The 115,343-nt window shown below is 37.5% G+C and carries 109 protein-coding genes (2 of these 109 cut by a window edge); 66 read left to right on the forward strand and 43 right to left on the reverse strand.

Translation table 11 applies throughout. From position 1 onward, the window contains the following. The 10 genes from PP175_RS27040 to PP175_RS27085 all read right to left on the reverse strand — a co-directional run. Positions 1-806 carry the 5' portion of a pilus assembly protein TadB gene (locus PP175_RS27040; RefSeq protein ID WP_272444190.1) on the reverse strand. Its footprint begins 130 nt before the window's first position, so 806 of the gene's 936 nt are visible here — the first part of the coding sequence; its start codon is at positions 804-806; its stop codon lies off the left edge, out of view. A gap of 4 nt (positions 807-810) precedes the next feature. After that, positions 811-2,391 (reverse strand): ATPase, T2SS/T4P/T4SS family, encoded by a 1,581-nt coding sequence (locus PP175_RS27045; RefSeq protein ID WP_272444191.1) that lies wholly within the window; start codon positions 2,389-2,391, stop codon positions 811-813. A gap of 19 nt (positions 2,392-2,410) precedes the next feature. Next, positions 2,411-3,157 (reverse strand): CpaE/TadZ family protein, encoded by a 747-nt coding sequence (locus tag PP175_RS27050; protein ID WP_272444192.1) that lies wholly within the window; start codon positions 3,155-3,157, stop codon positions 2,411-2,413. Positions 3,158-3,180: 23 nt separating this feature from the next. Continuing rightward, positions 3,181-4,062, reverse strand: coding sequence for an SAF domain-containing protein (locus PP175_RS27055; protein WP_272444193.1), 882 nt, complete (start codon positions 4,060-4,062; stop codon positions 3,181-3,183). Positions 4,063-4,292: 230 nt separating this feature from the next. Next, positions 4,293-6,122, reverse strand: coding sequence for an ATP-binding protein (locus PP175_RS27060; RefSeq protein WP_272444194.1), 1,830 nt, complete (start codon positions 6,120-6,122; stop codon positions 4,293-4,295). 157 nt (positions 6,123-6,279) lie between these two features. Further along, entirely contained in the window at positions 6,280-6,930 is a 651-nt protein-coding gene (locus PP175_RS27065; RefSeq protein ID WP_272444195.1) for a P-loop NTPase family protein, read from the reverse strand. A gap of 19 nt (positions 6,931-6,949) precedes the next feature. Next, complete coding sequence (locus PP175_RS27070) at positions 6,950-7,123, reverse strand: hypothetical protein (protein ID WP_272444196.1); 174 nt, start codon at positions 7,121-7,123, stop codon at positions 6,950-6,952. A gap of 115 nt (positions 7,124-7,238) precedes the next feature. Continuing rightward, positions 7,239-7,505 carry a hypothetical protein gene (locus PP175_RS27075; protein ID WP_272444197.1) on the reverse strand — a complete coding sequence of 89 codons (267 nt, stop codon included), beginning with the start codon at positions 7,503-7,505 and terminating at the stop codon, positions 7,239-7,241. An 18-nt stretch (positions 7,506-7,523) separates the two neighbouring features. Beyond that, on the reverse strand, positions 7,524-10,337 hold the full coding sequence (locus PP175_RS27080; protein ID WP_272444198.1) for a metallophosphoesterase: 2,814 nt from the start codon (positions 10,335-10,337) through the stop codon (positions 7,524-7,526). A 21-nt stretch (positions 10,338-10,358) separates the two neighbouring features. After that, complete coding sequence (locus PP175_RS27085; protein ID WP_272444199.1) at positions 10,359-10,946, reverse strand: helix-turn-helix domain-containing protein; 588 nt, start codon at positions 10,944-10,946, stop codon at positions 10,359-10,361. A gap of 250 nt (positions 10,947-11,196) precedes the next feature. Between PP175_RS27085 and PP175_RS27090 the strand changes: the two genes are divergently transcribed. Then, positions 11,197-11,442: a hypothetical protein gene (locus PP175_RS27090; RefSeq protein WP_272444200.1), complete on the forward strand. Its 246-nt coding sequence runs from the start codon at positions 11,197-11,199 to the stop codon at positions 11,440-11,442. 279 nt (positions 11,443-11,721) lie between these two features. On the opposite strand, the gene PP175_RS27095 is transcribed toward PP175_RS27090, so the two are convergent. From PP175_RS27095 to PP175_RS27135, 9 genes are all read right to left on the reverse strand, one after another. Next, positions 11,722-12,738 (reverse strand): cysteine protease StiP domain-containing protein, encoded by a 1,017-nt coding sequence (locus PP175_RS27095; protein WP_272444201.1) that lies wholly within the window; start codon positions 12,736-12,738, stop codon positions 11,722-11,724. 102 nt (positions 12,739-12,840) lie between these two features. Beyond that, the gene (locus PP175_RS27100) at positions 12,841-13,857 is read right to left on the reverse strand and encodes a DNA cytosine methyltransferase (protein WP_272444202.1); all 1,017 of its coding nucleotides are present in this window, start codon (positions 13,855-13,857) and stop codon (positions 12,841-12,843) included. A 52-nt stretch (positions 13,858-13,909) separates the two neighbouring features. Next, positions 13,910-15,196 (reverse strand): DNA cytosine methyltransferase, encoded by a 1,287-nt coding sequence (locus tag PP175_RS27105; RefSeq protein WP_272444203.1) that lies wholly within the window; start codon positions 15,194-15,196, stop codon positions 13,910-13,912. Positions 15,197-15,482: 286 nt separating this feature from the next. Then, positions 15,483-16,172, reverse strand: a complete 690-nt coding sequence (locus tag PP175_RS27110) for a methyltransferase domain-containing protein (protein ID WP_272444204.1) — start codon at positions 16,170-16,172, stop codon at positions 15,483-15,485. Positions 16,173-16,530: 358 nt separating this feature from the next. Continuing rightward, the gene (locus PP175_RS27115) at positions 16,531-19,467 is read right to left on the reverse strand and encodes a hypothetical protein (RefSeq protein ID WP_272444205.1); all 2,937 of its coding nucleotides are present in this window, start codon (positions 19,465-19,467) and stop codon (positions 16,531-16,533) included. A gap of 219 nt (positions 19,468-19,686) precedes the next feature. Beyond that, positions 19,687-20,664 carry a copper amine oxidase N-terminal domain-containing protein gene (locus PP175_RS27120; RefSeq protein WP_272444206.1) on the reverse strand — a complete coding sequence of 326 codons (978 nt, stop codon included), beginning with the start codon at positions 20,662-20,664 and terminating at the stop codon, positions 19,687-19,689. A gap of 244 nt (positions 20,665-20,908) precedes the next feature. Beyond that, a complete protein-coding gene (locus tag PP175_RS27125; RefSeq protein WP_272444207.1) occupies positions 20,909-22,384 on the reverse strand; it encodes a hypothetical protein in 1,476 nt (491 codons plus the stop codon). A gap of 42 nt (positions 22,385-22,426) precedes the next feature. Continuing rightward, positions 22,427-23,746 carry a PhoH family protein gene (locus PP175_RS27130; RefSeq protein ID WP_272444208.1) on the reverse strand — a complete coding sequence of 440 codons (1,320 nt, stop codon included), beginning with the start codon at positions 23,744-23,746 and terminating at the stop codon, positions 22,427-22,429. Between the two features lie 730 nt (positions 23,747-24,476). Then, the gene (locus PP175_RS27135) at positions 24,477-25,577 is read right to left on the reverse strand and encodes a helix-turn-helix domain-containing protein (RefSeq protein WP_272444209.1); all 1,101 of its coding nucleotides are present in this window, start codon (positions 25,575-25,577) and stop codon (positions 24,477-24,479) included. A gap of 761 nt (positions 25,578-26,338) precedes the next feature. Between PP175_RS27135 and PP175_RS27140 the strand changes: the two genes are divergently transcribed. Continuing rightward, on the forward strand, positions 26,339-27,829 hold the full coding sequence (locus PP175_RS27140; protein WP_272444210.1) for a hypothetical protein: 1,491 nt from the start codon (positions 26,339-26,341) through the stop codon (positions 27,827-27,829). A gap of 311 nt (positions 27,830-28,140) precedes the next feature. On the opposite strand, the gene recA is transcribed toward PP175_RS27140, so the two are convergent. From recA to PP175_RS27155, 3 genes are read right to left on the reverse strand one after another with little or no spacing between them, the layout of a single operon-like run. Next, complete coding sequence (gene recA / locus PP175_RS27145) at positions 28,141-29,181, reverse strand: recombinase RecA (RefSeq protein ID WP_272444211.1); 1,041 nt, start codon at positions 29,179-29,181, stop codon at positions 28,141-28,143. Between the two features lie 18 nt (positions 29,182-29,199). Beyond that, complete coding sequence (locus tag PP175_RS27150) at positions 29,200-29,688, reverse strand: hypothetical protein (RefSeq protein ID WP_272444212.1); 489 nt, start codon at positions 29,686-29,688, stop codon at positions 29,200-29,202. Between the two features lie 21 nt (positions 29,689-29,709). Further along, on the reverse strand, positions 29,710-30,234 hold the full coding sequence (locus PP175_RS27155; RefSeq protein ID WP_272444213.1) for a hypothetical protein: 525 nt from the start codon (positions 30,232-30,234) through the stop codon (positions 29,710-29,712). 894 nt (positions 30,235-31,128) lie between these two features. Between PP175_RS27155 and PP175_RS27160 the strand changes: the two genes are divergently transcribed. Together PP175_RS27160 and PP175_RS27165 are read left to right on the forward strand one after the other, a co-directional pair. Then, positions 31,129-31,941, forward strand: coding sequence for a ParA family protein (locus tag PP175_RS27160; protein ID WP_272444251.1), 813 nt, complete (start codon positions 31,129-31,131; stop codon positions 31,939-31,941). Positions 31,942-31,946: 5 nt separating this feature from the next. Beyond that, entirely contained in the window at positions 31,947-32,405 is a 459-nt protein-coding gene (locus PP175_RS27165; protein WP_272444214.1) for a hypothetical protein, read from the forward strand. A gap of 235 nt (positions 32,406-32,640) precedes the next feature. Here PP175_RS27165 and recJ read toward each other — a convergent pair whose 3' ends face one another. The 6 genes from recJ to PP175_RS27195 all read right to left on the reverse strand — a co-directional run bounded on the left by recJ (position 32,641) and on the right by PP175_RS27195 (position 37,374). Next, positions 32,641-34,344, reverse strand: a complete 1,704-nt coding sequence (recJ, locus tag PP175_RS27170; RefSeq protein WP_272444215.1) for a single-stranded-DNA-specific exonuclease RecJ — start codon at positions 34,342-34,344, stop codon at positions 32,641-32,643. Between the two features lie 242 nt (positions 34,345-34,586). Further along, on the reverse strand, positions 34,587-35,129 hold the full coding sequence (locus PP175_RS27175) for a metal-dependent hydrolase (RefSeq protein WP_272444216.1): 543 nt from the start codon (positions 35,127-35,129) through the stop codon (positions 34,587-34,589). 133 nt (positions 35,130-35,262) lie between these two features. Beyond that, positions 35,263-35,397 (reverse strand): hypothetical protein, encoded by a 135-nt coding sequence (locus tag PP175_RS27180; RefSeq protein WP_272444217.1) that lies wholly within the window; start codon positions 35,395-35,397, stop codon positions 35,263-35,265. Further along, a complete protein-coding gene (locus PP175_RS27185) occupies positions 35,394-36,059 on the reverse strand; it encodes a helix-turn-helix transcriptional regulator (protein ID WP_272444218.1) in 666 nt (221 codons plus the stop codon). The genes PP175_RS27180 and PP175_RS27185 overlap by 4 nt, the downstream gene beginning before the upstream one ends. Positions 36,060-36,340: 281 nt before the next feature. Next, positions 36,341-36,517, reverse strand: coding sequence for a hypothetical protein (locus PP175_RS27190; protein WP_272444219.1), 177 nt, complete (start codon positions 36,515-36,517; stop codon positions 36,341-36,343). A 125-nt stretch (positions 36,518-36,642) separates the two neighbouring features. After that, complete coding sequence (locus PP175_RS27195; RefSeq protein ID WP_272444220.1) at positions 36,643-37,374, reverse strand: dTMP kinase; 732 nt, start codon at positions 37,372-37,374, stop codon at positions 36,643-36,645. A gap of 234 nt (positions 37,375-37,608) precedes the next feature. Between PP175_RS27195 and PP175_RS27200 the strand changes: the two genes are divergently transcribed. Continuing rightward, on the forward strand, positions 37,609-37,962 hold the full coding sequence (locus tag PP175_RS27200; RefSeq protein WP_272444221.1) for a hypothetical protein: 354 nt from the start codon (positions 37,609-37,611) through the stop codon (positions 37,960-37,962). A gap of 25 nt (positions 37,963-37,987) precedes the next feature. Here PP175_RS27200 and PP175_RS27205 read toward each other — a convergent pair whose 3' ends face one another. From PP175_RS27205 to PP175_RS29790, 4 genes are all read right to left on the reverse strand, one after another. Continuing rightward, positions 37,988-38,329 carry a helix-turn-helix domain-containing protein gene (locus PP175_RS27205; RefSeq protein ID WP_272444222.1) on the reverse strand — a complete coding sequence of 114 codons (342 nt, stop codon included), beginning with the start codon at positions 38,327-38,329 and terminating at the stop codon, positions 37,988-37,990. A gap of 20 nt (positions 38,330-38,349) precedes the next feature. Further along, positions 38,350-39,267 carry a hypothetical protein gene (locus tag PP175_RS27210; RefSeq protein WP_272444223.1) on the reverse strand — a complete coding sequence of 306 codons (918 nt, stop codon included), beginning with the start codon at positions 39,265-39,267 and terminating at the stop codon, positions 38,350-38,352. A gap of 77 nt (positions 39,268-39,344) precedes the next feature. Continuing rightward, positions 39,345-40,097, reverse strand: coding sequence for a S1 RNA-binding domain-containing protein (locus tag PP175_RS27215; RefSeq protein WP_272444224.1), 753 nt, complete (start codon positions 40,095-40,097; stop codon positions 39,345-39,347). Positions 40,098-40,121: 24 nt separating this feature from the next. Continuing rightward, positions 40,122-41,342: a response regulator gene (locus PP175_RS29790; protein WP_334314241.1), complete on the reverse strand. Its 1,221-nt coding sequence runs from the start codon at positions 41,340-41,342 to the stop codon at positions 40,122-40,124. 246 nt (positions 41,343-41,588) lie between these two features. Here PP175_RS29790 and PP175_RS27225 point away from each other — a divergent pair, with 246 nt between their 5' ends. The 7 genes from PP175_RS27225 (at position 41,589) to PP175_RS27255 (ending at position 51,886) form a co-directional block, all read left to right on the forward strand. After that, positions 41,589-42,071: a hypothetical protein gene (locus tag PP175_RS27225; RefSeq protein WP_272444225.1), complete on the forward strand. Its 483-nt coding sequence runs from the start codon at positions 41,589-41,591 to the stop codon at positions 42,069-42,071. A gap of 14 nt (positions 42,072-42,085) precedes the next feature. Next, positions 42,086-44,362, forward strand: a complete 2,277-nt coding sequence (gene recD2, locus PP175_RS27230) for an SF1B family DNA helicase RecD2 (RefSeq protein ID WP_272444227.1) — start codon at positions 42,086-42,088, stop codon at positions 44,360-44,362. Between the two features lie 142 nt (positions 44,363-44,504). Beyond that, positions 44,505-45,065 (forward strand): signal peptidase I, encoded by a 561-nt coding sequence (gene lepB, locus PP175_RS27235; protein ID WP_272444228.1) that lies wholly within the window; start codon positions 44,505-44,507, stop codon positions 45,063-45,065. A 119-nt stretch (positions 45,066-45,184) separates the two neighbouring features. Continuing rightward, positions 45,185-46,333 carry a stalk domain-containing protein gene (locus tag PP175_RS27240; RefSeq protein ID WP_272444229.1) on the forward strand — a complete coding sequence of 383 codons (1,149 nt, stop codon included), beginning with the start codon at positions 45,185-45,187 and terminating at the stop codon, positions 46,331-46,333. Between the two features lie 93 nt (positions 46,334-46,426). Next, entirely contained in the window at positions 46,427-48,505 is a 2,079-nt protein-coding gene (locus PP175_RS27245; RefSeq protein WP_272444230.1) for a type IA DNA topoisomerase, read from the forward strand. Between the two features lie 219 nt (positions 48,506-48,724). Then, the gene (locus PP175_RS27250; protein ID WP_272444231.1) at positions 48,725-49,702 is read left to right on the forward strand and encodes a hypothetical protein; all 978 of its coding nucleotides are present in this window, start codon (positions 48,725-48,727) and stop codon (positions 49,700-49,702) included. A 21-nt stretch (positions 49,703-49,723) separates the two neighbouring features. Next, the gene (locus tag PP175_RS27255) at positions 49,724-51,886 is read left to right on the forward strand and encodes a type IV secretory system conjugative DNA transfer family protein (RefSeq protein ID WP_272444232.1); all 2,163 of its coding nucleotides are present in this window, start codon (positions 49,724-49,726) and stop codon (positions 51,884-51,886) included. 134 nt (positions 51,887-52,020) lie between these two features. Here the strand turns inward: PP175_RS27255 and hpf are convergent, their stop codons facing one another. Further along, positions 52,021-52,551 (reverse strand): ribosome hibernation-promoting factor, HPF/YfiA family, encoded by a 531-nt coding sequence (hpf, locus tag PP175_RS27260; RefSeq protein ID WP_272444233.1) that lies wholly within the window; start codon positions 52,549-52,551, stop codon positions 52,021-52,023. A 264-nt stretch (positions 52,552-52,815) separates the two neighbouring features. Here hpf and PP175_RS27265 point away from each other — a divergent pair, with 264 nt between their 5' ends. The 5 genes from PP175_RS27265 to PP175_RS27285 are packed head-to-tail and all read left to right on the forward strand — an operon-like array spanning position 52,816 to position 57,464. Next, positions 52,816-53,340 carry a hypothetical protein gene (locus PP175_RS27265; protein ID WP_272444234.1) on the forward strand — a complete coding sequence of 175 codons (525 nt, stop codon included), beginning with the start codon at positions 52,816-52,818 and terminating at the stop codon, positions 53,338-53,340. A gap of 20 nt (positions 53,341-53,360) precedes the next feature. After that, positions 53,361-54,368, forward strand: coding sequence for a hypothetical protein (locus tag PP175_RS27270; RefSeq protein ID WP_272444235.1), 1,008 nt, complete (start codon positions 53,361-53,363; stop codon positions 54,366-54,368). Then, entirely contained in the window at positions 54,325-56,238 is a 1,914-nt protein-coding gene (locus PP175_RS27275; protein WP_272444236.1) for an LTA synthase family protein, read from the forward strand. The genes PP175_RS27270 and PP175_RS27275 overlap by 44 nt, the downstream gene beginning before the upstream one ends. Before the next feature lie 33 nt (positions 56,239-56,271). Then, positions 56,272-56,577, forward strand: coding sequence for a DNA methyltransferase (locus PP175_RS27280; protein WP_272444237.1), 306 nt, complete (start codon positions 56,272-56,274; stop codon positions 56,575-56,577). Further along, entirely contained in the window at positions 56,574-57,464 is an 891-nt protein-coding gene (locus PP175_RS27285) for a DNA-methyltransferase (protein WP_272444238.1), read from the forward strand. Before PP175_RS27280 ends, PP175_RS27285 begins: the two co-directional genes overlap by 4 nt. 90 nt (positions 57,465-57,554) lie before the next feature. Here PP175_RS27285 and PP175_RS27290 read toward each other — a convergent pair whose 3' ends face one another. Then, a complete protein-coding gene (locus PP175_RS27290) occupies positions 57,555-58,877 on the reverse strand; it encodes a replication-relaxation family protein (RefSeq protein WP_272444239.1) in 1,323 nt (440 codons plus the stop codon). A 256-nt stretch (positions 58,878-59,133) separates the two neighbouring features. Next, on the reverse strand, positions 59,134-59,361 hold the full coding sequence (locus PP175_RS27295) for a hypothetical protein (protein ID WP_272444240.1): 228 nt from the start codon (positions 59,359-59,361) through the stop codon (positions 59,134-59,136). Positions 59,362-59,614: 253 nt separating this feature from the next. On the opposite strand from PP175_RS27295, the gene PP175_RS27300 reads away from it, so the two are divergent. From PP175_RS27300 to PP175_RS27355, 12 genes are all read left to right on the forward strand, one after another. After that, positions 59,615-60,397 carry a helix-turn-helix domain-containing protein gene (locus PP175_RS27300; RefSeq protein WP_272444241.1) on the forward strand — a complete coding sequence of 261 codons (783 nt, stop codon included), beginning with the start codon at positions 59,615-59,617 and terminating at the stop codon, positions 60,395-60,397. A gap of 226 nt (positions 60,398-60,623) precedes the next feature. Continuing rightward, positions 60,624-62,225, forward strand: a complete 1,602-nt coding sequence (locus PP175_RS27305; RefSeq protein WP_272443381.1) for a CpaE/TadZ family protein — start codon at positions 60,624-60,626, stop codon at positions 62,223-62,225. Between the two features lie 21 nt (positions 62,226-62,246). Beyond that, positions 62,247-63,083, forward strand: coding sequence for a Flp pilus assembly protein CpaB (cpaB, locus tag PP175_RS27310; protein ID WP_272443382.1), 837 nt, complete (start codon positions 62,247-62,249; stop codon positions 63,081-63,083). Between the two features lie 71 nt (positions 63,084-63,154). Continuing rightward, complete coding sequence (locus tag PP175_RS27315) at positions 63,155-64,582, forward strand: ATPase (RefSeq protein ID WP_272443383.1); 1,428 nt, start codon at positions 63,155-63,157, stop codon at positions 64,580-64,582. A 32-nt stretch (positions 64,583-64,614) separates the two neighbouring features. Next, a complete protein-coding gene (locus PP175_RS27320) occupies positions 64,615-66,012 on the forward strand; it encodes a TadA family conjugal transfer-associated ATPase (RefSeq protein WP_272444242.1) in 1,398 nt (465 codons plus the stop codon). A gap of 137 nt (positions 66,013-66,149) precedes the next feature. After that, on the forward strand, positions 66,150-67,088 hold the full coding sequence (locus tag PP175_RS27325; protein ID WP_272443385.1) for a type II secretion system F family protein: 939 nt from the start codon (positions 66,150-66,152) through the stop codon (positions 67,086-67,088). An 81-nt stretch (positions 67,089-67,169) separates the two neighbouring features. Continuing rightward, positions 67,170-67,988 (forward strand): type II secretion system F family protein, encoded by an 819-nt coding sequence (locus tag PP175_RS27330; RefSeq protein WP_272443386.1) that lies wholly within the window; start codon positions 67,170-67,172, stop codon positions 67,986-67,988. Positions 67,989-68,146: 158 nt separating this feature from the next. Next, entirely contained in the window at positions 68,147-68,332 is a 186-nt protein-coding gene (locus PP175_RS27335; protein ID WP_272443387.1) for a hypothetical protein, read from the forward strand. A gap of 93 nt (positions 68,333-68,425) precedes the next feature. Next, entirely contained in the window at positions 68,426-68,941 is a 516-nt protein-coding gene (locus PP175_RS27340) for a hypothetical protein (RefSeq protein ID WP_272443388.1), read from the forward strand. 2 nt (positions 68,942-68,943) lie between these two features. Continuing rightward, positions 68,944-69,513, forward strand: coding sequence for a hypothetical protein (locus PP175_RS27345; protein ID WP_272443389.1), 570 nt, complete (start codon positions 68,944-68,946; stop codon positions 69,511-69,513). Beyond that, positions 69,500-69,973, forward strand: coding sequence for a prepilin peptidase (locus tag PP175_RS27350; protein ID WP_272443390.1), 474 nt, complete (start codon positions 69,500-69,502; stop codon positions 69,971-69,973). Before PP175_RS27345 ends, PP175_RS27350 begins: the two co-directional genes overlap by 14 nt. A 113-nt stretch (positions 69,974-70,086) precedes the next feature. Continuing rightward, positions 70,087-70,860 carry a hypothetical protein gene (locus tag PP175_RS27355; RefSeq protein ID WP_272443391.1) on the forward strand — a complete coding sequence of 258 codons (774 nt, stop codon included), beginning with the start codon at positions 70,087-70,089 and terminating at the stop codon, positions 70,858-70,860. A gap of 37 nt (positions 70,861-70,897) precedes the next feature. On the opposite strand, the gene PP175_RS27360 is transcribed toward PP175_RS27355, so the two are convergent. Then, a complete protein-coding gene (locus tag PP175_RS27360; RefSeq protein WP_272443392.1) occupies positions 70,898-71,224 on the reverse strand; it encodes a hypothetical protein in 327 nt (108 codons plus the stop codon). Between the two features lie 29 nt (positions 71,225-71,253). Then, complete coding sequence (locus tag PP175_RS27365; protein ID WP_272443393.1) at positions 71,254-71,910, reverse strand: TlpA family protein disulfide reductase; 657 nt, start codon at positions 71,908-71,910, stop codon at positions 71,254-71,256. A gap of 178 nt (positions 71,911-72,088) precedes the next feature. On the opposite strand from PP175_RS27365, the gene PP175_RS27370 reads away from it, so the two are divergent. The 21 genes from PP175_RS27370 (at position 72,089) to PP175_RS27470 (ending at position 90,818) form a co-directional block, all read left to right on the forward strand. After that, positions 72,089-72,583: a hypothetical protein gene (locus PP175_RS27370; RefSeq protein WP_272444243.1), complete on the forward strand. Its 495-nt coding sequence runs from the start codon at positions 72,089-72,091 to the stop codon at positions 72,581-72,583. 135 nt (positions 72,584-72,718) lie between these two features. Beyond that, positions 72,719-73,321: a sigma-70 family RNA polymerase sigma factor gene (locus PP175_RS27375; RefSeq protein ID WP_272443395.1), complete on the forward strand. Its 603-nt coding sequence runs from the start codon at positions 72,719-72,721 to the stop codon at positions 73,319-73,321. Between the two features lie 211 nt (positions 73,322-73,532). Further along, entirely contained in the window at positions 73,533-74,711 is a 1,179-nt protein-coding gene (clpX, locus tag PP175_RS27380) for an ATP-dependent Clp protease ATP-binding subunit ClpX (protein WP_442870499.1), read from the forward strand. A 54-nt stretch (positions 74,712-74,765) separates the two neighbouring features. Next, positions 74,766-75,572 (forward strand): DNA adenine methylase, encoded by an 807-nt coding sequence (locus PP175_RS27385; RefSeq protein ID WP_272443397.1) that lies wholly within the window; start codon positions 74,766-74,768, stop codon positions 75,570-75,572. 13 nt (positions 75,573-75,585) lie between these two features. Beyond that, a complete protein-coding gene (locus PP175_RS27390) occupies positions 75,586-76,650 on the forward strand; it encodes a C40 family peptidase (protein ID WP_272443398.1) in 1,065 nt (354 codons plus the stop codon). Between the two features lie 154 nt (positions 76,651-76,804). After that, positions 76,805-77,245 (forward strand): hypothetical protein, encoded by a 441-nt coding sequence (locus PP175_RS27395; protein ID WP_272443399.1) that lies wholly within the window; start codon positions 76,805-76,807, stop codon positions 77,243-77,245. 61 nt (positions 77,246-77,306) lie between these two features. After that, a complete protein-coding gene (locus PP175_RS27400; protein WP_272443400.1) occupies positions 77,307-77,654 on the forward strand; it encodes a PrgI family protein in 348 nt (115 codons plus the stop codon). 1 nt (position 77,655) lies between these two features. Beyond that, positions 77,656-78,657, forward strand: coding sequence for a TraC-like domain-containing protein (locus tag PP175_RS27405; RefSeq protein ID WP_272443401.1), 1,002 nt, complete (start codon positions 77,656-77,658; stop codon positions 78,655-78,657). Positions 78,658-78,672: 15 nt separating this feature from the next. After that, entirely contained in the window at positions 78,673-79,638 is a 966-nt protein-coding gene (locus tag PP175_RS27410; protein ID WP_272444244.1) for a VirB4 family type IV secretion system protein, read from the forward strand. A gap of 128 nt (positions 79,639-79,766) precedes the next feature. Beyond that, positions 79,767-80,357 (forward strand): helix-turn-helix domain-containing protein, encoded by a 591-nt coding sequence (locus PP175_RS27415; protein WP_272443380.1) that lies wholly within the window; start codon positions 79,767-79,769, stop codon positions 80,355-80,357. A gap of 226 nt (positions 80,358-80,583) precedes the next feature. Beyond that, positions 80,584-82,185: a CpaE/TadZ family protein gene (locus PP175_RS27420; RefSeq protein WP_272443381.1), complete on the forward strand. Its 1,602-nt coding sequence runs from the start codon at positions 80,584-80,586 to the stop codon at positions 82,183-82,185. Positions 82,186-82,206: 21 nt separating this feature from the next. Then, positions 82,207-83,043, forward strand: coding sequence for a Flp pilus assembly protein CpaB (cpaB, locus tag PP175_RS27425; RefSeq protein ID WP_272443382.1), 837 nt, complete (start codon positions 82,207-82,209; stop codon positions 83,041-83,043). 71 nt (positions 83,044-83,114) lie between these two features. Then, positions 83,115-84,542, forward strand: a complete 1,428-nt coding sequence (locus PP175_RS27430) for an ATPase (protein ID WP_272443383.1) — start codon at positions 83,115-83,117, stop codon at positions 84,540-84,542. Positions 84,543-84,574: 32 nt separating this feature from the next. Beyond that, complete coding sequence (locus PP175_RS27435) at positions 84,575-85,882, forward strand: TadA family conjugal transfer-associated ATPase (protein WP_272443384.1); 1,308 nt, start codon at positions 84,575-84,577, stop codon at positions 85,880-85,882. 225 nt (positions 85,883-86,107) lie between these two features. Further along, positions 86,108-87,046, forward strand: coding sequence for a type II secretion system F family protein (locus tag PP175_RS27440; protein WP_272443385.1), 939 nt, complete (start codon positions 86,108-86,110; stop codon positions 87,044-87,046). A gap of 81 nt (positions 87,047-87,127) precedes the next feature. Then, the gene (locus PP175_RS27445; protein WP_272443386.1) at positions 87,128-87,946 is read left to right on the forward strand and encodes a type II secretion system F family protein; all 819 of its coding nucleotides are present in this window, start codon (positions 87,128-87,130) and stop codon (positions 87,944-87,946) included. 158 nt (positions 87,947-88,104) lie between these two features. Continuing rightward, positions 88,105-88,290: a hypothetical protein gene (locus PP175_RS27450; RefSeq protein ID WP_272443387.1), complete on the forward strand. Its 186-nt coding sequence runs from the start codon at positions 88,105-88,107 to the stop codon at positions 88,288-88,290. A gap of 93 nt (positions 88,291-88,383) precedes the next feature. Further along, positions 88,384-88,899 carry a hypothetical protein gene (locus PP175_RS27455; protein ID WP_272443388.1) on the forward strand — a complete coding sequence of 172 codons (516 nt, stop codon included), beginning with the start codon at positions 88,384-88,386 and terminating at the stop codon, positions 88,897-88,899. Between the two features lie 2 nt (positions 88,900-88,901). Beyond that, entirely contained in the window at positions 88,902-89,471 is a 570-nt protein-coding gene (locus PP175_RS27460) for a hypothetical protein (protein WP_272443389.1), read from the forward strand. Next, complete coding sequence (locus PP175_RS27465) at positions 89,458-89,931, forward strand: prepilin peptidase (protein ID WP_272443390.1); 474 nt, start codon at positions 89,458-89,460, stop codon at positions 89,929-89,931. Before PP175_RS27460 ends, PP175_RS27465 begins: the two co-directional genes overlap by 14 nt. A 113-nt stretch (positions 89,932-90,044) precedes the next feature. Further along, positions 90,045-90,818: a hypothetical protein gene (locus tag PP175_RS27470; RefSeq protein WP_272443391.1), complete on the forward strand. Its 774-nt coding sequence runs from the start codon at positions 90,045-90,047 to the stop codon at positions 90,816-90,818. Positions 90,819-90,857: 39 nt separating this feature from the next. Here the strand turns inward: PP175_RS27470 and PP175_RS27475 are convergent, their stop codons facing one another. Together PP175_RS27475 and PP175_RS27480 are read right to left on the reverse strand one after the other, a co-directional pair. Further along, positions 90,858-91,184: a hypothetical protein gene (locus PP175_RS27475; protein ID WP_272443392.1), complete on the reverse strand. Its 327-nt coding sequence runs from the start codon at positions 91,182-91,184 to the stop codon at positions 90,858-90,860. Between the two features lie 29 nt (positions 91,185-91,213). Beyond that, entirely contained in the window at positions 91,214-91,870 is a 657-nt protein-coding gene (locus PP175_RS27480; protein WP_272443393.1) for a TlpA family protein disulfide reductase, read from the reverse strand. Positions 91,871-92,048: 178 nt separating this feature from the next. Between PP175_RS27480 and PP175_RS27485 the strand changes: the two genes are divergently transcribed. From PP175_RS27485 to PP175_RS27545, 13 genes are all read left to right on the forward strand, one after another. Continuing rightward, positions 92,049-92,444, forward strand: a complete 396-nt coding sequence (locus tag PP175_RS27485) for a hypothetical protein (protein WP_272443394.1) — start codon at positions 92,049-92,051, stop codon at positions 92,442-92,444. 233 nt (positions 92,445-92,677) lie between these two features. Further along, complete coding sequence (locus tag PP175_RS27490) at positions 92,678-93,280, forward strand: sigma-70 family RNA polymerase sigma factor (RefSeq protein ID WP_272443395.1); 603 nt, start codon at positions 92,678-92,680, stop codon at positions 93,278-93,280. 211 nt (positions 93,281-93,491) lie between these two features. Next, entirely contained in the window at positions 93,492-94,670 is a 1,179-nt protein-coding gene (clpX, locus tag PP175_RS27495) for an ATP-dependent Clp protease ATP-binding subunit ClpX (RefSeq protein WP_442870499.1), read from the forward strand. 54 nt (positions 94,671-94,724) lie between these two features. Then, on the forward strand, positions 94,725-95,531 hold the full coding sequence (locus tag PP175_RS27500; protein ID WP_272443397.1) for a DNA adenine methylase: 807 nt from the start codon (positions 94,725-94,727) through the stop codon (positions 95,529-95,531). Positions 95,532-95,544: 13 nt separating this feature from the next. Continuing rightward, positions 95,545-96,609, forward strand: coding sequence for a C40 family peptidase (locus PP175_RS27505; protein ID WP_272443398.1), 1,065 nt, complete (start codon positions 95,545-95,547; stop codon positions 96,607-96,609). A gap of 154 nt (positions 96,610-96,763) precedes the next feature. Then, entirely contained in the window at positions 96,764-97,204 is a 441-nt protein-coding gene (locus tag PP175_RS27510; RefSeq protein WP_272443399.1) for a hypothetical protein, read from the forward strand. A 61-nt stretch (positions 97,205-97,265) separates the two neighbouring features. Further along, positions 97,266-97,613: a PrgI family protein gene (locus PP175_RS27515; RefSeq protein ID WP_272443400.1), complete on the forward strand. Its 348-nt coding sequence runs from the start codon at positions 97,266-97,268 to the stop codon at positions 97,611-97,613. 1 nt (position 97,614) lies between these two features. Continuing rightward, complete coding sequence (locus PP175_RS27520; protein WP_272443401.1) at positions 97,615-98,616, forward strand: TraC-like domain-containing protein; 1,002 nt, start codon at positions 97,615-97,617, stop codon at positions 98,614-98,616. 15 nt (positions 98,617-98,631) lie between these two features. Continuing rightward, positions 98,632-100,557, forward strand: a complete 1,926-nt coding sequence (locus PP175_RS27525) for a VirB4 family type IV secretion system protein (protein WP_272443402.1) — start codon at positions 98,632-98,634, stop codon at positions 100,555-100,557. A 32-nt stretch (positions 100,558-100,589) separates the two neighbouring features. Next, positions 100,590-103,421, forward strand: a complete 2,832-nt coding sequence (locus PP175_RS27530) for a hypothetical protein (protein ID WP_272443403.1) — start codon at positions 100,590-100,592, stop codon at positions 103,419-103,421. A 126-nt stretch (positions 103,422-103,547) separates the two neighbouring features. After that, positions 103,548-106,208, forward strand: a complete 2,661-nt coding sequence (locus tag PP175_RS27535) for a M23 family metallopeptidase (RefSeq protein WP_272443404.1) — start codon at positions 103,548-103,550, stop codon at positions 106,206-106,208. Positions 106,209-106,312: 104 nt separating this feature from the next. After that, a complete protein-coding gene (locus PP175_RS27540; RefSeq protein WP_272443405.1) occupies positions 106,313-106,780 on the forward strand; it encodes a hypothetical protein in 468 nt (155 codons plus the stop codon). 183 nt (positions 106,781-106,963) lie between these two features. Next, entirely contained in the window at positions 106,964-107,158 is a 195-nt protein-coding gene (locus PP175_RS27545) for a DUF4177 domain-containing protein (RefSeq protein ID WP_272443406.1), read from the forward strand. Between the two features lie 333 nt (positions 107,159-107,491). On the opposite strand, the gene PP175_RS27550 is transcribed toward PP175_RS27545, so the two are convergent. Continuing rightward, a complete protein-coding gene (locus PP175_RS27550; protein ID WP_272443407.1) occupies positions 107,492-108,205 on the reverse strand; it encodes a hypothetical protein in 714 nt (237 codons plus the stop codon). A 258-nt stretch (positions 108,206-108,463) separates the two neighbouring features. Here PP175_RS27550 and PP175_RS27555 point away from each other — a divergent pair, with 258 nt between their 5' ends. After that, on the forward strand, positions 108,464-109,450 hold the full coding sequence (locus PP175_RS27555; RefSeq protein ID WP_272443408.1) for an endonuclease NucS domain-containing protein: 987 nt from the start codon (positions 108,464-108,466) through the stop codon (positions 109,448-109,450). Positions 109,451-109,550: 100 nt separating this feature from the next. Here the strand turns inward: PP175_RS27555 and PP175_RS27560 are convergent, their stop codons facing one another. Continuing rightward, the gene (locus PP175_RS27560) at positions 109,551-109,955 is read right to left on the reverse strand and encodes a type II toxin-antitoxin system PemK/MazF family toxin (RefSeq protein WP_272443409.1); all 405 of its coding nucleotides are present in this window, start codon (positions 109,953-109,955) and stop codon (positions 109,551-109,553) included. Between the two features lie 27 nt (positions 109,956-109,982). Beyond that, positions 109,983-110,306 (reverse strand): hypothetical protein, encoded by a 324-nt coding sequence (locus PP175_RS27565; RefSeq protein ID WP_272443410.1) that lies wholly within the window; start codon positions 110,304-110,306, stop codon positions 109,983-109,985. 291 nt (positions 110,307-110,597) lie between these two features. On the opposite strand from PP175_RS27565, the gene PP175_RS27570 reads away from it, so the two are divergent. Further along, positions 110,598-112,505 carry a DNA gyrase/topoisomerase IV subunit B gene (locus PP175_RS27570; RefSeq protein WP_272443411.1) on the forward strand — a complete coding sequence of 636 codons (1,908 nt, stop codon included), beginning with the start codon at positions 110,598-110,600 and terminating at the stop codon, positions 112,503-112,505. A gap of 640 nt (positions 112,506-113,145) precedes the next feature. Here the strand turns inward: PP175_RS27570 and PP175_RS27575 are convergent. Continuing rightward, entirely contained in the window at positions 113,146-113,742 is a 597-nt protein-coding gene (locus PP175_RS27575; RefSeq protein WP_272443412.1) for a hypothetical protein, read from the reverse strand. 614 nt (positions 113,743-114,356) lie between these two features. Between PP175_RS27575 and PP175_RS27580 the strand changes: the two genes are divergently transcribed. Beyond that, positions 114,357-115,343, forward strand: the 5' portion of a protein-coding gene (locus PP175_RS27580; RefSeq protein ID WP_272443413.1) for a DNA gyrase/topoisomerase IV subunit A. Its footprint extends 1,203 nt past the window's final position; the window shows 987 of its 2,190 coding nt (coding positions 1-987); it begins with the start codon at positions 114,357-114,359; the stop codon falls past the right edge of the window.

Here is a 115,343-nt window from a genome sequence, read left to right on the forward strand (position 1 = left end):
AATAAGATATTGGCAACCTCCCCTGCCCCTGCCAATATCGCAATGGCATAATTCAGAACAACTCCATAACGTTTATCCGTAACGCTCGAATTTTTAAGGGAGTTTTCTTTTTCGATGATAGTGGCAAGGTGTCTAAGATTTACGATAACTTCCTCTTTTTTCGTATCTCCTTGATAACTCAACAGAATGAATACTAATGAATAAATCCAAATATTATTCATTTCATCCGCAAAGTCCATGATGGCTTTTTCTTGGTTCTCAGAAAGCATACGTCTTACTAAACTTTCAAAACGAGATTTCAAGGGTTCATCAATGCCTTGCGACGTTTCATAGACCACAGACTTTAAATCACCATACTTTGAAAACACTTTGATTATGGTATCAATGACATAAGGTAATTGGTCATCTACTTTCTCATTCACATCGACAAGCAGTAAAAAAAAGATTTTATTTAACACCCAAATAATAATGATTGGTGCAAGAACCGCAAATAAAATTTGTTTCATGCTAATAAAAGCCATAAAGATTAAAACGCAAACTACCAACGTTAAATAAAAGACGATAGGAGCATAGTTCTCTTTCTTACGCTCCTGAAAAAATCGTTTGAGTGTATGATTATAGTTTTTAAGCAATCGATTATTTCGAATGATATCTTTGCGATTTACGTTGGTTTTACTCAACATGCCATAGATTTGTTTTTCCTTTTGATATCTGGTTAAGGTATCAATCAAGTAAACAACAAGGACGAATACGAGTAATCCCAATACACCGTTTATTGCCAAGGTTGTATTAATGATAATAGCCACCTCCTTACAGGTCTTTTAGTTGAGACATAGGCACGCCGTTTTCATTGAGCCTCAGTTTTAATTCATCCGACATGTGATTTCCTGTTACATAATGACCTTCAAGGGGATTTTCAGGATTGAATGACCATTTAAACAGCACATTCATCCCTGCATAATTTCTTTTTTCGTCCAGTAACACTTCGGAAATCGATTTTATCCGTATCTTATCCCCGACTTTTCTCATGATGATAATGACATCGATGGATTTTGATAGTTTATGTTTGATGTATTCACTGCTTTCGTTGGCACTATCGGCAGAAGAAAGGTACATATCTACGCACATATCCAGGAAAGATACATCATCTAAGGCATGGGCGGTAAACATGTTTCCTTTGGTTTTTAAGTTGGCTTCATAGACTTGCTTAAACTCCCCACCACGAGACTCAGGGATAATAACCCGACTCGCTGTAGTACGAAGAGAAGCCCGAATCTGTTTATCAAATGTGAACCCTTTGTCATCATCCACATTCAAAATAACCACATCATGTCCCTTCAAAACCCGCTCTACATCTGTTTCTGATACAGATGCAATAACAACCTTTCTTTCAATCGGTTCTGTATAGGTAAGAAGGAAGTTGATGAACGTCGTTTTACCCGTTCCCATCTCTCCGCCAATTCCGATATTGGATTTGCCTTGAACCAAAGCCCTCATGATTTTTTCTACCTGGTCATTAACCGTTCCAGATTTGCGCATCATGTCTAGGTTTGGTACGAAGTTTGAAAACTTTCGGATATTGAGAATGTAGTTTTCAGAGGCTTGAGGAATGAGGATGTTTACCCTGTCTTTATTCGCTCTCGTTGCTTCAACGATGGCATTTTCAACAGAATTCAGTTCCTTTTTATTAAACTCAACAGACCTCGCAAAGACCTGCTTGAGTTCTTCGAGATTAGCAAAGTCTTTATCAAACTTATATTTTTTCCCTTCTTTGATATAATAGATATCACTTTTAAAACGAGGGAAAACGGAAGCATTCACCATGATTTCGCCAACAGCTTCATCATCATCAAGTTCTTGAAGGATACCCATCCCGTATAAGTTTGCGTACTGTTCGTATACATTATTTTCCACTTCATTTGGTGGAACCAAATTAGAGGAAACGATAATGGTACGAATTTTAGCCACTACATACAATCTGGCATTCGCATCCGTCGTTGCTTTTTTAAGCATCTCCGTGTGATGATTAATTTCAGCTTCTGTTCCATTTGGAAAATCCATTTGTTGTTTGATTAGGTTTTCCAGTTTCATTTTTAAATCATCGTTTTTCTTTTCAAGTTCAACCTTTTTACCATCATGATTCAAATTAATGGTTTCTTGTTCCAGAATATTTCCAGCTTTGTCCTTGTAGACAAGGGTTACTTCCCCATAGCTCTTATCCAATGCTATGAGCGAAGTAGCATCCATCGTATGGCGTTGAATAAGGGTTTTGTTTTTATCAAGGACTTCAAGCGTGAAATCTTGTTCTTCAATGTCTAATGCCAATTCAATTAGGCGATAAGGAACACCATTGGATTTAACGACAAGTGGATTCGGATGAAAGTTTTGCATCGTGGGCTCACCCCCTTTCCTACAATGATTTGAGCATATTCGTAAACGTATCTTGATTACGATTTTTGGACTTGAATAGACCTCTTACGCTTTGACCACCATTTAAATCCATATTGTCTACAGCGTTTTCGTCATATTCGATTACTCCAATTACTTCAATATTGTTGTCTTTGACAAAGTTTGTTAATTCACCAGAACCAGACGTATACATGTTGTACACCAGCTTTACGGATTCTGGAGATTTTTTATATTGGCGAATGATATCCAATACTCGATTTGCGCTTTTGACATTGGCAATATTGGTTTTAGCAACCATAACAACGGAATCAGCTTCATGGATGCCATAAACGGTTCCCGCATTATCCGTTTCAGGAGCGACAGCAATAACTACGAAATCATAAATGTCTCGAAGATGTTGAATGATGGTTCGAATATGTTTTTCGGTAAACACCTTATGTTTGCCAATCAGCTTCGTTCCTTTGAGAACTTCCACATTGTCCCGCATTGCGACCATATTCTCCAAAAACAATTCTTGAGTCAGAATGTTGCCATCGATTCTATCAATGAGGTTATCAATCCCATGAATCTCGTCATTATTGCTAATAGCATGTGCGAGATACGGATTTTTTAAATTAAAATCCACTAAAGCAATTCGCTTGTTACTGTTTGCGCCCTTTAAATAGTGTGCAAGATTTGTTGCGATAAATTTCGCACCGTTTCCTGATAACACAGGGTAAACCGTGATGATTTTTGCCTTGCTTTCCATTTAGAAACAACGCCTCCTTTTAATTAGTTTGCAGGAACATTAATCGTTTCTCCTGCTTTGAAATTGGTTCGACTATTGTTTAAAGCAGAGATAGCGTAGTTACTGGTTTTGAATTTTAACGCCATTGAACTCAGAGTGTCACCTGTTTGGACTTGATAAGTCATCACCGCTTGTGATTGACTATTCGCCCCACCGTTTTGTCCGACTGGATTTGCCGTTGTTGGGTCATAAACTTTACCATCTAGCGATTGCGCTTTTGTGTCCGCATAATTCTTTTCTGAATTAATTTTTGTACTATCTAATTCATCTACCGTCGTTACCGCAATATCCCCATCTTTTTGTGCATCATAGAAAAGTTGAACTTCCTTATCTGAAGCATGTACCTGGAATGTTGGTACTTTAATTACATCCCCTGAATTAGACGAAGGAGGCATGATTTGCACCACTGTTTTCTCAAACAAGAAATAAGTAGTGGTGGAATTTGTTTCCCGACTGGTTACACGAACATAAACCCGAATTTTATCTCCAACTTTCAGTTCAGATGAATAAGCGGGTGCGATTTTCACCAGTAGGTTTCCTTCACTTGATGCTTTTTTAGTTTCAAGACGTTGTGCCGTAAGCGGTTCTCCCTTTAACAGCCCACCTTTTAGCTGTTTGCCAACAATTCCGTTCATGTTATCAACATATCCAGGAACAAAAGAGTCCTTTCCGATTTGAACAGCTTGGAACATGTCTGGTGAAAGAGCAGTATGGGCTGTTATGTCCTTATTTGCCAAGTAAATCGTCGCTTTATTTGCTTGTTGTTGTTTGGCAACGTATACGTTTTGATAGGCAAACAAACCACCTGATAGAGCCAATAGTCCAACAATGGAACCAATGGCAGTTTTGTATCGTTTGTCGTTCAAAAAACTACACCTCCTAAATAATAAAATTATCGAAATTGACTACATTTAATTTTACACTAAATGTTGCTTATAGTCTATACACTATGCAAATGATGAAGTCTTATACCTTTTTTCGTTTCGAATGACCTCATGATAGACATTATAGTTACTGAGGATGTTTAATTATTCATTACTTGGACTTCATAAAAAAGAAGAGGTATGTCATTCACACCTCTTCAAGAGTCTTGTAATTATAGATTCTCATATCGAATACCAAATGGAGAATTTTCTTTTTTGATTTCACCCTGCCCTGCCATTTCCTCTAGGGCTTCCTGAATTTCTTTTACAGTCATCACTTTACCCATCTCTTTATTAATAGCGGAATGAACTTTTGGTATCGTATTATCGCCTAATGGTAGATATTTGATAAGAATAGATTTTAGCTTTCCGTTCGCATCGTAACCATCCAATTCATCAAAAGCATTGCTTGAATGAGGAGAAGCCGTTTTCGATGCTCGAAAGCGAATATACATCGTTTTTCTGGAACTTGGTGTAGAAATAAAAGCATTCCCACTATTGAGGTCAGGAAGTCGTGTCATTTGCTGTTCGTTTAAATTCGTCTCTCTTGCAATGGCTTGTATATCTACGATATTTTGCGTACGGAAAATAATCTTCGTATTTAATTGAGCAACAATCGTGGTATCTAGCAGAGCAGGACGTTGGGTTGCAAAAACCTCGTAGGTTCCATATTTTCTACCTTCTTGAGATATTTCTCGCAACAAACTCTTGGTTGGGGTTGAATAATCTCCACTAGGTGCATAATTGTGCGCTTCATCCAGGAACAACATAAATGGAGGAAACTTTGCTGGTTCTTTCCCAACCCCATTACTTTTTTGTTCCCAATCTTTATAGGCTCTTCGTTTTCCGTAAACTTTCCCAATCAAATAAGACGCAATCATATTTAATTGTTTTTGTTTACCACGTATGACAGCTAAACGTCGTTTAAGCATACACGCTTCTACCAATGAAATATCCGCCTCAAATATGCCTGTTTTCTTCAGTTTTTCTAACCGCCATGACAATCCCTGTAATGTACTAGTTCCTGCTACTTTATCCTTGTGTTTGGCAAACAAAAGTGCGACATCCTCTGCCAATTGTTCACGGTCGTGCTCTCGTTTTTCCATTATCTCAAAAGCAGATTTTAGCTTATTGATTCGGTCAATCAGCGTTGTGAAACTATCATTACGTTCATGTAACTGTTCCAGTGCCGCTCTCATGGGTTGTGTTACATCTGAAATAAACAATAAGAGGGTAATAATTTCGTCAGAAGACAATTCCGTAATGTTAATGCCGACATTTTCACCGACTTGAAATATCTCATGCTTTTTTGTGAAATTTTCTTGGAAAGTTTCGGGTAAGCCGTCCATCGCTGTTTCAAAAGTCAATTCATAATGGGGGTCAAGGGCAAGACCAGGAATCCCCTTTTTCATCGCTTCTTCAGCTAAAATACGTAAGCCTACGGACTTTCCAGAACCCGTTCCACCTAAGAGTCCAATGTGAGGGTATTTTTGAAAGGCATAATGGTCGAGGATATACGGAATCCCTTTTTGTTCAATGACTTTTCCATCTTGAATTAATGGTGCGACACCTTTAAACACATCAGGAATTTTCTCATAGAGGGCTTCTGTACCCCGAATGACACCAAGAACAAACCCCTTTTCAGGACGCTGACCAATTAGCAAATGTTCAATATCCTCATAATCAGGAATGCTAACTTTAGCCTGTGTTATCATCGGAGTTTGCCATTCGTCGAGCATTTTCATTTTCCCAATATACACGGGTTGGAATTTAACATTATTGAAGTGGAATACCTCTCTTAGGCTATTCCAAATTCCTGTCTCTACAGGAAAGGTATCCTCCCTTATGTTGTTATAACAAGAGGTTTGGGTGATTTCCCCTATGGGATTTTGGTGTGTATCATCTTCAATAATTAAATACTCGTCTACGATAAAGGGACGATTTAAAGAAGCGACATATACTTCTTTTTCATTGGTTCTCCCCACAACATAAATTTCACTCATAGGACTCCTCTTTTCTGGTTTGTTAGTTAAATTATAGTTTTGTCTATTTATATAGTCAATTTTATTTTACAAATTTATAATAGTAACATGTGTTTGTTGTTAGATTTATAACACCATTAAAACCTACCGACAAAATAAAAAGCATAGTGAATGTCCACTATGCAGATAACACGGTGATTTCAGTCTTTCCTTCATTGATTCTGAAATGAAACGCTTTGTCACCCGTTTTAGCTAGATATTCATCATGCGTAGACATAATAACCTGTCTATTAATAGCCGAGCTTATTTCATAGAAGAACCTTGCTACATTTTCCGAGTTTCCTTTAGACACGTATTTAGAAGGTTCATCTAAGAAAATAGGAGCAACATTGTTTTCGCCTGTTAATTCTAGAAGGGCGATTAAGCAAGCATGGGATACGATATCTGCAATCCCACCTCCCTCTTCATCTGCAGGGTCGGCTTCCACCGTGTAGTCACTATACTTGGACTTTACGATAAACTCCGCAACAGGCGCACTTCCTTTTTCGTCCAACTTGATTTCCAACGACATGTAATCCCCCATTATAAACTGCAAGGCTCGTGTTGCCATAGTTTGCAGAACATCTTTTGCATTTTTCCTTGCTTCTACAGAAGCATCTTGAAGAAGTATCTTTTGAATGTCCAACGTATCTTTATCTTTGCTTAATGATTCAATTTCTTCTTCTTTATTTTTCTTATCTTCTTGAAGCTTCTGTACGATTCCGATATCCTGGCTATATTTCCGCTTCATGATTTCAAGCGTCTCCCTTAAACTATCGGTGTCTACCATAACAAGCAACCTCCCTCCACTAGCAAGCCGCATCCAATATTTCGAGTTTGGCTTCTTTCTTGTCGTATTGTCTTCGTTGCCTTTTTAAGAACTGCTTGTCTTTTCCTTTAATGCGATTGGTGGGGAATCGTCCATCCCCATTAAAGTCCCAATCACGATTTTTTTGAATGAAGTGTTTGGATTGTTTAGCCATGTATACCTCCTGTTTTTACGTCGTTTTTGTATGATGTTGCTGACAACAAACGCTTATAAATAAATGTTTACATTTTCGTACACATAAATGTTTTAGTAAATGTGTACATATCAACTTACAAAAGTTTGTACTGTTTTAGTAAATCAAATGGAATCATTTGCTTTACTTTTAGCAAGTTCTCTTCGATTTTGGCATCAATCTCTTGGATTTCCTGTCTCCCCTTCTCAGGTGTTGTTCCCAAGGCTTTTAGTTCTTCATCCGTTTCCTTTTGTTGTTGCTCATAAATTCCTTTAGACGTTAAGGCTCGTTGGCGTAAGTCCTCTGACGCCTTAATTGCTTTCTCAATCGATTGAATCTCGCTCATGGTTGCTTCATTACTCATGGTCTGCTCTCCTTTTGATTAGTGTTTGATATAGGCTTTTACGATTCGATTAACCGTAGTGTTATCTACTTTTCCGAAACATACAGGACATTGACCTGCTTCCTCTAAAACCTGCTGATAGATTTTTACATCTTTTTGAATTTGGGCATTGGCTTGGTCAATGGATACTTGCTCTTTCTGAACAAGGACAACAAACTTTTCTCTTAAAACCAACTGTTTTACAATGGACTCTCTTCGTTGCTGATTCGTTTTAATCCGAAACAGATGCTCTTTTGCTTCCTCAATCCGACTCGTTTGTTCCAGTGTAACAGCGATGGCTTTAAGGGCTTTTTCTTGTGTGGTTCGTTTTTCTTGCACTTCCACTGCCCTCTTTACCTTTACTTCTAATTCTTTGCGGGTTTGAATGGCTTGATTCATGCCCGATACAAGCGATTTTGCTTCTTCCACACGTTGTGTTTGTTCGAGAAGAAGGTTTTGTTTACTGATGTTTTCGAGAAAGTTTGCTCTCTTGTCTATGCAGGATTCAATCGATTCTCTTTTCTCCCATCCTTTTTTGAGGTTTTCAATCAACCGACTAGCCCTTTGCACTTGTTCGGTATGAGTTATCACCAATGTTTGTTCAGATATATTTGCTAATACTTCTTCACGCTTATCTATAACCTTTTCTATTTGATTTCGTTTGCTATGAAGTTCGGTAGTTTCATGTAACTGTTCTTTTGCTTCATCCAAGTGCTTCACCGCTTCCAACGACGCATAAATATGTTTTAAGCTATGGGCGGTCTTATCACGTTTGGTTATCAATTCTTCCAGTCGGTTACGTTTTGCCACATTTTCTTTTGCTTCTGTAAGTAGGGTGTAGGTTCGGTTTACATCCTGCAGTGCGGTCACGATTTGCTGATTCTTATAAATGTTGGAAACTAATTGCTCCCGTTTATCCAAGAGCTTCTCAATCTTCTCTTTTTGTTGTTGCAAACGTTGGATTTCTTTGAGCATTTCTTCTACACCGTCAATCGATTTCTTTAAATCGGGTAGATACTCATACTGTTGCAGTTGCTCTTTTGTTTTGGTTAAAACCTCATGAGCCGATTTTATTTTTTCGTTACTTTTTTTGGTTTCGGCATCCAAATCTCGAATAACAGCATCCGCATATTGGGTTCCGTAAATCCCGCCGATGATTTTGGCTTTCTGAGGAGCCGAATACTGGTCACCTATCAAAAACCATCCTGTTCCTTGTTTTGAGAAGTTAAGGGTAAACTGTAAGTCTTTATCGATGATTAAAGGCGAGTAACCTAATATTTTCTGTACTTCTGGTAGAATTTTTGTGTTGTGGAAAGAAGTCTCACCTGTTTTGGGGTCGGTAATCTCATAGCCGTTTTTCCCACCATTTTTGGCTTCGACAAAACGTGAAATGATATATCCATTAGAAAGATGAAGGATAACTTTTGCATATTCCGCTTTTTTGCGAATGAATCGTTTACCAGACGGTTTATTTCTATAAACCCAATCGAATGCCCGAAGAAGGGCTGTTTTTCCTTGTTTACTTTCCCCTACTAAGAGATTAAAACCATTAGAGAAATCAAATTCACTATACGCATGCGACTGAAAGTTTACGAGAATTGCCTTCGTTACACGGGCATGCTTTAAAATGCCATCCGTGCTCTGATTGATTTCCCTCATTTTTTCACTGATTCGTTCAATCACTTGGTCTCTAACCTCAATTGGTAGCTGTTTGTTACCCGCTAAATCCCGAATGATTTCCGTAATATCCGTCGCCTTTTTGATTCCTGCATCACGAACCGTTTTCTTAAATTCCTCCAATCGAGAAGCTCTTGCTTTTTTCTCTTCGATTTTAGTACGACTAAGCACGGTATTCCCAGGCTTTGCGGATTTTAATGGAATCTCTTTGAGTTGCAACCCATGTTCCTTCGTAATATCAATGAGAAGAACTTTTACCGTTCGGTTAATTTCTCTCACATCATTTTTCAGACGAGGAATGGCTCCCGTATTTACAAAATACTTGTCATCAATTTGAGTAATCGGAAACCCCATGTGGTCATGACCTGAGATGGTCAAATCCGCCTTAGTATGCTTAATCTGGTCAACCAATGTATGACGAAATAAGTTCCCCATTGACTTATCGGACAGGTATCCGTGATTCAGGTGGATATGTATATCCCCCAACTTCTCCGTTACGATGTAATCATCAAGGTATTCAGGACTGTCTACGTCTAAGTGATAATGCGTGCCTGTTATCGCAACCGTTAGCCCGTCTTCTGTGGTTAAAAAATACGGATTCTCTTTTGTGGCAAATCGCATCAGCCCCAACTTTTCCATAAAACCTAACATCGTTTTGGGAAGTGTGTTGATGTTGTTACCGAATAACTCGTGATTGCCTGCAACACCAATCAAAGGTCGATAATTTTTTAACTGGTTCTGCACCAATTCTTTATCTTTTTTAAAGTCTTCTTCCGAATAGACCGTAACTAGCTCTTTTCTGGCTTCTTCAATGTCACCAATTTCACCTGTAAAAATTCTACGGAGATATTTTGTGATAAAAAGTTCTTTATCGTATTTTTCTTTGGACATCATCTTGCCAAGAATTTCAAAAACATCGACCTTTGTCCATTTACGGATAACTTCTGAGGCAAAGTCCAAGGGAGGATTCGGTGCATCCCAAAAATCCCCTGGTTGCAGAAAAGCCGCTACCTCATATTGTTCACCGAGTCGAAGAATTTCCTCTGTTTTTAAATTCATGGAAGCCAGAAAATCATCCGTTCGATTTTCAGGAGCCGTAGACCGATTATGATAGTCACCAAATTGAATTAACTTCATCTGTTCATCTCACCTACTTCCTTACGAAATCAAACCAACATTTTTCGAAATAAAAGCATCCAGTACCACAGTGTCCAACCCCTTCACTTTTAAGGAGTCCCGAACCGTATCAATGACACCTTTTGCGGTCATTGCCCAAACTTTTTCTTTTTTGTACAACCAGTTATCGTTTTCATTGAAGTTGTCATCAATGATAACGAATTGAAAGTTAATTCGATTATCTTTCTTAAAGACCTCAAACATTTGAGGAATTAGCTCTTTATGAGGAAGATTATCCAGTACATCTCGGACAGCTTCATTCTCGTACCAAATTTGCAGTTTGTCGCCTCGGTGCGCTAAGTAGTCAACATGCAGTTTCTCACCGTCAAGCACAAATGTTTTTCCATATAAGTTTTTCTCTTTTAATACGGCTTCAATTGCCTCTTTTTTCAACAGCCATGTATTCCCGCTTTTCTTAATGTCTTCTTCTCGAAACAACCCTTCTTTAATCCAAGTGCGAAATGTGCAATCCGCTACATCGTATTTACTTGATGCTTCTTTTGTCGTGAGAACCAAATCCAATACATTAATTTCTTTATCATTTTTTTCTACTTGTGTATGTTCATTCATGCGAATCGCTCCTATGATGTAATAATGCCTATATAAACCCGTCAAATAAGGTTCTCCGCTCGCTCATTAACTAATTTTTTCTTCCTTTATTATATAACGTAATATATATTAGGTCAATTAATTTGTAAAAAATAAATTACATAATTTAAAACAAATTAAACTATATTATGGACGGTTAGAGATAAATTGCTTATAATCTTAATAATAAAAAAAGTGATACGGATAATAAAAATTGAGGAGGAATATTGTGATGATGGATTCTTTAATGAGTGAAGTAGAACAGATAAAACAAGAATTTATAAAAAATCTGTTTAAATCAGAGAACATCCTTAATGAAGCATTTAAAGACAATGATTACAGTAACACCGATTTCCTTTGGATTTTAGATGGTAAGCCCAAAATGTCAACCAGTAACACCATTTATCATCTACATAAAGAAGGATATTTTACACAAGATGAAGCAAAGCAATTATTAGAACACCTGTGGGACGTTTAATATTTAAAGGGAAGTAAGGGTGATGCACTTAATTCAAGCGATATTAGTTGATGAAAGTCGTCGTGAATTCCTGATTTAGATAATGACATCAGATTTAAACGTTATGTAGTCCTATTCCTCTTACGTATGAACATTTCATGTTTATTTCTGTATAAATAAGAATTATTTATTAATTAATCTTCTTTGTTCGTTCTTTTTATGAATAATCGGTCATCTAAAGGATGCGAAATAAAAAAATATTCTTCCTCGCTTGGGTTATTCAAGCAAGAAAGAATAGGCTTATACTTCTTTATCAATAGCCAAGCAAGCATAGTACATATGAGGATACATTTCGATTGGAATCCCTTTCAACTTTGCTATAAAAAAAACAGGGTCAAGATAGTAAGATTCTTTTGGATGAATGAGTATTCTGGAAGGAATGTTGCGAAGTAGTGTTTTAATGGTTTCCCCTATACCAGGCTTTATTTGATTCCCCTCTTTTACGCCATAGTGCTTTTGAATTTTTTGCAATTCACGCTTCGCTATAAAATGTCCCTCTTCTTTTGGTGTTATGCTCGGAGTGATATATCGAAAATATTTGGTTATTTCATTAACGAAAGAATTGGTCATATCGATTGGTTCCCACTCTTTATGATAGGTAGCTCGTACATAATCATGCTCATGGAGTGGAGTTTTGTTTAAAACAGTAGAGAGTCCAGTAATCGTGGCATCAAAACAAGCGGAAGGGACAAGAAAATCGTCTCTAGTGGCAAAACGAAAAGTGGAATGCGATGGGTCTGATATGACAGAAAGTTCGCCATCTAATAGGACATCATATTTTAGCTGAAACTTTCGGACAGATTGTTTCACGATTTGTTGTGTCGTGCCTGTACCTGTCCAGCCATCGAGGAATTGCAAGCGATTGGTCTGGTGTTTTTTCAAGATATAAACCAGTGCATTTTCATCTAACCCTTTCTCTCGATTACACGAAATGGTGTAATGCGGAACATTCAAACCAAATCCATGGAGGAAGTATCGCTTAATCAATACACCAATAGGGGTTCCTGCTGTCGCTAACGAAACGAGAACGACATCCTTTCCTTTTTGCTCCAAAATCAACTGAGAAAGATTCGCTACATATTGAGCAAGGCTTAAAGCTGTTTTTTGGATGGACTTATAAAACACATTTTTATAATCCCTTGAATGGATAAAGTTTTTTCCTTCATCCTTTGATACTTCGCCTGTTTCTCCAAACCTATTGCTTTCTTGAAGGAATTCTCCCCCATCATTCACCATAAAAACACAATCATTTTCCATATAACTACTCATAAAAGTTGGAGCTTTTACATGTTTCATTTTTTCAAAAAAGGCTTGATTCAGTAGGATTCCCTCCTTCCTTCTCTTTGATAGGATTTTTTATTAAAGCACTTTATCTAATATCTCGTTGTCTATGACTTTAGCGATATGTTTCATCAAATGAGGGGAAACTGAACTACATATTTTCTGCCAATTTAACGAAGGATTAGAGGAAAGCCTATACCCATCTGGATATGTTTGAATCCGCATGGCTTCCCAAATACTCAATACCCTATCCATTTTAGGGTGAATAGGACGAGTAAAATTCTTTTTCAGTTCATAGTAAGGTTCTTCCCATCTATCTCGCTTGTAATTAGCTTCACGCACATGAATATCATTTGCCTCCATGATATCCTCTATTTCCTCTTCCGTTATACCAGGGCGGAAATACTTGGTGATGTAGGCTTCCCTTGCTCTATTGGTTTTGTATTCCATTGGGATATGCATCAGGTCTTCAATGGCGTCTTGGGTGGAAATCGTGTATTCCAATGCTTCAGGAAACACAGGTTTTACCCTTAAATCCTTTCGAACCCCGATAATAAAGAGGGTTTCCTTATCTTGTGGCACTTCATAGAAACGAGCATTCAAAATTTCAAAGTCCACCCTATACCCAATTTCTTTAAGAAGCTCTATCATTTCATTTAAGACAAGTTGGGATTTACCTAGCCCTAATTTCTTATCATTGTTGATAACAAACACTTTTGGCATGATATCTTCTATAATTCTTCCAATTTCAAGAAGCAAACTATCGGTTCGTTGGTGAAAAGGTATATTTTGTCTTTTTGAAAAGAAATTAGATGGTGGAGATGCATCCAAGATATCCAGTTCATATTTTTCTAGCCCACATTCATTCAGCAGTTCATCGCCTTTGATATCCTTTACGTCCTTCTGAATAAAGCGTACTTTTTGATGATTGGATTGATAGACCTTCCCTACTTCGCTTTGATAATCCACCGCAACCTTTACATCTAATCCAGCTAAATGATACCCAATCGTATTGGCTCCAAATCCACTAAAAAGTGAAACAACATTTCTTTTCTTCGGTATATCCTCTATTTCTTTAATCGTAAGTGACCTCATTTTTCCTCTCCTTTCTTTGTTGTTTAAATCCAAACGGTATGAATGTCGGATTTTAAGCGGGTTCTTTTAAGAGTTCAGCAATTTGTTTTCCAAATCGATAAGCAATCAACGAGGGAATACCGCTACACCGTTCATATTGGTGAGCAAGGGAAACATCTTCACCAAAAGAAAACCAATCGGGTACAGTCTGTAAACGAAGACACTCTCGAACGGTGAATCTTCTTGGTGGGGCGATTTCGTAACTATCCATTTTTCGAATGTCATAACGAGCGGGTTCTGGATATAGTGGAAGTTGTCTTGCAGAGCTTACGATGGTAAACGACGGTTCATCCCATTGTTTTTGGCGGTTTCGACTTTTGTAACGGGGTGAGAAATCCCCTTGATAATAGTCGTTGTGATTGGATAATGGAAACGACGTGTATTTGTCTCGGTTATCGACAATTTGGGCGTTATTTTTGCCGTTCATAAAGGAGGTCAATGTCCATGCGGGGTTATCAAACTTTACTTTACGGAGAAAGCCTGTTCGACCGCCTCCTGAATAAAACGCTTTACCTAAAAAGGCTATTTGGTCTTCTACAGGTAAGTTTCGCCAATTGCCTCCAGGAGGAATTTTATCGACGTACGGGGCTTCATCTTTACGGATGCCATACCCTTTATGATTGTTTTCTCCATTCGGGTCAGGCAAATCACCAATAGCATCTCGAATGGTGGTTCTGCTTTGTTCGGGTATAGGCGATGGGAACGTAAATGTTTTACCTAAATCCTTACGAATCCCTACGGCTATCACCCTTTTCCGAAGTTGTGGAACCCCATATTCCCAACAATTGAGGGTATCAGGTTCCCCATTCTCTTTTTGCTGATAGGTTACATGGTATCCAGCTTCATCAAATAACTTCATGAGTTCTTCAAAGAATTTTTTATGCTTTTTGGTCAGCAATCCACCCACATTCTCCATCAGGAAGGCTTTGGGTTGTTTTTCTTTAATGATGCGATAGAAATGATACCCAAGGTCTCCCTTGTTCTTATCTTGTACGCCATTTCCTTTTCCTGCTACCGAAAACGGGGTGCATGGGAAACCTCCCGTTATGATATCTGCCCAAGGGACATCCTCACTTTTGAGTTTTCGTATATCACCTAAAACGGCATGGTTTCCGATGTTGCGGTTATAGGTATCCACCGCATACTTCTGATTGTCGATGGCATACACAATTTTGTATCCTGCTAATTTAAAACCAGACGCTCCTACGCCTGCCCCACAGAATAAATCAATCATGGTAAGTCCATTAAAAGGTTGCTGAATCATCCCCCATCTTGGTTCTGATAAATCACTTTTTTTCATTCGATATTTTTCACCTCTCTTTCGCTAAAAACCTTTATTTTTCTAAGCTTGAACACTTCTGACAACTTTCGGAAAACATAAACCTATATACTGCCGAAAAAACATTGACTTTTTCGCTTCTGGACGAAACTTGGTTTTTATAGGAAATGATTAAAACGCTTCAAAAAGAATAGTTGATTTCGAAAAGCTTTGTTTGAAAAAACATGAAAACCCTCTTTCATCTATCGCCAAGCGATTAAAACCTTAAAAACAAAAAAACTAAAAACCTAAAAACCTAAAGACCTTATTACTTAATCGCAAGAAATCCTGTGAAGTTGAGGTATTTGAAGAAGATATCAACCTTCTCAAAGCCTGTATGTCTAAGAATCTCAACATTTTCTTGAACAGATAGACTCTGCATGACACCTCTTAGTGATTTGTCTTTCTCTCGAATTTCCTGAGTAGACAGCCCATGTTCTTCTTTATAGTCATGATAAATTTTGGTAAAGATATCATGGGTCTGCGTTTCGAAGGGAAAGGTTTTTTCAACGAACAAAAAGGCTCCGCCCTTATTTAGGGTTTGATAAACATTGCGGAGTACGGATTCACGTTCATGGATAGGTAAAAACTGAATCGTTAATATTGATAGGATGAAATTACTTTTGTGTTCAAAAACATAATTTTCTATTGCATGCTGGATAAACTCCACATTGTTTAAAATGAGATTTTTCTCATTTGCTTTTTGTAACATCGCTTGCGATTCATCAATACCAATAAACCGTAGATTTTTATCAAAATGCCGATGACTTATTTTATGGATGGTTTCTCCTGTTGCACAGCCAAGGTCGTAAATCACATCATTTTGTTTAATAAAGAAATCCGATAAGTGTAGGACTACTTCCTGTAACGCATCGTAGAGCGGTACGGACTGCCTTACATGGGTATCGAAAACATCGGAAACGTTCTTATCAAACGCCCAAGAAGCTATACGTTTCATGAATGCGCCTCCTTCCTAAATGACTTTGATTATATTTTATCCATGTTTTTTATTAGATTAAAGTCAAAAATAGGTTAAAGGCGTTTGATTCCTTATGTACTGCCTACTATCTCAGTAAATTAACAGGATAAACTTATCAATAAGTATGAACATTTTCATACCAACAAAAGAAAACGATTCAGCAAAAAGTATGAACATATTCATAACAAATCATCAGAGTTCGTGGGAATGCCTAGCGATTTCCCACTCAATCAACTCTTTTCTTTAGGAAAACTTACGCAAAAAGTATGAACATTTTTTTGCTATATATAAAAAAGAGAAGGTGTTGGGGAATGAACCCCTTTCCTTCTCTTTTTTATTATTGAATGATATGAGTGTGTAAGTCATCCAAGTAAGAACCTTTAACTCGAATGGTTACGTTTTTCACGTCACAAAGGACTGTACCCATGAATTGATAATACGGTTTGTCGTAGGAACCGTAGAATGGTTCAGTTTCGACTCTCATGGTGTAGTCGCCATCTCTTGTTTCTGGACTTACATAGAGTTTTTGTTCTGGATGGTCAATCACCGTTCTAGTATTAAACGTATACTGACTCGTTTGGTCGTACCAAATTCCAGAAGTAGCTCCAACCAGCGTCATGCTGACTTGATTGCCATAATCGTCTCTGAATGGGAAGACTACCCGAATACGTTCCGTTGGATTTACAGGTGTGTAGGATGGATGAACACTTAATCCGTTACATCCCTCTTCCCAAGATTTCGGCGTATCATTATAGGTGTTGGTACTGTAATTGGTCACAACCCGAAGTTCAAAACCATAACCTGCTTTGATAACTGCAGGTGTTCCGTTAACTACATCTACCCAAGCACTATCTCGATTAGCATTTCCACCTACTTTATCAACCGTTGACTTGCTTCTAAAGTAAATGTGTTGGATACGCATGTCTTCATGGAACGGAATGTCTCTTGTCCATTGAGCCGTTCTATCGGTTACACACCAGCATCCATCTTTATCACACTCATAATGACCCCACCATTGATAGAAATAGAATCGGGTAGTCCACTCGTTATGCGGGTGTGGATACGGACAACTAAAGGTTGATTGACCAGGAGTTATCGTTACAGGTTGGCTACCGATGTTGTCACGATACGGGTCTTGTCCATTGCCAAGATATTCGACAAATTTACGTGGGTTTGGATTGGCTTCAACTTGAACTTGGTGTGTTCCTTGTCCAAGGTACACGTTTGGCAACGTACGAGCAATACCTACAGTCGCTCCTGCTTTCACAACCAGTTCTTCCGTGAAAACAATTCGACCATCAATGGTATACACCAGCGGAATTTGTTTATCTCCTCGTGCGGCATCGTTTGTCAGGTTAAAATTAACGCTGTATGAAACAGCTTTAGAACTTTGCCCTGGTGCTAACCATTCATTTGCAGGATTAGCTTGGAAATTGCTAACGATAATGTTATCTGTGTCTGCCAAACATGGTGCTTTTGCTACGTCATCTTGAGGGTCGTCATTCACACCTAGAATCTTGTATTTTGATGGAATGGTCGCTTGTGAGCACATTTTTGGTACATTTGGTTTAAATGGAACCCAATATACCGCATAATCACCAGGATGTCTCATGGTTCCATCCGCAAGCACGTTACCATTCTTGTCATAAACGGCTGTAGGTGTTACCGTTTGATTTTCCGTTGTGGAGACTTCATCCGTATTTCTTACGGTTAATTCAGGATTGGTGACTGTTTTGCTTCCCTTATCTTTTGTGACGGTGTATTCCACATACAAGTCACGTCCTGCGACAACGGATTCGACAGGATTTTTATTCCAATCGTAGTAGCCATTGAATTTAACCGCTAAGTTTTCAGGAGGATTTGGTTTAATAGCGAAGATTATTGATGCATTATCATCGTTGGTATTTACGTTATATCCTAATTGACCAAACTTAGATGGTACTTCTGCCTGAAACTGAATGCTTTTTGTAGGACTACCTGTGGTAGGAACCGTCACATCGTATTTGAAGTGAGCAGTTTTACCTGTTGGTAAGTTGTTTGAATATGGGGGTAATGCCTTTGCACCTTGCGCATTCATATGGGATACAGAGAATTGATTAATATTTCCAACTAACCCGTCATAAGAAACCATGTTGTTTAATGTAATAGGCATGTTTGTGATGTTCTTCTTGACATCTGGCATATTTTCTACATCAACTTCTACATGGTAGGTCGCACCTTTTGTAACAGATGTTTGGAACTTTTTGACCGTTGGCGTGTTCACATAATAGTCTGTCCCTCTCTTAGCTTCAGCTATTAATTTATGATTGTCGTCATAAATTTTGTAATCCATCAGTCGAAGATTGGATTGTTTCGGTGCGTTGGTAATAACCGTTCGATAATACAACTGACCATCGGCTCCATAGTGCCAACCTAACCACACACCCGTTTCGGTATCAGGATTACTCATAGGCATTAAACGGTCAGCCCAATAAGCGGGGTCAGGATGGGCGGCTTTTAACTCTGGATAATCGACAAACAGATGTCGGTTAATCCAGTCATATTTGATGTTCCAATCTTGGTTGTAAACCGTAAAGCCACCAAATAGTTTTTGACTCAAAGGTGAACCAAATCCACCACGTTGCCAGTTGTAATTGGCAAGTATTTTAGCTGTTTGCGGTTTAGTATTTCCTTGATATCTTGCACTATCAACGTCATTAGGAAAATAGGGGTTTCCAATTGCAGTACCGTTTAGTGTATATCCAAGGAATCGCCATTCATAGTTCTTCCCTTTAAAATCACCATAAAGAATGGTTTTAGAACCAGAATTATCGCCATTATAACTTAATGAACCTGGGTCAACCGAGCCGAGTTTCAAGTTATTTGCATAAGGCTTGGAATCGATATTTGGTACGTGGTGGTCACCATGATAGCCCACAAGCGTTTGACGGTTTTCTAGCATCAACGACATATCTGTTCTTGATAAGGGCAGATGTTCCGCTGGTGGTGGAGAAACAGTATACCAAACAAATCCACCAGGATACACTTCTCTATAAAGCTTTTGAGTTCCATACCACTGTGATTGTGGTATTTGTTGCCCGCTGGAATTTCTGTAAGCTGAATTAAATCGTATAAACATAGGAGGATTTGTTGTTGTATCTGGCAGGGTTTTGAATTGGGATTGCCCCCAATTTACCGCATGTCCTTTGAAAGAAGTTCCTATTGAATAAAGTCCACCGATTAAGGACAACCCCAATACGGCTGATAGAGCAACCTTTTTCCGATTTTTTTTCATTTTTCCCCTCCTTTATTATGAGGTTTTTACTATGACATAATAATAAGACATTGTTTTTATTTTATATATAGCATATATGCGCTATATTGTTTTACATTGTTTATAGATTATATACAGGATATACAAAAGTATAAAAGTATCAAAAAACGTAATGATTGTATAGCAAATGGCAAAATAAAAAAAGCTAAGAATTTCTTAGCTTTTTTACCTTAATGCTTATTAATGTTTTTTTTGAAAACCTACATGTATATATAAACATCCGTCCGTGTCATTTAAATTCACCATGACCGTTCTTCCGTTAGCTGTAAACTGATTTGGAATATTTCCTGAATTGAAGTAATTCCAAACTTTCATGTAATCTTTTCCGAAATAAAATTTAAACAATTCTTTTGAGACGACAGGGATACGATAACTTGCTGGAACTTCTGGGGCTTGCCAGCCAGTATATCTAAACTCTACTTCATATTTGCCTAATGAGTTATGCGTATCAGCAATACTAATAGCTTGTGGTTGACCAGGGATATTGAACCAGTGACCATGAAAATCAAATCCAAGTTCTTTTTGGAACACTTGGAAGTTTTTATCTTGATTTGAAGACCATGATGACTTCAATACAGGAGCCGTCCAACCATCAGGATATGTTTTGCCTCCACCAGGCTTTTGCGTTTGTGGATTGCTTGGTGCTGGTTGTGTAGCCATACCCGCTACGTTGATGATGGTTTTCCCACCTTGATTGGTTTGTTTCACTCCATAACCCATACCTTTAAACGATTTCACAAAATCAATTGGTACATAAAGCACGCTGTCTTTCATGATGGCTTTGGCATCTACTGGAACAACAACTTTACCCATTAATTTCGTCTCTAGTGGAATAGCTTGTCCATTTACACTTGCAGAAGATGAACCTTCTTCAACTGTAACGACTTTTCCGTTTCGTTCTTGAATGATGGATTGGTTTGATGAGTCAATCCAGGTTACATCGTCACCCATTTTTTGAGCAATCGCATTCAGTGGTACATATGTTACCCCATTGCTCACAAAAGCTTGTCCATCTGCAGAAGCAAGTGGTACGCCATTTACCTCAACCACTGTGGTTGTACCTGCATGGTTGAGAACTGTCGCCGCAACAGCAAAAACTCCAATTCCTGCTAAAATTTTTGGATTTCCAATCCTTTTCAAAACGTCTTTTACATTCATAAGTAAGATTCCTCCTTTATAGTTGTTTGCGTAATTTGCAAACGCCTTGCTTATCAAACCTTTTTCATTATAGATAATTCAGACTACCTTATAACTCAAGGTTGGCTTCACGCCTTCCATTTTCCGCTAATTTTATTGGTAAATCAAGGGTATTTATCTTTATCTACAATATACTACCATTATTGACTATTGTCAAATATTTTTTACCAACAAATAACCCTCTCCACGAAGAAGAGGGTTGATTTTATTGACCTGAAGTTTGTCCAACAGTTGAGAGCATCGGCTTAACTTGGGCTTTAAAGCCTTTAAGAATGTCATCAAATACCGATACAGACATTTTATCTTTGGTGTGATTAATGACCACGATTTTGTTTTCAAGCAGAATCTCGAATCGGTCTTTATCATCTACGGCTCTACCACCGCTTCGAATTGCCAATTGGAATAATACATCGTGTACTTCTTGATAGGAAACCGTTCCGTCACTTGCTACTTTTAAATCGGTATCAAAGTAATACGGTTGTTTATCGGTTCTATCCAAGGTGAAGTGCAACGTCGTAGCAGGTTTAGGAGCTTTATTCTGCCCTGTAGAGGTATATGGCGTTGGATTTGTGTTCCAAACATTAGACGGATTGTTCCATGCTCTAGCATTTGAATGCGGATGGTTAATGCTCATATCATACGCACTATTTGTGATGCTATTGGCATTGTGAGCGAATCCTCCGAAGCTTCCTGTTGGCACTTTTACTGGTGCAACAGGTTTCGCTTGATTAAAGTCATAGCCCATTCCTCCATGTGGTTTGGTGAAATCTACACTACAGAAAACTTTTGCATCCAATTTAGAAGCGACTTCTTTTGTCACTGTCGGGGTTTTACCTGCAATGGTTTTAGTCGTCACTTTATAACAGGTTGAGTTTTCTTTTACATAAGTGGTTGAGACTGTGTAATGCTCGATTGGAAGAATACCTGAAAGATTCGCCGTACCTTGGTCTTGTGCAGGCGTAAGTTGGGGTTGCGGAGTGGCATTTTGATTCTGTGCTGTCCCTTGTGTATCCTGGTTTGGATTTTTGCCATCAGCAGAAGGTCCATACCCTGGGAGGTAGTCTCCTGTATTGCTATTCTTATAAGGAGCAAATGCACTCGCTGGAAGTTCTGTAAAATCTAGAGGAGGTGTTCCAACGCTCTCCGTAGGATGATTTTGTTGCGGATGAAAAATCTGATTCATGAGATTCTTATCCATCGTGCTTCTGATTCCAGCCAATTTTGTCGCATAAGCGGTTCGTACATCACTCTGTGGAAGAGATTTAACCGTCATATCCGCGACATCATAGTCGGTTTGCAATAAACTATTGCCTACTTGTTTAATGGCTTTATCGGTTAAATAAGAGGCGTATTTGGCTTGCAGAGAGCTATCTTGGATACTTTTAATGTAATCACCCATTTTGCTAACCAACGCTGATTTGTCGTCAGGATTGGTTTCACTGAAAGGCAATGCAATAATGGTATCAATGGCAGATGTAATGTCACTGTCTGAATTTGTATCTGACGCCTTCTGTAGGGCTGTATTCGCATCTTGTAGCTGTTTGGCATATTGTGTGCTATCCAGGGAGTAATAGGGGCTGTTGGCGTGGCTAATGACGTTTAACACGTTCCCCGCAAAAGGCGTAGCTAAAACAGCAAATCCGACCACAGCCACCGATAATTTTTTCCATTTTCTTTTCAAGTTGCAACCTCCTTTCTCTAAAATTCAGTTGGAATTTAGGTTTTATAGTTTTCGTGCGCCAAATTCAGCGAGTCTACCACGCTTAGTTTTGGGGTCAATATCCATTGTGATATGACCAATGAAATCTTCCTCTTTTCCTTCTTCAATTAAGTGAACCAATCCATTGTTATATTGATTAAGGTTTGGGTCATCGATTTGCTCCACATCTCCTGTTACAATCAATTTTCCGTCGTCATTAACCCTTGTGACAAGGGTTTTTATCATGTGATTGGTGGTGTTTTGTGCTTCATCGAGTATGATGACTTTTTCAAAGACACTCATACCTCGAATATTTGCAAGAGGGATAAAATCGAGCATATCTTTTGCAAGCAACTCTTCTACTTTTTGGTCAACCGTCAATCGATTGGTTATGGAATGCAAATCCTTTCCAGAATAAAGTTCTTGCTTAAATAAAAACTCAATGGAGGAATAAAAGGGTTGAAGGTGAGGGCGGAGTTTTTCTTCTACATCGCCTTTATAAAATCCAAGTTCTTCTCGTTTATCGACCGATATACTGGACTTGGTGTAAAGGAGCTTGTGATATATATTATTTATGATGGCTGAGAGGGAATAATCAATGGCTTCGAGGCTTTTTCCTTTTCCTGAGACACCCATTGCGGTTACGCAAGTGATGTCTTTATCTTGGAGAAGGTAAAGGAACATTTTTTGCTCTAGATTTTTAGGACGTGTTCTCATTCCGTTGACATTGAGTTTGTCAAAATCTACGGGGATAATTTGGTCATGTTTACGGATACCTATAGCAATGTGTTGTGGATTGAATTGATTTTCTAAGATAACAAATTCATTTGGAAACAAATCGAATTCATTGCCAAGTTTTCCTTCAAACATACGGGTAATCATATGTTCTGGAACGGTTAGTTTACGATAGCCTTTATAGATTTCAGTTTTTATCATGTCGGCTTTGTATTCTTCAGCTTCAACAAAATCTCTAGCAATGACACGCATCATTCTATCTCTAGAAATCAGCGTAGCATTGTTGTTCTTTGCACAAGCGATGATTTTGTAATCATTTTTATCCATTACCAACGCTTTTGATATTTCTTCGTTCTCTATGTCATAGCTTGTCCGAATCAAGGTTTGCCCTAATCTTACCCCTTGTTTTAAGGGTGCTTTTTGGGATAGTTCATCAAGGATTTTGGAAACAATTCTAGCATAATAGCCTCTCTCTGAACTCTCATCTTTTAAATGATTAATTTCTTCATAGACAACAGACGGAATAATCACTTCATTATCTTCAAATTTATAAAGCGCATCGACATCATAAAGAAGGACACTGGTATCAGCAACAAACTTTTTCGACAAAAACATATCCCCTCTCTTATATTGTTTTTAGTCAATACTGTTAAAATCAGCATAGGACTTCTTGATACTTTATGCAATATAAAATGGGTTTAATCGGTTTGAAGGATAGGAGCCAATCGTTTATAATAAGAAGAACTCCTTTTTATTTTTTTGAGGAGGCGGTTTTAAAATTATTTCAATAGTAGAAAAACTGTAATTTCTTCAATCCTTTCAAACCTTACTTCCAAACATTCCTCCACCTCTTATAAAACATACCTTAAAAACATATCTTATCATCATATATTCTTTCATAGATTCATACAGTAATTATAGGCAGAGATTACGCAAATCAAAAAGCTCCAATCCCTTGACACATAAGGCTTGATGATGATTTTAGTTAAACAAAAATTTCCACATCCACCCCAAAATTTTCTGAGAAACCTTCTTTTTTACCAACTGTGAACACTTAATTTTCCATGTGTGACTACCTTTTTTTCATTTGTGAACATTATTTTTTCTATTATGAAATACTTTTTACCAATGTGGACATTCTTCTTTCTATTTTTCCTGTAATTTTTCCATTGTGAATAGCGTGTGTATAAAATGTGGACAAATTTGTGGATAACCGTTGCATAAATAAAAAAGACTTCCCCGTCTCTTTTGAAAAAGACGAAAAAGCCTTTATTTAGAATGATTATATTTACATATAAGATAAAATATGGAAATAATAGGCGCAAAGAAATAAAGAAGATTAGGCGATAAATTTTTGAAATACCGTCTTTTTAATCAATGACCGTACAAAGCCCCCTACATTCTCCACGACCAGTTCCTCTTCGTTAGAGACTTGTTCCTTGTAAAGAGAAAGAGCTTCACAAAGATATGTGACGCCGTACTCCATAGACAGTTGAACAAGGTCATTCATATCTTCTGGTGATAATTTGTATGTCGTCTCTCCGAGGATAGAGCGGATTTGTTGCGTAAACTGCTTCTCTTTTTTCGCTCGTAATAATTTTTCGTTAAATTCAGGACGTAATTTGAACATGACAATAGAATCCTTGGATTGGATATCAAAGGAACCTGTTACACCCTCTAACGTTTTCTTAATGATTTTAGGATAGCTGATATTTTTAGGTAAGGATTGCTTAATGTCCTGGTAAGTCGTGATGGCGTATTCTTCGGCACTGATGGATTTGTTGTCTTGTTCAAGTGCCAATCGAAGGCTTGCTCTTATTTCGTTTACGGATTTTGCACTCACCAGTTGAACAAACAGTTCTTTTGAAATGCGAAAATAACCAGAACCATTTTGTTTTCTGGATTGATGATATTCTTTATATTTTGTAATATGTACACTGAAAATGTCAGAGGTATATTTCATGGTAGAAATTAGCCCTAACTTACTTAATTCAATGTTGTTATTTTTCACCGTTCGCACGTTGCAACCTAGTAGACTTGCAATGGCTTTGATTGATACATATTTAATAAAGCCATTCGAATCTACAGTCATTAAATGATAGAGTATGAATTGAAGTAGTTGATATTTAGAAAGACGCTTTTTATTTTTCAACAATTCGTCTTTCTGAATACGGTAGCGGTGCATTTCATTGACGTAGATACCTTTGGGCAGAGAAAAAATTTGATATTGGCAATTTTGTTTGCAGTAAGTTGCCTTATCCTCAATAGGAACATCTTTTAGTTCACAATGAGAAGGACAGGTAGAAAAGTCAACTTCTACTTCTTCGAGACTATGACCTTGGTCACTTCCCCTCTTATAGTTTGGCGTCACACCTAATACGGTAATGAGCATCTTTTTCCCGATTCTAGCGAATTCCCTCATGGGCATCCATGTATCCAATGAAATCACCTACCTTACCTAAATTCCTATAAAAGTTTCATAGCAACATTGTAAGAGATATCGACTTTGTTGTCTAAAAACAAAAAAATAGACTTGTCAGAACGGAAAAACAGAGACAAACCGAAATGAGTCCTTTTTTTTAGCGGTATTTCTCGTACGGCATAATAGGTGACCTGTCAGAACGGAAAAACAGAGACAACTATGCTGATACTGATAAACAATGAGGTGTAGCGAACTTTGTCTTTTTTACAAAAGCATTTTTTACGTTTTTTCATGGTAGTGTTAGAAGTTAAAGCAAATGTTGTGCTTGTCAGAACGGAGATTTTAATACAAAACCAAAATATGGTTACGAAATGACCTGTCAGAACGGAAAAACAGAGACAAACAGGAAATGGAAGTGTCGAATTTTGTCGAAATAAAATTTTATTTTTTTTAAAAGTATCAGCGACTTGTCAGAACGGATATTCGAAGACAAGTTTAATAGGGTTGTTCATAACGAGGTTTTTTTTAAGTTTAAAGATTTTTTTTGATGGGAAAAAGTTAAAAAAGACTGATATTGCCTTGTCAGAACGGATAATTGTAGACAAGTAAAAGTTATGCCTTGTCAGAACGGAGTATAATAGACAATTATCTGTAAATGACTTAAAATGTACCCGTCAGAACGGAGATTTGGAGACAATTCAGGGTTTTAACAACTTACCAGTCACTCTTTCTATTAAGTTTAGACATGATATAATGAGGGGAACAGGGAGGTTTTGCAAGTGAGAATACCTGATTCTACGATGCAAAATATTTGGGATAATGTGAACGGTTCTCTTGAAAAGAAGTATAACCAATACTTATATTCGGGAAACGGGATTGAATTTCAAACCTATTACAATAAGACTTTAACGACTATTTTCAACACATTGGATTTAGAACATTTATTTGAAGTAACCAGTGATACGTTGTCTCCGATTGTAAAGAGACGGCAAAAGACTAAAAAAAGATGGTTGGATAGGGAATTAAATAGTGAAGGTTTATTTTATAAGGAAATTGAAGTTGTCGCAAAAGGATTGTTCGAACAATTTCAAGATGAACCAGAAAAGTTTAAAGCTGTTTATCAATGCGATACCTATGAAGAATTAAAAGTGAAGCGATTAGCTGAACTCCGAACGTGGTTGGAGATGGATGATATACCTGTATCCGATTTTCCATATTTAAAAGATAAACAGAGATTCCAAATACAAAAAGCGTTTGATAATGATATTGAGTATATAGCCTTGAAGTTAATAAAAGAAGAATGTCCTTTTGGTATGCAGAGTGCGATTGTCGCACTTCCTAATTCCATGAGTAATATTCCAATTGATTTTACGAATCGGATACGGATGAACCAAAATCCTATTCTTTCACAAGGAAAAGACCAATTCTTTTCCGATATGTATCATATCGATGATAATACCGTTCTTGAAAGTTTAGTCAATGTGGAAATTCTACGTACTGGCGTGATTGCGAGCGTTTTAAAAACATTAAATGCAATGGATGTAAAAATATTTTTATCGGTTATGACCAAACAAGATGAAAACTTTTTTACTACTAGAGAAATTTTAGTGGATATTGGAGATGTTGTACGAGATGTATATACCTCCGATAGCCAAAAAAGTTACATGTCCGTTAAGGAAAGTCTTCTTCGTATGGCTCATTTGCAGTCTGGATTAGTCAGCGATACATTACGAGGCTTTACCGTTAAAATTTTTGACAATGTAGACATAGCTAAAGCTACGAATTCCGACAAAGAGGTTGCTAAAATCGTCGTCAATATTGATATCGTGAACCAATATATTAAAAACCAAACGATTAATATGTATAGGGATAGAATTGATAGGTTTGAATTAGATTCGGCAAAAATAGCGATATTCCCTTTGCAACGAGAGCGAATTCGTTGTTCCATGATAACGAAACCAGGAAAGCCGCTTGTGTTTCAAGCCAACATCAATTTTTTCAGAGGAATCCTTTACTTCTCCAATAAAAAGAAAAGAGAAAACATCAAAATCATTGAGAAAATGTTAGCCGAAATTAAGAGAAATGAAATTACATTGAAAGATTTTCACCGTCAAGGTGACACATTCTTTTTGGAATTCTATGAGATTGACAATCGGGAACGTAAGGATTTGTTAAATTATAAAGAAACAAGAGTATTGCTTACAGAAGAAGCAACAGCATTGCTCACAGCAGATGAACCCTATGAACAAATGAAGTTAAATATAGATTAAAGAAACAGAAGGGAATACCCTTCTTTTTTTATCTGCAAATGCATTTGCAGAAAACGATTTGATTACTTCTCACCTTTTTGTAAGTATGGTGAGAGATGGGCAAAACCACAAATTATTATGGAAGTGTTTATGTTTCAAAATATGTATACATATTTTGAAACATAAATGGAATATTTTTATTTTTTTGTTGTTAGCATCACAACCGCAAGTTTAACACCAGAAAAACGGGGAAATGACGGGGAAAATACCAGGAAAACGGGAGGAAAGACAATAAAAAATACAGGCTATAAAGTAAGCCTGTATCTTCGTGATTATGCTAATGGTGGTTCTGTATCCTGTTCTTCATCATGTTCAGGAGGAATGTCGGTTCCGATATCTTCAATACCTTTAATTTTATTGGCAATCTCATTGCACAACGTTGGATTTTCTTCGAGGAACTTCTTGGAGTTTTCCCTACCTTGTCCAAGACGTTCTTCCCCGTAGGAATACCAAGCTCCTGATTTGTTTACAAACCCTTTTTCAACACCAATATCAATGACTTCCCCGTAATAGTCGATGCCTTTACCATAGATGATGTCAAATTCGACTTGTTTGAACGGTGGTGCTACTTTATTTTTAACCACTTTGACTTTGGTCTTGTTACCCACAATGTCTTGCCCTATTTTGATAGATTCGATACGCCTTATATCTAGACGTACAGATGCGTAGAATTTGAGGGCACGTCCTCCTGGAGTGACTTCGGGACTACCAAACATAACCCCTACTTTTTCACGTAGTTGGTTGATAAAGATAACAATGGTCTTGGATTTGTTAATGACACCTGCCAACTTACGCATCGCCTGACTCATTAATCGAGCTTGTAAACCTACGTGACTATCTCCCATTTCCCCTTCTATTTCGGCTTTTGGCACGAGTGCCGCTACGCTGTCTACGACAATCATGTCAACCGCATGACTGGCAACAAGGGCTTCTGCAATTTCTAGGGCTTGCTCCCCTGTATCAGGTTGTGAAAGGAGCAACTCGTCAATGTTAACACCAATCGCTTTAGCGTAAATCGGGTCAAGTGCATGCTCGGCGTCAATTATGGCGGCTGTCCCGCCTGCTTTTTGCACTTCTGCTATCGCATGGAGCGCAACAGTGGTTTTACCTGCAGATTCAGGGCCATAAATCTCAATAATGCGTCCCTTTGGATAACCACCAATACCGAGCGCACCGTTTAAATACAAAGAACCTGTTGGAACGGCTTCAATTTCAAGGGTTTCTCGTTCACCAAGTTTCATAATGGAACCTTTACCGAATTGTTTCTCTATTTGGGCTAATGCCTTTGAAAGTGCCGCTTGTCTATCGCTCATATGATGGTGTCTCTCCTCTTAGTCCAATGATTTATAGGTTAAGGTGTTTATCCCTTTGCCATATACTTTAAAACAATGCCAGTATCCCTTTTCAAAGAGGATACGTTGTGCCATCAGTTGTTTATGAAAAACAGCAAAATCCTTGGCTTTTGCTGTTGTCGCTTCAATGGCTTTATCCAAGGATTCGTTTGGTGTCTTTTTATCAAAATAGGCATCTAGCCTATCAACTTCCATTTGGATGGATAAAAGCTTCTGTTGGATAAAATTCTCCACTTCAGACAGGTAGTGGCTCCACAGATTGCATTCGGTCATCAAATGATAGACTTCATACAAATCCTGTTCTTGCATGCTAAAGTAACGATGTATGGTGTGCATATATCCAGTAAAATCAAGACGTAAATCCTCTTCTTTCAAATACTGATTTATTCTTTTTGCCATATCAGGGAATTTAACAAGGTTGTTATCCTTCTTCTTTCTTCCACTGCTATGTTCGGTGTAATTCTTCACGGGAAATCCCCCATTCTCTTTTTAGGAAGCTTGTGGGGATTGATTGTTATTGTAAATCGGTTTGTTTGCCCAATCGCAAGTGGCTTTGCAATGGTAATAACCCCGTTCAAGAAATTTTATTTTAGATTCAAGTTCATCATAAAAAGCTTTTAAACAGTTTCGCTTTTTACGAGCTTGTATCACATGACTATCTTTATTTGAAAGACGCTCACCATTTGCAACCTTCACCGCATCTGCTTTAATGGATGCTGTTGCTTGAATCTCTATCTTATCGGTTTCAGCGTCTAAATAGAATTTTTGAATCAGATTCGAAATGCTTGCGAAATATTCCGACCATGCGTTTAACTCTTTGGTTAATCGCCATGCCGTATGAATATCATTCTCCTGCATATTCGCATAGTCAATGATGGTCTCGGTGTATCCCTGAAAATTAAGGGTGATACCATCTGCTTTCAAGTATTCTCTAGCCATTAGACTTAACGCTTTAAAATAACTCATACCGCTCCCGCTCTTGCTAGGTAGTGGATTAACAGGTGGTTTTGCCATGTTGTCCCCCCTCTCTTATGTACGAATTTATATATTTAGTATAGATTATTTGTAGACTATTGTCAATTATTTTTTACTAAAGTGTATCAATAATCGAGATTTGAAATGGAACGTTGGTTACGGAAAAACAAAAGTATAAAAATGAAAACCTTGACTTTTAAGGATTATCTTATGGAACAGGAAATGTTTACATTTTAGATTACATATATGAACACATCTACATTTATACAATATGAAACATTTGTTAAAGTGTATTAGTTTATTATTGTTTTTGTGTTTTTTTATTTGGAAGTGAATTTGTTTAATATTACTTATACACATCATATTATGTTTGCTATTAAATTTAACTTTAACCTTCCGATTATGTTTTTATTTAAAAATAATTATTTAATTCAGTAAAACTATAAGAAATAACAAAAGAAATAACAAAAGAAATAACAAAAGAAATAACAAAAGAAATAACAAAAGAAATAACAATTGTTTTAACATACTATTCAATAAAGGGATAAGAACAATTATCAGGAATGATAAACAGAAAAATAAACGCAATAAATTTAGTAATACTATCAACATGAGTTTAAACAAGTTAACACGTACTATAAAACATATACGCTTGATTAAATGCAAACAAAAACAAAAATTAAAACAAAATCGAAATGATAACAGGAATAAAGTGTATAAACGGATAAACTTAATTTTCTTTAATCACTTACCTTATCATTTACATAACCATTTTGTTTTACGGAACAGGAAAAGAAAGAGGATAATGAAAAAGAAATGTATAGCGTTCTCCTTTTGTAATAGGAAAAGGTTTGGTACTATGAATCCATTAACAAAAGCGAATTTTTTCTATAAAATGGAGCTATACATAAAATGAAGGGGAGAAAAAACGACATGGGTAAAGTAATAACACTGGGCTTGCAAAAGGGAGGCGTGAGTAAAAGTACAACGACGGGCATCCTGGCATACCTATTAGCCAATGATGGTAAACGGGTTCTCGTAGTGGACATGGATTCACAGGGAAACGTGACCGAATTACTCACGGATGTTACTGCTAACGAATTTATTGGTCGGTCTATATATGAAGCCGTTATCTATAAAGATGCAGAGAAATATATACATAAAGTTAGCGATAACCTAGACCTTATTCCAGCAAACAACTTCTTAGCATTGTATAGTCGTTGGATTTATACTTCAAAGATGATTGTTTTGGGCGAAGAAGTACGTGAAGAGATTATGCCTTATAAAGGTAAAGCAGAGGAACAGTTGGACATCTTACTCGACCAGGTACGAGATAAGTATGATTACATCTTAATTGACACTCCGCCAAGCCTATCAGAACAAACCTCTTCAGCTCTGGTGGCAAGTGATTATATTATCGTGCTGTATGAGTGCTCCAAATTCTGTTATTCAGCCATACCAAACTTTATGGAGTCTTTGGAAATCGCAAAAGAAGTCAGTTCGCATGACGTTGAAGTGGTGGGCATACTCCGAACGCTGAACGACAAAAGAAGAAGTGACTCTAAAGTATTTAATGATGCGATTGCAGAAGATTATCCAGACCTCGTATTTAAAACCATCATCACAAGAAAGGCATCAACAGGTCGGCTTCCTTTTTACGGATTGAGCGATAATCCTGAACTGAATGATGCGCTTTCTCAATTTAAGGAGTTTTATCAAGAATTGGTAGAAAGGATAGGTGAGTAAAAAAGATGGCAAATAAAAATACAGTTCAAAAGAATCAGGATAGATTGGCTCACGCACGAGCAAACGCTATTTCTCCGACACGAGCCATCATGAGTGGTTTTAACAGTTCAGAAACGGAAGAGGGAAATACAGAAGAACAGGCTTCCAATATTAAAAAACAGGAAGATAATAAAGGTCAAACGGTAGCACCAGTAAGGTCTACATCAACTGAAAATCCAACAGTACAGACAAGTGAGCAAGTAGCTGTAACTGCAGAAAGCCAGAGCTACGGACGTTTTGGTTCATTAAAATCGAGATTTAATAAACAACGGGTGGAAGATACACATACCCGCCGTACATTCTTAGTTCGTAATGATTTGCTTGAACGACTGGATGCCATTTCGGAGAAAAAGCATGGATTTAAAATTGAATTCATTAACTTGGCAATTGAAGCGGCATTACAGGAACTAGAGAAAGAGGAATAATGTAAAAGGTTCTGTAAACTATTGTGTTTACAAAAATGTACACATTTATGGTTACATATATGATTTCCATTAATTAAGTTCATCATCAACCAAATACGTATAAAATTAAAGGAGATTCACGGCATTGATTTGCTTCGTGAGTCTCCTTTTTGTTAGAAGTAGTGGATTATGGGAAAACAGTAAGCAAATATCTAAAAGTTAGGATTATAACGTTATGAGTTCCTGCATTTGCTTATCAATACTTGGTAGCATCAATGTAGTTATCACCATCAACGGTAAACTGTAACGAAACTCTATTGTTATAAACGTTCAGTTCTGGATAACCAATAGCTCTTACTGACAGCGGTTCTCCTTTAGCTCTGTAGCGTTCCGCCTGTCTCCACATAATCAGCGATATAAAATCGCCTATCAGCTTAACGTGATTTTTTTGTTCACCCATATAGAAGGGCTTTTTAGCCTGGAAGTTGTCCATAACCAGAATAGGTTTGGGGAAAGACTCACCATACGGTTCGAGTTCTTTCAATTCATCCACAATATCTATGGTTACGTTGTTTGCATCGATGGTAGCATCAATGTGAAATTTTTTAATGTAATCTTCTTCGGTTAGCCATTTATCTGCTAACTCATTCATCGCCTGTTCAAAGGGTTCCACCATGTGTTCTTCGATTGATAATCCAGCGGCCTTTGCATGACCACCACCACCAACAATATAGGCTTCCAGTTCTTCAAACGATTTTTTTAAGTGGAATCCATCAATGCTACGTGCAGAACCTTTCAAAAGTCCACTTTCCGTTTTAGTAAAGACGAAAGTAGGGCGATTGTATTTCTCTTTTAGCCGACCCGCAATAAGTCCGACAATACCTTCATGGAAACTTTCATCGTAGACCACAAGAACATTCTTAATTCCTTTTTCACGCAACATTTCTTCTGCCCGTTCACATTGTTGCTCGGTCATTTTTTTACGTTCATCGTTAATGCCTTTTAAGTAGGTGATGGTTTCCCGCATCAGTTCTTCATCTTCCCCAAAGAACATCTCAATCGCTCTTCGTGGGTCACCGTCCAGTCGCCCAATAGCATTTAACATGGGAACATAAATAAAACCAAAGGTATAGTGGGCATTTACTTCTTTTACCCCTGTGACTTCACGAAAGATTTTATAGAGGGTTCGTTTTTCTTTACGCACCAGTTCCAAACCTTTTTGTACCATCACTCGGTTCTCGTCAACCAATGGAACAATATCGCCAACCGTAGCCACAGCTACAATATCCAGGGTATCATAGACCGTTTCTAAAGGTAGTTCCATCTCCCAAAAGAGGAGAAGCATTAATTTAAAGGCGACCCCTGCGCCACATAGTCCTTTAAACGGATATTCATCATCTTTTCGCTTGGGGTCAACGACAGCATCGGCATTGGGTATGGTGTCACCTTGTTCGTGGTGGTCGGTAACAATGACTTTAAGCCCTAAATTTTTTGCATAATCAACACCCTCAAATGCCATGATGCCGTTATCAACGGTTATAATCAATTTGGTATCAGGATAAAGTTTTAATAATTCATCGACGCCTGAAGGCATCATGCCGTATCCTTGTGTAAATCGATTGTTCGTGTAAAAGCCTACATTGCCTCCAGCCTTACGGAGTAGGTCAGTCATAACCACAGTACTGTTTACGCCATCACTGTCATAATCTCCGTACACCACCATTTGTTCTCCATTTTTAATGGAGTGTTTCAGGATATCAATCGCTTTTTGCGCATCCTGCATTAGTCTTGTATCATGGAGATTTTCTAATGTCCCAAATAAAAAGGATTCTATTTTTTCTGGTGTATCATAACCACGGTTTACCAAAACCTTTAGCGTGATGTCAGATACACCCGTCAGACGTTTATCTTTTTTTAGTTCTTCAATGTTTTTGTTTGGAAAAAGCCAGCGTTTTTTCATCTCTCTACCTCCTTATCTCCCAACATGTAGTTGCGTACCCGAAATTATCAATATATCTAGTATATCATACTCATTTGTAACCGTAAAATATAATTTACAAAAAATAAAATTATTTTATGTACGTTTAGGAAATGAATTTTATTAGTACATTGGCTATTGTACATCTACAAAGCGAATTCGTACATGAAAGATAACGGAAAACAAAAACACCTGCTCAAATAATGGGCAAGTGTTCCGTCTGATTAATGTGATACATATTTGGTTGCTATTTCCGAAGCTGTTGCCAGAACCAACAGCACGGCAAAAACTTTTTCTAGGAATCCTCCAGTACGAAGTGGAAGCATGTGAAACTTCTTTTTGCTGAAAGGATAAAGTAGGGGAATGCCTCCTACAGTTAATGCGTCCAATAAGAGGTGACTGGCTATCCCGATACCAAAACCAATCGCAAAATAATTTCCTAATGCTTGAAATATTCCTGATAAAAACATTTTAGATAAAAACATCAATAAAGCCATCATACCCATAACAAAAATAGGGGAGTGCGTAATACCTCGATGACCAAACATCGTATTCACCGCAAAGGAAGCAACCTGATGATTCCGACCCGTATGGCTACCTCTATGGTCAATGTCAGGAACTTTGGAACCCATCACTGACCCTGCAACAAAAATGGAACCCATGAGAATTGGTGAAAGATGATAGAGGGCGTTTGTATGAGGGAGTAAATATTCATTGGCAAATACACCAGCACTAAATCCTCCGATAACATGTGTTTTATAATTCATGGATGATTCCTCCTTATTTCTTAACTTCCTATATGTTATGGGGATTTGGTAGTTTCTATAAAAGGGAGGGGGTTGGTCAAACAAAAAAACAGTAGATTTAGAAATCTACTGCTCCTCGTGGTTTGTTCATTTATTAGCCAATGAGTGCGACTTTGATATAATAACCTGCGCCAAGTCCCATTAAAATCATGATAATGTCTCCAATGATTTCAACCAGCAAATTTTGAACAAACTCTTTTGTTTTGATTTTTGCTAATAGAGCTTTCACGATTTGCTCCCCACCTTTTTCGAATTGATGACGTATGGTTGAATTCGTTCACCTAACTTTTTGTAAATTCTAGTATAGGTGTTGTTAAATTCATTGCGTAATTCTTCTTTAGCCAATGACATGAGCTTCGTGGTTGTTAGGTCACTGTTTTCTTCCTTTAACTCCTCGATTTTTGCTGGAGTCTCTTTATCCAGGAAGGCTTTAAGAAGGTCAGTATGTTCTTCTCTTGTCAGGAACTTGTTTGTTTCTTTGTTGTAGTATTCATGACCTGTTTTGGAAATTGCTTCTTTCTTAACCGTGTTATCAATGATTTCGAGATTAACCGTATCAAGATAGAGCGTAGCATCTCGTTCTTGTTTATAAGGTTTCACCCAAGCATTGTCGGTAAGTGTGAAGAGTTCCTCAACAGTAAGTCCCAATACATAGCTGACTTTTAAGGCAAAATCGACACCAGGTTTCATTTTGTTTTTAACGACTGCGTTAATGTTTTGTCTAGACAAACCTGTCAGCTTCGCTAAATCTGAAACGAGTAAACCTTTCTCCTGTAGTTTTTCCATGATGTGGTTTTCCACCGTTACTTCATCTTCATCTATTATATACAAGCCTCTTTGCTTCAATTCTTCCAAGCTATTAATCGATTCTTTTGTATGTGTCTCCTTCATTGCTATATCCTCCGTTTATGTTTCGTGTAGTATGTGAAAAGAATACGTTCTTTATTAGATTCAACTGGTTTTTTACCTAATATCAGTAAATTCTTTACGTAAAAGCTACCATAGCCAATTTTTTTTGTCAAGTATTTTTTACATGTTTATTTGGAATTTGTAAAATATTTTTTACTCACGATGTATTCATATTTATGACTGTGAAAGGGTAGGGCAAGCATGGTTTACCTGTTAGATAAACAGAAAACGCCCTTCTTACCAAGAAGAAAGGGCGAATGTCATCAATGTGAAGAGTACCACAAGTAAAAAGTAAATCCGACTAAAAAGAAAAACGTCTTTCTTAGAATCGTTTTCTTCTTAGAAAGGATGAATGGAATAACCTTTATTGGAATCCCCTTGTTCTCCGTCATTTCTGATTTCACAAGAGTTGGTGTTTCCTGATTATCCAGTGTATCCATATATAAAATTCTCCCCTTTCAAGACTAAAGTAATCATATCATGTAATTTAAAACATGGAAATTATATTTTACCAATTTTGCTATATAAAAAGAGACTTGTTGACACAAGCCTCTGTCGTCTCTTTTTATTTCATTCTTTCAACAATCAGGGTATAGGCATCCGTAATAATAGCATCAAGAGGACGCAAATCTCCTGGTATGTCTTTGGCAATCTTTTCTTCCCAACTCTCTGTAGTAATGCAGGAAATGGCTTTCCATTGTTGTTTATCCGCTACCCAACAAGCATTTTCATAGGACTGCTTCATAAATTCCAGATTACTTTCGTGAATGTCTTTGGCAGATTCACCCGTTATCTTATTCATACGTTCCGCCATCAGTTTCATGCTGTTTTGGATGGGCATGTTGAGAAAAATAACCTCGCTTGGAATGGGAAGTCCAAGTTTCGTAAACTCCAAATCCCATAACCACTCTAAAAATGCCAATCGTTCGGTTTCATTATGAATTTTGGATGCTTGGTGAATTGCATTACTTGTGGTGTATCGGTCAGCAATAATGATGCCACCTGACTCATAGAACTTTTTCCATTCTTTTAAGTAGGAAGCGATTCTATCCACTGCATAAAAGGAAGAAGCGGTATACGGATTCACTTCATCCGCATTATCACCAAATTCTCCGTTTAAGTACATCTTTACCAAGGCAGAAGAGGCACTATCGTAATTTGGGTACGATACTTTTTGCACCTGATAGCCGTTTTCTTTTAATTTCGTATAAACGGCATCGGATACCGTTTGTTTCCCGCTACTGTCCGTTCCATCTATGACAAATACATGTCCCGCATTACTTTTACCTGTGTTCATTTGATTTTCCCTTCTGTATGTAAGATAATTCTTACCAGTTTTCTCTGTTCATGCTTTTATTTTAAGCGTTTATTCGATAATTAATCGGTGCTTGTTTCATAATATCACGACTATAGTCAAAAGTAAAACCGCGCCTTTTCTATAAATTGCATCAGATACTATACAGTCCGTTTCCGTTTATATTTGTCATTTAATCAAACTATAATATAAAAATTCTCGCAAGGAGGTCGTAACGTGAACAAATTTTTAGAGGTAGCCCCTCGATATGTAAAATATATGCCTGTTTTTTTATCGATGTTTCTTTTCTTTACGGTTCCATCTTTCGCCCAACCAAAGTTGCCAGATGCCTGGAAATCTTTAATGGATGAATATCACATTATTATTCAAGGAATTATAGGATTTGGTATCCTAACAGCACTCCTCGTGTTTATTATGCATATGATACATTTGGCTTCACTTGGAGCGAGTAATCCAAAAGCTAGACGAGTTATCTTGAATAACATCCTCATTTCGGGTATAACAACTGCAATGTTAGGGGCTGTAGAAGTAATATTCTCGATTTTGGTAACAACTGCATTTGGCAAATAAAAAGGACTTAAATATAAGTCCTTTTTCAATGTACATATTCAGCTAGAAGGGAAAGGATTTTCTCTTTAACAGGGAGAGGAATCTCTTTTTCATGAAAAATGCAGGTTTCATTCGTCAGGATATGTTCTAAATTTACACAATTGCTGTTGGGGTTATCGAGGAGGTTTGCTACCTTAAGTAAGGTAATATAATCAACCCCAAGCGGAGTGGACAATTGTTGAAGTGTTTGAGAAGATGGGTTTCGTAGCCTTCGCTCCATGCGGGAAATATGAGAGGCAGAAATGCCACTTTCCTTGGAAAGTTGTTGAATGGATAGTTTCATTTCAATTCGTCTTTCTTGTAGGTAGTCATTGATGGGAAGACTCACATTTCTACCTCCTTTCTTTTTTAGGGTCTAAACGTAACCGCTTTGATTTCTTGAAGAACATCTTGTTCAGGAAGATAACGTAAGAATGCCCCCGCCTCATGCAGTACCCGTTGTAAACGTTCATCCGTAGAGAGTCTGAAATTTCGAATTTCAGAGGACTCTGTAATGAGTTTGCCTGCTTCAAGTGCTGTTAAATCACTATCTGCAAACACAAAAAGAACGGGTGGTTGTTCTGCATCGTAATAATATTTTTTCCAGGCATTTGTCGTCATCAAACTTTCCAATTTGAATACTTTATCTCGGATGTGAAGAGGGAAGTCATACTCACGAATGGCTTCACCAACAAAATAGCGGTTTTGCCCATTGATTTTCATGCACATTTCAAAAGAAGGAAAGACATTTTTCTTTCCAACACGAAAGTCAGGTTCAACTTTGAAATAAACCAGTTTATCAGGGCATGTTTCTCTGATGCGAAGATAAATTTCTGTTGTTAATAGATTCTTAGAAATAATCTCGGAAGATTTCATGTTGATGGTACTGTACCAGTCCGTTGTGTCCTCATTGGAATAGTTCGCAAGCAGATAACGTCCACCCAAATCCAAACAATAAATCTGGTAGGAATCAGGTGCAACTTGTTCTTCTTCAAAATCGGACAGCATGAACTTATTGAGCACACGATATTTGACCAGTTTGTCTAAGCGGTTTTTTAGGTTTACTTTCGTTTTATCTTCGCCCAAGAGTTTGTAAATTTGGTCAGCCGTGGCAAACTTATAGCGGAACAAAAACTTTGCAATCTCAATATCTCGGTCGGTAATCACATTGTTATTCTTCATCTTAATGATTTCGTTTTTTCCGATATTAAGATTGAATTTGTTTTCAAAGGTTTGTTTGAGGTCGGCTGGAATGACAATAGGGCTATCCTGTTCTTTTATATACATTCACGTAACGCTCCTTTCTTCTATTAAAAATAAGGCAGAAAGAATTGATGTCCTTCTGCCTTTGTTCTGGACTCAAATTAGATGATTCTTACGATTTTTCCTCGTACTCGTTCTTCTTCTGGTTTGATTTGTGTGATGCGGAAGGAAACTTTCATGCCTTCTTCAACTTCACCCGTGCCAGGAATAGGGCAGAGTGCATCGAGTCCAGGTGCGATGCAAACGTAAACACCCCAAGGCTTCACATTTCGTACAACACCAAGGACAACTTGGTCTCTTTCGAACATATCGAAGCTCATGATGGTTGGATTCTTATATTTTTCAACCGCTTCAAAAATTAGTCTATCGTTAGAGGATACTTTGCGCAGTTTTACATTGACGCTATCACCAACTTTGAGAACTTCGCCAACGGTTGTGTAATCTTCTGCAAAGTCTACGTTTTTAAGCAGACCTGTTACGCCTTCGATTTCCACGTAAGCACCGTATTTGAGTACATTAATGACTTGGGCATTAAATACTTCACCCTCACGAAGTCGCTCCACAATGCCTTCTTTAAGGATGGCTTGTGCATCTTTTCGAGAGCAAATCAGCACGTTATTATCTCTATCAATTTCCTTTACAACGAAACTTACTTCTCTACCAAGGAAACCCACGAGAGACTTCCATTGTACTTCCAGGTCAACTTCGTCTCGCACGATAATCCCTTTCACGCCGTCCAAATCGAGAACTAACACGTCAGTTTCCAGTTCTTTATTGTTTTGAACGACTTTAACGAGTCCTTTCAGGATTTCCTTGTTATTCATGGCTTTTTCATATGCTGTAATAGTATTCATATAGTTGTTTCCTCCTTTAGTTTTTTACTTTTTGAATAGTTTTTTCACAATGCCAAACAACCCATCATTTTTACCATTATTATAGTTATCTTTACTAGAATCATTCAGGATGGGTTCTTCTATATCCATGTTAGCTAATCTATCGTAGGATTCTTCCCTCAAGATTCTTCCTCTTGGCGGCTTAATGTTGACGGGTTCCTCTGAAACCATCGGATTCTGTGGGCGGATGTTGATTTCTTCGATTTTTCTGTCGGTTTTTTTCGACTTCGTTATCTCCACAGTAGAAACCAAAGGTTCTGTTGGACGAACAGTGGCGGATGACCGAGGCGGTTCCACAACGACTTCTCTCGGAGAATGTTGCGGTTCTCGTATCGAAGATTCCCTAGCGATGGAAGGGGATTCTTTCGTTTTTGGTTCTCGTATAGGGAAGTCTCTGTGAGGTTCCCGAATAGAAGGTTCCATTGGCGGTTGCGTGAATGGAACAGAAGATTCTCTAGAATCCATAACAGGGTTTCTGATTTCAGGCTCCCGAATCTCGATATCTGGTGAATCCGATGCCGTTACGGGTGGCTCTTCTTCTTCCACTAAGTCAATGAAAGATTCCTCCTTCTCCAAAGGAGAAAAATCGTTTTGTTCCTGCTCTATTTTTTCAATATTTTCTTGCGAGAGCTTATGGGCTTCTTGTTCCTCTTCTATTTGAAATGAATTAGGGAACTCAATATCATCCTCTGAATTTTTTATCTCAAATATTTGACTTTTGCTCTCGTCTGGTTTGTCTTGGATGATAATCTCAAAATTATCTTCAATTCCATCATCAGAAACCACAGGCGGTTGAACACTTTCTTTTGTCTCCGTCATTTTTGGTTGTTCTTCGGACATCCCTTCTTGCATCTTGTCCAGTTTGCTCCAAAGAAAGGCGGGTTGAAATGGTTTTTGAAGATATTCTTTTGCGCCTGCTTGCATGATTTCTTGCTGAATGGCTTCATCATTGTTACCTGTCACGACAATGATTTGAGCGGTAGGGTCTTTGGACAAAATTTGCTTTGTTGCTCCAACACCTGACATTTCAGGCATCGCAATATCCATTGTGACAACGTCTGGTTTCAATTCAAAATATAGTTTGATACCTTCTTTGCCGTTTTTAGCTTCTCCAACGACATCGTAGCCAGCTTCCTTCAATGCTTTTTTGAGTAAATTTCTCATGAAATAAGCATCATCTACAATAAGAACTGTTTTGAATCGCACGTATAAACCTCCCTTCAAAATTTCAGTCACTTTAACATGTCGTATGAACCATCTGTGCTCTTATTATAGTATCGCGTTGAATATAGACAAAGCGATTTTGTGTTTGACTATGTTCTATAAAAATTTAACCGAAACTGGATAGATTTTAATTTTGGTAAAATAAAATTGACAATTTTTGATTCGTTTGCTATGATGCTATTAGTTTACAAACAGGTTGTAGGTCAAAATAGGAGGAGAAAAATATCCATGATTGGACGCATGTATAGACCATTAAAGATATTAACTATCCCAGGTAAAAGGGGATACAATATTTTAAATAAATACAAATCGAGTTTCGGGGGAGAAGCTGACACCTTCGAAATGGAAGTGTACCTTCATTACAATGCAGGTAAAGGAACAGAAGAGGTGCGAATCGAATTTAAAGATTTAACACTACCTGTACGTATAGAAAATGGACATAGAATATCTGCTCACGTCGCAAGTAATACGGATGCAGAAAGAAAAATTGGTTCGTTGCGTAAATTTGAGCGACCTACCAACATTACATCTAAAAATGTGCTGGAGTTTACCATGCTCATTAAATCTCAAAAAGATGAAGAGGAAAACGATGCGTTAGTCGTACGACTAAACCCAACAGTAATCGATAATGAAGAATACATGGTTGTCGAAGCGGAGTGTGAAACCCCCGTTGTTGTCAAAGGAACGAAGAAAGTATCTGTTGGAGAATAAAAGGGGGAGAGAGGATGATTCCAAAGGAAGGGATGGATATCCCTGTTAAATTTGAGGTCGTAAAAATTCGAAAACGCTTTGATACGAACGGCTATACCATATTCGAAGCAAAGTTTACTGATTACCCTTCAACTTTTCTTCCTACTTCGGAAATTGTTTTAGCAGGGAATTTCCCTTCCATCTTTGAAGAAGATGAATTTGAAGGAGTAGGAAGTTGGAAAAATCACAATATATACGGGTATGGATTTAATTTAGAGTGGGCAAAGCGGTTGGTTCCGCAAACAGAAAAGGGAATACAGGAATTCTTAAAACGTTGTGTAAAGGGAATTGGAAACAAAACTGCCGAAAAAATTGTCCAGCACTTTGGACTTCAGACGATTTCTCAAATTGAAGCGGATTGGAAAAACCTATTAAAAGTTCCTGGAATGGGTGAGAAACGAGCAAAAAAAATACATGAAAAAATGGCTTCCCATAAAAAATATGAAGATGTTGCCATGTATGTATTAAGCAATGGGGGTGGATACAAGACCGCATTGCGAATCTATGAAGCGTTGGGAGATTCCGCTATTATTCGAATCAAAGAGAATCCTTATTCCTTATGCTCAATTCCTAAAATAAGTTTCCCACAAGCGGATAAGTTTGCAAAAAACGAAAGAATTCCCTTCCATCACATCGAACGAGTTAAACAGGGGATTCTTTATTTTTTGGAGAACGATTTAAAAAGCAAAGGGAATTTGTATGTCACTAAAAGGAATCTCTCACAAGAAATCAATTCCTTTTTATTACACGTTGGGGCATTTAAAGATGAAACCAATCATGAATTTATCTCTTATGGCAAAGTAAATGAAGCCTTAGATATGCTGATAGAAGAAGAGAAAGTCGTTATTGAAGAGGATGAAGAGGGCGTAGAGTGTATTTACACAAAATCTTATCATGTCATTGAAAATCAGATTGTAAAACATCTTAAAAAGTTGGTTGAAGAGTCAAAGACACCCATAGCAACCACGCAACAAATTGAGGAATTTATCACGGAGTATGAGACTACCCATAAGTTTCCGTTAGCAGAAAAACAAAAAGAAGCTGTTTTTATGGCTCTGCAGAATGGTATGAGTATCCTTACAGGAGGTCCTGGTACGGGAAAAACTCAGACCATCAACACCATCATCCAATGTATTCGAACCATTAAACCAACCGCTACCATTCATCTTTGTGCGCCTACAGGAAAAGCTAGTAAACGAATGACAGAGCTTACGGGGATGGAAGCGATGACCATTCACCGAACCATTGGGTTAAATGGTTTTCAAAAAGAAAATAAAACCACCCTCGTTCAAGGTGATTTTGTCATTATTGATGAATCCTCCATGATTGATGCGTTTGTCTTTTATAAATTGTTAGAAGCTATTGACGAAGACGTACGAATTTTATTTGTCGGTGATTACGAGCAGTTGCCAAGCGTGGGAGCGGGGCTTATCCTGCGGGATTTAATTAACTCCAAAAAGATTCCGACTACCGTTTTAACTGAGATTTTTAGACAAGCAAGAGAAAGCCAAATCGTGATGAACTCTCATAAAATCATCAAAGGAATCAAAACAACTGACAAAGATGGACTTACCTTTGATACGAATAAAAATGACTTCTATTTCATTCAGACCCAAAACAAGTTGGATGTACAATCTCGCATCATTGAAATGGTCGATAGATTTGTACAAGTACAGGGTTATAAACTAAGGGATATTCAAGTGCTGTCGCCTATGAGAAAAGGTGATTTAGGTGTGTGGCGATTAAATCGTTTGATGCAACAAAAATTTAATCCACCATCTGCTACGAAAAAAGAGTGGAAAGTGAATGAACTCAATTTCTTTAGAGAAGGCGACAAGGTTATTCAGACCGTTAATAACTATGATTTAGAAGTGTTTAATGGAGAAGTAGGATACATTCACTCTATTAGCCGAAACAAAGAAGGGGATACCATCGTAGAGGTTGAATTCGATGATAAAACAGTTGCATATGATGAATTAAGCATTGAAGAAGTGGAATTGGCGTTTGTGATAACTATACATAAGAGCCAAGGAAGTGAATTTCCTGTCGTCATTATGCCTATCCATTCCTCACAAGAAGGCATGCTCAATAAGAATTTAATCTACACAGCGTGGACAAGAGCAAAAGAGACGGTTGTTTCAATTGGCTCAAAAGACGCACTGGATAAAGCCATCGATAAAACCGATAATACGATTAGGTTCTCCAAAATTAAAGAAAAAATTGCGAAGCAAATCCTTCCCATTGCTTCGTGAAGAGGTAGCCTTAAAACGGCTATCTTTTTTACTGTACAGAACGGTTCCTTATGGACACAAAGGTCTTGCATATAATGAGACATAGAGAAAAAGCAAGGTGTTTGAAACCAAACTTTTTGAGGGATTAGGATGGGTGAATAAAATGGAATGGAAATTTCGGGAGTTGTTCGATGCACGTTTTCGGGAATTATTTGTAAAGAAATTCGGAAAGAATATCTTTCGACTTGGTAGAATTATAATCGTTCTGGTGTTGCTTTCGCTTTTCTTTCAGTTCTCAATTGTTCCGTCAGAATCAATGGTTCCAACCATACAGGTAAAAGATTATCTGTTGATTTACACGAAGTCAGATTACAAACGTGGAGACATTATCTCCTTTAAACTTCCTATCAACGAAAAGGAATCTTATTTAAAACGAATTATCGGTTTACCAGGAGACACAGTTGAGGTGAAAAAGGGTTCTGTTTATGTGAATGATGTAGCGTTAAAAGAGAATTATCTAAACGAAAAGCCGACGTATACGTATCCGAAAACAAAGGTTCCTGCGGGATGTTACTTTGTTCTTGGCGACAATCGAAACAATTCCTATGACTCACATTCATGGGGCTTTGTTAAACGAGATGAAATACATGGTAAGGTAGTAGCTGTGTTGCTTCCCTTTCAGCGTTTTCATCTGGTGCATAATGAGTTAGACCGAAATGAGTAGACTTGTCTGCTCATTTTTTATTTTATCAAATAGAAATAGAACGATATTGTGGTTTAAAAACTACATAAATTAATTTATACTTTATAGACAATAATATTGAAATTTAAAGGAGTCTTACGATGAAGAAGCTAAAACAAACTATCATACTTACAGCCTTACTTGTGGGGGCTTCAAGTCTACCCGTTTTTGCAAGTGGCGTAAACATGAGCAACATCCAAACCCCTCAGCCTACCTTCTATAATAGTGATAACGCAAACTCCCAACAAAACGTACAAACACTGTCCCAAGAGAATCAAAAAATCGATTTGGATTTACAAAACCGAAAAAAAACACTCGAACAAACCGTCTATGCACGAACCTTTTCAAGTTTATCACTTAGTGAAAAATCGATATTGCTTGAAAAGTATTTTTCGGTACGTGCAAATTTGTATAAAGAATCGCAAAAAAAGGTGCTCTCTTTAACCAATCCATCTGATTTGAACAGTCTTCAACAAGCCCTACTAACGGATAGCGATAATGAAAATAAAGATAACCAATTGCTCATGGCTTTATTTCAGCAAACACAAGAGAAAAAATCGGGGGAGCAATCGAAACTTCAGATTCAAAACATGAAAAATTTAGTTGCACAGTTGGTCGTTACGTATAAAGATTTTCGCAATGCAGGACGAAATCTGCAGAGTTTAATGACAGCGGAAATGAGTGCTTTTAATGCCCCGCAACTAACACTCCTAAACAAATTCAGTCAGCAATATGAAATAGGTGGAGACCAGCAACAAGCCTTAAAGATACAGGAGAAAATATTAAAGCTCACAAATGGTGATACGACTGCGTATGAAAATGTTGCACGTATCCTTCAAACACAAAATAAATCGTTCTTCTTTGTTGATAACGAAGTGATTCAAACGGATACACCTTTGTTGTATCGAGATGGGAATGCTTATATCGAGCTACGTGATGTAAGTAAAGTAAAAGGGTTTCATGTGTCCCTAATAGGGGATACTTTCCGAGTACAGGAAAGGGACAACCTCTTGTCTATCAACATGAAAGATAAAACGGTATCGCTGAATGGTATGGCTATCGGAAAAGATATTGCCGTGATGGATGGCAATAAGGTTTATCTGCCATTAAACAATCTTTTCTCCATGTTTCATTATCAAGTGAACTGGAATGAACAGCTTGCAAGTATTATCATTCAAAAAGAGGTGTATCCGTTAAGTGAAATTGACAGGGTTAACCTAAGTGATGTAGCAAACGTCGTGCTACAATAATTTTTTTGTAAAATAAAATTGACTATAATATATGCATATAAGATAATGGTATATAGTTAATAGTTTTTATCGGAGAAAGAGAGGGAAATAATCATGAAAGCTTTGTTAATTGCGGAGAAACCTTCTTTAATGAATGAAATTAAAGAAGTCTATAAAAAACTTGGGCATAAAGATACCATTACGTTTAAATCCTTTGCAGGACACACGATGGAATTAAGGGAGCCACAAGATTACAAATCTGAATGGGGGAAATGGGATTTATCTGTGTTGCCCATGATTCCTGAACGGTTTGGATACAAACCGAAGAAGGACAAACAAGCGATGTTTAAAGAGCTTAAAAGCGAGATTCAAAATGGTGATTATGATTATATCATCAATGCATGTGACCCTGGTCGAGAAGGACAGCATATCTTCTTTAGTTTTTATGATAGCCTTGGTGTTAAACTGCCTGTAAAACGCATTTGGCATGAAGACTTAACGGAAAATGAACTAAAACGGGCTTTGGACAATTTACGGGATGAAAACGAACCCGCCCTTAAGAATATGACCGTCGCTTCAAAATATCGAGCCTATTTTGATTGGTTAATTGGTTTAAATGGCACAAGGGCGGTTACCTTAGTTGCCAATAAAAAAATCAATGTAGGACGAGTGATGACACCTGTCCTCAAAATTCTTGTGGATAGAGAACTGGAACTTCGTAATTTCGTACCGAAAGATTTTTGGGAAATTGAAGCGGATTTTGGAAAATACAAAGGCATCTATTTCGATGAAGCGAATGAGAATGAAACGAAATTCTTTGAGAAAGCAAAAGCAGAAGCCAAAGTTAAACAGTTCGGCAACAAAGGGACAGTTGTCAAAGTTGAAAAGAAAAAGGAAACGAAATATGCGCCTGGACTGCATTCTCTACAAGAATTGTCCAATGAAGCAAACCGAACTTTCGGATATACAATGGCAGAAACCTTGAAAATCGCCCAAGACTTATACGAGAAGAAAATTCTAAGCTACCCAAGGACGGATTCTCCCTATATTACCGAGGCAATAGCCAAAGAGTTTCCGAAGTATCTAAAATCGGTATTATCGGTTCCTGAATTGAAGGATAAAGCTTCTTTGGTCATGAAAGATACATCTGTTTTAGCGTCTGTAGCAAAAAATAAGAAATATGTAGATAACAGTAAGGTTTCAGACCACTATGCCATCATCCCGACAGGTGTCTCGGTTGATTTAAGCAAGCTTAGTGCCAAAGAACAAAACATTTTTTCGATGGTTTGCAGGCGGTTTTTGGCTATCTTCTTTCCTCCTATGGTTACAAACAAAACCAACATTGTTACGGAAAGTAACGGTCATAAATTTAATACGACAGGCAGTGTACTCGTAAACATGGGTTACATGGAGCTTTATACGTATAAAGGCAATGACAACGTTCTTCCAGATGTCAACAAAGGGGAAGTGTTTGACCTAAAGGGAACCAAACTACTTCAGAAGAAGACCACTCCACCGCAACGCTATAACGATGAAACATTGGGTAAAGCAATGGAAAATGCGGGGCGTTTTGTGGAAGATGAAGAATTGTCCAGCGTGTTAAAAGAAGCAAAAGGGTTAGGTACACCTGCTACGAGGGGCGGTATCGTAGAGAAGTTGGTTAAACTTGAAATGATAGAACGTAAAGGTTCTGGTAAGGTAAAATCCTTCCACGCCAAAGATTTTGGTATTGAAATCATCCAAAGCTTAAACGGAAAAGATATTACGCTACCTGAGCTAACCGCCACATGGGAGCAAAAACTATCTAGTATTGAAGACGGTACCTATCAGCCAAAAGATTTTTACGATGAAATGATAGTGTATGTGAAACAAATGATGGATGATTTTAAGCATACCCATGTTTCCGTTTCCCGTACATCCGATAAAGAAGTCTTGGGTAAATGCCCGAAATGCCAAGCAAATGTGGTAGAGGGAAAGAACTTTTATCTTTGCGCTAATTACAAAAAATCCTGTGACTTTATCATAGGAAAAGAAATGCTAGGCGCAAAAATTTCTAAAACAGAAGTGAAAAAACTACTAACTGGAAAAGAAACGAAGGAGTTAGAATTTACCTGGAAATCGGGTAAGAAGGGGAAGGCGAAACTAAAAGTAAATGGTTCAATATTAGACTTTGTGTTTACGAATAAACGCTAAATTATTATCACGAATTCGGCGTAATAGGATAAACCCTTGTTTTATATGAGGTGAATTATCACCGAAACGGAGTAATGGAGTCTCTCTATATGGGAGGCTCTTTTATTTTATCAACCATTCTCGACCTGATTATTAAACCTGATTCTACATATTATGTATATGAGCATAGTCGAATGTTGACCTATAATTGACCAGAAACAATAAAAAGGAGGGATACATGTGGGCAGTAAAGAGCCGAAAAAGAACCGACTTCCAAAGCTTAACCCAAACAAAAAAGTCGTGGTTGGTCTATTAACCGTAGGCATTGTAGCAGGCATAACTATCAGTATTTATAGTTCGAAATCCATGCTGAATACTCATACGTCCTCGCCTAAAGGGATGCAAAAAGTAACCCATACAGCGGTAGCACCCGTACAACCAAAAGTAGAAATAAATCCATTGGATGGAAAACCAGAAGCACCTTCTCCTGATAAATCCGAAATGGATATAGCGACCGCAAAAAATGCTGAAAATCAAGCACGAGACAGTCTACGTAAATTTGATTTTGCAGGGGCAAATGCGACGTTACAGCCTTTTGCTGATAAGTATAACTTCATTAACAATGCCAAAGGGTTAGCGGATTTACAATATGATGCTTCGTTAATGTCCAATATCAATGGAGATGGCGATGAACCCGCTACGCCAGAGGGTACTGTCAATATTGTAAAAGGATTGCATGACCCAGAGGATGTCTTAATTGGTTTTTTAACCATGAATCAGGATGAGCGAGAAAAAGTAGTAGCCAGCTTTGATAGTTTAGACCCCGTTCCGAGTCAAAAACAACTAACGGTTGTAGACAAATCCATTGAATCAGGTTCGATGTTAAAGGAGATAAAATTATCGCTCCCTGACACAAAAATGGTCTATAAAATCAAATTTGTTTTGGATGGACAAGCCTATGACGGGTATGTCATGCAAAATGCAGATGATTCCCTACAATTGTACGGCATTTTTGACCCCACAGGAAAAGCTTCAGGTTTTACCGTTGGTCAGTGGAGACAAATGAGAGAAAATCTTCAAAATGGCAAAGGGGTATTAGATGGGATAGACGTGAATACCCCAACAAATACGCAACCTGATGCATCTGGTTCGTCCCAACAAACCTCTTCTGCTGAGAATCAAACTTCTACAAACAATACGAACACAATCCATCCATAAAAATAGAAAGGAGTTGAAAAAGTGTCTGACCCGAAAGAAAAACTAAATAAAGTCATGTTGTTTGTAACCGAACAGCATAGTGCGATTATGACAGGTTTATTTACCTTGCAGATAGCTAATTTTTTATCTGGTTATTTATTTCATCAAGGAATCTTTGTAATTACCGTTGCCTTATTTTTCCTGTTATTTTTAACGTTTGCGATAAGCAAAGACTATGCAAATGAGAAAAACAAGAAGTATGGATTTACCATACTTAAACTAGCGGTGGTTGTCTTTTTATTTTCGCTGGTTAACAATCTTTTCTTGTTAGCATTTGGCTCGACTAGTGAGACAAAAGCAAGTTCTCTATTCAAATTGAGTTATTTTCTCAATGTCGCCATTGGCATTTCGTTATTTGCGCTAATGAGAAAAGAAGAGACAAAGAAATTTTTAGATGACTTCTATCAAAACTCTTTAATAGAAAAGTTGGGATTTGGAAAAAAATCCGATACGACGAGAAGGTCAGGAGATGTCAAACTAGCTGTTAATATTGAGACAAAGAAAGACGAAGTTCTCCTCTTTAAAGACCGCTTTCTTCATATGCTCATTTTAGGACCTACTGGTTCAGGTAAAACGTCTCAAACGATTATCCCAATGATTAATCAAGATATGCAAAACCTTGAATGTGGAATCACGGTAATCGAGCCAAAAGCTGACCTTGCTGAAAAAGTGTATGCAATGGCGCAACACTATGGAAGAAAGGTACTTTATTTCAACCCTATCCTGCCTGATTGCCCATACTTCAATCCGCTATTTGGTAAGGAAGAAGATGTTGTTGAAAATATCGCAACCACCTTTAAAATGTTAAGTGGTGGAGATTCAAGCCAATTCTTCCAAGACCAAAATGAAATCTTGCTACGGAATGGCTTAAAAGTATTAAAACGCATGATGGGAAATGACTGTACGTTCATAGACCTCTACACTCTAATTGCCAACCCTGGTGGAGTAGGGCGGAAAATGGTCATGTCTTTTTCAAGATTGAATGTGGATACCGCTGAAATTGCAAAAGAAAACTCTGATATATCCGCTTATTTCTTGAACGATTACTTCAATGAAAAATCAAAGACGTATGAATACACTTCTGGAATACGAACTGCGGTTGCCAAAATCGTATCCAACAAGTACCTACGAAAAGTACTGAATCCACCTGCAGGAAAAAATGACATCGACTTTGATAAACACTTAGAAGAAGGCGGAGTGATTGCGATTGCTACCGCACAAGGTACATTGAGAGACTTAGGACGTTACCTTGGCTATTTTATTATTCTTCAATTCCAAGCCTCTGTTTTCAGAAGACCAGGAAATGAAAATACAAGACGAGCACACTTCTTATATATTGACGAATTCCAAGTTTATGCGAACCCTGGATTTGCTGATATGCTCACACAAGGTCGTTCCTACCGTGTGGCTAGTCACTTGGCTACTCAAAACCGTGCATTGATAGGGATGGGTAGAGGACAAGAAGGGAAGGACTTCATCGAACTGGTTTCTACAAACGCCCGCAACATCATTATTTATCCTGGTGGTAATGCGATGGATGCCAAATTCTATTCTGACCAGTTTGGTCAAATCTTAAAAAGAACCGTTCAAAAAGGCATATCACGGGCAAAGTTCAACCCCATTTATGGATTTCAAAAAATCAGTTATCCAAATGAGAGCCTAAGAGAAACAGAAAAGCTGGAAGCCCGTTTTTCTCCTTCTGACATTATGTATCGTGAATTTGGATATATCACCTATTGTATTATCAAAAACAATAGTATTCAGACACCAGCCGTTGGTAAAATTGAATACATTCCTAAAGAATTGAATGATAAACTCGATAAAATGATAGAAGAATACAACGAAAACATCTTCAAGAAACCCTACATTCAAGAAAAAGAGCCAGAACAACCTGTTGCCGTTCAACCTTCTATTCAACAGCAAGATGTTGTTGTAAAAGAGCAGGCGGTTGATAATTTCGTTGCTTTTGAAGAAGAAACTCCTGCAAAAACACCTAAAGAAAATAAAGATTATGTTCCTCTAGATGAAGAATATACCGATGACTTCGTGTTACAATCCACACCAAAGAGTGCGAGTACAGGTAAGGAAGGGGATTCACCGAAAGAAATCAAGTTTATGGATGATGAAGAAGATGAATTGATATAAGATAAAGTGAGATATATTCTTCTTTAATCAATACTTTTTCACGCCACAAAAGAATTATTATGACTTAAACATAAAAAATTCGTACTTCTTCACAAAAAAAATGACGCCTCTACAGAGTAGAGGCGTCATTTTTTTTAATATAGACTTTCAATAATTCCATAATTACCATCTTTCCTCTTATATAAGAGGCACATGGTATCGGTGTCTGGGTTGAAGAAGATAAAGGTTTGATGATTTAGTGCTTCCATTTGAAGCAAAGCTTCTTCTTCCGTCATTGGTTTTAAATCAAATTGTTTTCGCTTAACAATTTTAGGTTTTTCATTTTCTGACTCAGGTTCCTTAACTTTTCGCTCCGACATGAAACGAATGGAACGGTGTTCTTGTCCTTTAAGCTTATCTGCCGTTTTACTTAGTTGATACTTCATTTTATCAACCAGTATATCAATGGCGATATAAAGGTCGGATGTTGTCTCGTCGAGTTTAATGACGGCTCCATTGAGATAGGCAATTGCTTCAGCCTTTCGGAATCCATTTTGGGTTGATACATTTACTCGAATGGCTTTATCTTTGTCTGCATATTTTTCGAGTTTTTCGAACTTTTCTTCAATATATGCTTTAATTGCTTTTGTTAACTCAAAGTTTTTAGCTGTAATGATTACTTGCATAGCCCTTAAAACCCCTTTCTACTAGATGTCTGTGATGATTAAACGTTAATAGAGCAAACAAGAGATTCAAAATCTTGATTTTCTCAATTATAATATACTATATACAATAGGTCAATTAAACTTGACTATAATCAAACTCTATCAGGTAGGAGGTAAATCGAGTGTGGGTGAACCGCTTTTATAACGAGGACTGTGTAGGAGATAAGGGGATGGCAACCATGCTAACTTTTTTGAATAAATCAAACGAGAAAGGAGCTTAAACGCTTGGAAGAAAAGGAATTCATGAATGAACCAGAATTGAAGAAATCCAAAATCTATTTTATGGATGCGACACAGATGGCGAAAGTCACAGGGAAAGGTTCTCTAATGGCAGTACTAGGTATTAGCATGTTCGGGATTATGTTTTCAGGTATAACCTGGTGGGCAAAAGCTTTATTTGGATTAGGTGGTCTTTTTGCCTTTGTTTTTACCTTCTATGACATGAAATACATGATGGGGCTTCGAAAAAATCCCTTTCAAAGTTCCTTTAACAATAAGACCTTTCAATATTTCAATGAGTTTGAAGGCAATAAAGTTTTAGATGTAGACCAAATACGTGAAATCAAAGTGTATCGCAGAGCGAAAGATGCCTTTCTGTTAGAAATTTTCCTTAACAATAAAGTCAGAGAAGAAAATGTAAACATTGCTGGATTTGATGCGCAAACCAAGCAAGAAATGTTGGATGACTTAAAAGCCATGAATCCCACTATCCTTTTTACTTCCTATCACAAAGATGAAGAAGCGAAATAGGGCAGAAGGGAGTTTATAGCGTGGTACAACACAATCATATTTATCACGGTAATAGCAAAGAAATTTTAAAAACCTTTCCTGACAATTATTTTCACTCCATTGTTACCGACCCTCCGTACGAAATAGCGTTTATGGGAAAGGAATGGGATGGGACAGGAATCGCTTATGACGTAGATTTTTGGAAAGAATGTCTGCGTGTTTTGCGACCAGGAGGACACTTGGCTTCTTTTTCTGCTACCTCAACGTACCACAAAATGACGATGGCAATTGAACAAGCAGGTTTTGAAATTCGTGATAAAATCGATGTCTTTTACGATGGAAACGAGGATTTGAAAAACTTCCTCCTATCCTTACAACCCGAACAGGTAGCCGCTTTCGAGCGACTTGTTAACCAACAAAATGACTTAGGTATGTTGAGTTGGATATACGGACAAGGCATGCCGAAAGGTGAAAATGTCGCAAAAAAGATGAGGAAGTCACAATCTGCAGAAGCGGAGCAAGAAGCAACCAAGTGGATTGGGTGGAATACCTCACTAAAACCAGCCAACGAACCGATTTGTCTTGCAAGAAAACCCCTTCAAGAAAAAACAATCGTTCAAAACCTTTTAAAACATGAAGCGGGTGCGTTAAATATCGATGGATGTCGGATACCAAGAGGTGAGGATGACCGATTTGAATATGGTGTCACGGGAAACCAAAAAGCAACAACGGGTGAGTATGGAATATACGGACATTATGATGCCACTGCGTATGTACCGCATAAAGAAGGTAGGTATCCATCTAACGTGATGATAGATGAAGTCACAGGACAAAAAATAGATGAACAGCATGCCAATCAAAAACGCTCGAAATCTCATTCTCGACTACCACAAGCCAGCCGATTCTTTTTCTGCTCAAAAGCCACAAAAAAAGAGCGGAATTGGGAAGAAGAACTCTTGCAGATACGTTCAGATTTAACACAAGAACAACGTGACTATGTTTTGGGTGAACTTAAAAAATCTGGTATTAAAGAATATAAGGAAGGGTGAGCTATTTATCAAGAAGTTTTTCCAACATCCCTTTGTGGATGTATCAGTCTTTGTTGTATTGATGTATTTGAAGATTGTACTTTTTGCAAAGGAAACAGATGTATCAGGCTTGTTTTTAACAAATCAAGGAAAAGCGTTTAGTATCTTTTCAATATTGTTGATAGGTTTCGCTTTTTACTTTCTGTCTACAAAAAATCGAAGGATAGGACTTGTTGTTACTGATTTGTTTCTTTCTTTTTTCCTTTTTGCAGATATCTTGTATAACCGATATTTCCACGATTTTCTCTCTATTGCAGTAATCTTCCAAATTGGACAAGTGGATGCCATAAAGACTTCGATTTATCAACTGATTCACTGGAAGGATTTCGTTTTTTTTATTGATGTTTTGGTTCTAACTCCAATCATTTTCATAAAAAAAGAGGCAATAGGTGAAAAAAGAAAGCCCGCATCTTTGCAAAAAAAGATTATAACTATCACATCTTTTCTAATCATTGGATATTCAGCAGTGTATTTTTCTGACCAATCTTCTCTGGGTTTTGAAAATCGCAATTCAAACCACGTTACTTCCTGTTTGATAGGTGTTTTCAACTATCATTTGTTAGATATTTTCTACTTCACAAAAGAAAAAATAACCGCTCCTACCGTAACTCCTGAGGAATTAACAAAAATTAAACATTCCTTTCAATCCGAACCCACACCAAAGGATGCACTTTATGGAATAGCAAAAGGGAAGAACGTCATCATGATTCAAAATGAATCATTATCGGGCTACCTGGTCGGACTAAAAGTAAATGGACAAGAAATAACTCCTCATATTAATCAATTGGTAAAGGAAAGTTACTATAATGATAACTACTATCAAGAAGTGGGCGATGGACACTCTTCGGATGCTGAAGTAGAGGTATTAAACTCTATTTATCCATTAAAGCAGGGAAGTGTTAGTGTTCTTTATGGACACAATGACTACAATAGCCTTGCGAATATCCTCAAAGACAATGGATACTATACGATGTCTGCACATGGATACAGCGGGGTTTTCTGGAACCGAATCAATACACATAAAGCCTATGGATTTCAACGCAGTGACTTCCAAAATAAGTTCACGGTCACATCTGATAATCAAATTGGTTGGGCGATTTCTGACAAAGGTTTCTTTGAACAAAGCGTCGATAAACTCGCAGAATTACCAAAACCGTTCTTTAGTTATTTAATCACTCTCCAAAATCACACGCCTTTCACACTACCTGCCAATAAAAAAGAATTGTCATTAGGAAAAATGGAAGGAACGCCAATAGGGGATTATCTACAATCCTCTCATAATATAGATGAAGCGGTAGGCACGTTAATCGAACGTTTAAAAGCAAAAGGATTATATGACAATACCGTAATTGTTATGTATGGCGACCATAATGCCGAATTTAGCCAGGAAGATTTGAAGCCTTTATTTCCTTCGATTCAACCCTATCAGTTGGTATCCACAAAACGTGTACCACTCATTATTCATTTTCCCCATAATCAAGTCGTTAAAAAAGACCATCAGCTTACAGGACATATTGACGTAACGCCATCGATGCTTCATTTGCTAGGTATTCAAGCAAAATATCCATTCTTTTATGGACAAGACTTGTTCAGTCAAGTAAAACAACGAAAAATTCCTTTTCAGGATGGTAGTTTTCTTGCGGATAACTACTTTTTTATGAACAATGGTATGGATTTTGAGCATGGATATGCAATGGATATGAATACTGGAAAAGAGATTAAGAAAACGAAACAAATGAAAGATATTTATACAAGAGTACAAGAAGAGTCACAAAACTCCAATCTCATTGTAAAAAGAAATCTTATTAAAAAATTAGAAGCTACACCTTGATAAAGCGTTTGAATGAAAAGAGGAGGTATGAAATTGGGATATAGAAGAAGCGATATACCTGAACATTTACGGGTGTATTTCGAAGGGAGTGGTGATAGGGTGATTCGTGTAAACGAATCACCCTACTTAACCGTGAAACCCTTGCATTTAATCGAACAGTTGGTTCGCATGGTTACGCCTCCTGGTGGGGTTTGTTTAGAACCGTTCTCAGGAAGTGGAACGACGCCTCTTGCGTGTGCAGTAGCAGGTGTCGATTTTGTAGCCATTGACCAAGAAAAAGAGTATGTCGAAATGTCTAATGATAGAGTGGCATCCTATCGAGTAAGAAAACCATCATGAAGCCACAATTACTGATTCATGGAGACAGTAGGGAAGAATTGAAAAGTTTGGAACCAAACTCCATCGACATTGTCCTATCTGATATTCCTTACAACATTTCATTTGATGAATGGGATGTTCTTCACCAAAACAAAAACTCCGCCTTACTTGGAAGTTCTCCTGCTCAATTAAAAAACGCTTCCTTTAAAAAGAGGGGAAAGCCTATAAACGGTTGGTCAAAAGATGACCGCAATGCTTCTTACGAATATTATGAGTGGTGTCGTAGTTGGATAAAAGAATTGTATCGTGTAACCAAGGAAGGGTCACCGATTCTTCTTTTCTCCTCACGTCGTTATTTGCATCGAGTAGCCAGCGCATTAGAAGATGAAGGGTTTGTCATTCGGGATATCCTTATATGGGAAAAAGATAAAGCGCACAAAAAAGCACAACGAGTTCAAAAGGTGCTAGAGAGAAGAGGCATGCATGACACGCAATTTGATAATTACCGTATTGGGAACTTAGCCCCTATTTTTGAACCCATTTTGTTTGCGATGAAACCCTATAAAGGAACGCTTACGGACTGCATCCTACGTGATAGGATTGGGGGATTTTATTGCCCTGATGGTAAAATTCCAGACAATAAATTTGTTTATCCAGCCAATCGAAAGAATGTTTTTCATCCTACTGAAAAACCTGTCGGGTTGATAAAGAACATATTAGAGGTATTCTCTTTAGACGAATCGCATGTCATTCTTGACCCCTTTATGGGAGGAGGTTCAATTCCGTTAGGGGCGAAAGAGATGAATCGTGGATTCGTGGGAATTGAAAAACAACGGACTTTTTTTCAGACCGCATATGGGAGAGTACTGAAGCAAGAGCGTATGGAGATAGAAGGAATGTACGTGTAAACAAATATGTAAACATTTAATGAAACATAAAAGAACGTTGTTTATGATTAAATAAAGACCCCCTAACAAAGTATCGGTTAGGGGGCTTTCTTATGCTTCTATTTTCATGGTCTGTTCAAAAATGCGTTCTTCCAAACCACTATTGGCAAAATGATGGATATTACCCAAAAAATCGAACTGAAAAAGAGCTTCATGAAAGGGGAGGCTATTTAATCGTTCAAATGTAGTAAAATAAACGTTTTTTACACCAATTAAATCCACCACTTTTAAATCTCGCTGGATTTGTTGTTCACTCTCTGCAATCACGATATAACAAATATCCCGATTGAATTTCCGCTTGAAGAAGGCATTGTGTTTATCCGAATAAGCGATTTTGCTAATCACGGAAAGTGGGCTATAGGAATACTCGTCCACAACGAATTCCTGAACCCGCTTATTCTCAACCAAAATATGATTGTTGTCTTTGACTTTTCGGATATAAAGCCCATGTTCGGTTCCTTCAAAAGTATCTTTAAGGATATAGCCACTCGCAACATCAAAACTGTGTTTTTCAGTGAATATCTGCTGAATAGAACGGTAGATAGGAAGTTCCCCTTTTAAAGAGGGGATTAATTTATCATGGAGGAGTGTAAGCAGTTCCTCTTTTGTGCCAATGTAGATTTCAAAATCTGCATCCATAATATCAATGATACGTTCATAAATGGTATATCTTACGAGGTCTGCCCGTTCCTGCGTACGAGCGGTTCCATCACAGATAAAAAGCACCACAATTTTTCTTTCTTTATAGGCGTATTCTCTTGAATTTAAAAAGTTTCGGTAGTTTTCCCATTTCTCAAAGAGTTGTTTTTTACTTTCCGTTGCCATGTCCATTTCAATAAAAAAATCCGTATCAAGCATGGTTATCATACCATCAGGTCGGATACTGGTAAATTGACCCACATATTTTTCATCGTAATACTTCCAATTAACTCCTTCATTTTGAAGCATAAAATCGATAACGAATTGATTTTGATGGACTTGGTGATTAATGTTCTTAGGATAAATCTTTAGCTCGGATGCTCGATAATAGCCTCGTTTTACAACTTGTTTTTTCGCATCGTATATATTAGTAGGTAAATCAAAGCAATAGCGAATCACTTCAATACCTAGAGGAGTTAAAAAGTAAACAGGTTCAGACTCACCAAAGATTTTTGTGATTCTTTCTACCTCTTCTATTAAATGAAAAGAAAGTAGCTCACTGATTTTTTTTATCGCTGTTTCATTGGAAATAGCTTCATTGGTCAGTAGAGATTTACTGTAATGTAATTGATAAAGTTGTTGTTGCGTTAAACAACGAAACATGTAAATCGAACGTAATGCTTCAACATCCCTTTGAGAAAGAGATTTTAGAATATCTTTGATGGCATTTTTCATTCTCTTCCCCTCTCTCTTTAACGGTTTCATTATAATAAAATGCCTTTACTCCTATTGTATGTAAAGGCATTTTAAAACATAATCAACTATGGATTTGTGTAGGTTGTAGGAGGTAAGTAGGAAGGATAATATTATCGTGTGTTGACTTTAGGCTTAATTATAAAATAATTGCATAAAAATTATTTGACTTTAAGCGAAATCGTTGCTATTATAGACTTGTAGTAACGAGAGCGTTATACAGCCATGATATTGAATGCTAATTTTTGATATGTTTGTAAAAATAAGTATCAATTGCATTTAAAATCTTCTTGGTTGTTTGAAGCCCCATTCGCTCTAACTGATATTCCAGATTTAAACCGCTATATTTGGCTTCAACCATCTCAGCGATTTTTGCACAAAGTTCATAGCGATTGTTGGATTGTGTTTCCTGGATAGCAGTTTTAATGAGTTCTTTTGTACCTCTTGTAAGCTTAAAATCAGACACGATAATTTTTCCTCCTTTATATAAATCTTTATTGACTATAGTCTATATTATATGTGAATAACCAAAATCAGTCAACCGATATTGGTTTTAGTCAATGACACGATTTCGTCGATTATAAAGGAATAAATTTGTGGATATAATAATAGCAAATAATAGAAAAAAATCAGGTTAGATAATTCATCTTTACGCTTAACCAGGTTCAAATACTTAATCAGTTTTAAGAACGTTTCCACAATCAGAGGAGGTAAGGGTTATGGCAAGTCCAGAGGAAAAAAAAGGCTGGTATGAAAAATTTGTTGATAAGGCAAAAACTTTAGAATTAAGCAGTGTTTATCCACTCATTGAACAAGTAAAGAAAGCAGAAGAAGCAGAGGCGATAGCTGAAGAAACGCAGGAGCCTATTCCAAAAGAAGCGCATAAGCAAGCTGTTGGTAAGCTTGAACAAATGATTGGGGAACTTACATTAACCGATGAAGAACTTGATAAAGTATTAAATAACTTCGAGTTTCGAATCGACAAAGAAAAAGACGTTCCAAGCGAGAAGGCATTTGAGTTTGTTAAAGGGAGATTTGAGCGGAAATTTCGTTTGCTTTCCAATCGCATTGAACGAGCGATTACAGAAGGCTTCGGCTCTTACATTAAGCAAGTAAGGAAAGGGAAAGGTTTATCCCTTCAAACCGTTGCGGATTTAACAGGAATTAGTCCTTCCTATATCAATCGTATCGAGAAGAGTGAGCGAAAAGCTCCTAGTTATCGAATCATTGAGAAACTTGCTAAAGCCTTTGAGGTTCCGATTGAAGAAATGTTGAAAATCGCTGGCATTAAAGAGGATACGACGAAGGTTCAAGGTTTTGCTCAAGTTATCTATTCAAATGGATTTACTATCAACGGACGACTTATCCCAAATAAACAAAAAGAAATGATTGTAGAAATCATTACAAAAATGGATGAAGCAGTTTGGGGTAATGATACAAAGTATAGAGAGTCCATAGAGTTGATGGAACTTATCAATAAGTACAAGGAACTTGATAAGTAATTGACATTTATAAGTCAAAATCATGAAAACATAGGGGAGCAATATGCCCTGTGTTTTTTTATTTTCTTGTATATTGAATATAATACATAAATGAATATATATTGAATAAAATCAATAAGATTATCGAACAAGGTCAAACAGAAAACACATTGAGTGAACGATTTAATCATGGAATAATGAATTCACAATGATTTATGTCAATCGGAAAAGGAGGTGTCGAAAGAACATGGAGAAAATTTTATTAGCGGTAGGTTTTCGTCAATTGGAAGATTTCTTAGAAAAAAACCTTAAAAAAGAATTTCTCTTCGTAGGGACAACGGTGTATAGGGAAGGCATTATTCGGGCTATTGGGCAGAAAAATCCTGATATCGTGGTTATTCGTGAAACGCTGGACGGGAAAGAAAATATCCTTAGTATTGTCTATGAAATACGAAATAAATTCCCTAAAAAACGGATTGTGTTTATTGCGGGAAAACGTGAGCCTGGTGATGCTCTACTTGCTACACTTGTTAACTACGGTGTCTATGACATATTGCAAGGAGAAAAGGTACGAGCGCAAGAGATTGTCGCTTTGATTCGCAAACCAAACGAATACAAGGATGTCCAGCACTTACAACCTGTTCCTGTCTTGGATGAAAGAAAAAATGAGGTTTTATTTCAAGCCCCAACAACGGTTGTTCAAGAAAAGGAAATTATCAAAGAAATTTACATTGATTCTTCCAAGACAGTTAAGGAAACAACGCCTCAAAACGAACCCCCTGTGTTGGTCAAACCTGATGTTCCAGTAGAAGTACCAGTAGCGGAAGTAATGGAACCTGTTAAAGAAGAAAAGGATAAAGTGGAGAGCGTCCAAGAAGTACCCCCTCAGAAAAAAAGAGTAAAAGAATCACCGCCAGAACCGCCGAAAGAGCCAGCTAAACAAAAAGAACCGCCAAGGGAAGCAACAAAAAAGAGCTTCTTGGATAAGTTAAAGACGAAATCCGATATTAGCAGTTCGCTTGGACAAAAAATGGTGGCAACCACCAAACAAAAAATCATCACATTCATAGGTAGTAAAAGCGGCGTTGGGAATTCTTCTATCGCATTTAATACTGCGTTATCTTTGGCTCGAAAAGGTTTACGGACAATTTTTGTAGAGTTTGATGACAAAACACCATCTGTTAGTTACTGGTATGAATTAGGTCATCTGGAGAACGGCATCGATTCAGCTTTAATCGCTTTGGAAAACAATCAGTTTGAAAAAGTAGAAGAAGCGGTTATTAAATCAGAAGATTTAAAGCAAGCAGAAAGCCTCATGCAAAAAAATTACAGGAAGTTTCCCTCAACATTAGACTTCTTATTTTTCTCCAAAAAGTACCTAACCAGACAAAGCGGTGATGAAATTGAAAACAGAGTAAATCTGTCACTTTCTAAAGAATTATTCCTCTACCTCATGTTCCAACTGGATTATGACTTCATTATTTTAGATGTTCCGCAGGATGTTAACCACGAAGTAACCCACAACGCCTTAATTTATTCCAATAAAGTATTGCTTACACTTACACAAGATGTCAGTACCATTGGCTATTCTATCTACAAATTAAACGAAGTAGCCAAGAAAGGAATAAATCTCGACAAAAAGCTTTACTATATCATCAATAAATTTGAGAAATCGGATTTGTCCCTAAAGGAAATAGAGGATTGGATTCAGGTCAGCAATTTAACCACGGTTCCTCTTTTTAACAAAGAGTTTATTAATGCAAACTTTTTAGGACTTCCTGTTACGCTTTACTCAAAAAATTCAAGCTTACAAACGGCTTTTCAAAAAATAGAAAAGTTGATTGTTTAAAATCATAGGAGGTGTAAATCTTTGAAGAAAAAAAGAGCCATTATTTTAGGGATGCAATTAGCGATTGTTGCAGGCTTCTCCCTCGCTTTTTATAACTATACGCAAAATGAAGTTCAACCCAAGCAGGTCTATGTCTTTAATAAAGACATTGGGGTAAATACGCAAGTAACCCAAGCGGATTTATCAGCCGTCTCAATTCCATCTAAAGCGGTATCTACGAATTTTGCTGTTAATCCCAAAGATATTGTGGGGAAATACCTGAATTCAAACGCTTATAAGGGTCAATATGTGTACAAGCAAGAATTGGTGCGAAAAGACCAAACAGACCCATTTGCCAGCATGGATATGTCTAAATTACGAAAAATATCCATCCCTGTCACTTACGTAGATAGCTTCGCTGGTAACATCAAACGAGGAGACAAGGTTGACCTCGTATTTACGGGCGAAGGAACCAAAAATATTGGTGGACAACAAACACCATTTAAGTACTCAAAAGTCTTCCTACAAAACGTTTACGTATATAACGTAGCAACCGATGATGGGTACAAATATGTTGACCACTCCACCAAATCCAAAGCTGAAATTGCGGGAGCTAACGCTTCAAGTCAAAAAATTGATACTTCTAGCTCTAACAACAAAATCGGCATTGTTACGTTGGCTGTTTCTTTAGACCAAGCAGAAGAAATCCAAGTAAGAGAAAATGGCGGAAAAGTAAGCATGGTTGGGCGTTTTGACGACAACCAATCTTATGAAACATTAGGCTTTGTCTTGGGTGATTACAGCAAAGTATTTGCAGATAAAGCAAGTGCTGAAACAGGAAGAGCAACTATCGTAGATAATAACCAGTACCAAAAATAAAAGGCAGGGAGGTGCAATGAAAACACGCTGTTTGCGTTTATTTCGATGTGAATGGCGTGTTTTCACTTCTAATGAAAAAAGTGTTAGTAGCAACAGGACAAAAAATAATTGATGAAACGATTGCAAAATTTGAAGGGTATGAGGTCGTTAATGCGGTAGAGTACAAAAATGAAGTAGTGGAAGCCTGTGAATATTTTTCTCCTGATATTTTGCTGTTGAGCGAAGGTCTATCAGGACATGAATCCTTGCTTCAAATCATGCTTCAATTGGGCATGAAATTTCCAAATCTCCGCATAATCTATCTGGCTGGACATGTTGATTTACGGGATGAACCGAAAGTGAATGCACTTGGTGTACTCGTTATGGCAGGAATTTATGACATTATACATGAGAAGAGTATTAGTGTCCAAATGCTTAGAAACATATTAGACAACCCAAAAGATGCCGAGAGCATGTCGTATCTTACCAAACGGGTTAAAGAATCCACATCCAAAGCAAATAAGGAATCCTTGATTGAAATTGAGATTCCTCAAGAAAAAGAGAACGAAGAGGATGAAGATATCTATAAAAATTTACATGTGGTTTCCTCCATTAAGCCTGGTACAGGTAAAAGCTTTCTTTCAACAAATGTAGCCACTGCCATTGCTAACTTTGGTGTAGAAAACAAGGATGGTAAAAAACCAAGAGTAGCTCTAATCGAAGCTGACTTACAAAATCTATCCGTTGGTACACTTCTACAAATTGAAGATGATAAAAAGAACCTCAAAGCCGTAATGGAAAAAATCTCAACCATTGTAAACGAGAACGGTAATTTTGTTGGCACACTGGAACAAACCGAAGAAGTAAACACATTTATTAAAAGTTGTTTTAAGCCTTTCTATCGAGTGAAAAACCTCGAAGCTTTAGTTGGTTCACAGCTTACCTTTGAGCAAATTGAAAGCATCAAACCTTACTACTATATTTATCTTCTTGATTCCATTGCCAAAGAATACGATATCGTCGTGGTGGATTCCAACTCTTCCTTAACCCACATTACAACCTTCCCTTTACTTCAAATGGCAAAAAGTTGCTACTATGTGCTCAATCTGGACTTTAACAACGTTCGTAATAACGCTAGGTATAAAAGCATTCTAAAAGAGATGGGCATTGCCGACAAAGTGAAATATGTATTGAACGAGGACATTGTAAACGACCCGAAAGAATCATTGGCTTCGGGTTCGGATATTGAGGAACTTATTTTTACGGCTGACCATTTAGATGACTCTGATTTTAAATTAGAAGCCAGAGTGCCAATGCTTCCAAAAACAGTGTTCTTAAATCGTTTATACGAGGGAACGCCTGTTGTATTGGACGATAAAAAATACACGTTAAAAGCGAGATACGAGATTTTAAAAGTCGCCAACCAAATCTGGCCCATCAAGAATTTTAAAGAAATCGAAGAAGAATACCTAGCTTCGAAAGATGACAAAAAGCGAAAAGGCAAATTCTTTTCACGGTAAAAAAATTACGATAAAAGAGGAGGAGACAAATAGTGGAGAATGATTTTCATTCCTTTAGAAAACAAATTGCGCAAGTGAATCGGCAAAAACAAGATAACGGAGCGTTACTTGATTACGATGAAGCAATTGAAATTATTCAAGGAGAGTTAAAAGAAAAGCTAGGAACAGCAATGGAAGTGAATCAACAAACTTCTTCTAAAAAAGATGAAATTGTTATCAAAGACAAAGAATATTTACGAAGAAAAAAATCAACTTACCGACAATTACTTACTGAGATTATATTCAGCAAAAACATTCGAGTACGCGGGTATGACGGTGAAAAAACAAACGATTTTCTTGAGGAAATGGTTGGTGAATTTGCAGGTTATTCGGTTTTGGAAAACGCCTTTGCCGACCCTGAAATTTCGGATATTTACGTCATTGACTGGAAAACTATCTACGTAGAAAAGGGTGGAACGAACGTCAAATATCAAAAAACATTCAGAAGCCCGAAACATTTTAAAGACACACTGGAACGATTTATGCGGGAAGCAGGTAAGGAAATCAACCTGGGTGATAAGAAGATTGTGGACTTTGAACTCTATCAAGACAGGGGTTGCGCCACATCTCCTAGTGTATCGCCACGAGATTATTCCTTAACCCTGCGTAAACACGCAGAAGACCACATTACCAGAGAACAACTCATTGGTTGGAATGTGTTAACTGAGCAAATTTCCGATTTTCTTGGCATGTTGATTGTAGGGGAATGCAACATCATCTATGCTGGTCTTACAGGTTCAGGTAAAACCACAACGATTCGTGCTTTACTTGACCATTACGTCACGAAAGCCAATAAACGGATGCTTGTATGTGAAGATACACAGGAGTTATTTCCGAAAAATGACCATACGTTGGAGTTGGTATCTGTTAAAAGTGATGATAAAGCCCAAGCGGTTCCGTTAGGCAAATTAATCATTACGGCACTTCGTTTGAAACCCAAATATATCGTGGTTGGAGAAGTGCGGGGAGAAGAGGCAGAAGCCGCCGTTGAAGGCATGGAGACTGGACACAGCACGATTTTCACCATGCATGGAGGAAATCCGTGGAATATCGTTAACCGCCTTGTAACCAAATACCTGATGGCAATGCCTACACTTGGTATCGACGTTGTAGAGCGTATCATTGGTTCTGCAGTAGACTATGTAGCTATCCAGGATAACATCCCAGGTGTTGGACGGAAAATAACCAGCATTTGTGAAGTTAATTATGACTTTACGAACAAACGTGTGGATATCAAGACCATTTTCCGATACGACTTTAGAAAAAAAGATTTTGTGTTAGAAGGAAAAATTTCACAAGATAAAGTGGATAAAATGTTACGACGTGGTATTCCACTTGAAGAGTTGGAGAAATGGATGGAAAAACCCGAAGAATTAGCCAAAACCGCATAAAGCATTTTTTTTATTCCTTGCTTTTTGACTATATGCTATATTCAACTAAGGGTTGATTATAATATATCTGGAATGAAATGCGAGGATATATCTATAATCTCATAAACAAAAACTATTGAGTAAAGGCAGGTGAGCAAATGGGATTATATGTAGTCATCTTTATTGTTCTGATGCTGATAACCATCCTGATACGCAATATGAATGGGAAATCTGACAGCGTAATAGATAGACGAAAACAACAGTCGAAAAATATTCTTCGTGAGAATGTATTAAAGAAATCATTGGAACGATTCTCCGAGCAAAAAGTTAAATTCTCCAAGCGATATGCAATTGAAACACTTTGTTTGCAAGCTGGATATCATTTATCTTATGCAGAGTATCTCATGATGTCAATTGGTTCGGCAATAGGTGTTGCTATCTTAGTTGGGATTATCATGAATAACCCTCTTTTAGCCATCATGTTCCTGGTAATTGGATATATGTTGCCAAGACAGGTCATTACCTTCTTAAAAAACAAGCGGGTTAAGATGATGGAACGCCAGATAGGTCCGTTCATGCAGATGGTTATCAAACGGTATGAAACAACAAGAGATTTTAGTAAATCTCTTAAACTAACACTGGATGAATTCGTAGGTGAAGAACCGATGTATTCCGAAATTAAGCAAACGGTGTTGGAAATCCAAGTAGGGGTTCCTGTAGGTGAGGCTATGGATAACATGGCACGGAGAACAGGTAATAAGTATATGGCTCGTTTAGCCGACTATTATAAAATTGCCTCCTCTTTGGGTACAGATGAAATTCGCAAGAAGCTGTTAACTCAAGCGTATTCACAATTTGAGGAAAACAGAAAAGCAAAAGCCTCTATGAAAAAAGAACTGGCAGGTCCTGTCAGAGAAGCCTACATTATGTTAGGTTCCATTCCAATGTTCGCTATCTATCAAATCATGACCAATGACACCTATGTTTCTTTTATGACGCAAACCTCTACAGGTAGGATTGGTACGGCAGTAATTTCAGCGGTATTAATGGGTTCTATCTGGTTTGTTAACGCTAAAATAGGTGCGCCACTTGAATAGAAAGGGAGGTAGTGAATCGTGCAACTGGTCTACAGTGTCATCGTGCTTGTTACGTTGTTCTTTTTAGCTAGAAGCGCATTGATGTTTTTCTTTTCAATGGAAAACTACAATGTCCATAAAAGAAGACTAAAACAACTTCATTTCAACGGAAAAAAAGAAGATGCGGATATGTCAGAGATTATTGATAAGGTAACAAAACCCGTCATTCGTCATATTCTGCCTCATCTTCGTCCTGCTAATCTAGAGAAAATCGCAATCAAATTAAAAATGGCAAAATGGGATAAGAAGTTTACACCTATGCAATACCGTGCGTTGAACCTTACGTTAAAAGCTCTCGGTATCATCCTTGCGTTGCTACTGTATAATGCTTCTACGTTGATGGCATTGGTTTGGTTTGTTGCGTTAGTGTTTGGTATGGATTTTCTGTTAAAAAACTCTGTTAAAAACAGAAAAGAAAAGCTGATTTCCGATTTTCCTGATTTTATTCGCATTACGGAAGGGTACTTATCTGCAAATGTACCTTTTTCGAAGGCGGTAGAAGAAAGCATCAAATATGTCGGGGAAGAATGGAGACCGATTCTGCAAAACTTCGTGGTCGAATCAGATGTAAATAGCGTTGAAGAAGCTTTAGATACACTGAAAAAAGAAGTTGACCTCTTTGAAGTGAGAGAGTTTGTCGCTCTTGTCAAATTAACCCTCGAACAAGGTGGAGATGCAAGAGAAAGTTTTTCTGCCCAGGCGGATAAGATTAGAGAAATGCAGTTGGATATGATTGCAATTAAAATTGGAAAACGCCAAATGATGGGTATCGCCATTCAAGGTCCCCTCTTACTTTGTAACCTCTTAGTCTTCGGTTTACCAACCGTATCTTCCATGACTTCATTATCCTCAATGGGTTAAGAATCAAACACGGTTAAACACAAAAACGCTTTTCCAGTAAAAATCCGCACATTATAATAGAATCATGAAGTCTGTGTTGACTATAAACTATATAAATAAAATATAATTTATAGTAATAATCTAAAACCATAAAAATTTTATAAAGGAGGAATTGGCAGATGAAAAATCTATTCAATCGAGCAAAGTTTGTGATGACAGGGGAGGCGGGTGCATCCAACATTGAAATCATCGTTTGGATTTCAGTAGTACTTGTTATCGCCACTGTGCTTTTCGTATTCCGAAATGCCATTATGGACTTTTTGACAAGAGCAACAGGTCAAGTAAACGGATTGCAAGTTCAATAAGCTTAATAAGCAGAAAAAGAACAAGGGAGATATTCGTATCTCCCTTTTCTAAAATTCTTAAAAATTGCATGTAAGGTGGTGAAGAAAAGTTACATGACAAGACTCAACCGATTAAAAAACTTAAAAAAGAACAAAAAAGGTACGATGGCAATTGAAATTGTAATCGGGATGTTCATGTTTCTCGTAGCGTTAAGTTTTATGACAGACATCGCCATTATTGGATGGAAGTTTTCCGTTATCTCGCAAACGAATTCGTTCGTTGCCAGAACCGCCATGCTACAAGGAGGTATCACATCTTCCGCACCTTATGGATTTCCTGGTGCAGATAGAGCGTACTTAACTTCCTCAGAAGTCGCCACAAAAGTCGCTGACAATTTTAAAAAAGCAGGGATAAAAGCGGGTGACTATCAAGTGACGATAAATGGAGCAAACCTTGGTTCTGATGTAACAGTCGATTACGGCGGTGACATTGTTACCCAAATTAAGGTCAATTATAAATGGTCTCTATTAAGTAACTTTATTCCTGGACTTCTTTCTAACTCTACTACTTCGACTAGAACGGTGAATTCAGAATTTAAGTACCGATATAGTGATTTCTCAGGAGAGTAACCATGAAGAAAATCAAACAATCTCTTACCGATAAAAAAGGTGCTATTAGTATATTTTATGTCGTTGGTGTGCTTATTTGCGCTTTGATTGTGACAGCATCCGTGGATATTTTAAAACAAATATGGATTCTAAATGAAGTACAATCCGTCATGGATACGGCAGGCGTGTCGGCTCTTCATCAGGGAGTGGATACCCATAAATTAAGAGCAGAAGAATTTGTTTTTGATGAATCCGCCATTGTCTCAAGTTATGAAAATTTGGTCTACTCTAGTATTCCAGTTGGAAGTAACATCACCACTCGTGGATTAATTAATACGTATGTAGAATACGGTGGTGCAAATGATAATTGGGGCTTGGGTGTAAGCACACATGGAGGAAACCAACTTTTGTTGAGAAGTGAAATGATTTTACGTGTAAAAACAGACAAGCTTTTCGATACGCTTCCAGGTATTCAGAAAGTCTTTTATGATTCCAGAAGCAATTCCGATTTTACTGTGAGTTTCAATGGAACACCAAAAGATGGAGAAACTGAGTTAATTGTTAGGAGTGTGAGTCGTATTGTTTACAGATAGCATCCATACGATGATAAAAAATATTCACAGTCTGTATGGCAACTATTATGTGGTTGCCATACTGACTCTTTTTTTAGCGATTGCTTCGTATACGGATATTAAAGCCTTAAAAATCCCTGATAAAGTCAATATAGTATTTTTCGTCCTACGTTTAATATTGATACCATTTATCGGATTTTCAATCTCAAATATCACAGGTGCTCTATTCGGATTCTTTATTCTGCTCATTCCCGCTATGATAAAAATGCATCAAATGGGCGGAGACATAAAAGCGATGGCTGTAATTGGGTTTTATTTAGGATTTTTTATTACGCCATTATTCGTGGCATTATCATGCACCTACGGTATGATGTACATCATTATTAAATGTCTATTTAGAAAAACGGTTGGGATTATGCCATTTGCACCGTGTTTCTTGTTGGCGCACCTTACGATTTTTGGAATCGCATTTTTCATTTAGCACGCAAAACGGAACTGATAAAAAGTATCGGTTCTTTTTGTTTTTAATTTATAAATTTATTTAATTGATTATAGTGTATAATTAACAAAATCAATGATAAAAAAGGAGAGGAAATGTTGAACAGTTCCATTGAAAAAAAAGTAGCCAAAATTACGAGAGGAAAAGAAGATATTTATGTTTGCATGTACGTCTATGAAAGCACGCTTATCAATTTATCTTTTTTTAAAAGAGTAGACCAAGCGTTTGTGGAACTCTTAAAAGAGCGAGTTCCCCATTATTATGCACAGGAATTGATTCAACGAGTACGTGAAAATCAAGTAGAACAGGTCTCTAAAGAAGAACTGCAGTTGTTTCTTCAACAACAAGATGCAGATGTTTTTCGTATGACAAAAGGAATCAAAGATGTTTTAAATAAAACGACCAGGGACATGCAGGTAGATTATATAGGTGAAGTAGCAGGTATTTATTATTTAATTTCTAAGCACAAAAATGCATCCTACTATGAATGTTATCAATTAAATAAAACGATGAAAGAGGAGGATTATGGTATCCACTTACTTCCTCCTGTATATGTAGAAACCGTTTTGATGGATTATTTATCGCACGCAAAAATGGGGCAACCACCTTTATTCTTGATGGTCTCCGAAAACCTTTTTGTGGGTGTTCAAAAAACGGTAAAGATGGAGAATACCGTTGTCATTTCTTTTATCGATGTTTTTCCTGATAGTGTATCGGGAAGCAAGGCATACCTCATGAAGAGAATGCCCGACAAAAATTATATACCTTTACCGATGTCTCAAGTCACCTCTGAAACCATGGAAACCTTACAAAAAGAAAGCAAACAAATCATTAACCATTTTATCCGTCAGATGGATTTTCTACGATAAACAAGAAACTGAATAGAAACAAAAAAAGACATGTGAATCACATGTCTTCTTTGTTTATTACCAACTGTCGAATAGTTGGACTTTCATTCTTAGTAGGTGCATCGTCTACAGAATCTAAAATACTATTGTTGAGATTATTTATCATCGTCATCTGCAAGAAATGGTCACTACTCCGATTCTCATTTTTTGATGATGGAATCGGAGTAGTAGGAGTCGCATGCTTTGTCGCCACATGCTCCCGTGAGGAAGGGTGAGGCTTTGGTTGGTGTGCTAGCTTTTGTTCCTTATGGGCTTGCTCTGTGTGGCTTGTCTGCACATTTGGTTCTGAACCAAATAGGCTTTTTATCCAGTTGATAAGGCTCATAATAGGACTCCTATATCCATTTTAAATGTTTATTTTTTTATGGTGGCTGGACTATTTCCGTTTGTATGGAAAGCTAAGTCTGCCATACTGCTTAACACTTGGCTATCTGCGCTTCCTACATGTATAAATTGAATGTAGCCTTCTTTATCAACAAAAAGAAAAGTCGGGGTAAAGGTGATGTTGTAATTCATAGCAACGGTTGTCATACCTTCACCTGCGAGAATCTGACCGTCCCGTTTATAATGATTTTGCTTGAAAAAGAGTTCGGCTTGTTGTTTGGTTTCGTTCGGGAAAATGGTGAACACCTTTACATCTGGTCGGCTTGCCTTGAACACTTCAACTTGAGGAAAGGTTTCAATACAAGCGGGACAATTGGTTAGGGCAAATTCCAGCACAACGTTTTGTCCTTTTAACTTACTTAATTGAACACCCTGACCGTCTAGACTTTTTAATGTGAAATCAGGAGCTTGAGTACCGATAAACTTTTGAGCATAACTTTTCTCGTCAGCATTAGGAAATAGAGTATTAAAATCCAATTTATTGCTGATTTTTTTATTGGTATCGGTAGGCTGATTTTGTGCCGTTGTAGCTTGTGGTGAAGATGAAGAGGATGGTGTGGCTGTAGAACAACCTGCTGTCGTCAACATCATGGCAAACAATGATAAAGCGATGACTTTTTTCTTCATAATCAATACCTCCTTCTGTTAAGTTATGTAGTCTTTTATACGGTAAATATATCACCTATATTACTTATAGTCAATAAAATAAAAACGAATTATAAAGACAAAACAAAATACCTATAATGTAAGAACACAAACAAAAACAGGTGAATTTATTTACATAGCACAGGAAGGATGTTTACTTATGAAGAACGTTAATTTTTTAGGGAAAAAATGCGTGTACTTTAAGCACATTTCTCACATTGTTATCGATGAACTGGATATTTTTCATCACACAGCAATGGATTTGGAGTACGGGGAAAAGAGTGAAAACGGTGAGTACAACCTTCTTACAGAAGACCAACTTGCTCAAATTTACTTGGGGAAGGGCAAGGGTGTTTTGTATAAAGGCTACATTGTTTTTGAAGCGGATTTGATTGAGAATAACGAACATTATGATGCCTTTTATTCCTTATATGGCTGGATTAAAAAGAACTATGAAGCCTATCTCAATGGAGTGGTGTTTCATTCCTTGAAAGATAAATTCCAGTTTAACCAGGTTAAATCCATAATTATGCTCTATCAATCAGGATTTTTTTTAAGTGACAAACTCCAAACGAAGTTGGGAAATTATTTAAACAAAGAAGCGGTAGAAATGGTGATAAATGAAGTACACCAAACGATGAAGAAGGCAGGTTAAACTCCTGCCTTTTTTTATTGACTTAATATAGGGCTTGTCAATGGTTGAAAACATATTGACAATAAAACAAATTGAACAAATCTACACTTTAATCTAAAGTTGATACATAAGCCCTGAAAGGAGTGAAACCTACCGTTGTTACTTACAAATGAAGAAAAAAATCAAATTGCAGAAGAAAACTACTCACTGGTTTTTTATGTAGTCAAGATGTTTCAAAACTCTGGTGTTTCTTATGATGAATTGGTGAGCATTGCTATGGTGGGATACGCCAAAGCCTTGAACGCCTTCGATACAGAACGAAACGTTAAATTCTCCACTTACTCGATTAATTGCATACGAAATGAAATTTTATTTTTCCTCCGAAAAGAAAAAGGTCATATGCGAAACAATGTATCACTGAATACCGTCCTGTCTATCGACAAAAACGGGAACAATCTCTCCCTTGAAGAGACCGTAAGTACCCAAGATAATGACGAGAATTCCTTAGAAGAAGATGTGATGGTTGCCGATGATGTTAAGTTCCTAACACTAGCATTAGACCATCTTACAACAAAAGAAAAATATATTATTATAAACCGTTATGGCTTAAATGGATGTGACATTCAAACACAAAAAGAAATTGCAAATCATATCGGGATGTCGCAAGCCAATGTTAGTAAAATGGAAAAGAGTATCTTAGATAAAGTAAAAAGAATACTAAAAGAACAGTACAATATGGAAGATATCCTTCTCGACTAACCCCCGTATTATTGCTCCTTCATCCACACACTCTCTACCTTTACGGTCTGAACTAATGCTGTTATAATTATAATCGCCAATAATACTATAGTCAAAGTATAATATTTATATTATATAGTATTTATTTTATAGAAGCAGATGATTAATCGTGAAAATAGAAATCAAATAAAAGGTTTTGGACCTTAATTTTGATAGGGAGGGAGTGATACGTTTGCCTAAACACTGTTCCTTTTGTGGAAGAACAGAAAATACCAATGTAGAGATTCTTGAAGGAGTCGAGGCAACTATCTGCAGAGAATGTGCGTTGGCTTCTTTAGAAACCTTTGATGAAAGTACAGAAGATATCATCCTACAACCGAATGCCGTTTTAAAACCGCACCAGATTAAAGAACAATTAGATAAATATGTGATTGGACAGGAAGATGCGAAAAAAATTCTTTCGGTTGCGGTATACAACCACTATAAACGGATTCATTCCAAATCAAAAGTAGACATACAAAAAACGAATGTCATGATGCTTGGCGAAACAGGTTCAGGAAAAACCTATCTCATGCAGACACTCGCCAAAATTCTAAATGTACCACTCGTCATCGTAGATGCCACATCCTTAACTGAAGCGGGATATGTGGGAGAAGACGTGGAATCCATTTTAGAAAAACTTTTGAAAAAAGCAAATAACGATATCGAACGAGCGCAAAAAGGCATCGTTTATATTGATGAAATTGATAAATTAGCGAATCAAACGAAAGATGGTAGGAAGAGCACAAAAGACATTTCGGGTGAAGGTGTACAACAAGCCCTCTTAAAAATGATTGAGGATAGTGAAGTAACCATTGGTTTGGGAGAATCAATGATGTCGAAACGAAAGGTTCTTCTACAAACAAAAAACATTTTGTTTGTATGTGGTGGAGCATTTGTTGGCATCCAAGACCTCGTTAAAAATCGGTTAACACCACAAAAATCAATGAACATTGGTTTTCAATCCACTATCCACAAAATAGAACCCACAGTTGAGTACGACAAGGAAATCAGCCAACAAGACATCATTGAGTTCGGCTTTATTCCAGAGTTTGTAGGTAGAATTCCCGTTATTGCCACGCTTAACCCTCTTACCAAAGAAGACCTTTCACAAATTTTAGTTAAACCGAAAAACTCCATCATCAAACAATACCAAGCCTTATTTAGAATGGATGGTGTCAAACTCACCTTTCACCAAAGTGCCATTGAATACATTGTGGAAGAAGCCTTTAAGAAAAAGGTCGGAGCCAGAGGATTACGTGGCGTTATCGAAAGAAAAATGAATGAGTTGATGTTTGAGTTACCCAAGCAGTCGGACATTAAATCCTACGTGATTACAAAGGAAACACTCACAAATCCATTCCATCTTTAGGGACTACGAAATGTAGTCCTTTTACATTAGCTTAAGAAAGGAGCATCCGATTAGTTGTCTTATAATTCCGTGAAATGGAGTGGGAGTAAAAAAAGCCAAGCAAAAGAAATTATTCGTCATTTTCCTTCCGAAATAAACACCTATTATGAACCATTCTTAGGAAGTGCCTCTGTCTTATTTGAACTTCTTCACTCGGATAAACAAGTAAAACGATATGTAGCCAGCGACAAGTGCAAACCCCTCATTGACATCTACCGTTCCATTCAACAAACACCTGAGGCCCTAATCGATTCCTACCGAACAAAATGGGAATCTCTTCAATCCATCGGACAAGATTATTATTATCAAGTCCGAAAAGAGTTCAATCAAGAGCATCAGCCCGATGATTTTTTGTTTTTAACTCGTACGTGTATTAACGGGCTAATCCGTTTTAATCAAAAGGGAGAGTTTAATAGCTCTTTTCACTTCACAAGAAAAGGGATTCATCCTGATACCCTTGCTTCTATTATTTTGGACTGGTCAAAGAAAATTGAGCAAGTCGAATTTATTCATCAAGAATACCAGGAGTTCAACTTACAATCAGGAGATTTTGTGTATGCTGACCCTCCCTATTTCGGTACAAAAGGCATGTACTTTGAAACCATTGACTACGAACAGTTTTGGTCATGGTTAGAAGCACTACCCTGTAGCTTTGCGTTAAGTTTTGACGGTATTCAAGGAAATGAAGATAAAACCCACCAAGTTCCGAACTCGTTATATACCCAACACCTGTATCTCTATTCAGGGGTAAGCAGTTTCCGTCGGTTAAAAAACCAGGGAGCCGTCGGGGTTCAGGAAAGTTTATATCTTAATATTAAATAACTAAGGAGGACATATGAAAGAGTTTAAGAAACTCCCAATCGGAATGTTGCTTACATTTGGTTTATTAACGGGAACAACGGTCTATGCACAAGCAGATGTAGGGGTAGCAACCAGTGATTTTGCTGTAAAAGATAAAGCTGGAAATGTGGTGATGCAATATAAGATGAATCAAAAGGTGTCCATTCAAAAAGAGACGGAAACCGCTTATACCATCACCGTTAATGACAACAACTATCAAGTAGAAAAAAACAATATCCTAAAGACCATCAAGCAGGAAGAACAATCTCTTCGAGTCAATGCAGATGGGGCTTCCTTAAAGAATACGCCATCTTTATTTGGGAATACCATTGAGAACTTGAATAAAGGGGAAACGGTTTACCGAATCAAAGGAATGGATGCACAAGGAAAATGGATAAAAGTGAGAACAACACAAGGAGTGGAGGGATGGGTATACAATCCTTCCTTTGATGAAAACTATAATGAAACGCCTGTTTCCACTAAAGGATATATGCTAGGCAGTGCAGAGGAAGGGTATGGCATTCTTGATGGAAATGAAATCGAAATAGATGGATTTGAAAACGCAACGTACAAAGTAAAAACCCAAGGAAAATATATTTTTATTCCGAAAGACTTCGTTTCATTTACACCACCATTAAATCAAATGATTCACCCACAACCAGTTCAAACACCTCCTCAAAATCTGACGCATAACGATGCGTTAGCCAATCGAATTTTAAATGAAGCGTACAAACATCTTGGAAAACCGTACGTGTGGGGCGCAACGGGACCTGACACATTCGATTGCTCTGGTTTGGTTCAATATGTTTTTGCAAAAGAAGGCGTTATTGTTCCTCGAACTACAAGCGAACAATTTGCTCTGGGTATACCGATTGACACCAACCATTTACAAGCAGGAGACCTTCTCTTTTTCCAAACCTATGAACCAGGTGCATCACATGTTGGCATTTATATCAAAGACAACAAATTCATAAATGCGGTGGGGGAAAGGGTCACTATCTCTGATTTACAAGCCCCTTATTTCGCTACCCGCTATTTAGGTGCAAAAAGGATGTTTTAAAGCATCCTTTTTTGTTTGGAATCAAACCTCATGGCATGATAATGATAGCTTATTTGCATATAGTATATAGAACACTGTAGAACGATTATAGTGTTGATGTAAAAATCGTTCCTTTCTATAATAAAAATACATTACGAAGAGGAGGTGAACAAAAGTGACTGCAATTAAAAATAAAAAATTTTCAATGGGTATTGTAGTGGCAATGATTCTAGCTCTTTTTATGGTATTCGGTCATCCAATTGCATCCCATGCGGCTAGTGGTGCTGGAGTTGGTGATTTATCAGTTAGCATTAACCCTGGAACTGGAACTGGCGGTTCTACCATGAATTTTAAAGGTGTATCTGATTCTAAAGACACAAACGCTTGGAATACCCTCCTTTCTAAATATAGAAACTTCATTGTTGGTATTTCTGGTATCGGTGCGGTTTCCATGATTGCGTTTTTCATCGTGCAATTTATGAAATTGGGTGCATCCGCTGGTAATCCACAAGCTAGAAGCCAAGCCTTAACGGGTGTTCTTTGGACTGGATTAGCCGCCGCTGGACTTGGTGCAGTATCCATTATCGTTGGATTCTTCTACAACTCCGTCAACTAACTTTCCCGTGCATACAAATAAACTGCAAAAGAAAAGCCAATGAAGGAGGTGAATAGTGTCAATGGCTTCCAAAACGGAGGCTGTTGGCACTTTTTCTATGAGAGTGTATAACATTCCGCCTAACATGAATGAAAAAGAAAAAGTCATAGGCGGTATTTTAAATCTTAACCAATTTTTTTGGGTTTTAGGTGGATTGGCGTTAGGAGCATCTGTTTTTGGGATTATCTATAGCCTAACAAAAATTGGTGGTCTTGCACTTACGATGGGCGGTCTTTTTTGTCTATCAGGTGCGCCATTCGCCCTTTACAAAAAACATGGACTCACCCTGTTTCAATATCTCACCCGAAAAAGACGTTTCAAGAAAAAAACACAAAAGTTACCCAATATGCGAAAAGAGGTGAAGTTATAAGGTGGCACTGCCAATTATTATGTTGGTTGTCTTTATTCTTGTATTTGGTGGCATGATTTATGCCGTAATGAAGCAATTGAATAAAACAGACCCAACCAAAGCCGATACATCCACAGTTGACAACATTTCAACTGCCCAGGAATTTCTTCCTTTTGAGGATATTAAGGATAACATGATTATCATGGGTGGTCATAAATACCGCGCTGTTATTGAAGCTTCTTCTACGAACTATAACCTCAAAACGGACAATGAAAAAGAATTGATTGAAATCTCCTTTCAACGTTTCCTCAATTCATTAACATTTCCTGTCACCTTCTACATCCAAACAAAAGTCATGGATAATACCAAAATGTTGAGTCTGATGGAAGAAGAATTAAAAGCCGCTGTTAAGCAATTTCCGAACCTGGAAGATTACGCAAACATTTATTACAGCGAAATGAGCAATTTGAATTCATACATCGGAAACAACAAGCAAAAGAAAAAGTACATTATCGTTCCGTACGAAGAAGCGATTACGCTTGCGGATTTATCTGACGACGAAAAATATGATTACTCGGTTAAAGAGCTTCACACCAGAGCTTCCATAATTGTTGACGGACTCAGTTCTGTTGGTGTAAAAGCGAAGATTTTAGACACCAAAGAACTGGCGGAACTGGTTTATTCCACCTATCACAAAGACAACTATGCTCAAGTTGAGAACATCGTCAACGGCGACTTTTTATCATTACTTACCCAATCAACAGAGAGAAAAATTGAAAATCTCACTGAAGATGCCAAACTGGATTGGATTTTGTATGAAGCACAAATGCGCTTGAAGACTGAACTTCTAGGTGAAACCGTTCCTGATTTTATCAGAGTAAATGTTGAAAAAGCGATTGCTGATTTGGACAGGCTTCGAGACCAAACCAGTGGTTATTATCGTCAGACTGATTCTGACCTATCCATCGATTTTGACGAAGACGATGAAATCTCAATGAACAACCATCTAAATACGAAAAGGTAAGGAGGAATGTGAGAAATGGGATTGTTCAATAAAAAAAGTAAACAAGCTACACAAGAATTAACCATTGATACAGCTAAATCATCCGCCTCAACTGCTTCTCAGAATGTGTTGGGGAAGGGAATTAGAAGTGTAAAAGACCTATTTGCACCTCCTTCCTTTGATAGAAGCCAAGAGGACAACTTGAAAGTAGGGAATAAGTTCGTACGTTCTTTTGTTCTGAATGGTTATCCTTCATCCGTTTCGGTAGGTTGGCTAGACAACCTGTTTAATTACGATGGAGATATGGATACAGCCATTTATGTAGAACCTGCTGATGAACGTACCGCACTCGATGAATTAACGGCAAAAATTACGCAGTTTGAAGCACAGCTTTCTCTTGAAGTGCAAAAGGGTAACATCAAAAACGTTACTCGTTTGAGAAATACAGTTTCTCAATTGTATGACCAGCGGGAGCGACTGGAGCAAAACTACGAAAACCTATTCCATATCGAAATCTTAAGCAACCTGTATGCCAGTTCAAAAGAAGATTTAGATAAGCAGACAACAAAACTGGATAACAAGTTGAAGGGAAGAAAAATTGACTTGATGCCAGTTTATTTGAGACAAGATGATGCTTACAAGAGTGTTCTTCCATTTGGTAAAACGTACATCACCGATATGTTTCGCAATTTCAACTCTGGGGCATTAACGGCTTGTTTTCCTTTCTACAACAGTGAAATCAGTCATAAAACGGGTATATTCTGCGGTGTTAACTTAGCCACGATGACACCCGTATTGATTGACTTCTACGATAGGAGCGTACTGAATAACTCCAATCTAACGGTGTTCGGACAGGCTGGTTCTGGGAAGACATTTTTCGTCTCGCTCTTAACTTTACGTTCTGCATTAAAAGGCGTACGCACTGTAATAATCGACCCTATGGCAAGTCCAGAGGAAAAAAAGGCTGGTATGAAAAATTTGTTGATAAGGCAAAAACTTTAGAATTAAGCAGTGTTTATCCACTCATTGAACAAGTAAAGAAAGCAGAAGAAGCAGAGGCGATAGCTGAAGAAACGCAGGAGCCTATTCCAAAAGAAGCGCATAAGCAAGCTGTTGGTAAGCTTGAACAAATGATTGGGGAACTTACATTAACCGATGAAGAACTTGATAAAGTATTAAATAACTTCGAGTTTCGAATCGACAAAGAAAAAGACGTTCCAAGCGAGAAGGCATTTGAGTTTGTTAAAGGGAGATTTGAGCGGAAATTTCGTTTGCTTTCCAATCGCATTGAACGAGCGATTACAGAAGGCTTCGGCTCTTACATTAAGCAAGTAAGGAAAGGGAAAGGTTTATCCCTTCAAACCGTTGCGGATTTAACAGGAATTAGTCCTTCCTATATCAATCGTATCGAGAAGAGTGAGCGAAAAGCTCCTAGTTATCGAATCATTGAGAAACTTGCTAAAGCCTTTGAGGTTCCGATTGAAGAAATGTTGAAAATCGCTGGCATTAAAGAGGATACGACGAAGGTTCAAGGTTTTGCTCAAGTTATCTATTCAAATGGATTTACTATCAACGGACGACTTATCCCAAATAAACAAAAAGAAATGATTGTAGAAATCATTACAAAAATGGATGAAGCAGTTTGGGGTAATGATACAAAGTATAGAGAGTCCATAGAGTTGATGGAACTTATCAATAAGTACAAGGAACTTGATAAGTAATTGACATTTATAAGTCAAAATCATGAAAACATAGGGGAGCAATATGCCCTGTGTTTTTTTATTTTCTTGTATATTGAATATAATACATAAATGAATATATATTGAATAAAATCAATAAGATTATCGAACAAGGTCAAACAGAAAACACATTGAGTGAACGATTTAATCATGGAATAATGAATTCACAATGATTTATGTCAATCGGAAAAGGAGGTGTCGAAAGAACATGGAGAAAATTTTATTAGCGGTAGGTTTTCGTCAATTGGAAGATTTCTTAGAAAAAAACCTTAAAAAAGAATTTCTCTTCGTAGGGACAACGGTGTATAGGGAAGGCATTATTCGGGCTATTGGGCAGAAAAATCCTGATATCGTGGTTATTCGTGAAACGCTGGACGGGAAAGAAAATATCCTTAGTATTGTCTATGAAATACGAAATAAATTCCCTAAAAAACGGATTGTGTTTATTGCGGGAAAACGTGAGCCTGGTGATGCTCTACTTGCTACACTTGTTAACTACGGTGTCTATGACATATTGCAAGGAGAAAAGGTACGAGCGCAAGAGATTGTCGCTTTGATTCGCAAACCAAACGAATACAAGGATGTCCAGCACTTACAACCTGTTCCTGTCTTGGATGAAAGAAAAAATGAGGTTTTATTTCAAGCCCCAACAACGGTTGTTCAAGAAAAGGAAATTATCAAAGAAATTTACATTGATTCTTCCAAGACAGTTAAGGAAACAACGCCTCAAAACGAACCCCCTGTGTTGGTCAAACCTGATGTTCCAGTAGAAGTACCAGTAGCGGAAGTAATGGAACCTGTTAAAGAAGAAAAGGATAAAGTGGAGAGCGTCCAAGAAGTACCCCCTCAGAAAAAAAGAGTAAAAGAATCACCGCCAGAACCGCCGAAAGAGCCAGCTAAACAAAAAGAACCGCCAAGGGAAGCAACAAAAAAGAGCTTCTTGGATAAGTTAAAGACGAAATCCGATATTAGCAGTTCGCTTGGACAAAAAATGGTGGCAACCACCAAACAAAAAATCATCACATTCATAGGTAGTAAAAGCGGCGTTGGGAATTCTTCTATCGCATTTAATACTGCGTTATCTTTGGCTCGAAAAGGTTTACGGACAATTTTTGTAGAGTTTGATGACAAAACACCATCTGTTAGTTACTGGTATGAATTAGGTCATCTGGAGAACGGCATCGATTCAGCTTTAATCGCTTTGGAAAACAATCAGTTTGAAAAAGTAGAAGAAGCGGTTATTAAATCAGAAGATTTAAAGCAAGCAGAAAGCCTCATGCAAAAAAATTACAGGAAGTTTCCCTCAACATTAGACTTCTTATTTTTCTCCAAAAAGTACCTAACCAGACAAAGCGGTGATGAAATTGAAAACAGAGTAAATCTGTCACTTTCTAAAGAATTATTCCTCTACCTCATGTTCCAACTGGATTATGACTTCATTATTTTAGATGTTCCGCAGGATGTTAACCACGAAGTAACCCACAACGCCTTAATTTATTCCAATAAAGTATTGCTTACACTTACACAAGATGTCAGTACCATTGGCTATTCTATCTACAAATTAAACGAAGTAGCCAAGAAAGGAATAAATCTCGACAAAAAGCTTTACTATATCATCAATAAATTTGAGAAATCGGATTTGTCCCTAAAGGAAATAGAGGATTGGATTCAGGTCAGCAATTTAACCACGGTTCCTCTTTTTAACAAAGAGTTTATTAATGCAAACTTTTTAGGACTTCCTGTTACGCTTTACTCAAAAAATTCAAGCTTACAAACGGCTTTTCAAAAAATAGAAAAGTTGATTGTTTAAAATCATAGGAGGTGTAAATCTTTGAAGAAAAAAAGAGCCATTATTTTAGGGATGCAATTAGCGATTGTTGCAGGCTTCTCCCTCGCTTTTTATAACTATACGCAAAATGAAGTTCAACCCAAGCAGGTCTATGTCTTTAATAAAGACATTGGGGTAAATACGCAAGTAACCCAAGCGGATTTATCAGCCGTCTCAATTCCATCTAAAGCGGTATCTACGAATTTTGCTGTTAATCCCAAAGATATTGTGGGGAAATACCTGAATTCAAACGCTTATAAGGGTCAATATGTGTACAAGCAAGAATTGGTGCGAAAAGACCAAACAGACCCATTTGCCAGCATGGATATGTCTAAATTACGAAAAATATCCATCCCTGTCACTTACGTAGATAGCTTCGCTGGTAACATCAAACGAGGAGACAAGGTTGACCTCGTATTTACGGGCGAAGGAACCAAAAATATTGGTGGACAACAAACACCATTTAAGTACTCAAAAGTCTTCCTACAAAACGTTTACGTATATAACGTAGCAACCGATGATGGGTACAAATATGTTGACCACTCCACCAAATCCAAAGCTGAAATTGCGGGAGCTAACGCTTCAAGTCAAAAAATTGATACTTCTAGCTCTAACAACAAAATCGGCATTGTTACGTTGGCTGTTTCTTTAGACCAAGCAGAAGAAATCCAAGTAAGAGAAAATGGCGGAAAAGTAAGCATGGTTGGGCGTTTTGACGACAACCAATCTTATGAAACATTAGGCTTTGTCTTGGGTGATTACAGCAAAGTATTTGCAGATAAAGCAAGTGCTGAAACAGGAAGAGCAACTATCGTAGATAATAACCAGTACCAAAAATAAAAGGCAGGGAGGTGCAATGAAAACACGCTGTTTGCGTTTATTTCGATGTGAATGGCGTGTTTTCACTTCTAATGAAAAAAGTGTTAGTAGCAACAGGACAAAAAATAATTGATGAAACGATTGCAAAATTTGAAGGGTATGAGGTCGTTAATGCGGTAGAGTACAAAAATGAAGTAGTGGAAGCCTGTGAATATTTTTCTCCTGATATTTTGCTGTTGAGCGAAGGTCTATCAGGACATGAATCCTTGCTTCAAATCATGCTTCAATTGGGCATGAAATTTCCAAATCTCCGCATAATCTATCTGGCTGGACATGTTGATTTACGGGATGAACCGAAAGTGAATGCACTTGGTGTACTCGTTATGGCAGGAATTTATGACATTATACATGAGAAGAGTATTAGTGTCCAAATGCTTAGAAACATATTAGACAACCCAAAAGATGCCGAGAGCATGTCGTATCTTACCAAACGGGTTAAAGAATCCACATCCAAAGCAAATAAGGAATCCTTGATTGAAATTGAGATTCCTCAAGAAAAAGAGAACGAAGAGGATGAAGATATCTATAAAAATTTACATGTGGTTTCCTCCATTAAGCCTGGTACAGGTAAAAGCTTTCTTTCAACAAATGTAGCCACTGCCATTGCTAACTTTGGTGTAGAAAACAAGGATGGTAAAAAACCAAGAGTAGCTCTAATCGAAGCTGACTTACAAAATCTATCCGTTGGTACACTTCTACAAATTGAAGATGATAAAAAGAACCTCAAAGCCGTAATGGAAAAAATCTCAACCATTGTAAACGAGAACGGTAATTTTGTTGGCACACTGGAACAAACCGAAGAAGTAAACACATTTATTAAAAGTTGTTTTAAGCCTTTCTATCGAGTGAAAAACCTCGAAGCTTTAGTTGGTTCACAGCTTACCTTTGAGCAAATTGAAAGCATCAAACCTTACTACTATATTTATCTTCTTGATTCCATTGCCAAAGAATACGATATCGTCGTGGTGGATTCCAACTCTTCCTTAACCCACATTACAACCTTCCCTTTACTTCAAATGGCAAAAAGTTGCTACTATGTGCTCAATCTGGACTTTAACAACGTTCGTAATAACGCTAGGTATAAAAGCATTCTAAAAGAGATGGGCATTGCCGACAAAGTGAAATATGTATTGAACGAGGACATTGTAAACGACCCGAAAGAATCATTGGCTTCGGGTTCGGATATTGAGGAACTTATTTTTACGGCTGACCATTTAGATGACTCTGATTTTAAATTAGAAGCCAGAGTGCCAATGCTTCCAAAAACAGTGTTCTTAAATCGTTTATACGAGGGAACGCCTGTTGTATTGGACGATAAAAAATACACGTTAAAAGCGAGATACGAGATTTTAAAAGTCGCCAACCAAATCTGGCCCATCAAGAATTTTAAAGAAATCGAAGAAGAATACCTAGCTTCGAAAGATGACAAAAAGCGAAAAGGCAAATTCTTTTCACGGTAAAAAAATTACGATAAAAGAGGAGGAGACAAATAGTGGAGAATGATTTTCATTCCTTTAGAAAACAAATTGCGCAAGTGAATCGGCAAAAACAAGATAACGGAGCGTTACTTGATTACGATGAAGCAATTGAAATTATTCAAGGAGAGTTAAAAGAAAAGCTAGGAACAGCAATGGAAGTGAATCAACAAACTTCTTCTAAAAAAGATGAAATTGTTATCAAAGACAAAGAATATTTACGAAGAAAAAAATCAACTTACCGACAATTACTTACTGAGATTATATTCAGCAAAAACATTCGAGTACGCGGGTATGACGGTGAAAAAACAAACGATTTTCTTGAGGAAATGGTTGGTGAATTTGCAGGTTATTCGGTTTTGGAAAACGCCTTTGCCGACCCTGAAATTTCGGATATTTACGTCATTGACTGGAAAACTATCTACGTAGAAAAGGGTGGAACGAACGTCAAATATCAAAAAACATTCAGAAGCCCGAAACATTTTAAAGACACACTGGAACGATTTATGCGGGAAGCAGGTAAGGAAATCAACCTGGGTGATAAGAAGATTGTGGACTTTGAACTCTATCAAGACAGGGGTTGCGCCACATCTCCTAGTGTATCGCCACGAGATTATTCCTTAACCCTGCGTAAACACGCAGAAGACCACATTACCAGAGAACAACTCATTGGTTGGAATGTGTTAACTGAGCAAATTTCCGATTTTCTTGGCATGTTGATTGTAGGGGAATGCAACATCATCTATGCTGGTCTTACAGGTTCAGGTAAAACCACAACGATTCGTGCTTTACTTGACCATTACGTCACGAAAGCCAATAAACGGATGCTTGTATGTGAAGATACACAGGAGTTATTTCCGAAAAATGACCATACGTTGGAGTTGGTATCTGTTAAAAGTGATGATAAAGCCCAAGCGGTTCCGTTAGGCAAATTAATCATTACGGCACTTCGTTTGAAACCCAAATATATCGTGGTTGGAGAAGTGCGGGGAGAAGAGGCAGAAGCCGCCGTTGAAGGCATGGAGACTGGACACAGCACGATTTTCACCATGCATGGAGGAAATCCGTGGAATATCGTTAACCGCCTTGTAACCAAATACCTGATGGCAATGCCTACACTTGGTATCGACGTTGTAGAGCGTATCATTGGTTCTGCAGTAGACTATGTAGCTATCCAGGATAACATCCCAGGTGTTGGACGGAAAATAACCAGCATTTGTGAAGTTAATTATGACTTTACGAACAAACGTGTGGATATCAAGACCATTTTCCGATACGACTTTAGAAAAAGATTTTGTGTTAGAAGGAAAAATTTCACAAGATAAAGTGGATAAAATGTTACGACGTGGTATTCCACTTGAAGAGTTGGAGAAATGGATGGAAAAACCCGAAGAATTAGCCAAAACCGCATAAAGCATTTTTTTTATTCCTTGCTTTTTGACTATATGCTATATTCAACTAAGGGTTGATTATAATATATCTGGAATGAAATGCGAGGATATATCTATAATCTCATAAACAAAAACTATTGAGTAAAGGCAGGTGAGCAAATGGGATTATATGTAGTCATCTTTATTGTTCTGATGCTGATAACCATCCTGATACGCAATATGAATGGGAAATCTGACAGCGTAATAGATAGACGAAAACAACAGTCGAAAAATATTCTTCGTGAGAATGTATTAAAGAAATCATTGGAACGATTCTCCGAGCAAAAAGTTAAATTCTCCAAGCGATATGCAATTGAAACACTTTGTTTGCAAGCTGGATATCATTTATCTTATGCAGAGTATCTCATGATGTCAATTGGTTCGGCAATAGGTGTTGCTATCTTAGTTGGGATTATCATGAATAACCCTCTTTTAGCCATCATGTTCCTGGTAATTGGATATATGTTGCCAAGACAGGTCATTACCTTCTTAAAAAACAAGCGGGTTAAGATGATGGAACGCCAGATAGGTCCGTTCATGCAGATGGTTATCAAACGGTATGAAACAACAAGAGATTTTAGTAAATCTCTTAAACTAACACTGGATGAATTCGTAGGTGAAGAACCGATGTATTCCGAAATTAAGCAAACGGTGTTGGAAATCCAAGTAGGGGTTCCTGTAGGTGAGGCTATGGATAACATGGCACGGAGAACAGGTAATAAGTATATGGCTCGTTTAGCCGACTATTATAAAATTGCCTCCTCTTTGGGTACAGATGAAATTCGCAAGAAGCTGTTAACTCAAGCGTATTCACAATTTGAGGAAAACAGAAAAGCAAAAGCCTCTATGAAAAAAGAACTGGCAGGTCCTGTCAGAGAAGCCTACATTATGTTAGGTTCCATTCCAATGTTCGCTATCTATCAAATCATGACCAATGACACCTATGTTTCTTTTATGACGCAAACCTCTACAGGTAGGATTGGTACGGCAGTAATTTCAGCGGTATTAATGGGTTCTATCTGGTTTGTTAACGCTAAAATAGGTGCGCCACTTGAATAGAAAGGGAGGTAGTGAATCGTGCAACTGGTCTACAGTGTCATCGTGCTTGTTACGTTGTTCTTTTTAGCTAGAAGCGCATTGATGTTTTTCTTTTCAATGGAAAACTACAATGTCCATAAAAGAAGACTAAAACAACTTCATTTCAACGGAAAAAAAGAAGATGCGGATATGTCAGAGATTATTGATAAGGTAACAAAACCCGTCATTCGTCATATTCTGCCTCATCTTCGTCCTGCTAATCTAGAGAAAATCGCAATCAAATTAAAAATGGCAAAATGGGATAAGAAGTTTACACCTATGCAATACCGTGCGTTGAACCTTACGTTAAAAGCTCTCGGTATCATCCTTGCGTTGCTACTGTATAATGCTTCTACGTTGATGGCATTGGTTTGGTTTGTTGCGTTAGTGTTTGGTATGGATTTTCTGTTAAAAAACTCTGTTAAAAACAGAAAAGAAAAGCTGATTTCCGATTTTCCTGATTTTATTCGCATTACGGAAGGGTACTTATCTGCAAATGTACCTTTTTCGAAGGCGGTAGAAGAAAGCATCAAATATGTCGGGGAAGAATGGAGACCGATTCTGCAAAACTTCGTGGTCGAATCAGATGTAAATAGCGTTGAAGAAGCTTTAGATACACTGAAAAAAGAAGTTGACCTCTTTGAAGTGAGAGAGTTTGTCGCTCTTGTCAAATTAACCCTCGAACAAGGTGGAGATGCAAGAGAAAGTTTTTCTGCCCAGGCGGATAAGATTAGAGAAATGCAGTTGGATATGATTGCAATTAAAATTGGAAAACGCCAAATGATGGGTATCGCCATTCAAGGTCCCCTCTTACTTTGTAACCTCTTAGTCTTCGGTTTACCAACCGTATCTTCCATGACTTCATTATCCTCAATGGGTTAAGAATCAAACACGGTTAAACACAAAAACGCTTTTCCAGTAAAAATCCGCACATTATAATAGAATCATGAAGTCTGTGTTGACTATAAACTATATAAATAAAATATAATTTATAGTAATAATCTAAAACCATAAAAATTTTATAAAGGAGGAATTGGCAGATGAAAAATCTATTCAATCGAGCAAAGTTTGTGATGACAGGGGAGGCGGGTGCATCCAACATTGAAATCATCGTTTGGATTTCAGTAGTACTTGTTATCGCCACTGTGCTTTTCGTATTCCGAAATGCCATTATGGACTTTTTGACAAGAGCAACAGGTCAAGTAAACGGATTGCAAGTTCAATAAGCTTAATAAGCAGAAAAAGAACAAGGGAGATATTCGTATCTCCCTTTTCTAAAATTCTTAAAAATTGCATGTAAGGTGGTGAAGAAAAGTTACATGACAAGACTCAACCGATTAAAAAACTTAAAAAAGAACAAAAAAGGTACGATGGCAATTGAAATTGTAATCGGGATGTTCATGTTTCTCGTAGCGTTAAGTTTTATGACAGACATCGCCATTATTGGATGGAAGTTTTCCGTTATCTCGCAAACGAATTCGTTCGTTGCCAGAACCGCCATGCTACAAGGAGGTATCACATCTTCCGCACCTTATGGATTTCCTGGTGCAGATAGAGCGTACTTAACTTCCTCAGAAGTCGCCACAAAAGTCGCTGACAATTTTAAAAAAGCAGGGATAAAAGCGGGTGACTATCAAGTGACGATAAATGGAGCAAACCTTGGTTCTGATGTAACAGTCGATTACGGCGGTGACATTGTTACCCAAATTAAGGTCAATTATAAATGGTCTCTATTAAGTAACTTTATTCCTGGACTTCTTTCTAACTCTACTACTTCGACTAGAACGGTGAATTCAGAATTTAAGTACCGATATAGTGATTTCTCAGGAGAGTAACCATGAAGAAAATCAAACAATCTCTTACCGATAAAAAAGGTGCTATTAGTATATTTTATGTCGTTGGTGTGCTTATTTGCGCTTTGATTGTGACAGCATCCGTGGATATTTTAAAACAAATATGGATTCTAAATGAAGTACAATCCGTCATGGATACGGCAGGCGTGTCGGCTCTTCATCAGGGAGTGGATACCCATAAATTAAGAGCAGAAGAATTTGTTTTTGATGAATCCGCCATTGTCTCAAGTTATGAAAATTTGGTCTACTCTAGTATTCCAGTTGGAAGTAACATCACCACTCGTGGATTAATTAATACGTATGTAGAATACGGTGGTGCAAATGATAATTGGGGCTTGGGTGTAAGCACACATGGAGGAAACCAACTTTTGTTGAGAAGTGAAATGATTTTACGTGTAAAAACAGACAAGCTTTTCGATACGCTTCCAGGTATTCAGAAAGTCTTTTATGATTCCAGAAGCAATTCCGATTTTACTGTGAGTTTCAATGGAACACCAAAAGATGGAGAAACTGAGTTAATTGTTAGGAGTGTGAGTCGTATTGTTTACAGATAGCATCCATACGATGATAAAAAATATTCACAGTCTGTATGGCAACTATTATGTGGTTGCCATACTGACTCTTTTTTTAGCGATTGCTTCGTATACGGATATTAAAGCCTTAAAAATCCCTGATAAAGTCAATATAGTATTTTTCGTCCTACGTTTAATATTGATACCATTTATCGGATTTTCAATCTCAAATATCACAGGTGCTCTATTCGGATTCTTTATTCTGCTCATTCCCGCTATGATAAAAATGCATCAAATGGGCGGAGACATAAAAGCGATGGCTGTAATTGGGTTTTATTTAGGATTTTTTATTACGCCATTATTCGTGGCATTATCATGCACCTACGGTATGATGTACATCATTATTAAATGTCTATTTAGAAAAACGGTTGGGATTATGCCATTTGCACCGTGTTTCTTGTTGGCGCACCTTACGATTTTTGGAATCGCATTTTTCATTTAGCACGCAAAACGGAACTGATAAAAAGTATCGGTTCTTTTTGTTTTTAATTTATAAATTTATTTAATTGATTATAGTGTATAATTAACAAAATCAATGATAAAAAAGGAGAGGAAATGTTGAACAGTTCCATTGAAAAAAAAGTAGCCAAAATTACGAGAGGAAAAGAAGATATTTATGTTTGCATGTACGTCTATGAAAGCACGCTTATCAATTTATCTTTTTTTAAAAGAGTAGACCAAGCGTTTGTGGAACTCTTAAAAGAGCGAGTTCCCCATTATTATGCACAGGAATTGATTCAACGAGTACGTGAAAATCAAGTAGAACAGGTCTCTAAAGAAGAACTGCAGTTGTTTCTTCAACAACAAGATGCAGATGTTTTTCGTATGACAAAAGGAATCAAAGATGTTTTAAATAAAACGACCAGGGACATGCAGGTAGATTATATAGGTGAAGTAGCAGGTATTTATTATTTAATTTCTAAGCACAAAAATGCATCCTACTATGAATGTTATCAATTAAATAAAACGATGAAAGAGGAGGATTATGGTATCCACTTACTTCCTCCTGTATATGTAGAAACCGTTTTGATGGATTATTTATCGCACGCAAAAATGGGGCAACCACCTTTATTCTTGATGGTCTCCGAAAACCTTTTTGTGGGTGTTCAAAAAACGGTAAAGATGGAGAATACCGTTGTCATTTCTTTTATCGATGTTTTTCCTGATAGTGTATCGGGAAGCAAGGCATACCTCATGAAGAGAATGCCCGACAAAAATTATATACCTTTACCGATGTCTCAAGTCACCTCTGAAACCATGGAAACCTTACAAAAAGAAAGCAAACAAATCATTAACCATTTTATCCGTCAGATGGATTTTCTACGATAAACAAGAAACTGAATAGAAACAAAAAAAAAGACATGTGAATCACATGTCTTCTTTGTTTATTACCAACTGTCGAATAGTTGGACTTTCATTCTTAGTAGGTGCATCGTCTACAGAATCTAAAATACTATTGTTGAGATTATTTATCATCGTCATCTGCAAGAAATGGTCACTACTCCGATTCTCATTTTTTGATGATGGAATCGGAGTAGTAGGAGTCGCATGCTTTGTCGCCACATGCTCCCGTGAGGAAGGGTGAGGCTTTGGTTGGTGTGCTAGCTTTTGTTCCTTATGGGCTTGCTCTGTGTGGCTTGTCTGCACATTTGGTTCTGAACCAAATAGGCTTTTTATCCAGTTGATAAGGCTCATAATAGGACTCCTATATCCATTTTAAATGTTTATTTTTTTATGGTGGCTGGACTATTTCCGTTTGTATGGAAAGCTAAGTCTGCCATACTGCTTAACACTTGGCTATCTGCGCTTCCTACATGTATAAATTGAATGTAGCCTTCTTTATCAACAAAAAGAAAAGTCGGGGTAAAGGTGATGTTGTAATTCATAGCAACGGTTGTCATACCTTCACCTGCGAGAATCTGACCGTCCCGTTTATAATGATTTTGCTTGAAAAAGAGTTCGGCTTGTTGTTTGGTTTCGTTCGGGAAAATGGTGAACACCTTTACATCTGGTCGGCTTGCCTTGAACACTTCAACTTGAGGAAAGGTTTCAATACAAGCGGGACAATTGGTTAGGGCAAATTCCAGCACAACGTTTTGTCCTTTTAACTTACTTAATTGAACACCCTGACCGTCTAGACTTTTTAATGTGAAATCAGGAGCTTGAGTACCGATAAACTTTTGAGCATAACTTTTCTCGTCAGCATTAGGAAATAGAGTATTAAAATCCAATTTATTGCTGATTTTTTTATTGGTATCGGTAGGCTGATTTTGTGCCGTTGTAGCTTGTGGTGAAGATGAAGAGGATGGTGTGGCTGTAGAACAACCTGCTGTCGTCAACATCATGGCAAACAATGATAAAGCGATGACTTTTTTCTTCATAATCAATACCTCCTTCTGTTAAGTTATGTAGTCTTTTATACGGTAAATATATCACCTATATTACTTATAGTCAATAAAATAAAAACGAATTATAAAGACAAAACAAAATACCTATAATGTAAGAACACAAACAAAAACAGGTGAATTTATTTACATAGCACAGGAAGGATGTTTACTTATGAAGAACGTTAATTTTTTAGGGAAAAAATGCGTGTACTTTAAGCACATTTCTCACATTGTTATCGATGAACTGGATATTTTTCATCACACAGCAATGGATTTGGAGTACGGGGAAAAGAGTGAAAACGGTGAGTACAACCTTCTTACAGAAGACCAACTTGCTCAAATTTACTTGGGGAAGGGCAAGGGTGTTTTGTATAAAGGCTACATTGTTTTTGAAGCGGATTTGATTGAGAATAACGAACATTATGATGCCTTTTATTCCTTATATGGCTGGATTAAAAAGAACTATGAAGCCTATCTCAATGGAGTGGTGTTTCATTCCTTGAAAGATAAATTCCAGTTTAACCAGGTTAAATCCATAATTATGCTCTATCAATCAGGATTTTTTTAAGTGACAAACTCCAAACGAAGTTGGGAAATTATTTAAACAAAGAAGCGGTAGAAATGGTGATAAATGAAGTACACCAAACGATGAAGAAGGCAGGTTAAACTCCTGCCTTTTTTTATTGACTTAATATAGGGCTTGTCAATGGTTGAAAACATATTGACAATAAAACAAATTGAACAAATCTACACTTTAATCTAAAGTTGATACATAAGCCCTGAAAGGAGTGAAACCTACCGTTGTTACTTACAAATGAAGAAAAAAATCAAATTGCAGAAGAAAACTACTCACTGGTTTTTTATGTAGTCAAGATGTTTCAAAACTCTGGTGTTTCTTATGATGAATTGGTGAGCATTGCTATGGTGGGATACGCCAAAGCCTTGAACGCCTTCGATACAGAACGAAACGTTAAATTCTCCACTTACTCGATTAATTGCATACGAAATGAAATTTTATTTTTCCTCCGAAAAGAAAAAGGTCATATGCGAAACAATGTATCACTGAATACCGTCCTGTCTATCGACAAAAACGGGAACAATCTCTCCCTTGAAGAGACCGTAAGTACCCAAGATAATGACGAGAATTCCTTAGAAGAAGATGTGATGGTTGCCGATGATGTTAAGTTCCTAACACTAGCATTAGACCATCTTACAACAAAAGAAAAATATATTATTATAAACCGTTATGGCTTAAATGGATGTGACATTCAAACACAAAAAGAAATTGCAAATCATATCGGGATGTCGCAAGCCAATGTTAGTAAAATGGAAAAGAGTATCTTAGATAAAGTAAAAAGAATACTAAAAGAACAGTACAATATGGAAGATATCCTTCTCGACTAACCCCCGTATTATTGCTCCTTCATCCACACACTCTCTACCTTTACGGTCTGAACTAATGCTGTTATAATTATAATCGCCAATAATACTATAGTCAAAGTATAATATTTATATTATATAGTATTTATTTTATAGAAGCAGATGATTAATCGTGAAAATAGAAATCAAATAAAAGGTTTTGGACCTTAATTTTGATAGGGAGGGAGTGATACGTTTGCCTAAACACTGTTCCTTTTGTGGAAGAACAGAAAATACCAATGTAGAGATTCTTGAAGGAGTCGAGGCAACTATCTGCAGAGAATGTGCGTTGGCTTCTTTAGAAACCTTTGATGAAAGTACAGAAGATATCATCCTACAACCGAATGCCGTTTTAAAACCGCACCAGATTAAAGAACAATTAGATAAATATGTGATTGGACAGGAAGATGCGAAAAAAATTCTTTCGGTTGCGGTATACAACCACTATAAACGGATTCATTCCAAATCAAAAGTAGACATACAAAAAACGAATGTCATGATGCTTGGCGAAACAGGTTCAGGAAAAACCTATCTCATGCAGACACTCGCCAAAATTCTAAATGTACCACTCGTCATCGTAGATGCCACATCCTTAACTGAAGCGGGATATGTGGGAGAAGACGTGGAATCCATTTTAGAAAAACTTTTGAAAAAAGCAAATAACGATATCGAACGAGCGCAAAAAGGCATCGTTTATATTGATGAAATTGATAAATTAGCGAATCAAACGAAAGATGGTAGGAAGAGCACAAAAGACATTTCGGGTGAAGGTGTACAACAAGCCCTCTTAAAAATGATTGAGGATAGTGAAGTAACCATTGGTTTGGGAGAATCAATGATGTCGAAACGAAAGGTTCTTCTACAAACAAAAAACATTTTGTTTGTATGTGGTGGAGCATTTGTTGGCATCCAAGACCTCGTTAAAAATCGGTTAACACCACAAAAATCAATGAACATTGGTTTTCAATCCACTATCCACAAAATAGAACCCACAGTTGAGTACGACAAGGAAATCAGCCAACAAGACATCATTGAGTTCGGCTTTATTCCAGAGTTTGTAGGTAGAATTCCCGTTATTGCCACGCTTAACCCTCTTACCAAAGAAGACCTTTCACAAATTTTAGTTAAACCGAAAAACTCCATCATCAAACAATACCAAGCCTTATTTAGAATGGATGGTGTCAAACTCACCTTTCACCAAAGTGCCATTGAATACATTGTGGAAGAAGCCTTTAAGAAAAAGGTCGGAGCCAGAGGATTACGTGGCGTTATCGAAAGAAAAATGAATGAGTTGATGTTTGAGTTACCCAAGCAGTCGGACATTAAATCCTACGTGATTACAAAGGAAACACTCACAAATCCATTCCATCTTTAGGGACTACGAAATGTAGTCCTTTTACATTAGCTTAAGAAAGGAGCATCCGATTAGTTGTCTTATAATTCCGTGAAATGGAGTGGGAGTAAAAAAAGCCAAGCAAAAGAAATTATTCGTCATTTTCCTTCCGAAATAAACACCTATTATGAACCATTCTTAGGAAGTGCCTCTGTCTTATTTGAACTTCTTCACTCGGATAAACAAGTAAAACGATATGTAGCCAGCGACAAGTGCAAACCCCTCATTGACATCTACCGTTCCATTCAACAAACACCTGAGGCCCTAATCGATTCCTACCGAACAAAATGGGAATCTCTTCAATCCATCGGACAAGATTATTATTATCAAGTCCGAAAAGAGTTCAATCAAGAGCATCAGCCCGATGATTTTTTGTTTTTAACTCGTACGTGTATTAACGGGCTAATCCGTTTTAATCAAAAGGGAGAGTTTAATAGCTCTTTTCACTTCACAAGAAAAGGGATTCATCCTGATACCCTTGCTTCTATTATTTTGGACTGGTCAAAGAAAATTGAGCAAGTCGAATTTATTCATCAAGAATACCAGGAGTTCAACTTACAATCAGGAGATTTTGTGTATGCTGACCCTCCCTATTTCGGTACAAAAGGCATGTACTTTGAAACCATTGACTACGAACAGTTTTGGTCATGGTTAGAAGCACTACCCTGTAGCTTTGCGTTAAGTTTTGACGGTATTCAAGGAAATGAAGATAAAACCCACCAAGTTCCGAACTCGTTATATACCCAACACCTGTATCTCTATTCAGGGGTAAGCAGTTTCCGTCGGTTAAAAAACCAGGGAGCCGTCGGGGTTCAGGAAAGTTTATATCTTAATATTAAATAACTAAGGAGGACATATGAAAGAGTTTAAGAAACTCCCAATCGGAATGTTGCTTACATTTGGTTTATTAACGGGAACAACGGTCTATGCACAAGCAGATGTAGGGGTAGCAACCAGTGATTTTGCTGTAAAAGATAAAGCTGGAAATGTGGTGATGCAATATAAGATGAATCAAAAGGTGTCCATTCAAAAAGAGACGGAAACCGCTTATACCATCACCGTTAATGACAACAACTATCAAGTAGAAAAAAACAATATCCTAAAGACCATCAAGCAGGAAGAACAATCTCTTCGAGTCAATGCAGATGGGGCTTCCTTAAAGAATACGCCATCTTTATTTGGGAATACCATTGAGAACTTGAATAAAGGGGAAACGGTTTACCGAATCAAAGGAATGGATGCACAAGGAAAATGGATAAAAGTGAGAACAACACAAGGAGTGGAGGGATGGGTATACAATCCTTCCTTTGATGAAAACTATAATGAAACGCCTGTTTCCACTAAAGGATATATGCTAGGCAGTGCAGAGGAAGGGTATGGCATTCTTGATGGAAATGAAATCGAAATAGATGGATTTGAAAACGCAACGTACAAAGTAAAAACCCAAGGAAAATATATTTTTATTCCGAAAGACTTCGTTTCATTTACACCACCATTAAATCAAATGATTCACCCACAACCAGTTCAAACACCTCCTCAAAATCTGACGCATAACGATGCGTTAGCCAATCGAATTTTAAATGAAGCGTACAAACATCTTGGAAAACCGTACGTGTGGGGCGCAACGGGACCTGACACATTCGATTGCTCTGGTTTGGTTCAATATGTTTTTGCAAAAGAAGGCGTTATTGTTCCTCGAACTACAAGCGAACAATTTGCTCTGGGTATACCGATTGACACCAACCATTTACAAGCAGGAGACCTTCTCTTTTTCCAAACCTATGAACCAGGTGCATCACATGTTGGCATTTATATCAAAGACAACAAATTCATAAATGCGGTGGGGGAAAGGGTCACTATCTCTGATTTACAAGCCCCTTATTTCGCTACCCGCTATTTAGGTGCAAAAAGGATGTTTTAAAGCATCCTTTTTTGTTTGGAATCAAACCTCATGGCATGATAATGATAGCTTATTTGCATATAGTATATAGAACACTGTAGAACGATTATAGTGTTGATGTAAAAATCGTTCCTTTCTATAATAAAAATACATTACGAAGAGGAGGTGAACAAAAGTGACTGCAATTAAAAATAAAAAATTTTCAATGGGTATTGTAGTGGCAATGATTCTAGCTCTTTTTATGGTATTCGGTCATCCAATTGCATCCCATGCGGCTAGTGGTGCTGGAGTTGGTGATTTATCAGTTAGCATTAACCCTGGAACTGGAACTGGCGGTTCTACCATGAATTTTAAAGGTGTATCTGATTCTAAAGACACAAACGCTTGGAATACCCTCCTTTCTAAATATAGAAACTTCATTGTTGGTATTTCTGGTATCGGTGCGGTTTCCATGATTGCGTTTTTCATCGTGCAATTTATGAAATTGGGTGCATCCGCTGGTAATCCACAAGCTAGAAGCCAAGCCTTAACGGGTGTTCTTTGGACTGGATTAGCCGCCGCTGGACTTGGTGCAGTATCCATTATCGTTGGATTCTTCTACAACTCCGTCAACTAACTTTCCCGTGCATACAAATAAACTGCAAAAGAAAAGCCAATGAAGGAGGTGAATAGTGTCAATGGCTTCCAAAACGGAGGCTGTTGGCACTTTTTCTATGAGAGTGTATAACATTCCGCCTAACATGAATGAAAAAGAAAAAGTCATAGGCGGTATTTTAAATCTTAACCAATTTTTTTGGGTTTTAGGTGGATTGGCGTTAGGAGCATCTGTTTTTGGGATTATCTATAGCCTAACAAAAATTGGTGGTCTTGCACTTACGATGGGCGGTCTTTTTTGTCTATCAGGTGCGCCATTCGCCCTTTACAAAAAACATGGACTCACCCTGTTTCAATATCTCACCCGAAAAAGACGTTTCAAGAAAAAAACACAAAAGTTACCCAATATGCGAAAAGAGGTGAAGTTATAAGGTGGCACTGCCAATTATTATGTTGGTTGTCTTTATTCTTGTATTTGGTGGCATGATTTATGCCGTAATGAAGCAATTGAATAAAACAGACCCAACCAAAGCCGATACATCCACAGTTGACAACATTTCAACTGCCCAGGAATTTCTTCCTTTTGAGGATATTAAGGATAACATGATTATCATGGGTGGTCATAAATACCGCGCTGTTATTGAAGCTTCTTCTACGAACTATAACCTCAAAACGGACAATGAAAAAGAATTGATTGAAATCTCCTTTCAACGTTTCCTCAATTCATTAACATTTCCTGTCACCTTCTACATCCAAACAAAAGTCATGGATAATACCAAAATGTTGAGTCTGATGGAAGAAGAATTAAAAGCCGCTGTTAAGCAATTTCCGAACCTGGAAGATTACGCAAACATTTATTACAGCGAAATGAGCAATTTGAATTCATACATCGGAAACAACAAGCAAAAGAAAAAGTACATTATCGTTCCGTACGAAGAAGCGATTACGCTTGCGGATTTATCTGACGACGAAAAATATGATTACTCGGTTAAAGAGCTTCACACCAGAGCTTCCATAATTGTTGACGGACTCAGTTCTGTTGGTGTAAAAGCGAAGATTTTAGACACCAAAGAACTGGCGGAACTGGTTTATTCCACCTATCACAAAGACAACTATGCTCAAGTTGAGAACATCGTCAACGGCGACTTTTTATCATTACTTACCCAATCAACAGAGAGAAAAATTGAAAATCTCACTGAAGATGCCAAACTGGATTGGATTTTGTATGAAGCACAAATGCGCTTGAAGACTGAACTTCTAGGTGAAACCGTTCCTGATTTTATCAGAGTAAATGTTGAAAAAGCGATTGCTGATTTGGACAGGCTTCGAGACCAAACCAGTGGTTATTATCGTCAGACTGATTCTGACCTATCCATCGATTTTGACGAAGACGATGAAATCTCAATGAACAACCATCTAAATACGAAAAGGTAAGGAGGAATGTGAGAAATGGGATTGTTCAATAAAAAAAGTAAACAAGCTACACAAGAATTAACCATTGATACAGCTAAATCATCCGCCTCAACTGCTTCTCAGAATGTGTTGGGGAAGGGAATTAGAAGTGTAAAAGACCTATTTGCACCTCCTTCCTTTGATAGAAGCCAAGAGGACAACTTGAAAGTAGGGAATAAGTTCGTACGTTCTTTTGTTCTGAATGGTTATCCTTCATCCGTTTCGGTAGGTTGGCTAGACAACCTGTTTAATTACGATGGAGATATGGATACAGCCATTTATGTAGAACCTGCTGATGAACGTACCGCACTCGATGAATTAACGGCAAAAATTACGCAGTTTGAAGCACAGCTTTCTCTTGAAGTGCAAAAGGGTAACATCAAAAACGTTACTCGTTTGAGAAATACAGTTTCTCAATTGTATGACCAGCGGGAGCGACTGGAGCAAAACTACGAAAACCTATTCCATATCGAAATCTTAAGCAACCTGTATGCCAGTTCAAAAGAAGATTTAGATAAGCAGACAACAAAACTGGATAACAAGTTGAAGGGAAGAAAAATTGACTTGATGCCAGTTTATTTGAGACAAGATGATGCTTACAAGAGTGTTCTTCCATTTGGTAAAACGTACATCACCGATATGTTTCGCAATTTCAACTCTGGGGCATTAACGGCTTGTTTTCCTTTCTACAACAGTGAAATCAGTCATAAAACGGGTATATTCTGCGGTGTTAACTTAGCCACGATGACACCCGTATTGATTGACTTCTACGATAGGAGCGTACTGAATAACTCCAATCTAACGGTGTTCGGACAGGCTGGTTCTGGGAAGACATTTTTCGTCTCGCTCTTAACTTTACGTTCTGCATTAAAAGGCGTACGCACTGTAATAATCGACCCTGAAGGCGAATACTTCAAGCTAACCAAAGCCGTCGGGGGAAGTCACATCTATATTGCACCAGATTCCGATACCCGAATTAATCCATTCGACCTAGAAGAGGAGGAATTAGAAAAGGGTGTAAAAGAGGTGAAAATTAAAGACAGGGTAGCAGACGTTCTCAACCTGATTGCGGTTATGGCAGGTGGATTGTCTGCAGAACAAAAGAGTATTGTGTCTTATGTCATTACGGAACTCTATGAAGATAGAGGCTTTACGGAAGACCCGAAATCTCTTTATGTAACAGACCTTTATCTGGATGAAGCAACGGGCGAATTCTACCATGATGGTATGAAAAAACCTATGCCAACGTTCACTGACTTCCACATCAAACTTGAAGAATATGCGCAAACGGAAAACAACCAGGAAATTTTGAGACTGGCAAACGCCTTAAAAATGTTTAGAAAAGGTGGGGTTTATGATTTGTTTGATTGCCAAACATCTTCTGACCTTACAGACTTCAAAAATGCTTCCATTGTGACATTCGATATTTCCCGTCTGGAAGAAAGTGTACTTCGACCTATCGGTATGTATATTGCCCTTTCTTGGACATGGGAGAAATTCATCAAGAAAAATCCCCATATCAAAAAAAGAATTGTAGCAGACGAAGCCTGGATGTTGGTAAACAAGGGGATGGCTGGACATGAATATACCGCTACATTCCTTGAAAACTGTGCAAGACGGATTCGGAAACGGAATGGTGGACTTCTGGTAGCCTCCCAAAACTTCGTCGAGTTTGCCGACAACCCACAAGGAAAAGCCGTTTTGACCAACACCGTTGTTAACATCTTCTTAAAACAAGATGCAACCGATATTGATGCAGTTCAGGATACGTTTAAGCTATCTGATGGGGAACGAAACTTCCTTCTTGGAGCCAAACGAGGCGAGCTTCTTATCAAAATGAACGGAGAAAGCTCCGTAGCATTCGCACTTCCATTTGATTATGAGAAGGAATTAATCTCTAGAGCCTATGTAAGTAAAGATTAATTCTACTAAAAAGGAAAGGAGGTAGAAATCGTTTGAAAAAAATGTTGACCAAAAACATGATAGGATTTGGTTTCCTTTTTCTATTCTTTTTATTGGTTCATCCATTTAAAGCCTTTGCACATGATGCCTATTTTTTTCAAGTCTTAATTGATGAAAATAAATTCCAGTATCAGAGCAATGTCGTTCAAGACAATGTCTCTTATTTTCAAATGGAATCAAAGCATATTGAAGCCACTATGGGTAACTTTAAAAACGTAGCAAAGGATGAATTTATTGTTTCTCCACCAGCCGATGGTCAAGTATATAAGGATGCCAATACAGAAAACATGGGTACAAGTGCCATGCCCTACACGTTTCCTCCATACGGTTTAAGAAACTGGTATTTAAAGTCTCTTAACAATGCAACGAAAAACGATGTAGAGCGAGCTTATTATATTCAGAACACCTTAATGCCAGGATTAAATGATGCGTTAAAAATTCTCAATAATAACGCACCGTTTACCAATGTTCAACAACTGGTTGAGATGTCAAATAAACTTTCTACAGCCATTAAGAATAAGGGTGGAGTAGTTGGCAATTGGAGTGTTCTTGTTGGACAACGTGCCAGTTATAATAGCAACGAGCCAGATAAAGGAGGCATTACGAAAGATGATTATCTTGTCATCCGAAATGCATCCGCTGAATACGAATTTGTATACAAAGTACCAAAAGGGTATATGGCTCCGAAAACGGCAGACAACCCATTGTATTCCAAAGAATATCAAGGGGATGTAACGTACTTCAACTGGAACATGATTATGTACCAAGGTAACTATGCTTTTCTTCAAAAGAAATATACCACACAAAACGCTGATGTCGTTTTAAAACCAGGTCCTCTTGAAAGTGCTGTATCTAGCATGTTACAAAGTACGTTCAACTCATTCCGTAACTTGCTAGGGTTATATAGCATAGGAGACTTGGTATTCAATAATGGTATTCGTGGTTCTCAAGCGTATACCTATGGCATTATGCCTAAAGCATGGGCAGATAAAGCAGTCTACTATCAATGGATTTTCCAGGGTCTTGCCTGGTCAATGATTGTCTTTGCCATTGTAAAACTCCTCATTCAGCGAAATCTTGCAACCATTAATACCTCCATGCGAGTTTCCTTAATTGAAGGCTTGCAAAATCTCATGATTACCGCCTTCATATTAGCCTTCATTTTTCCGTTTTTGAGTATGTTTATGGTGCTCAATCAGAAATTAGTTGGTGTTTTTGGAGCAACTGCCCCCGATTTTAATGACATGTCTGGAGTCAACAACTATTCCAGTGCGCTAGGTGCTATCATCCTGCAATTTTTCTATCTAATCGTAGACTTGTATTTAAACTTCGTTTATATCATGCGTGCGATTACACTCTGTATTTTGATAGCAACCGCACCTATGTTTGTTGTATCGATTGCATTTGGTCCTAAGTGGCGACAACTCTTTTCAACTTGGATGCGTGAAGTAATCGGGAATATTTTCTTACAAAGTTTCCACGCTTTTGCCCTTAGTCTCTTCTTTGCTCTTACAACCAGTTCTCGTGGAATTGAAGGAATGGTCGTTGTATTCGCCATGATTCCAATGACAGAGTTCTTTAAGACTTTAGTGATGGGACAAGGTGGCGGAATTGCACACACGATGGGTATGTCTGCCTTAACAGCGGGAGCCACAGCAGTTGGTTCTGCAGTAGGTTCAACGATGGGAGCGAACAAAGCTAGACAATCTGCTAATGACAAATCCAATACGGGTTCAACTTCTACTGGAAATGCCAATAGCCGAGAAGCTTCTACTCAAACAGGAGACATCGGCAACGTAGCAGGTAAAAGCGATAAAATTCGAGCCAACGCCAACAATGCATCTGCCATGAATAAATTGAATGCTCATAAAGAAACGATGGCGAACAAAGAGACGCCTATCCACATTGCTGATAATCACACAAAAGATGGGCAAAAGACTATAGCCGAATATCAGTCGCAAGTCAAAGAATCAGATGGCAACAAAGCTAAAATTGCCCAAGTCATCCAAAACGGTATTACAAATGCAAGTGAGGGTGTAAAATCTGCAACAAATTCCGTAGCGAATAGTCCTATCACAAAAGTTGGTACAGGTGCTCTAAAAGCGGGTGTGGGCGTTATGAAGGCGGGATTAGGAGCAGGAACAGCGTTAGCTTTAGGTGGAGTGAATCCAAGTTTAGCTAAAGTGGGAGCGGCAAACATGGTATCTGGTTTCGGGGAGGCGAAACAAGGTTTGTCCCAAGCGGGTGCTGGTATGGTGGAGGGAATTAATGCAAAAGCGGAGTCATTCCTTTCCCATAATCTTTCCGCTGATACGCAACAGTACACTTCTACCTTACCGAACGGAGATATTCAAATTCATCGAAATGGTGAAGCCATGAGAAACGAGGGAATCCTTCGTGCAACGACTGATTCTTCGGGGAATGCCGTTTATACGTATGACACGAGCAAGCTTTCACAACAAGAACGCATCAACCTCAAGGATACTGTTAGTGCCTTCAAATCACAAGATGAAACTCGAATTCAACATTATAAAGACCAAGGTATTGAGCGTGTTTCACGAAGTGGTGAAGGTAGATTGATGGTTGCCTACAACAACGTTGGAAAAGAAAAATTAGGTATAAAATCGGTTCAAACACTTGGAGATGGACGAATTATCGAAACAAAAAGTCCAAATGCTCCAATGACTACACAAAGAACCATTAAGGTAGACCCGCCTAAAGCAAATCAACCTTCTCAGGCTAATCCAACGCCCACCCCAACAAAGACTTTTAATGCCAATGGTGTAAATAAAGCCAATACGGGTGGAAGACCTAACAAAAATTAAACACACACTCCCTCTTCAAAAAAGAGGGGGTGTCTTACATTCGTTTTTTATCCAGTTATGTAAATAACATTATCACATATTATTTGTAGCTAAAATTGATAGGTTTACACGAAAGGAGGGCATAGCTTGAACGAAGAGCAAAATCAAAATAGGGGTGATGATATCTCCCAAGATGTGACAAAACAAGCGGGTAAAGCAGGTAAAGAAGTTGCAGGTAAGGTAGGAAATGCCGTTAAGAAAAAGGTAATAGATGCAGGTAAAAAGGCGTTGCAAGAAGTGGGGAAAGTGGCAGTAAAAGCAATCATAAAATCCCTGATTGTCCTTGCTCCTTATTTAGCCGTCATCCTCATTGTCTTATCTGTCATTGTGTCAGGTTACTATATTTTATTTGAAACAAGAGGAACGCAACAAGAATACACCTTTAAACAAGCTACCCAAAACCAAGACAACATGATACAAGACAACAAAAACAACCTAACCTACATGCAAACAAAAGGTGCGCAAGATGGAACAGGTCAATTGAGTTCGGAAAACGGTCAAATCAAAGAATTTTACGGTCACTTTTCTCAAATTTCCTATTGGCAAATCCCTATTGATGATACCACCAATCAAAAATTAAAGAATTATGATGGCGGGGATTTTCATGATTATTATTGGAAAGAGCAAGCGTTCAATCTAAATTCAAACTTTCTCTTTTCGTTAGATGAATACATGTATCAAAACAAATTTCGTTACCCCGAACAATTTGTAAAACCCGTCAACTATGACCCTCAAAAGTTAACCTTAAAACCTTTAACCGACGAGCATTATCTTGTAAATGTTCTATCAAAAGAATATGGAGATGACGGAAAAGAAACAGGAAATAAAATAAAATCCGTTGCGGATTATGGAATTGCTTCAGTCTTTAAATACAAAAAGGACGTTCAACTTCACTTTGTAGAAGGCGATTACTATCAAAGAGATGTCTGGGATAAGGAAAATGGTCTTCATCAAGAAGCCTATACAGAACATTACAAGGATAACTTAGAGGGGTATCCAAAAGACATTTTTCTCATGACAACGGCTGTGACTTTTCAAGGAACCCATAATTACACCTATGAAAATAAAACACAACAAATTGATACCCTAAAAGCTGGTAAATCACCAAACAAACACACAGATTTTATTAAAATTCTTTACGGTTATGCCTACCCATGTGACAAATGTGAGCCAATCCCTCTATACAAATACAGAAAAGGTGCGGTGTATGAAACCATTCCTGTTCAAAAAGAGGATAAATTTGAAGACGCAGGACAGCGTTATTTGAAGGATTACCTCTACAACTTTCAAAGCTTTATGCCTAAAAGTGTTATGACCGATTTCAACTTTGATAAACGAGTTGGTCAAATTAACAATTTCGATATGAATTTAGGCGGAAGTATAAAATCTGATTCCTTTGCCGCCGCCGCAAAATATAAGGATGATGCAATCAAATACGGCGCGATGTATGGAATTGACCCTTATATCATCATTGCGATGATAGCACAAGAATCAAGTGGTAAAGCGGATGTCGCAGGTGGACTTATGCAATTGAGTGGTCATCCTGATGGTGAGGTCTTATCCGCTACCCTTGCAGATGGACAAACAAAGAGTAGTATAACTATCCAAAATTCACAAATCAATAATGCTGATTACGCTGTTCATGTGGGTGTGGCGGAATTAAAGTCTAACCTAGACAGATACCACGATTTACTAAAAGCTATCACAGCGTATAACATGGGCAATATCGATGGAATTAAAAACAGACACCCAGAAGCTTGGAATTCTATACAGTGGATGAACTACCGAGAGGAACAAAGACTTCATAATGGTGAAAGTGAAGGTCATGGTATTACCCATAGTGCAAGCTATAATTGCAATAAATCCATAGCTAATACAACAGGAATCATGTACGGAGATAGTTGTTATCTTGAAGATGTACTCAGATATTATGCGGGAAATGACCCGAATTTAAAGGCATTGGCAAATCACAGTGGAAAAGCTCCTGCCACTGATGGAGGATTCCTTTCGAGTATTGGAAATTACGCTTCAAGTTTCATGAACTCAGTTGTAAGCACCGTTTCAAGCTGGTTTCATACGTATAAAAATGACGAACCACATATAAAATATGACCATCCTGCAGGTGGAATGGAGTACGAGTGGATTTTAAAAATGGCAACCGCTATGAACCATGCAACCCTATTCTCCAAAACGGATGACATCAGTAATTTAGACTTATGGCAACCTGTTGCAGGACAATCTTTATCCAATCCAACTTTAGATGGTCAACAACTACTCGATTTAATAGCTGATGCAAAAGGTTTTCAGCCTCCTTTAAATGACCCACATCCTGTAGTAACCTCCCCGTATGGTAATCGTGATAATCCGAATGCTCACGGTTCAACAGAACACCATCCAGGAATAGACCTTGGCTGTAATGACGGAACGAAAGTTTATGCAACGGGTGACGGTGTGGTAACAAAGACGGTCAGTGATAACTCTTATGGCGGATATGGAAATGTGGTCATCATCAAGCACAGTGCTTCCTTACAAAGTGTGTATGGTCACGTAATGACGATTTATGTAAAAGAAGGTGAGCATGTGCAGAGAGGACAATTGATAGCATTGAGTGGTCATGCTGGAAACTCGACGGGACCTCACCTGCATTTTGAATTGGATAAATTGGACAATGGTAATGCCATTCCAATTGACCCAACGAGCGTTGCCATTAATCCAGCCGCTTTTAAAAACGCAAATTATCAAAAGTAAACAGCAAACCCCATCATTGGATGGGGTTTCGCTTTCTCGGATGTGGTTAAATTATAGCTTTAGTTTAAGATAACTATAATATTAAAAACCAAGGAGGTGAAGGTATGAAAAAAATCGGTTTATTGGTATTTATTCTATTATTAACTTTGTGCATGGGTGTTCCAGCCTTTGCGTCCACGACAAATACATTCTCCACTCAAGCGGTTGCGGGTATTGCACAACCACAAACCAACACACAATCGTCATCTCCAACGACTGCTACAAACGTTCCAAGTATACAACCTGCTGTAGATAATGCGGTAAAGATTCCTAAAGTATCCATCGACCAAGCTACCGCATGGGGTCAAAAGAAAGCGTACGATGTGGTTCATTTCTTGCAAAAAGTGATTGAACCTATTGCTATTATCTTTTTTATTCTTTGCGCTGTTATGTCAATGGCAGGCTCATTCGGCAACTCTCAATTGGTCGGAAGAGGTATGTGGGGTATGGCAATTTCTGTTGTAGTGTACGCTGGTATTCTTTACGCACCAGAGTTAATGAATTTCACAGTAGGATGGTTAGCTTCTAAATAAGGCTATCATCTGATAAATTGGATAAGACACTTAAAGAGTTTTGTGAGTGTAAATCATTTGCAAAACTCTTTTTTGATGTCAAAAAGCTCAAGAGGTGTCAACCATCTCGAAGTTATAAGTCGATAGAGGTAGCAACTACAATATAAAACCAATAGGAATTAACTGAAAGGAGTCGATAACATTATGTATGAGTATAAAATTATCAAAATTGAATTAAGTGGTATCTTCAATGCCACTCCGAAAGAAGAGTACACAAAAATCATTGCGGAATATTCCTCACAAGGTTGGCGATTGGTGCAAATTTTCGCTCCTGGAGTCGCTAATAACGGGTTACCTAAATTCTACGATGTCATTTTTGAACGAGCTATCCAAGCTTAAATAGTTAACCATCATCCTATATCCATCTGATGTAGGATTTTCTTTTGTTTAAAGGTTTTATTTTTTCCATGCTTGGCATGCGATGAAAAACATTCTGCGTTGTATGGTAACGTTTCTTATTTTGATAGGTGTATTAATGGGGTAGACCTCTCAACACTTCTATTGGAAGTTTTCAAGCTATTTTCTATCAAAATGCGTTGGACTTTTTTTCGCAATATATAGGTTTATGTTTTCCGAAAGTTGTAGAACCGAAAAATCCTTGACAGATAAGGAATCTCGCTCCTTTTCATACAAAAAAAGAAGCAAGAATAACTCGCTTCTTTTCGTGTTGCATTATTTATTCATGTTCATTTGAACTCCCTGTGATTGCAGAAACTTATATAAGCCCCGCATAACAGGTTTGTATTGCTCTAATTCCGTTTTTAGTTCTTGTATTTGTTGCGTTAATGATTCAGTTTGTTGGTTTAATTGTTCCTTAGCATACTGAGAAGCATGGAAGCTATGAATATGCGACATCACTACAATCGCAAATTTTTTAAAATCATCGTCTTGAAGCGGAACTCGTAGGGATTCTTCTGGACGACCTTTGGGTACGATTAATCCCGTTTCATTTTCTTCTCCCGCTCCGTACTCAGCAGATAAAATCCAGGGAGCCTTATCACCAGGAGTGATTTTGAATTGGCGAGATAATGACTTGCCATCAGGACGTGCTTTGTCACGGTTTTTAAGGTTTTCGGCAGAAATGCCACCTAAATCCGTATAAATCTCTTTTGCGAATCTATAGTTTCCTTTTTCTTTTGCTTGAATGGCTTCCTGTGCCAGCTTAGACATTTTTCCCGACAGAATGTCATTAGCAAGTACCATAAACTTATGAATGTCAATGTAAATCGGAAGATTCTTTGTGATTCTACTGTTTACTTCCGCATTCGTATTGTACTCCATGAAATTAATTTGCACTTTTCCAATGTTGAAGGCGTTGTTCATAACCTCCATAAATACGTTTTTTCCATCGAACCGAATAATTTGTTGTGGGTTTCTCTGTTTCATTTTGTTGTTCCTCCTTAGTATCGTTCATGTGATGCGGTCTTTTTAAAACCCATCTGCTATATAGTTATTATATGGTAGTAATTATAATTTGTCAATTATTTTTTACCACATACCTATTAAATTAATTGACAATAGTCAATACCCTACATATAATGACTATATAAAATTTAGGTCATGCGATATTATACGAGACTCCGAAAGCAACTATTCATTTCGTCCTTGTATACGTTGTCGTAAGAGAGGAGGTGACATACCACGATGAACTACGAAAGTGAATTAAGCGAATTGTTTTTTAAAAAACTTCAACGGGTTTATGGAATTGAACAGGAAAAAGTCCTTTTTCACTATTTCTATTTACGATTCTTAATTGAGCACCTTGATAGGAAGTTGAATAAAGGAAATTGGAATCGCTATTTGGTAGATTTCTTACTCCAAGAATTACATATTCCGTATTCAGAAGAAGGGATTGAATATAAAGGAGAAACGGTAAGCAAACGGCATGGAGTGGATGGTTCGATTGAAAATATATTGGAAGATTGGCAGTTCCAAGCCTCTAGGAAGCCCGTTTCAAGCTCGAAAGGAACAATGTTATCGTTCGAGATGTTTATCCAGAAAGAACGGAATAAATTAATGACGCATGCAAAGAACAAGTCAGAACCTTATAAATCCAGTTCTTTTTACTTTTCGTATGTGAAGTGGAATGCTCTGCAGTTATTAAACAAACGGTATGAAGCGAATGTGATTGCGCCCGACAAAATAGAGGGGGTAACCTATCCCACTTCTTACCATTTCTTTGTTCGAACCTTAGAAGAACGCTATTATGCCGATATACATGCAGAGAAGTTTGTTACGTCTAATACGGAAACCATTACGGAAAGTGAATTGGAAAAGTACCTGATAAAACATTTGGACGTTATCGAAGAAGGGCTTACGTATGTAGGCAGGCAATACACGATACAAAATGGAAGAATTGACATTTTAGCCAGAGACAAAGAAAAGCAATACGTCATTATTGAGTTAAAGGTAACGGAGGATAAGGAATTGTTATGGCAATCCATCTATTATCCCATACAGTTTAAAACCGAACACCAGGTTGATAATGTTAGAATGATAACGGTAGCCCCTATGTATCCGTTGCACATCCTACTTCCTTTACAAAAGATTGGAGGAGTGGAAATGATAGAATTTTCTCCACGGATTGAATTAGGTAAGATAAAATCGTTGTCTGTAAAAAAAATAAGCTAAAAGAGGTGGTCACTCAATTACAGGGTGGAGCCTCTTTTTTAATTCCAAGAAATAAAAAAGACACTGCTGATTGATTTTAACAGAGCCTTTTTTTGATGTATTATTTCGCTTGATTATTCAAGCCTAAACTTACTCGCAATTTTTCATTTATGTCTTCAACCCTTTGATGGGGGAGTCTAGAAACTCTCCGAATCAATCGCTTTTTGTCTATGGTTCTGATTTGCTCTAATAAAATCAGGGAATCTTGGGGTAGGCAAGAAACTTCTTTTTCGATTACCAAGTGGACAGGTAAGTCTAATTTTTTATTCATGGAGGTGATTAAGCAGACAATCGTGGTTGGACTGTATTTATTGCCAATATCATTTTGCAAAATTAACACAGGGCGAACGCCATTTTGTTCAGAACCAACGCCTTCCGAGCCAATGTTTGCAAAATAAATTTCTCCTCGTCTGACGACTTTAATTTCTTCTCGTTTAATTGCTTCTTGTTGTATGACAGCGTTCATTGTACATCTTGTGCCTCCTTTCATTGTTTATTTCTTCGTGTGTTTGTCATTGTTTAAATCTCCGAAATCTTCTTCTTGTGCAAATAAAGCATTTAGGCTCAGAAATAAAGAAAGCGTGACGGGGAGGAAAAACATGTTATTGTGTATGAGGAAAAAAGAAACGAAGATGAATGCAACCGATAGCAGATTTAGAATGGTCATCATTCGGGCTTCTTTGAAATACTCTTTTTTGATACTCTCAGGGAATATTTGAAAGTGTTTTTTCTTTTTGCTTAATCGAACCAGCGAAATAATGGCTAAAACGGTTGCAATTACTATCAAAATTCCTTTTACAATGAGTAAAATACTCAAATGATTAAAACCCCCTTCTTTTCATTGACTATATAATAATATTATAATTATTATTGACTATATGCAATATAAATATAGTTTAATTCTGTTTTGTTTATTAAACATGCTAAAAGTTGATTTTCCGATTGAAAGAAAATATAATTTACGAGAAAAAACGGTTTATAAAGCCATGAGAACAATAAGGAGACTTATCCAAATCAAAAGGACATACGATAAGCCAAGCGAATATTTCTATACCAAAAAAACTATATGAAATAGAAAACGAGATAAACGGGAAAGGAGAGAAAATGAATGAGTGATTATAACGGTAGCTCCGTTCGAATATTAGAAGGATTAGAAGCGGTTCGTGTCCGACCAGGGATGTATATTGGTAGCACGAATTCAAGGGGATTGCACCACCTTGTTTGGGAAGTGGTAGACAACTCGATTGATGAAGCCCTTGCGGGATATTGTACGGCAATAAATGTGTGGTTAAAGAAAGATGGTTCCATTACGGTTCTGGATAACGGAAGAGGCGTTCCTGTGGATAGACATCCCGATAAGTTAATCGCTACAGAACGTATTCTTTTTACTGTCTTGCATGCGGGAGGTAAATTTGACAATGACACGTATAAGGTGTCAGGTGGTTTGCATGGTGTGGGGGCTTCTGTTGTCAATGCGCTATCAAGCTGGTTAGAAGTTGAAGTTTATCGGGATGGTAAACTGTATCGGGATAGATATGAAAAAGGAGGCAATCCCACTGTCGATTTAGTCGATGGGCTTCTGGTTCCCATTGCTGATACAGACAAAAGAGGAACAAAAGTTTCGTTTAAACCTGATGACACTATTTTTGAAACGGTTGAGTTTAAAGCAGACATTATTAAAAAGCGTTTACGAGAATTATCCTTCCTCAATAAAGGGCTTTTGCTCACCTTTGAGGATGAAAATACGGGTGAAAAAGTTGAGTATTATGAAGAGGAGGGGATAGTCGGTCTTGTTCGTGAACTCAATAAAACGAAAGACATCTTAAATGATGATGTGGTATACGTAACAAGTAAATCCAATAACATTGAAGTGGAAATTGCATTTCAGTATACGAATGAGTTTACAGAAACCATCCTTTCTTACTGCAATAATATCAATACGGTTGAAGGCGGAACGCATGTCAGTGGTTTTAAAACTGCTTTTACCCGTATCATCAATCAATATGCAAGAGAAATTGGCGCACTAAAAGAAAAAGAGGATAACTTTGAAGGAAAAGATGTCCGAAACGGGATAACCGCAATTGTTTTGGTAAAACATCCGAATCCGCAATACGAAGGTCAAACCAAAACAAAATTAGGTAACTCCGATGCAAGGGGAGCCGTTGATGAAGTATTTAGCGTGGAGAGTCAAAAATTCTTTGATAGAAATATTGAAACGTTAAAAAGTATTATCGATAATGCAATGAAGGCTTTGAAATTAAGAAAAGCCGAAGAAAAAGTACGTACAAATCTCCTTGCCAATAGTAAGCTTGCGGGAAACGGAAAATTAGCCTCTGCAAGTAGCAAAAATCCAGACGAAGTGGAACTCATTCTGGTTGAGGGTGACTCTGCTGGTGGCTCTGCAAAACAAGGACGGGACAGAAGTTTTCAGGCTATTCTTCCGTTGAGAGGAAAAGTTTTAAACGTAGAGAAAAAAGAGGTTGCCAAAGTTATCTCAAATACTGAAATTCAATCCATTATTAACGCAATCGGTTGTGGATTTGGTGAGGGATATGGCGATGATTTTGACATTCAAAAGCGAAAGGTTAAAAAAGTTATTATCCTAACCGATGCCGATGTGGATGGAAGTCATATTCGCACCTTGCTTTTGACTTTTTTCCACCGTTATATGCCTGAACTCATATATGAGGGGCTAATTTATAGAGGGGTTCCGCCGCTTTACAAAGTGACGAGTGGAAAAGAGGTTCGTTACTGTTATTCGGATAGGGAGTTAGAAGAACTCAAACCGAAACTAAAAGGTAAAATCGAAATCCAGCGGTATAAAGGGTTAGGGGAAATGAACCCTGAACAACTTTGGGAAACGACATTAAATCCTCAAACTCGCCTGTTAAAGCAAATCACCATTGAGGACGCTGTGATGGCTGATGAAATCACGAACGTATTGATGGGGGATAAGGTTGAACCCCGTCGAGATTTTATCTACGAAAATGCCTTGTTAGCTGAAATTGATTTATAATATCCTGTGTTGTTAGAGCATGGGGGATAATCTCCATGCTCTTTTATTTTGTATTTCATTCATAAAAAATAAAAATAAACAAGAAAAACATCTAATTAAGGAAAAAAATGATAGAACTAGTTCATACTTATTCTTACTTTATCTCAAATTATTTCTTTTCTATAAAAGGAGGGCAGTACCCACAAATTTGGATGGCATCAAAAGGACTTAAACCATTTTTGTATTCCACAGTCAAAAGTAAAAAATTAGACTATAGTCGAAATTTCTCATAATTCCCGTGATAATACACTATAATAATATTTTATTTTTTAAAGAGGAGGGGTTATCCTTGAAACAGGAAAACAAACAAAAAAAACGAACCAAACCGTCATTAAAGGTGTTAATGGGTACGTGCAATTGATAAAAATCAAATTCAATTTGATTCCGTAACTTCTGGACTCAACAAGTTGGAAACAGCAGTAAATGGGTGTTAAATGTAAAATAACGAATGAAAATAGAAAAGACCATTCGGATTATTGTTTGTGACATACCTTCTACAAATAAAATGTGTAACATTAAATGACTGTTCCTATTGTAACTAATGATTCATGTCTTTTTATATCTTTATGTTTACAGAGTACCGATGGTCTTTTTTGCTGAATTATCGATGTTTAACATGGGTTTTTAGCAATTTGAGTATGGAATCACTGAATTTTTTATCGTCTCCACGTTTGTATGCCTCGATAAAGTTAATCCATATGCTTGCCAGCATTTTTTCCACAGTCAAAGAATGTCCGTATAACTCGTCCAATTCCATCAATAATATTTCACCTTTTCGTATGGAGGACTTGTCCATGTCAATTTCATAACGGGTTTTATTGTATCCCTTTGGTTGATAGTGGGTCACTTTTCCATTGTTGACGATTTCGAGGGGTTCCTCGTTCAAATAGGATTTGTGTAATGTTCGATAAATTTTCATAGGGTCATATTTTTCAATCGAAGAATCCAAGAAGTTAAAATACAACAGCATAATAAACTCCTGAATACCGATTTGCTCTGGCGGTTCGTATTTTCTATTAAAGTATTCACACAGCATTTCGGTTCTTAATCCAACAGTAGTCGGAACTTGTACGTAGAGTGTTGGACTTACCTCTTCTTCTATTCCGATAAAATGACTGATGAAAGAGAGTAAGCCGTTCTTTTTACGATTGCGCAAATAGTGTTGTCCCAATACATTGACTTGGCTATAGGCTCTCATTTTTATCTCCTTATCAAAAATGATATGTTACAAGATATGTGCGATTGGAACAAACTATGTATAAATATTGATAGAAAGGCAACACTATGGATAAATGATACGGAAAATGCAAGGAGGATTTTGATGTTTGGAAAGCGAAAAAAACTTGATAAGGAAACAAAAGAAGTACATAAATTGTTGAAAAAATTAAAGAAAAAAACGACCATTAAAATAAAATCAGTCACACATTACTAAACATAAATGTGAGGATAGAGAACGAAAACAAGACCTGATACGAAAAGGTCTTGTTTTTTTATGTTCCGAATTTATGATAGGTCTATGATAGGTCTATGATACAATGGGAAGTACTCTCATAGGGTTATGAAACGAACACGATGAAATGAAATGAGAGACAAAAGAGGGCAGGACAACCATGTCTGATACCGTAAAATAAAATTGACAGTAAGTTTATAGAAAAATATAATGATGGATAATGTATTATAAACAGAAACGACAACACATAGGATATAACCTATTTTAGATAGACCTGAAAGGAGTGCGTTTAAAAAATGCCAAAGAAAACGAACCTCGCTCTGCGAGATGAAAATATACAAAAAGTTGTTTACGATGACGAAATGAAACAATCCTTTATCGACTATGCCATGTCGGTTATCACCCAACGGGCGTTGCCCGATGTTCGAGATGGATTTAAGCCTGTTCATCGACGGGTTCTTTATGCAATGGATGAATTGGGCTTAGACCCATCCAAATCTTTTCTTAAAAGTGCGAGGATAGTCGGGGATGTACTTGGTAAATATCATCCACATGGCGACTCGGCTGTTTACGAAACAATGGTTCGGATGACGCAAGATTTTAGTATGTTGCTTCCCCTGGTGCAAGGACATGGAAACTTTGGTTCCATAGATGGTGACAGTGCCGCCGCAATGCGGTATACCGAAGCAAAGTTATCGCATCCTGCAATAGAAATGCTAAAAGACCTAGAGAAAAAAGTAGTCGATTTTCAGGAAAACTACGATGGTAAATTGAAAGAGCCTGTTGTTCTTCCTGCTCGTTTTCCAAACTTACTGGTTAACGGAGCAAGTGGAATTGCGGTAGGAATGGCAACAAGTATTCCTTCTCATAATTTAAATGAAGCCATTAAAGGGATTTTGCATTACATTGATAACCCTGATATTACTGTAGCAAAACTCATGAAACACATTAAAGGTCCTGACTTTCCAACGGGTGGTATTATCATCAATAAAAATGAACTGCTCAATATTTATGAGACAGGTACGGGTAGAGTCCGTATTCGCTCTAAACTAGAAATCGAGAATGCGGGATACGGGAGAAGCAATGTTGTTATTACAGAAATCCCCTATACTCAAGCAGGAAACAAAACGAAGTTGATTGAGAAAATGGAGGAGTTGGCTAGAGATAAGAAGCTGGATGAAGTTTCCGATATTCGAGATGAATCCTCCAAAGATGGCATACGTATTGTTTTAGAGGTTAAAAAGGGTGTCGATATTGACGATTTTCTCAATAAACTCTATAAAAAAACCGCCTTGGAAGATACCTTTAAAGTGAACTTTCTCGCTCTGGTCGATGGAAAGCCCCAAATT

The organism is Aneurinibacillus sp. Ricciae_BoGa-3 (assembly GCF_028421645.1).
In the GTDB taxonomy this organism is placed as follows: Bacteria; Bacillota; Bacilli; order Aneurinibacillales; family Aneurinibacillaceae; genus Aneurinibacillus_B.

Bases quoted from the DNA above. Each gene is read 5' to 3' on its own strand.
- PP175_RS27045 (WP_272444191.1), bottom strand. From the start codon at position 2,391: ATGCAAAACTTTCATCCGAATCCACTTGTCGTTAAATCCAATGGTGTT.
- PP175_RS27050 (WP_272444192.1), bottom strand. From the start codon at position 3,157: ATGGAAAGCAAGGCAAAAATCATCACGGTTTACCCTGTGTTATCAGGA.
- PP175_RS27060 (WP_272444194.1), bottom strand. From the start codon at position 6,122: ATGAGTGAAATTTATGTTGTGGGGAGAACCAATGAAAAAGAAGTATAT.
- PP175_RS27065 (WP_272444195.1), bottom strand. From the start codon at position 6,930: ATGGTAGACACCGATAGTTTAAGGGAGACGCTTGAAATCATGAAGCGG.
- PP175_RS27070 (WP_272444196.1), bottom strand. From the start codon at position 7,123: ATGGCTAAACAATCCAAACACTTCATTCAAAAAAATCGTGATTGGGAC.
- PP175_RS27075 (WP_272444197.1), bottom strand. From the start codon at position 7,505: ATGAGTAATGAAGCAACCATGAGCGAGATTCAATCGATTGAGAAAGCA.
- PP175_RS27080 (WP_272444198.1), bottom strand. From the start codon at position 10,337: ATGAAGTTAATTCAATTTGGTGACTATCATAATCGGTCTACGGCTCCT.
- PP175_RS27085 (WP_272444199.1), bottom strand. From the start codon at position 10,946: ATGAATGAACATACACAAGTAGAAAAAAATGATAAAGAAATTAATGTA.
- PP175_RS27090 (WP_272444200.1), top strand. From the start codon at position 11,197: ATGATGGATTCTTTAATGAGTGAAGTAGAACAGATAAAACAAGAATTT.
- PP175_RS27095 (WP_272444201.1), bottom strand. From the start codon at position 12,738: ATGGAAAATGATTGTGTTTTTATGGTGAATGATGGGGGAGAATTCCTT.
- PP175_RS27100 (WP_272444202.1), bottom strand. From the start codon at position 13,857: ATGAGGTCACTTACGATTAAAGAAATAGAGGATATACCGAAGAAAAGA.
- PP175_RS27105 (WP_272444203.1), bottom strand. From the start codon at position 15,196: ATGAAAAAAAGTGATTTATCAGAACCAAGATGGGGGATGATTCAGCAA.
- PP175_RS27110 (WP_272444204.1), bottom strand. From the start codon at position 16,172: ATGAAACGTATAGCTTCTTGGGCGTTTGATAAGAACGTTTCCGATGTT.
- PP175_RS27115 (WP_272444205.1), bottom strand. From the start codon at position 19,467: ATGAAAAAAAATCGGAAAAAGGTTGCTCTATCAGCCGTATTGGGGTTG.
- PP175_RS27120 (WP_272444206.1), bottom strand. From the start codon at position 20,664: ATGAATGTAAAAGACGTTTTGAAAAGGATTGGAAATCCAAAAATTTTA.
- recA (WP_272444211.1), bottom strand. From the start codon at position 29,181: ATGAGCGATAGACAAGCGGCACTTTCAAAGGCATTAGCCCAAATAGAG.
- PP175_RS27155 (WP_272444213.1), bottom strand. From the start codon at position 30,234: ATGGCAAAACCACCTGTTAATCCACTACCTAGCAAGAGCGGGAGCGGT.
- PP175_RS27160 (WP_272444251.1), top strand. From the start codon at position 31,129: ATGGGTAAAGTAATAACACTGGGCTTGCAAAAGGGAGGCGTGAGTAAA.
- PP175_RS27165 (WP_272444214.1), top strand. From the start codon at position 31,947: ATGGCAAATAAAAATACAGTTCAAAAGAATCAGGATAGATTGGCTCAC.
- recJ (WP_272444215.1), bottom strand. From the start codon at position 34,344: ATGAAAAAACGCTGGCTTTTTCCAAACAAAAACATTGAAGAACTAAAA.
- PP175_RS27175 (WP_272444216.1), bottom strand. From the start codon at position 35,129: ATGAATTATAAAACACATGTTATCGGAGGATTTAGTGCTGGTGTATTT.
- PP175_RS27185 (WP_272444218.1), bottom strand. From the start codon at position 36,059: ATGAAGGAGACACATACAAAAGAATCGATTAATAGCTTGGAAGAATTG.
- PP175_RS27190 (WP_272444219.1), bottom strand. From the start codon at position 36,517: ATGGATACACTGGATAATCAGGAAACACCAACTCTTGTGAAATCAGAA.
- PP175_RS27195 (WP_272444220.1), bottom strand. From the start codon at position 37,374: ATGAACACAGGTAAAAGTAATGCGGGACATGTATTTGTCATAGATGGA.
- PP175_RS27210 (WP_272444223.1), bottom strand. From the start codon at position 39,267: ATGTATATAAAAGAACAGGATAGCCCTATTGTCATTCCAGCCGACCTC.
- PP175_RS27215 (WP_272444224.1), bottom strand. From the start codon at position 40,097: ATGAATACTATTACAGCATATGAAAAAGCCATGAATAACAAGGAAATC.
- PP175_RS27225 (WP_272444225.1), top strand. From the start codon at position 41,589: ATGATTGGACGCATGTATAGACCATTAAAGATATTAACTATCCCAGGT.
- recD2 (WP_272444227.1), top strand. From the start codon at position 42,086: ATGATTCCAAAGGAAGGGATGGATATCCCTGTTAAATTTGAGGTCGTA.
- lepB (WP_272444228.1), top strand. From the start codon at position 44,505: ATGGAATGGAAATTTCGGGAGTTGTTCGATGCACGTTTTCGGGAATTA.
- PP175_RS27240 (WP_272444229.1), top strand. From the start codon at position 45,185: ATGAAGAAGCTAAAACAAACTATCATACTTACAGCCTTACTTGTGGGG.
- PP175_RS27245 (WP_272444230.1), top strand. From the start codon at position 46,427: ATGAAAGCTTTGTTAATTGCGGAGAAACCTTCTTTAATGAATGAAATT.
- hpf (WP_272444233.1), bottom strand. From the start codon at position 52,551: ATGCAAGTAATCATTACAGCTAAAAACTTTGAGTTAACAAAAGCAATT.
- PP175_RS27285 (WP_272444238.1), top strand. From the start codon at position 56,574: ATGAAGCCACAATTACTGATTCATGGAGACAGTAGGGAAGAATTGAAA.
- PP175_RS27290 (WP_272444239.1), bottom strand. From the start codon at position 58,877: ATGAAAAATGCCATCAAAGATATTCTAAAATCTCTTTCTCAAAGGGAT.
- PP175_RS27300 (WP_272444241.1), top strand. From the start codon at position 59,615: ATGGCAAGTCCAGAGGAAAAAAAAGGCTGGTATGAAAAATTTGTTGAT.
- PP175_RS27305 (WP_272443381.1), top strand. From the start codon at position 60,624: ATGGAGAAAATTTTATTAGCGGTAGGTTTTCGTCAATTGGAAGATTTC.
- PP175_RS27315 (WP_272443383.1), top strand. From the start codon at position 63,155: ATGAAAAAAGTGTTAGTAGCAACAGGACAAAAAATAATTGATGAAACG.
- PP175_RS27325 (WP_272443385.1), top strand. From the start codon at position 66,150: ATGGGATTATATGTAGTCATCTTTATTGTTCTGATGCTGATAACCATC.
- PP175_RS27330 (WP_272443386.1), top strand. From the start codon at position 67,170: ATGTTTTTCTTTTCAATGGAAAACTACAATGTCCATAAAAGAAGACTA.
- PP175_RS27335 (WP_272443387.1), top strand. From the start codon at position 68,147: ATGAAAAATCTATTCAATCGAGCAAAGTTTGTGATGACAGGGGAGGCG.
- PP175_RS27340 (WP_272443388.1), top strand. From the start codon at position 68,426: ATGACAAGACTCAACCGATTAAAAAACTTAAAAAAGAACAAAAAAGGT.
- PP175_RS27345 (WP_272443389.1), top strand. From the start codon at position 68,944: ATGAAGAAAATCAAACAATCTCTTACCGATAAAAAAGGTGCTATTAGT.
- PP175_RS27355 (WP_272443391.1), top strand. From the start codon at position 70,087: ATGTTGAACAGTTCCATTGAAAAAAAAGTAGCCAAAATTACGAGAGGA.
- PP175_RS27360 (WP_272443392.1), bottom strand. From the start codon at position 71,224: ATGAGCCTTATCAACTGGATAAAAAGCCTATTTGGTTCAGAACCAAAT.
- PP175_RS27365 (WP_272443393.1), bottom strand. From the start codon at position 71,910: ATGAAGAAAAAAGTCATCGCTTTATCATTGTTTGCCATGATGTTGACG.
- PP175_RS27370 (WP_272444243.1), top strand. From the start codon at position 72,089: ATGAAGAACGTTAATTTTTTAGGGAAAAAATGCGTGTACTTTAAGCAC.
- PP175_RS27390 (WP_272443398.1), top strand. From the start codon at position 75,586: ATGAAAGAGTTTAAGAAACTCCCAATCGGAATGTTGCTTACATTTGGT.
- PP175_RS27400 (WP_272443400.1), top strand. From the start codon at position 77,307: ATGGCTTCCAAAACGGAGGCTGTTGGCACTTTTTCTATGAGAGTGTAT.
- PP175_RS27410 (WP_272444244.1), top strand. From the start codon at position 78,673: ATGGGATTGTTCAATAAAAAAAGTAAACAAGCTACACAAGAATTAACC.
- PP175_RS27415 (WP_272443380.1), top strand. From the start codon at position 79,767: ATGATTGGGGAACTTACATTAACCGATGAAGAACTTGATAAAGTATTA.
- PP175_RS27420 (WP_272443381.1), top strand. From the start codon at position 80,584: ATGGAGAAAATTTTATTAGCGGTAGGTTTTCGTCAATTGGAAGATTTC.
- PP175_RS27430 (WP_272443383.1), top strand. From the start codon at position 83,115: ATGAAAAAAGTGTTAGTAGCAACAGGACAAAAAATAATTGATGAAACG.
- PP175_RS27440 (WP_272443385.1), top strand. From the start codon at position 86,108: ATGGGATTATATGTAGTCATCTTTATTGTTCTGATGCTGATAACCATC.
- PP175_RS27445 (WP_272443386.1), top strand. From the start codon at position 87,128: ATGTTTTTCTTTTCAATGGAAAACTACAATGTCCATAAAAGAAGACTA.
- PP175_RS27450 (WP_272443387.1), top strand. From the start codon at position 88,105: ATGAAAAATCTATTCAATCGAGCAAAGTTTGTGATGACAGGGGAGGCG.
- PP175_RS27455 (WP_272443388.1), top strand. From the start codon at position 88,384: ATGACAAGACTCAACCGATTAAAAAACTTAAAAAAGAACAAAAAAGGT.
- PP175_RS27460 (WP_272443389.1), top strand. From the start codon at position 88,902: ATGAAGAAAATCAAACAATCTCTTACCGATAAAAAAGGTGCTATTAGT.
- PP175_RS27470 (WP_272443391.1), top strand. From the start codon at position 90,045: ATGTTGAACAGTTCCATTGAAAAAAAAGTAGCCAAAATTACGAGAGGA.
- PP175_RS27475 (WP_272443392.1), bottom strand. From the start codon at position 91,184: ATGAGCCTTATCAACTGGATAAAAAGCCTATTTGGTTCAGAACCAAAT.
- PP175_RS27480 (WP_272443393.1), bottom strand. From the start codon at position 91,870: ATGAAGAAAAAAGTCATCGCTTTATCATTGTTTGCCATGATGTTGACG.
- PP175_RS27485 (WP_272443394.1), top strand. From the start codon at position 92,049: ATGAAGAACGTTAATTTTTTAGGGAAAAAATGCGTGTACTTTAAGCAC.
- PP175_RS27505 (WP_272443398.1), top strand. From the start codon at position 95,545: ATGAAAGAGTTTAAGAAACTCCCAATCGGAATGTTGCTTACATTTGGT.
- PP175_RS27515 (WP_272443400.1), top strand. From the start codon at position 97,266: ATGGCTTCCAAAACGGAGGCTGTTGGCACTTTTTCTATGAGAGTGTAT.
- PP175_RS27525 (WP_272443402.1), top strand. From the start codon at position 98,632: ATGGGATTGTTCAATAAAAAAAGTAAACAAGCTACACAAGAATTAACC.
- PP175_RS27540 (WP_272443405.1), top strand. From the start codon at position 106,313: ATGAAAAAAATCGGTTTATTGGTATTTATTCTATTATTAACTTTGTGC.
- PP175_RS27545 (WP_272443406.1), top strand. From the start codon at position 106,964: ATGTATGAGTATAAAATTATCAAAATTGAATTAAGTGGTATCTTCAAT.
- PP175_RS27550 (WP_272443407.1), bottom strand. From the start codon at position 108,205: ATGAAACAGAGAAACCCACAACAAATTATTCGGTTCGATGGAAAAAAC.
- PP175_RS27555 (WP_272443408.1), top strand. From the start codon at position 108,464: ATGAACTACGAAAGTGAATTAAGCGAATTGTTTTTTAAAAAACTTCAA.
- PP175_RS27560 (WP_272443409.1), bottom strand. From the start codon at position 109,955: ATGAACGCTGTCATACAACAAGAAGCAATTAAACGAGAAGAAATTAAA.
- PP175_RS27570 (WP_272443411.1), top strand. From the start codon at position 110,598: ATGAGTGATTATAACGGTAGCTCCGTTCGAATATTAGAAGGATTAGAA.
- PP175_RS27575 (WP_272443412.1), bottom strand. From the start codon at position 113,742: ATGAGAGCCTATAGCCAAGTCAATGTATTGGGACAACACTATTTGCGC.